We start from the raw sequence: 111,967 nt of genomic DNA, 5'->3' as shown, positions 1-111,967 counted from the left end.
GATTACTTGCGGAGCGTGAGACCGCCACCGAAACGCTTGTTGAAGCGTGCCACCTGGCCGCCGGTATCGAGCATCGTGCCGCGGCCGCCGGTCCATGCCGGATGCGCGAGCGGATCGATTTCGAGCGTCATCAGATCGCCTTCCTTACCCCAAGTCGTGCGCGTCTGGTACTTCGTGCCATCGGTCATCTGCACGGTGATCATGTGGTAGTCGGGATGCGTATCGGGCTTCATCGCGTATCTCCAAGAAGCGGCTGGTTACCGACCAGCCAAAAGGAAGGCGCGCCCGTACACGGACGCGCCTTCGAGCGCAAGGTTCAGGCCCCCGTCAGGCGGCCGGCGGGTCGGCGATCATCGCGGTGAAGTTCGCCTCGGCCACCAACTGGCCGTCGACCAGCGCGCGGCCGGCGAACTTGCAGACCGAACTGCGCTTCTGCACGAACGTCACGTCCAGCGTCAGAAGGACGCCAGGCTCGACGGGCTTGCGGAACTTCGCACCGTCGATCGCCATGAAATAGACGAGCTTGCCCGAACCGGCGAGCCCGAGCGATTCGACGGCGAGGATTCCCGCCGCCTGCGCCATGGCCTCGACGATCAGCACGCCCGGCATGATCGGGCGCCCGGGGAAATGCCCCTGGAAGAACTGCTCGTTCATCGACACCGCCTTGATCGCCGTGATCGACGTGTCGAGGACGAGTGCCTCGACACGGTCGACCAGCAGCATCGGATAGCGATGCGGCAGCGCCGCCATCACCCGCCCGATATCGAGCGGGCCGAGGGCCGTCGGGGTGGCGGCTTCGCTCACCGGCCCTGCGTAGCCTTGGTGGCCGGACGCGTCGCGGCCGGTGCCGCTGCTGCGGGAGCGGCGCCCTGGGCCTGGCCCTGCTGGTTCGGCTGCCAGTTGGCGGGCACCGTGGTCGTGACGGTCGGCACCAGGCGATCGAGCTCGGTGGTGATCGCCGGCGTGATGTCGGCGACGGGCTGCGCGAACAGCACCGCGTCCGGACGGACGACCATGCCGATGTTCTTCGTCCTGGTGACGTTGGTCACGGCATCACCCAGCTTCGACTGGATCTGCTCGATGACATATTGCTGCGCGCGCTGCGCGGGCTGGGTCAGGCGGGCGAGTTCCTGGTTCGCGGCGGTCTCACGTGCCTGGATCGCCTGCGCCTGCGACTGCAGCGACGCGGTGTTCGGGTTGGGTGCGCGCTGCGCGGTCTGGAACGCGGTCACCAGCGGCTGGAGCTCGGCGGCGATCGCGCGGCGGCGGGCATCGGCCTGATCGAGCTGAGTCTTGTAGGTTGCCTCGATCTGCGTGCGCGCGGTGCCCCAGGCCTTCGAGCCGGCGATCGCGCCCTGCGGATCGACGACGGCGACGCTGGTGCTCTGCGCATCGGCAGCGGTGGCGGCAAGCGTTGCCGGAGCGACCAGCGCCGCGGCGAGAAGAAGCGTCTTGAAGTTCGTCATCAGAACTGTGTCCCTACGTTGAAAGTGATGAGTTTGGGGTCGTCGCCCTTCTGCTTGAGCAGCGCCCTCGCCAGATCGATACGGAGCGGGCCGAACGGCGAGTTCCAGTTGACGCCGACACCGACCGACAGGCGCGGCTTCGCGGAATTGCCGAGGAACTGCTCCGAGAAGATGTTCGGGTTGAGCGACTTGGCGTTGACCGTGGTGCCGACGCACGCGCCCGTGGTGGCGTCGGGCGTCCCGACCGGGCAGATCGTCGTCACGCCGGTCGCGCCGGGTGTCACGTACAGCAACTCGCCCGTCGTCGCCCGGGCCTGGTTCGGCAGCAGCGTCGGCGACCCGTCGGCGTTGAACAGCGGGACACCGCTGGCGCTGACCGCCTGCTCATAGCTGAACGTCGGCGCCGGCTTGGTGATGCCGAACAGGCTGCCGACCTGCGCGTAGATCGACGGCCGCAGACCGAGTTCGCGCGCGCCCGAGCCCAACGGGATCTCGATTTCGGCACGGGCCAGGTAATAGGCCCGGCCGCCGAGCGCGTCGTCCTGGATCTGGTCGCGGTCGGTCTGCACCGACTGCGTGCCGTCCGCCGCAGTGATATACGCGGCACGGAGCACGCGCGGACCGACGCCGCGGATGTCGAAGCCGCGGAACTGCGGTTCGCCGAGATAGAAGCGATCGGTGATACGGACGCGGTCACCGCCATCCGCGCGCGCGCCTTCGAGCGAATGAATATAGCCGCCCTCGGCGACGATCGAGCCGATGAACCCGCCGCCGAGCGACTTGTACTTCGACCCTTCGAGACGCGTGCGGATGTACTTCACGTCGCCGCCGAGCCCAGCAAAGTCCTGGCTGAACGAGAAGCGCGAGCCTGCGGTCGGGCGCAGGCGGCTGTTGAGCGTGTCGCGGCTGACCGAATAGCCGACCGACGACGTCCAGCGGTTGCCGATCGCCTCGCACAGATAGCGTCCCGCAACCTCGAGGTTGCACGACCCGTCGGCGTTGAGGAACTGGCTGTCGAGGGTCACCTCGTCATAGGACAGGCCGTAGCGACCCGACAGCGACCAATATTCGGTCAGCGGCACGCCGGCGCGCAGCTGGAACCCGGTCGAGACCTGCGAATAGTTGGTCTGGCGATCGTTGCCGACATAGTTGAACGAGTTGTAGTCGCGGCGGAACAGGTCGCCGCCGAGCGCGATGTTCTTGTCGAACAGATAGGGCTCGGTGAAGCCCAGCTCAACCGACTTCGAATAGCTCGAATAGTTGACGCCGGCGCGCAGTTCCTGGCCCTTGCCGCGGAAGTTGCGCTGCGTGATGTTCGCCTGGATGATGAAGCGCTCGAGGCTCGAATAACCGGCCGAAAGCTGAAGCTCGCCGGTCGACTTCTCTTCGAGGTTGGTCTCGAGGATCACGCGGTCGGGCGCCGAGCCCGGCAACTGCTTGATCTCCATCTTGTCCTGGAAATAGCCCAGCGAGTTGATGCGATCCTGCGACCGCTTCACCTGGAAGCTGTTGAACGCGTCGCCCTCGGCGAGACGGATCTCGCGGCGGACGACCTTGTCCTGCGTCTGCGTGTTGCCGTTGATCTCGACGCGCTCGACATACGTCCGCTTGGCTTCGGCGATGTTGAAGTTGATACCCATGGTCAGGGTATCGGCGTCCTTCTGGAACTCCGGGTTCACCTCGGTGAAGGCGTAGCCGAACAGGCCGGCGGTCTGGCTGAGGTTGTCGACCGAATCCTCGACCAGCTTCGCGTTGTACCAGTCGCCCTTCTTGAGCGGCAGGCTGGCGGCCAGCTTGTTGTTGTCGAAGTCGCGGATCTGGCTGTCGACGGTGACGTCACCGAACTTGTAGCGCTTGCCCTCCTCCACCACGTACGTGATGATGAAGTCCTTCTTGTCGGGCGTCAGTTCGGCGACCGCGGACGTCACGCGGAAATCGGCATAGCCTTCGGTCAGGTAGAACTGGCGCAGCTTCTGCTGGTCGTAGCTCAGGCGATCCTGGTCATAGGTCGTGGCGGACGACAGCAGGCGGAAGAAGCGCGCCTGCTTGGTCGCCATCTGGCCGCGGATCTTGTCGTCGGAGAACACCTCGTTGCCGATGATGTTGATCTGGCGGACCTTCGACTTCGGCCCCTCGCTGATCTCGAACACCACGTCGACGCGGTTCTGGTCGAGATTGACCATCTTCGGATCGACCACCGCGGCGAAGCGGCCCTGGCGGCGATAGAGCTCGATGATGCGTCCGATGTCCTGGCGGACTGCGGTGCGCGTGAAGATCTGCCGCGGCGCGAGCTTGATCTCCTTGGTGATCTTGTCCGCCTTGAGCGCCTTGTTGCCCTCGAGGATCACGCGGTTGATGATCGGGTTCTCGCGGATGCGCAGCACGATGTTGCCGTCGGCGACGCCGCTGATCGAATAATCGGCGAACAGGTCAGACGCCTGCAGGTCCTTCAGCGCCTGGTCGAGCGTCTCCGCGGTGTACTTGATGCCGACGCGCAGGCGCGTGTAGCTCAGCACCGTCTCGGGCTCGATGCGCTGCGATCCTTCGACGCGCAACGTTTTGATGGTCAGCGCGTTTGGATCCGTGACTGCGACGCCGGGACCCTGCGGCGTCGCCGCCGGGATCGCCTGGGCCGGGCCCGTGGGGCCACGACCCGCGCCGGCAGGTCGCCCGCCGCCACCGCGCGGACCACGCTGCGCCTCCGCGGGGACGGCGAGGCCGGCGAGCATCGTGCCCGTGAGCAGCATTGCGACGGCACGGCCGCCGAATGTGGAAACTGAAGTCGCTGTCACCATATACCCCGAAAATGTGCCAAGTACGCGGCTAACACCGCGCACGCCCTGCCCTAACGGCGTCAACCGATCAAGCCGGCCAGGTTCTTCCACAGGCCGAAATTGCCCAGATCATTGAAGGTCACGAGTAGCATGAGCGCGAGGATCGCCGCCAAGCCGCCGCGAAAGGCCCATTCCTGGACCTGCGGTTCGACCGGGCGACGGCGTACCGCCTCGATCGCATAGAAGAATAGGTGGCCGCCATCGAGCATCGGCACTGGCAAAAGATTGATGAACCCGAGATTGATCGAAACCAGGGCGATCAGGAAGACATAGGCGTCGAGCCCCAGCGCCATCTGCTCGCCCGAGACCTTGGCGATGCTGAGCGGACCGCCGAGTTCCTTGACCGAGCGACGGCCGGTGATGACCTGGCCCAGCGTCTCGACCATCATCGACACGATCTGGCCGGTACGACGGACCGCGACGCCCGGCGCTTCCCATAGCGACACCGGCACCACGATGGGCTTGCCACCGATGATGCCGAGACGGCCGACGCGGTATTCGTTGCCGAAGCGGTCGCGCTGCACGTCGGTGGCGACGACCGCGTCGCGCGTGAACGCCTGGGTGCCGCGGACCGCGTCGACGCGGATCGTCTCGCCGGCATGGATGCGGACATAGCGCATCATGTCGTCGAACGTCTCGATCCCGCGCCCACCGAGCGCGGTCACGCGGTCGCCGGGCTGCAGCCCGATCTGCGCCGCCGGGCTGCCGGGCGCGGTACCGCCGACGACCGGGGGCATGCGGATATCGCCATAGGCCATCGCGAAACCGGCGAGGATCAGGATCGCGACGACGAAGTTCACGAACGGTCCCGCGGCGACGATGATCGCCCGCTGCCACACGGTCTTCGCCTGGAAGGTCTGCTGGCGCTCGTCTGCGGGCAGCGCGAGCCAGTCGGCGGAGGGCTGGCTGGCCGGGTTCATGTCGCCGGCGAACTTGACGTAGCCGCCGAGCGGCAGCCAGCCGAACTTCCAGCGCGTGCCGCGGCGGTCGGTGAAACCGGCGATCTCACGACCGAAGCCGATCGAGAAGGCGTCGGCCTTCACCCCGAAGATCCGGCCGGCAACGTAATGCCCCATCTCATGGACGAACACGAGCGGCCCGATCACGAGCACGAACGACAGGATGGTCACCAGGATGCCGGGAGTTTCGATCAAACCAGATCCTTTACGCGCTCGCCCGCCAAAATCCGCGCCTCGGCATCGATCGCCAGCACGGCATCGACGCTGTCCGGTGCGGCCGGATCGTAGCACGATACGATATGCTCGACGATTGCGGCAATTTCGAGGAACCCGATACGCCGCTGCAGGAACGCGTCGACCGCGACCTCGTTCGCCGCGTTGAGGATCGCGGGCCGCGCGCCGCCGGCGTCGAGGGCTTCGCGCGCCAGCCGCAATGCCGGAAACCGCACCGGATCGGGCGCCTCGAAATCGAGCCGGCCGATCGCGACCAGATCGAGCGGCGCCATCGGGGTCGCCATCCGGTCGGGCCAGGCGAGCGTATGCGCGATCGGCGTGCGCATGTCGGGCGGACCCAGCTGCGCCAGTACCGACCCGTCGACATGATCGACCAGGCTGTGGATCACCGATTGCGGATGGATCACGATCTCGATCCGGTCGCGCGACACCGGAAACAGCCGCGCGGCCTCGATCAGCTCGAGGCCCTTGTTCATGCAGGTCGCCGAATCGACCGAGATCTTCGCGCCCATCGACCAGTTGGGATGCGCGACCGCCTGGTCGGGGGTGACGTCGCGCATCCGATCGAGCGACCAGTCGCGGAACGGCCCGCCACTGCACGTCAGGATGATGCGACGGACCCGCTCGAGCCGGGTCGGGTCGAGGCACTGGAAGATCGCGTTATGCTCGGAATCCGCCGGCAGCAGCGTCGCGCCGGTGCGTGCGGCGGCGGAAAGGATGACCTCGCCCGCCGAGACCAGCGGCTCCTTGTTGGCGATGACGACGGTGCGGCCACCCTCGATCGCGGCCATCACCGGGTTCAGCCCCGCGCAGCCGACGATCGCGCCCATCGTCCATTCGGCGCCGGACATCGCCGCCTCGCGGACCGCGGCGGGGCCGCCCCCTGCCCTGACCGCAGTCCCGGCCAGCGCCGCCTGCAAGGCGGGCAGGCAGGCTTCGTCCGCGACCACTGCGAACTCAGCGCGCGTGCGGATCGCGGCGGCAGCGAGCCGGTCGACGTCGCGATTGGCGGTCAGCGCGACGACGCGAAAGCGGTCGGGCTCGCGTTCGACCAGGTCGAGCGTCGACGTGCCGACCGAACCGGTCGCGCCCAGGATCGTGATCGTCTTCATCGGTACAGATGCGGCAGCAGCACGAGGAACGCGGCGACGGGCGCGACCGGGACCAAGCCGTCGAGCCGGTCGAGGATGCCACCATGGCCGGGCAGGATATGCCCGCTGTCCTTGACGCCCGCGCGCCGCTTCAGCCAGCTCTCATAGAGGTCGCCGCCTTGCGCCAGCACCGCGAGCGCCGGCGTCGCCAGCGTCAGGCGCAGCGGCAGGCCGTACTGGAAATGCAGCAGTGCCGCGACCAGGCTCGCCAGCGTCACGCCGCCGATCAGCCCCGACCAGGTCTTGTTCGGGCTGATCACCGGCGCCAGCTTGGGCCCGCCGAGCGTCCGGCCGGTGAAATAGGCGCCGATGTCGCAGGCCCAGACCAGCGAGAGCGCCCAGAGCGTGAAGATGATCCCCTCATACCCGTCATGCTGGCGGCGGATGACCATCAGCGCGAACACCGGCAGCCCGCAATAGAGGATGCCGAGCGCGAGCTGCGGCTTGCGCGTGACGATGACGACGAAGAACGCCGCCCCCACCAGCAGCCCCAGCGTGAAGAAGTCGTGGACCACGAGCAGCAGCGATGCCGGCGCCATCAGCGCGAGCGGCACCGACAGGCTGAACTGCGCCAGCCGCCGGGTGCGCACGTCGGCGCCGTGCAGGGTCGACCATTCCGACATCATCAACAGCGCGACGACGACCGCGAACAGCCAGAACACCACCCCGCCCAGCACCAGAGCGACGGTGGCGACGCCGATCATCGCGATGCTGGCAAGAACGCGAAGCTGCAGGTTCGACGGCGTCCTGAGCTTTTCGTCAGGCGTGGTCAAAGGCCACCATAGCGGCGCTGGCGCGTACCGAACGCAGCGATCGCGTCGCCGAGCGCGGCCGCGTCGAAATCGGGCCACAGCGTGTCGACGAACAGCAATTCGGCATAGGCCGCCTGCCACAGCAGGAAATTGGAAAGCCGCTGTTCGCCCGAGGTGCGGATCATCAGGTCGAGCGGCGGCAGGTCGCGGGTGTCGAGTTCGGCCTCGATCGCGTCGGAATCGATCGTCGCGGGATCGAGCTCACCGCGCGCGGCCCGCTCTGCCAGGCGGCGTGCGGCAATGACCAGCTCGGCCTGCGCACCATAGTTGAGCGCGATCGCCAGGATCGGCCCGGTGTTGCTCGCCGTACGCGCGATCGCGTCGTCGACCATCGCGACCAGGTCGGCCGAGAAGCTGTGATAGTCGCCGATCACGCGCAACCGGACGTTCTCGCGCGCGAGTTCGTCGATGTCGCTGCGGATGAAGTGGCGCAGCAGCCCCATCAGGTCGCTGACTTCCTCGGCCGGGCGACGCCAGTTCTCCGACGAGAACGCGTAGAGCGTCAGCGCCTCGATCCCCATCGCACGCGCCGCGCGCGTCACTTTCCGCACCGCCTCGACGCCGGCCTTGTGTCCGGCGAAGCGCGGCAGGAACCGCTTCTTCGCCCAGCGGCCGTTGCCGTCCATGATGATCGCGACATGGCGCGGCACCAGCGCGGCGACCGGGACGGCGGAAAGGATGGGCACGCTGCTCAACACTCCCCTCCCACATTGTGGGAGGGGTTGGGGGAGGGCCTGTCCAAGGAACTGCGCATGCGGACATGCCCTCCCCCAGCCCCTCCCGCGAGCGGGAGGGGAGATGAGCGAAAGCCCGTCACTTCCCCATGATTTCCTTTTCCTTCGCGGTCGCGGTCGCGTCGAGATCGGCGATCGTCGCGTCGGTCAGCTTCTGGACCTCGACTTCGTGGCGCTTGCGCTCATCCTCGCCGAACACGCCCTTCTTCTCGTCGACCTTGAGCGAATCCATCCCGTCGCGGCGGACGTTGCGGACCGCGATGCGCGCCTTCTCGGCATATTGGCCGGCAAGCTTGGCGAGCTCCTTGCGGCGCTCCTCGGTCAGGTCGGGGATTGGCAGGCGCAGCGTCTGGCCGTCGACGATCGGGTTGAGGCCCAGACCCGCCGAGCGGATCGCCTTGTCGGTCGGGCCGACATTGCTCTTGTCCCAGACCTGCACCGACAACATCCGCGGCTCGGGCGCGGACACCGTCGCCACCTGGTTCAGCGGCATCGCCGACCCGTACACCGTCACCATCACCGGATCGAGCAGCGCGGTCGAGGCGCGACCGGTGCGCAAGCCGCCGAGATCGCCCTTCAGCGCTTCGACGGCACCCGCCATGCGGCGTTCCAGATCGGTCTTGTCATAGGCAGCCATCAGATATTCTCCTGCTCGTTCTGGACGATCGTCGACACGCCTTCACCCGCCAGCACCGCGGCAAGATTGCCGGGCTCGCGGATGTTGAAGACGACGATCGGGATATTGTTGTCGCGGCACAAGGCGATCGCGCTCGCGTCCATAACCTTGAGGTCCTCGGACAGCACCGTGCCATAGGAAATCGTGTCGTAGCGCGTCGCGTTCGGGTCCTTCTTGGGGTCGGCGCTGTAGACGCCGTCCACGCTCGTGCCCTTGAACAGCGCGTCGCACTTCATCTCGGCGGCGCGCAGCGCAGCACCGGAATCGGTGGTGAAATAGGGGCTGCCGACGCCGGCCGCGAAGATCACGACGCGACCCTTTTCGAGGTGGCGTTCGGCGCGGCGGCGGATGAAGGGTTCGCAGACGCTCGCCATCGGGATCGCCGACTGGACACGCGTGTCGATGCCGATCTGCTCGAGCGCGTTCTGCACCGCGAGCGCGTTCATCACGGTCGCGAGCATGCCCATGTAATCGCCGGTTGCACGGTCCATGCCGCGCGCGGCGCCGGCCAAGCCGCGGAAGATGTTGCCACCACCAACGACGATGCAGATCTCATAGCCCTTGGCTTTGACGTCGGCGATCTCGCCCGCGACGCGTGCGGTGACCTCGGTATCGATGGAGAGGCCGGACGATCCCATCAGGACCTCGCCCGACAGTTTCAGCAAAATACGTTTGAAGCGCGGAGGCGTCATAAATCTCGAATTGTGATTGGCGGGGCGGCGCGGACCTTAGGCGGAGGGGCGCGCGATGTGAAGCGGCCGTGGCCACTTGCCCAGAAACTCCTTGGGGTGGAGGCCGGGGGCCGGACCGGTCCGCTCGATCCTGCCGTTCTCCCGCGAACGCGGGAGCCCAGGGTTACGAACGCTGCCGCCTGCGACCCTGGGCCCCCGCGTGCGCGGGGGAACGGAGGGGATACGTTCCCGTACCCCTACCTGCAGCCGTCATGCCAGCGAAGGCTGACATCTCGCGGTGAGGTTCGCGACCTCTACCAGGAGACCCCAGCCTGCGCTGGGGTGACGGATGGGCGCGTGGTGGTGGCGTTCGCACACCCCACGCAATCCCAACCTTGTCTTACGCGTCCGTCTTGGCCGGCTGCGCCACGCCACTGGCGGCTGCCACTTCGGCGGCGAAGTCGGATGCTTCCTTCTCGATGCCCTCGCCCAGCTGGAAGCGGACATAGTCCACCAGCTTGATCTCGGCACCGGCGTCCTTGCCGGCCTTGGCGACGACGTCGGAGATCTTGGTCTTGCCGTCCATCACGAACAGCTGGCTGACCAGCGCATGCTCCTTGCGGTACTTGGCGATGCCGCCCTCGACCATCTTGGCGATGATGTCGGCGGGCTTGCCCGAATCGGCGGCCTTCTCGGTCGCGATCGCGCGCTCGCGCTCGATCTCGGCCTCGTCGAGGTCCGCCTCGTTCAGCGCCTTCGGGAAGGCCGCCGCGATGTGCATCGCGATCTGCTTGCCGAGGGCCTGCAGCACGTCGTCCGATGCCTCGGACTCGAGCGCGACGAGCACGCCGATCTTGCCGAGGCCGGGAGCGGCGGCGTTGTGGACGTAGGGGACAACTGCGCCCTTGGTCACTTCGAGCGTCTTCGAACGGCGCAGCGACTGGTTCTCGCCGATCGTCGCGACGTTGTTGGTCAGGACCTCCTCGACGGTCTTGCCCGACGGCATCGCCTGCGTCTTCAGCGCGTCGATGTCGCCGCCCGTTGCGAGCGCGATCTGGGTCACGTCGCGGACGAACTGCTGGAACTGGTCGTTCTTGGCGACGAAGTCGGTCTCTGAGTTGACCTCGACGGCCGCGCCCTTGGTGCCCGACACGGCGACGCCGACCAGGCCCTCGGCCGCGGTACGGCTCGACTTCTTCGCAGCGGCCGCCAGGCCCTTGGTGCGCAGCCAGTCGACCGCGGCTTCCATGTCGCCGTTGGTCTCGTTCAGCGCCTTCTTGCAGTCCATCATGCCCGCGCCGCTCTGTTCGCGCAGGTCCTTGACCATCGCTGCCGTGATATCGGCCATGTCTTTAATCCTCTTCGGGTCTGAATGTGAGTGCGGGCGAGGCAGGGTATGCCCCTACCCCGCCCGCATGACGTTTAAGCGACGACGCTTACGCGTCGATCTGGCGCTCGCCCTCGGCAGCCAGCTCGGCTGCGATGTCGGCGTCGGCAGCGGCCGGCGTCGTGTCGGCGCTGGCCTCGACGACCGGCTCTGCGATCGCGTCTTCCTTCGGCGGCTCGACCATCGCGCCGATGTCGGCACCGGTGCGGCGCTGCTGCTCCTGGCCGCCGCGCGTCGCGGCGATCGCGATCGCCTCGCAGTACAGGCGGATGGCGCGGGCTGCGTCGTCGTTCGCGGGAACCGGGAAGGCGATGCCGTCCGGCGACACGTTCGAATCGAGGATCGCGACGACGGGAATACCCAGCGTGTTCGCTTCCTTGATCGCCAGCTCTTCCTTGTTCGCGTCGATCACGAACATGACGTCGGGGACGCCGCCCATGTCGCGGATGCCGCCGAGCGAGAGCTCGAGCTTGTCCTTCTCGCGGGTGAGCTGGAGCACTTCCTTCTTGGTCAGGCCGACGGTTTCACCCGACAGCATTTCCTCGAGCGTCTTGAGACGCTTGATCGAACCCGAGATGGTCTTCCAGTTGGTGAGCATGCCGCCCAGCCAGCGATGGTTGACGAAATGCTGGCCCGAACGACGCGCTGCGTCCGCGACGGGCTCCTGCGCCTGGCGCTTGGTGCCGACGAACAGGACCTTGCCGCCGCCGGCAACGGCCGACGAGACGAACTCGAGCGCGCGTGCGAACAGCGGCACGGTCTGCGAGAGGTCGAGGATGTGGACGCCGTTGCGATCACCGAAGATGTAGGGCTTCATCTTGGGGTTCCACCGATGCGTCTGGTGGCCGAAATGCGCGCCCGTTTCGATGAGCTGCTGCATGGAGACGACAGGTGCCGCCATAGGGATATATCCTTCCGGTTGTGCCTCTGGGAAGCGGATGACGATCTGTCTCGGAAAATCCGTGACGTCACGCACCGGGCTATGATGCTTCCCATGCGGGTTTGTAGAGCGCGGCCCCCTAGCCGAACCGCTCATGGAACGCAAGGCCTTGACGAATGGAACGCAATGAGAACATAGAGGGCTCAGACAGGGACGGAAGACCGTTTCGCCGCAAAATTCTGCCGATTCGGCTTGGAAAAAATGCGACGAACGGAACGAAGCTTTCTGTTAACCATTTGTGAGTGTTGGGAAACGCTCGCGACTTCCCGGGAGGCACGTCATGGCTGTTCTGAGCATATTGGTTTTCGCAGGCGCATTCGCTCTGTCCGTCACGCTGATCGCGCTGTCGATCGCACCGCAATGGAAGCGCATCGTCCGCCTGGCGATGGGCCATGTCGAGCCCGCGTTCACGACGGTCGGCACCGTGATGGTCGCCGACCGCCGGATCACCGTCAGGCGCTGGGCGTCGTCGCAGACGCTAGTGTCGTCGCGGAAATGGCGCGCTGCCGCCTGACCCTGGCGTAGCTCGCGATGCTGAACGGCATGAACGCGAGATAGATCACGCAGATCGCGCTGAGCGTATGCCAGGGCGCACTCACCAGCGCAGCGCCGAGCAGGACGATCCCCGCCAGCGCTTCGAACCGGATATTGCGGCGTAGCCGCAGCGACCCCCAGGTGAAGGTCGCGATGCTGGACACCATCAGCAGCGCGATGAACGCGACCCAGGGTGCGACGAACCAGGGCGATGCGAACCGCGCGTCGTCGGTCCAGAACCAGAAGAACATTGGCATCAGCGCGAGGCCCGCGCCGACCGGCGCCGGCACGCCGGTGAGGAACCCCGCCGATTTGTGCGGCTGTTCGGTCTCGTCGATCTTGGCGTTGAAGCGCGCGAGGCGCAGCGCGCAGAATACCGCGAAGATCAGCGAACAGATCCAGCCGATCCGCGGCACGCCCGACAACGACCAGAGATAGAGGATGAGCGCTGGCGCGACCCCGAACGAAATCGCGTCCGACAGCGAATCGAGCTCGGCGCCGAACCGGCTCTCGCCGTGCAGCAGCCGCGCGATCCGGCCGTCGACGCCGTCGAGCACGCCCGCGACCATGATCATCGCGACCGCGCTCTGCCATTCGCCGGCGATGGCGAAGCGTACGCCGGTGAGCCCCGAACACAGCGCGAGCGCGGTCACGGCGTTGGGCGCCACCGCCCGCAGCGGCAGGCCGCGCGGCGTCCGTGGCAAGCGCCGCGGCGGTATCATTGCGCCACGCCGGTGACGGGCACGCCCGCGACGCGGCCGAGCACGGTCTCGCCCGCGATGCTGCGCTGGCCAAGCGCGACCTGCGGCACGACATCGTCGGGCAGGTACACGTCGACGCGGCTGCCAAAGCGGATCAGGCCGATGCGCTGGCCGGCCGCGACCATGTCGCCGGCCTTGACGAAGCCGAGGATGCGGCGGGCGACGAGCCCGGCGATCTGCGTGAAGCCGACGCGCTGGCCGTCGCGGCCCTCGACGACGAAATGCTGCCGCTCATTCTCTTCCGACGCCTTGTCGAGGTCGGCATTGACGAACTTGCCCGAGATATAGACGACCTGCTTGATGGTGCCTGCGATCGGCGTGCGGTTGATGTGCACGTCGAACACCGACATGAAGATCGACACGCGCATCAGCGGCGCATCGCCCAGTCCGTTCGCACCGGCGAGCTCGCGCGGCACCGGCATGCGCTGGATCATCGTGATCAACCCGTCAGCGGGCGCGACGATCAGCCCCGGCCCCTGCGGCGTGGTCCGCACCGGATCGCGAAAGAACGTCGCGACCCAGATCACGACGCCGACCATCGGCCAGAACAGCACGTTGCTGACGATCGTCAGCAGCAGCGTGATACCGGTCGCGATCGCGACGTATTTATAGCCTTCCGGATGGACTGCGGGAAATCGCCATTTGACCGTGGAGGTCGCGACGGGCGGCTTTTCTAACGATGGCATGGGCTCGGTCTATCCGTGCTTTTCGTACGACACAACGCTGGAGCGTCGTTTCGGCACGACCGTCATCCTGACACCTCCATCGTCATCCTGACGAAAGTCAGGATCCAGAGCCTCAAACGCCCCGCCTGCTACTCCTGGATCCTGACGTTCGTCAGGATGACGGAACTGGACGGACGGGGCGTCCACCCGGTTGATCCCTGCCGCGCCCTCCCCTAGACGCTCCCCCAAACCCCTCCCCAAAGGAACTGGTAATGGCAAAGATCAAGGTGAAGACGCCCGTCGTGGAGATCGACGGCGACGAGATGACGCGGATCATCTGGGAATGGATCCGTGAGCGCCTGATCAAGCCGTATCTCGACATCGAACTCGATTATTACGACCTCGGCATCGAGCATCGCGACGCGACCGACGACCAGGTCACGATCGACAGCGCCAAAGCGACGCAGAAGTACGGCGTCGCAGTGAAATGCGCGACGATCACCCCCGACGAGGCGCGTGTCGCCGAATTCGGCCTCAAGAAGATGTGGCGTTCGCCCAACGGCACGATCCGCAACATCCTGGGCGGGACGATCTTCCGCGAGCCGATCGTGATCAAGAACGTCCCCCGCCTGATCCCGGGCTGGACGCACCCGATCGTCGTCGGCCGCCACGCATTCGGCGACCAGTATCGCGCGACCGACTATCTGATCCCCGGCCCGGGCAAGCTGCGCCTGGTGTTCGAGGGCGACGACGGCCAGGTCATCGACCGCGAAGTGTTCCAGTTCGAGGGCCCGGGCGTCGCGATGGCGATGTACAACCTCGACGATTCGATCCGCGATTTCGCGCGCGCGTCGATGCACTACGGTCTCAACCTCAAGTGGCCGGTGTACCTGTCGACCAAGAACACCATCCTCAAGGCCTATGACGGCCGCTTCAAGGACATCTTCGCCGAGGTGTTCGAGGCGGAGTTCGCGGACAAGTTCAAGGAAGCGGGCATCGTCTACGAGCATCGCCTGATCGACGACATGGTCGCGTCGGCGCTGAAGTGGAACGGCGAGTTCGTCTGGGCGTGCAAGAACTATGACGGCGACGTCCAGTCGGATCAGGTCGCACAGGGCTTCGGCTCGCTGGGCCTGATGACCTCGATCCTGCTGACCCCGGACGGCAGCGTCGTCGAGGCCGAGGCCGCGCACGGCACGGTCACGCGCCACTTCCGCATGCACGAGCAGGGCAAGGCGACCTCGACCAACCCGATCGCGTCGATCTTCGCCTGGACAGGCGGCCTCAAGTATCGCGGCAAGTTCGACAACACGCCCGACGTGACGAAGTTCGCCGAGACGCTCGAGCGCGTCTGCGTGAAGACCGTCGAGGACGGCCACATGACCAAGGATCTCGCGATCCTGATCGGGCCGAACCAGCCGTGGATGACCACCGAGCAGTTCTTCGAGCAGGTCCGTGCGAACCTCGAAGCCGAAATGGCCAACTGGGCGTAACGTACCCCCCCTTTCCGTCATGCTGAACTCGGTTCAGCATCCACCCGGCCACGGGCGACAGCGGTCGTGGTGGGGTGGACCCTGAACCAAGTTCAGGGTGACGGAAGTCGGGCGGCAGCGCCGCTCATTCGGTCCGATCGACCAAACCACCTGACAAACGGCCCGCGCTCCCTCTAGGGTAGCCACATGGCACTCAGGCTCGACAATCACGGTTTCAGCGACGCGCTCGTCATTCTCGGCGCGGCCGGAATCGTGATTCCCGCGTTCGCGCGGTTCCGGATCAGCCCGGTCATCGGATTCATCCTGGTCGGCCTGCTGGTCGGCCCCGCCGGGCTCGGCGCCTTGGTCGACCGCGTGCCGTGGCTTTACTACCTCACCATATCGAGCCCGGAATCGATCGAGCCGTTCGCCGAGTTCGGCATCATCCTGCTGCTGTTCTCGATCGGCCTCGAACTCTCGTTCCGGCGACTATGGTCGATGAAGCGGCTGGTGTTCGGCACCGGCGCGGCCGAGCTGATCGGCTCGGCGCTGATCATTGGCGTCGCGATCCATTTCATCGGTCAGGGCTGGCCCGGCGCGATCGGCCTCGGCTTCGCGCTCGCGCTGTCCTCGACCGCCCTGGTCCTGCCGCTGGTCGGCACCACCGGCGTGGTCGGACGCGGCGCGTTCGCGATGCTGCTGTTCGAGGATCTGGCGCTGGTGCCGATCATCTTCGTGCTGGGCGCGCTCGCCCCCACCGCGACCGACGACGGCTGGACCAACATCGCCAGCGTCGCGCTGCGCGGCGGACTGACCGTCGTCGCGATGTATGTCGGCGGCCGGCTGATCCTGCCCCGGCTGTTCGGACAAGCGGCGCGCACCAAGAGCCCGGAACTCTTCCTCGCCGCTTCGTTGCTCGTCGTCATCGTCGCCAGCGTCGCGACCACCGCCGCGGGGCTGTCGCCGATCGTCGGCGCGCTGCTCGCCGGGCTGCTGATCGCCGAGACCGAATATCACAGCGAGGTCGAGGTCATCACCGCGCCGTTCAAGGGTCTCGCGCTCGGCGTGTTCCTGATCACGGTCGGCATGAGCCTGGACCTGCGGCTGATCGCGCAGAACTGGCCTGCGCTGCTCGCGGCGGTGGTCGGCGTGGTCGCGGTCAAGGCGGTGGTCACCTTCCTGTTCCTGCGCGTCGCCCACTCGCGTCGCGGCGTCGCGGCGGAGACGGGCCTGCTGATGGGCAGCCCGTCCGAGACCACGCTGATCGTGCTCGCCACCGCCGCGCAGGCGCAGCTGATCCTGCCGTCGACCGCGGCGTTCTGGCAGACCGTCACCGCGATCGGGCTGACCATCACGCCGCTGCTCGCCAAGCTCGGCAGCACCGTGTCGCGCCGGATCGAGAGCCGATCGACCGGCGACGCGGCCGATATCGAGATCGATGCCGACGGTCCCGGCACCGTGCTGATCGGTTTTGGTCGCGTCGGCCGGATGGTCGCCGACATGCTGGCGGTCCACGGCCAGCGCTTCGTGGCGGTCGAGGCCGATATCGACGCGGTCGCCGCCGCCCGTCGCCAGGGCCATCCCGTGCTGTTCGGCGACATCGCGCGTGCCGAGCTCGTCGACCGGCTCAAGCTGCACACCGCCAAGGCGCTGATCCTGACCATGGACGACCCCGTCCTCACCGTCCGCGTCGCCCGCCGCGTCCGCGCGCTGGCGCCCGACCTGCCGATCATCGCGCGCGCCCGCGACACCGCGCACGCCGCCGAGCTCTACCGCGCGGGCGTCACCGATGCGGTGCCCGAGACACTGGAGAGTTCGCTGCAACTGTCCGAGGCGGTGCTGGTCGACCTAGGCGTCGCGATGGGTCCGGTGATCGCATCGATCCACGAGAAGCGCGACGAACTCCGCCAGGAGATCAAGGCCGCCGCCGACATGGTCGTCGAGCCGCGCCGCCGCAAAGCCAAACGAACGCCGCGAACGGCCTGAGCGTCCTCGAGAAATCCCGCGGATCGCGATTGATCCCACGGCCCGATTGGGCCTAGCCTCCGCCATCGTCTTCGGAGCCAGTCCTCATGAAATTGAAACTCGTCCTTCTCGCCTCGATCGCGCTCGCCGCGACGGCGCCCGCCCAGACCACGCCGAAGACCGCCAACCCGGCTCCGGCCGTCGGCGGCGACATTCCCGCGAAGTTCGTGCCGCCGACCGCGGCGCAGGATTATGTGAAGCGCGAAGTGATGATCCCGATGCGCGACGGGACGAAGCTCTACACCGTGATCGTCTATCCCAAGGGCGTGACGAACGCGCCGATCGTGCTGACGCGCACGCCCTACAACGCGAAGGGCCGCGCGAACCGGTCGGACAGTTCGAGCATCCTCGCGACGCTGCCGCTCGCCGACGAGATGTTCGTCAAGGCGGGCTATATCCGCGTCTATCAGGACATCCGCGGCAAATACGGATCGGAAGGCGACTATGTCGTCACGCGCCCGGTGATCGGCCCACTCAACCCGACCAAGGTCGATCATGTCACCGACGCCTATGACACGATCGACTGGCTGGTGAACAAGACGAACCTGCCCGAATCGAACGGCCGCGTCGGGATGATCGGATCGTCCTATGAGGGCTTCACCGTCGTCATGGCGCTGCTCAATCCGCACCCGGCGCTGAAGGTCGCGGCGCCCGAGAGCCCGATGATCGACGGGTGGATGGGCGACGACTGGTTCCACTATGGCGCGTTCCGCCTCGCCAACATCGCCTGGCTGGGCGGCCAGACCGGCTACAAGGGCGCGGGCAAGGCGCCGCCGACCGGCGGTTACGACGATTACGAGAATTTCCGCGACGTCGGCTCGGCGGGCGACTGGGCGAAGAAGTCGGGTTACGACCAGCTCCCCTATTGGCAGCGGATGGTGTCGCACCCTGCCTATGACGAGTTCTGGCAGGGCCAGGCGCTCGACAAGCTGATCGCCGCCAACCCGTCCGACGTGCCCACGATCTGGGAACAGGGCCTGTGGGACCAGGAGGACATGTACGGCGCGGTGATGAGCTGGGAAGCGCTGAAGGCCAAGGGAAAGATCGGCAACAACCATCTCGTGATGGGCCCGTGGCGGCACAGCCAGATCAACCGCGAGGGGCGCAGCCTGGGGCCGTTCGAGTGGAATGGCGACACCGCGGAGCAGTTTCGCGAGGACATGGTGCTGCCGCTGTTCAACCAGTATCTGAAGGACGGCCCCGCGGTCACCCTGCCCGCCGCGACGATCTACAATACCGGCGAGAACCACTGGGACCGGTTCGCGACCTGGCCGCTTGCCTGCGAGACCGGCTGCGCGGCGCCGCTCAAGCCGATCTACCTGCAGGCCGGCGGCGCGCTCGGCTTCGGCGCGGCGACCGCGGGCGGCGACAGCTATGTCTCCGATCCCACCAAGCCGGTGCCACATCTGCCGCGGCCGGTGAACTTCGGTGACGGCCGCTGGGGCGACTGGCTGGTCAGCGACCAGCGGGGCGTCGACGGGCGGCCCGACGTGATGACCTACACGACCGAGGCGCTGACCACGCCGGTGCGCGTGTCGGGTGCGCCGATCGCGGACATCTTCGCCAAGACCACGGGCACCGACGGCGATTTCATCGTCAAGGTGATCGACGTCTATCCGGCGGAGAACGCGACCGAGCCCAAGATGGGCGGGTACCAGCTGGCGATCAGCCAGGACATCTTCCGCGGCCGCTATCGCAACAGCTTTGCCAAGCCGACCGCGATTCCGGCCAACAAGGTGCAGGAATACAAGTTCCGCCTGCCGACCGTGAACCACGTGTTCCAGCCGGGCCACAAGATCATGGTCCAGGTCCAGTCGAGCCAGTTCCCGCTCTACGACCGCAACCCGCAGACCTTCGTCCCCAACATCTTCCTGGCGAAGAAGTCGGACTACAAGGCGGCGACGGTGACGATCGTGCGCGGCGGTCCGCAGGCGAGCGCGGTGCTGCTGCCGGTCGTCCCGGTCGACCAGACCGCCGCGATGGCGAAGTAAGGCGGCACCGACACGCGTTCCCGACGTTATGCGAGGAGGCCGGCGACACCGCCGGCCTCCTTTTTCATTGGGAGAGCACCATGGCGACGACATTGACCGCGAAGTTCGACACGCGGCGCGAAGCCGAGATGACCGTCGAGCGGCTGGTCCAGGAACACGGCCTAGACCGTGCGAAAATTTCCGTCGCGGCGGCGGGCGACGAGAATACGGCGGGCGAGGACGTCGCCGGATCGGACAACGAGGCAGGTGGCCCGAGCCCCGAGCAGCGCGACGACGCGGCGCTGAATGGCCAGGTCAAGGTTTCGGTCGAACTGGCGGACGACGCGGCTGCGACCGCGGTGCGCGAGGCGTTTTCCGAGTTCGATGCTGACGACGTCGCGGCGAAGTAAGAGCGACGTCACGCGATAAGCTTGAGCCTGATCAGGTGCGAGCCCGCTTTACAGACCTTCGTCATGCCGGACTTGGTCCGGCATCCACCGTTCCGCAGACCCTGAGGCTGCTGGGTATGCGGCGCGGTGGACCCCGGACCAAGTCCGGGGTGACGATCTCAGCAGCGATTACCCCCGCCTCACCCCGGCGATCCACGCATCAACCTGTTCCTCCAGCACCCCCAGCGGCAGCGCACCCGAGGCCAGCACCACCTCGTGGAAGTCCGGCAAATCGAACTTCGCCCCCAGCGCCGTCTCCGCCTTCTTCCGCAGCGCGGCGATCCGCAGCTGTCCGACCATGTAGCTCGTCGCCTGCCCCGGATTGTTGATGTAGCGATCGACTTCCTTGGTCACGTCGCGCTGCGACAGCGGTGCGTTCGCGGTGAAATAGGCGATCGCCTGGTCGCGGCTCCAGCGCTTGGCGTGCATCCCCGTGTCGAGCACCAGCCGGCACGCGCGCCAGACCTGCAGCGACAGCATGCCCAGCTCCGAATAGGGATCGGTATAGGCCCCCATCTCTTTCGCAAGCCGTTCCGAGTACAGCCCCCAACCCTCTGTATAGGCGCCGTAATAGCCGAAGCGCCGGAACTTCGGCACGTCGGTGAGCTCCTGCGACCGGGCGATCTGGAAGTGATGGCCGGGCGCGCCCTCGTGGTGCGCGATGCCCTCGACCTGCGGCTTCTGCACCTGATTCATGTCGGCCAGATTGACGTAGAAGATGCCGGGGCGCGAGCCGTCGGGCGCGGGCTGGTTGTAGAAGGCGACCGACGCGGTCTCCTGCCGCCATGCCTCGACCGCACGCACCTCGAGCGGTGCCTTGGGCAGGCGGCGGAAGAAGCGCGGCGCCGCGGCCATCGTCTGCGCGATCGCCGCGCGCGCATCGGCCAGATATTGCTGACGCCCGGCATCGGTATTGGGATATTTGAACGCCGGATCATTACGCAGCCGCGCGAACAGCTCGGCCAGGCTTCCCTTGATCCCCGCACGCGTCATCACCGCGGTCATCTCGGCATGGATCGCCTTGACCTGGTCGAGGCCCAGCTGATGGATCTGGTCGGCGGTCAGGTCGGTGGTCGTGTAGTAAGCGAGCCGCGCCTGGTAATAGGCCGCGCCGTTGGGCAGACTCCACGCGCCGTCATTGCCCTTGGCCTGCGGCTCGATCGCGTCGAGCGTCGCGAACAGCACGTCGAACCCCTGGCGGAACGGCCCCTTCAGCGCCGCGATCGCGTCGGCGAGCAGCGTCGCCTTCACCGCCGCGGGGGCGGTCAGCTTGGCGAGCTTTTCCTTGAAATCGGCGAAGAGGGTGCTGTCCGGGCCGGTATCGAACGGCGCGCCGGTGATGACCTGCCGTGCGTCGCTGCGCGCGGGTGCGAACACCATCTGGGGCGGGACGATCCCCTTGGCTGCCTGCGCGCGCATCCTGGCGGCGGTCTCGCGCATCACGCGCAGCGAATCCCGCAGCCGCGCGACATAGGCGCGCGCGTCGGCGACGGTGTCGACGCGGTGCTCGTTGATCAGGAAGACGGGGATGTCGCCCGCCGGACTGCCGTTGGTCGAGACCGGGAACGCATAGTCGCGAAACGCGAACTGGCGGCGGTCGGTGGCAATCTGGTCCTCGAACAGCCGATAGCTGAGCCGCGCGCCCGCACCGAGCCGCGCGGGCGAGAAGCGGCGCTTCATCTCCGCGAGCTGCGACTCTTCCAGCGCCTGGCGTCGTTGCGCCGCGGCATCGGTATAGTCGTCGAGCCTGTCGTTGTTGGTCTTGAGCCCGAGATTGGTCTGGAACTCGGGGCTGAGCGCGACCTGCGCGTCGAACGCCGCGTCGAGGAAGCGCAGCAGCGCGGCGTCGTCCGTCCCCGCCGCCGGGCCCTGCCCCAGCACCGGCATCGCCACGCTCGCCATCAGCGCACCGAGAAATGCGCGTTTCGTCAGTTCGGTCATGTCCCTCTCCCTTTGTCGCTACGGCTAACCGCGGCGCGGGGATCGGGCAAGCCGGCCGTCTTCAGCCGACCGGTTCGCTCGCGAGCGCAGCAGCGATCATGTCGCGGGCGTCGAGCTTCGCCTTCAGCCGCGTGGCGAGCAGCGCGGTACCGCTAATCTTGCGCTGCACGAACAGCGTGTCGATCGGCGGCACGTGCCAGGTGTCGCGGTCGTTCGCCATCGCAGCGCCCTGCTCGCGCAGCACCGCGACGAACGCGCGGTCGGCGAAATCGAACGGACCGGGCCGGTTGAGTTCGCCTAGCACCACGTCGATCATCCGGTCGACCAGGACGCGGTGCCGGGTGACCGCGGCGTCGCCCAGGAACCCCGCCGATACCGCCGCCTCGCGCACCGCATCGCGGTCGCCGGCGAGTCCGGTGAGCATCAGGGTGCGGTATCCCTCGACCGTCTCGGACTGGACGGCGCGCGCGGCGCCGAAATCGAGCAGCACGAGTTTGCCGGTCGCCGGCTGGTAGCGATAGTTCGCGAAATTGGGGTCGGTCTGCATCAGCCCGAACTCGAACAGCTCGCGCAGCACCAGCGCCACCAGCTTGCGGATCGCGGTGTCGCGGACGTCCTGCTCGGCGCTCTCCAGCGTCTCGATCGGCACGCCATCGACGAAGCTCATCGCCAGCACGTCGTCGCCGGAGAACTCACGGTCGAACGCCGGCACGACATAGTCCGGGCTGTCCGCCAGCAGCGCGCCGAACCGCGCAAGCTGTTCGCCCTCGCGACGATAGTCCGCCTCTTCGTGCAGCTGGCGCTTCGCCTCGGCGAGCAGCGGCGCGATGTCGATCGTCCTGGGCAGCGCACCCGACACGCGCAGCAGCGTCGCGACATTGTCGACATCGGCGTCGATGCTCTCGCGCACGCCGGGATACTGGACCTTGATCGCGAGGTCGCGACCGTCATGCGTGCGTGCGCGGTGGACCTGTCCGATCGACGCCGCGGCGACCGGGTGCGCGTCGAACCGCGCGAACCGGCGGCGCCAGTCCTTGCCCCAGTCGCGTGCGAGGACCTGCTGCAGCTGCGCGGGCGGCATGTGGTGCGCGCGGTCGCGCAATTTGGCGAGGATCTGCGTCAGCTCGGGCGGCAGGAACTCGCCCGAATCGAGCGAGATCATCTGGCCGAGCTTCATCGCCGCGCCGCGCAGGTGCGACAGCTGGTCCGCGACGCGACCGACATTGGCGGGCGTCATGAGCAGGTCGCCCATCCGCGGCCGCTGTCCGTCGGCCAGTCGGCGCGCGCCCTCGGCGATCACGCCGCCCGCGACGCCGCCGGCGAGTTTCCCGAACACGCCGAGCCGGGAAAGTCGGCCACTGGGTACGGCGCGCTCGCGCCCGCTTCTGTCGTCGGTCATGATTGGCCCTTGAAAACTACCACAGGCGGCTGCCCGGAATGCCCTTGAACGGTCCGGCGAACGCGCTGGTGATCCAGCCGCCGTAGAAGCCGCCGGGCTGCGGCACGACCGTCTCGCCATCGACGCTGCACCGGTCGAACGGCGCGGCGTAGAACGCGACGTGATCCTTCAGCATCGCGAACGGCGCGGTCGGCGTCGGATAGCTCCAGCCGATCCGCGGCAGCACGATGTCGCCCAGCACGACGTCCCAATAGACTGCCGCGCCCTTCCATTCGCAGAACGAGCTGCCCTCCGCACGACGCAGCACGCCGTCGCGGATTTCCGCGCGCGGGATGTAGTAGCTGGGCGGATGGCTGGTCTCGAGCGTGCGGATCGCGGCGGGCGTATCGGCGACGATAACGCCGGCATGCTCGATGACGATATGCGCCGCCGAGCGCTCGGCGATCGCCGGGCGCGGGAACGCCCAGACGCTTTCCTGGCCGGGCGCGACGGGATCGGGTTTCGGTCTCATGCGCGTTCCATCCGAAGCGCTAGTCGCTGCAGCGACGGGCGGAGCCGCAGGAACCCGACATAGCCGCGCTCCAGCAGCGACAGGATCAGCGGGTTGCGCGCCGCCAGCCCGAGCGGCCGCAGCACGGGGATCGCGCGCCACATCGCGGCAAACGCCGCCGCGCCCGACAACAGCCGACCATCCTCGCGCGCATGAAACCGCGCGAGCATCGCGGTGCGGTCGAGCGGGCACGACACGGGTTCGCTTCCCGACACGTCGACGAAGTCGATCCGGCGGCGACGGTCGAGGCGGCGCAGGAACGCGATCTCGTGGCGGCACAGGGGACAGCCGCCGTCGTGCCAGACGGTCAGCACGGGCTCGGAAGTGTCGTTCAGCATCACGGTGATAACGTGGTGCGGCTGCGAACGGCGCCAAAGGGGTAGTGCGAAAAATCGTCACGTCCCGGGCCCATGCGGAACGTTAGGCCGCGGCGGACACTTGAGCATCCTGACATCTGAGCATCCTGACATCGGGAGAGAATCATGGACGACAATCGCGTTTGGGACTTCGAGGAAAGCCTGTGGATCGGCGACGCCGAGCATTACCGCGAACTGATCGATGCCGAGTGCCTGATGGTGCTGCCCGTGCCGCCTTACGTATTGAGCGGCGACGAAGCCGTCGCGACGGTCGCGAACACGCCGCGCTGGACCTCGGTCGAGTTCGCCGACCAGCGGATCGCGCGGCCCGAAGAGGGATTGATCGTGGTCGCCTATCATATCGCGGTGACGCGCGGCGACGAGCATTACGCCGCGCATTGCACCTCGACCTATCGCCGCCGCGCGCATGACGACTGGCAGGTCGTCCAGCACCAGCAGACCCCGCCGCTGACGCGATGACGCCGCGCCCCGACCCGGCATTCCCACCCCTCGCGCGGTGGCTGGGCTATGCCGGGTTGCTGCCGCAGATCCTCGCGCTCGTCGCGGTCGCGGCGGGCGAGCCTGGTGGACGCTTCACCGCGCTGGCGCTCTCATACGCCTATGCCGCGCTGATCCTGAGCTTCCTCGGCGGACTGTGGTGGGGGCTGGCGGCGCAAGCGCACGCGCCGGTGCCGCGCTGGGTGTGGTTCGCGGCAGTCGCGCCTTCGCTGATCGCGTTGGTGTCGGCCGTCCCCTGGGCGACCGGGGATGCCTGGCCGGGGCCGTCGATGGCGCTGCTCGGTCTGTCGCTGCTCGGGTCGCTGATGGTGGACTATAAGCTGCGATCGGCAGGGCTGTGCCCGTCTTGGTGGCTTGCGCTGCGCCTGCCGCTGTCGATCGGGCTCGGGGTCCTGACACTCGCAATCGGCTATCTGGCCTAAGCTACATCGCAAGCGGCTGGGCGTAGCCGGTCAGTTCCAGATAGCCGCGCCCGCCCTGCGTACGCACCGCGCCTTCCCAATAGACCGGCAACCCGCCGCGCCGCGCGTCGAGTTCCTGCGCGGCGAACATTGGCACGAGCCGCCAGCGCCGGACACCGCTGTCGACGCGGACGCTGAGTTCCTGCGACACCGGATAGACCGCGCCCGTCGCCTTGCTGCGCCACGTCGCCAGCGGGCGGAACGCAACATCGTTCGGCCCGAACACCGTCGTGCGGCCGTCCGCCCGGCGCAGCGACCCGCCGGTCCACAGCGTCCCGCCCCCCTTGCGCCGGATGCGGAACGCTATCATCGCCGAGCCGTCGTCGAAATTGAGCCCGGTCCAGTCCCACCCTTGCGCCGCGGGCGCGAGATAGTCCGACGACCATTCGCGATCGAGCCACGCCTCGCCCGTCACCGCCGCGACCACGTCGCCGCGCTTCACACGCCCGGTCACGCGCAGATGCGGCACCGAATAATAATAGCTCGCCTGGTCGGGCTTCGGCCCCTTGCGGCTATACCCGCCCTGCCCCTGCGGCAGCGGCGGCTGGGTCGGCCGGAAATCGAGCGCGAGCGCGAAGCCGTCCGCCGCGACGCGCGTCGCCCACCGCCCGTCCTCCGATCGCCGCAGCCGCCAGTCGCGGATCGCGACATCGGCATCCCCCTTGCGTGCCTGCGCCAGCCCGAAGCCCGCGCGCGCCGCCTTCTCGCCGTGCAGCAATTTGCCCGTCTTCGGATCGGACAGCGCGGCATGCGCGAACAGCACCTGGCCCGCGGCGAAGCGGCTCGGATTGCGCGGGTCGACCGGCGGGCGGGTGCGGAAGAAGGTCACCTGGAACCCGAGGTCCTCACCCGCCGCGGTGTGCAGCCACCCGGTGACGTACCACCATTCGGTCCGGAACGCCGGGTGCGCGCCGTGATCCGCGGGGAAACGCAACACGATCCCCGGCCGGACCACCGGATAGGGCGCCGGCGCCGCGACGCCGACCGCCGCGACCAGTCCGATCAACGCGCGCATCACCAATCCTCCCGCACAGATTGCACCGCGCTCTTCGCCGTCGCGCGCCGCCCGGCAAGGATCGCCGTCACCGCCGCCGCGCCGGTCAACGCCGCCGCGACGCCGACCAGCGTACCGACCGGGATTCGCGTGCTCATCGTCCAGTTGAACGACTGCGGGTTGATCACATGGATAAGCACCTGCGACAGCATCATCCCCAGCCCGATCCCCGCCAGCGCACCGGTCAGCCCGACGATCGCGGCCTCGACGCCCAGCATCGCGGTCAGCTGCCGCCGTGTGACGCCGAGGTGGCGCAGCATCCCGAACTCGCGTTCGCGCGCGATCGTCTGCGCCGACATCGTCGCGGCAACGCCCGCCAGCCCGACCAGGATCGCGACCGCTTCGAGCAGATAGGTCACGGCAAAGCTGCGGTCGAACAGCACGAGCGCGAAGCGGCGGAGCGTGGCGGGCTGGCTCGTCTCGACCTGATCGCGCAACGCCGGCGGCAGTCGCGCGGTCATCGCGCGCGCCACCGCTGCGGCATCGGCGCCCGGCACCAGCGTCGCCGAAATCTCGTCACGTCCGGTGTCGCCGGTAAGCCGCTCGTAATCGCCCTCGTCGACCAGCACCGCGCCCGCCTGCCGCCCGTAATCGCGCCACACCCCCGCGACGAGGAAGCGCGTGCGCCCCGCGATCGGCAGCGTAATCGTCTCGCCCGGATCCCAGCCATAGAGCCGCTGCGCGGGTTCGGAGACCCAGACCGGCAGCGCGTCCGCGGGCAGCGGCGGGCCGCGCTCGATCAGCACCAGCAACGGATCGCGCCCGCTGCGCTCGGGCCGCGCGATCAGGCTGATCGGCGGCCGGTCCGCCGCGATCGTCAGCGGCAGCTGGCGACTGAACGCGAGCCGCGCCACGCCCGGTGTCGCCGCCAGCCGCGCGCGCGTTGCCGGATCGAAGCTCGCGCCCGCCGTGGTGCGCACATACAGATCGGCGCTCAGCACCTGTCCCAGCCAGTCGTCGACCGCGCCGCGAAAGCTCGTCACCATCGTCGCCATCGCGATCATCAGCGCGGTCGACGCGACGATCCCGCACAGGGCGGTCGCCGCCTCACCCGGCGCGCCGTGCAGATGGCGGATCGCGAGCTGGCCCGGCACGCTGCGCCCGGTCCGCTTGGCGAGCGGCGTCAGCAGCGCGCGCGCGAACCACGGCACGCCCGCGACCCCGCCCGCGAGCATCAGCGCCATTCCGGCGAACCCGAACAGCGGCAGGTCCCCGACCGCGGGCACCAGCGCCGCCGCGCCACCGCCGAGCAGCAGAGCGACCGCCGGCCACCACGCCACCGAACGGCGCGGATCGAGCACGTCGCCTGCATTCTTGAGCGCAGCGGCGGGCGCCGCGCGGGCGGCCACCCGTGCCGGCAGCGCGCTACCAAGGATCGCCGCGAGCAGCCCGAGCAGGAAGAATCCCGACGCCGCAACCGGCTGGAACACGACGCGCGCCGTGCTGCCGCCGAAATAGCCCGCGCCCAGATCGCCGCCGAACCAATGGAGCGCCGCCCAGGCGAGACCATAGCCCGCTGCCAGACCGACGGACGCGCCGACCAGCCCGATCACGACCCCTTCGACCACCACCGCGGCGACCACCCCGCCCCGCGGCATCCCCAGCGTCCGCAGTAGCGCGAACGCGCGCTGCCGCCGCACCACCGACAGCGACTGCGCCGAATAGACCAGAAAGCCGCCGGTCAGCAGCGCGACCAGCGCCAGCATATCGAGATTGACGCGGTACGCGCGCGACAGAGCGTCACCCTGCGCGTTCTGCGTCTCCGCGGTGGCGAGGATCGCGTTGGCGGGCAGCAGCGCGCCGAGCGAGGCCCGCGCCGTCTCGCGATCCGACAGCGCGAGATCGATCCGGTCGATCCGCCCGAGCCGACCGAAGCGCCACTGCGCCGCCGCTATGTCCATCACCCCCACCGACACCGCATCGTCGGTCGCGGGCAGCGTCCCGGCGACGCGCAGGCGCACCGACCGGCCGTTCGCGACCACCACAAGCTCGGACCCCAGCCGCGCACCGACCTGCGCCAGCGCCGCGCGCGACAGGAACACCGCACGCTCGTCGAACACCGCATCGTTGCCGGTGTCGGGCCCCTGCGGGCGCACGCCGATCAGCGACGGCGTCACCGCCGCCGCACGAATCACGTCGACCCCGAGCAACGTCAGCCGCGTCTTGCCGACGCGTGCGTCGAGCCGGACGACCGGGCTCGTCTCGGCGACCCCCGCCGCGCGCGCCACCTGCGGATAAAGCCGTTCGTCGACGCCCAGCGGGCTCGTCGCGCGGACCGAGAGTTCGGCGGCGCCGTTCACTCCGCGCAGCGCACCGTCGAACGACGCGAGCGCCGACCCGTTGACCAGATGCACCGCGAAGCCGAGCGCGACGCCGACTGCGATCGCCACCGCGGTCGTCAGGAAGCGTGCCGGGTGAAACCGCCACTCGCCGCCGATCAGCCAGCGCAGCGCCAGCCGCCCCGACCACAAGCCGGGCTCAGACGCCACGCCGCTCCACCAGTCCGTCGCGGCCGAGCGTCAGCACGCGGTCGGCGATCGCCGCGCTCGCGTCAGAATGCGTCACCATCACGCCGGCCGCGCCGTTGCCGCGCACCGCGTCCGCGAACAGCGCGAGCACGCGCGCCGCGGTCTCGGGATCAAGATTGCCGGTCGGCTCGTCCGCAAGGATCAGCGCCGGGCGATGGACGAGCGCGCGCGCGATCGCGACGCGCTGCAACTCGCCGCCCGACAGGTCGCGCGCATAGCCGTCGCCGCGCCCGCCAAGCCCGACCGCGTCGAGCATCGCCTCCGCCCGCGCGCTCGCCGCCGCCTGGTCGGGGGATATCAGCGCGAGCGGCAGCGCGACGTTCTGGCGCAGCGTCAGATAGGGGAGGATGTGGAAAGCCTGGAACACGAACCCGATCCGTTCGCGCCGCACCCGCGTCCGCGCGGTCTCATCGAGCTCGCCCAGCACGATGCCGTCGATCGCGACGCTGCCCGTATCGGCATCGTCGAGCCCGGCGAGGATGTTGAGGAGGGTCGATTTCCCCACCCCCGATTCGCCGATGATCGCAACCAGCTCGCCCGCCCGGACGTCCAGGTCGAGCGCGCGAAAGAGTTCACGCGGGCCGGGGACCGACTTTCCGAGCGCGCGGACCGCGAGAAGGAAGGGCTCGATCATGGGGTGATCCGTGACGCACTCTCGCCCGCGCCGCAATGATCATCGCACCGCCAGCGCCAACAGGGACGCGCCGTCGGGTTGCGGGCGCTCGGCGGCATGCAGCTGCGCGAAGAACCGGCGCAGCGCCACGTCGATCGCGGTCGCGCTCGCCTCGACCAGTTCGGCGTCGCCCTTGAGCTTCCCCGCCAGCACATCGACTCCGCTCGCCGCGACCGCGACGTCGGCGACGCGACCGCTGATGATCTCGAGGTCGGTCGCGGCGCCGGCGATGTTGCGGTTGATGATGGTGCCGCTGATCGCCTGTTCGCCGATGCTCGCGGCGAGCCCGTCCGATCCGGCGATCATCGCGACGATCATCGTGCCGATCCGCTCCAGGCTGGCCCCCGCCTCTTCCGCTGCGCCCTGCATCCGTTCGACGCGCGCGGTGATCTCGACCGTCGCGCGTTCGGTCTGCCGTGCAAGCGCCTTCACCTCGCCCGCGACGACCGCGAAGCCGTTGCCGATCTCGCCCGCGCGCGCCGCCTCGATCGTGGCGTTGAGCGCCAGCATGTCGGTCTGCCGCGCGATCCCGCGGATCGAATCGACCACCTGCACGACGTTGCGCGCGTCCTGGCGGACCTGCTCCATCTGCGCGACCAGCACCGCGGCCTGCTCGCCGGCGTCGGCGCTCGATTGTGCGGAACGCCTCGTCGTCTCGCTCGCGCCGTTGAGCGCGGTCATGAACTGGTCCGCCGCGGCGGCGATATCGGTGGCGCCGTCGGCCGCGCGAGTCACCGCGACGCGGACGTCGTCGAGCTGCCCGGTCGCGGCGGTCGAATGCCCGCGCAGCCGGCCCGACGTCACCGAAAGCTGTCCCGCCGCGCTGCGCAGCCCGGCGATCACCTGCGCGACCTCGTCCTCCAGCACGCCGACCGAGCTGTCCACCGCGGCGCCGCGTGCCGTCTCGGCATCGCGCGCGGCACGGCGGCCCTGTTCCTGGTCCAGTGCGCGCCGGATGTCGGCGGTGCGCTGTTCGGCACTCTCGCGTTCCAGCCGTTCGCGCGCGAGAACCGCGGCGCGGAACACCTCGATCGCGCGCGCCATGCGGCCGATCTCGTCGGGGCGATCGATATAGGGCGTGCCGCTGTCGGTCGCGCCGTCGGCGATTCGGGTCAGCGCGGCCTCGATCTCGGCCAGCGGGGTAATGACCGATCGCCGCACGATGATCACCGTCGCGATCGCGGCGCAGGCGAACAGCAGCAGCCCGGTGACGCTGACGACCAGCAGGTCCTGGTCCTCGAGCGCGGCCGCGCGGCGCTGCAGCGCGGCGACCCGCATGCCCTGGTCCTCGATCAACTGGTCGGCCAGCCGCGACGCGATGCGTTCGTTGGGGCGGACTGCGGTGCGGAACGACTGCAGCGCGGTGCGGCGCCCGCCCTGCTGCACACTGCTGGCGACGGTGAACAGGCTGTCCAGCACCGTGCGCTGCGCGCGCAGATAGCGGCCCGCGCGCGGCTCCGCGACGAACAGCGGGTCGACTGCGATCCGCCCGAGCATCGCGCGCATCTGCGCGTGACGCCCGGCGAACTTCGCATGGATCACTGCCAGTTCTCCGCGATCCGGTTCGAGCAGCAGGTTCAGCGCGTCGCGTTGCAGCGAGCGGCTGAGCGATCGCAGTTCGGTCAGATCGGTACCGATGCGCTGGCTCGCCTGCACCGCCGCATGCGATCGCTGGATCCGTGCGCGCGTGCCGAGACCGATCAGCCCCATCAGGCAGACGAGGACGAACATCACCGCGACCGGCGCCATCATCCGCGCCACCATGCCCTGCGGCCAGATTGTTGAGTGCCGAGTAACCATCCGCAGCGGGTATGCCGGCCACGTTAACGGCATATGACACCGGGTGCGAAGAGCGAGTCCGGGGGAACGACCGCCGACCCGCGCCGTTGCACTCTCGCGCGACGACGCGTGGACGGCTAGGCGGACCCGATGACCGAACGACCCGCTGCCCAAGCCCTCCACCGCAACGAATTCATCGCGTTCGTCGCCGCCCTGATGGCGGTGAACGCGCTCGGCGTTGACCTGATGCTCCCCGCGCTCGCCGATATCGGCCGCGACCTGGCGGTGACCGCGGCGAACCACCGGCAATGGGTGATCACGGCCTATATGCTCGGCTTCGGCACCGGGCAGCTGGTCTATGGCCCGCTCGCCGACCGGTTCGGGCGAAAACCGATCCTCATCGTCTCGCTGATCGGGTTCGTCGGCGCGAGCATCTTCGCCGCCAGCTCGGCGACGTTCGGCGCGCTGCTCGGTGCGCGCGTGCTGCAGGGGCTGATGTCGGCGTCGACCCGCGTGCTTGCGGTTGCGATCGTTCGCGACTGTTTCTCAGGGCGGCAGATGGCACGGACGCTGTCGGTGGCGCAGATGATCTTCTTCCTCGTGCCGATCCTCGCGCCGACGCTGGGTCAGGGGCTGCTGCTGTTCGGGCCGTGGCGCTTCATCTTCTACGCGCTGGGTGCCTTTGCCGCGCTCGTGCTGGCCTATGTCCTGACGCGCTTACCGGAGACGCTGCCGGTCGCACGCCGCGTGCCGATCTCGATCGCCTCGCTCGCGAACGGCTACCGGGTCACGCTGACCAACCGCTATTCCGCGGGCTATGCCGTGGCTGCCTCGCTGACGTTCGGAGGAATCATTGCGTTCGTCTCGCTCGCGCAGCAGATCTTCGTCGAGGAGTTCGGCGCCGGCAAGCACTTCACGCTGCTGTTCGCGCTCTGCGCCTTCTCGATGGGGTGCGCGTCGTTCGCCAACAGCCGTCTCGTCGAGCGGCTGGGGACCCGGCTGATCTCGCAGTCGGCGGTGCTCGCGCTGATCGCGCTGTCGGTCGGCCATCTGCTGGTGATCGTCGCGGGGCTCGAATCGCTGCCGACCTATATCCTGTTCCAGGCGCTCAGCATGACCTGTATCGGACTGTGCGGGTCCAACTTCGGCGCGATGGCGATGGAGCCGGTCGGCCATATCGCCGGCGCCGCCTCGTCGATCCAGGGCTTCATCACCAGCGTCGGCGCGGTCGTGGTCGGCTCCGCGATCGGCCAGTCCTACAACGGCACCACCGTTCCCCTCGCGATCGGCTATCTCTGCATCGGCCTCGCGGTGCTGGGCGTCGTCTATGTCGTGGAGGGCGGCAAGCTGTTCCAGCCCCGCATGGCGACCGCCTGACCGCCGCGAAGCCAAGAGGCGACACGCATCCCGTAACGCCAGACGGGCGCTATTTCATCGTGCGCGGGCGTCTGTGGCGGCGATCTGACCCTTCCCTGCCGGAGGACCGGCGCGCCGAGCTCGTCAGCGACCTCATGACGGCGCGGCGTGCCGTCGGCGTCGGCTTGCGCAGCGACGACGCGTCGGCGGTCAAGAAGGCCCGGGCGGCCGTGAACCATGCCAAGGTGGCGCTGGGCGAGCGCGGCGCGGTCTGGTGGGACGATGGCGCACCCGACTGGAACCGCCACATGGCGGCCAACACGCCCTATGCCGACTGGTTCGCCGCGCTCTCCGCATCGGACTGACTCCGCGCCGTTTTCAGGCCGCACACAGCAAAACGGCCTCCACCCCGTTGGGGATGGAAGCCGTCTGCGTGTTTCCACGGAAAGTTGGTGCACCCAGAGCGATTCGAACGCCCGACCCTCAGATTCGTAGTCTGATGCTCTATCCAGCTGAGCTATGGGTGCAGTGGAGGTGCGCTGTTAGACGCGGGTTTCGAATCGCGCAAGTGCGTTGCGTCGAAAACTTGCCCCGCATAGAGCGATTATCATGAAAAAGACGCTCACGCTCTCCGCCGCCCTGCTCATGTTCACCGGATGTTCGCAGGACAGGACGGTCTATCCGTCGCTCGGCGCGCGTCCGGTCGAGAAGCTGGGGTTCGGCGAACCCGAGGTGAAGGTCGCGGTCGCGGTGCCCGACCCTGCGCTCGATGCCGAGATTGCCGGGCTGTCGAAGCAGCTCGCGACCATCACGGCCGGCTTCGACAAGGATGCGCGATCGACGGAGACGGCAGCGCGGGCGGCACGTGGCGGCGCGGTCGGCAGCGACGCCTGGCTGACCGCACAGACGCTGCTCGCGGGGCTCGACGACTGGCGCGCGCAATCTTCGGCGCTGGTCGGCGACATCGAACAGCGCGCGACCGACCGCGCGGCGAAGCTCGAACCCGATTATCCAGCGCTGTCGGCGCTGCGCGACAAGGCGCAGGCAGAGACCGATCGCCAGAGCGCGACGATCGCGCGCATCCAGGCGACGTTGCCAGCGGCGTAGGCCGGTATCTCGGATGAGGTAGGTGGGAGGCGGTTGCGGCCGTCTCAGCCGGCGGAACCGCAGTCTCCGAGTGTCCCGCGGGACGGAAGGAATGGTGGAGCCGAGGGGGATCGAACCCCTGACCTTTCGCATGCCATGCGAACGCTCTCCCAGCTGAGCTACGGCCCCATTCCTCTCGGGAAGCGCGTCCCTAACGGGGTGCTTCCCGGTTGGCAAGCGGTGCATGCGCACCGCCTGCCAAAAAGTTAGAAACTCAGTGCCCTTGGACTCAATGCTCGTCTTCGTCCGTCGGCGTTTCCACGCCCAGGTCGTCGTCGCCACCGAGGTCGACCTCGTCGTCGGCCGACGGCTCTTCGTTCTCGCCGGTGATCGAGGCGATGTCTTCCTCTTCCTCGTCACCTTCCAGATCCGCATCCGGCTTCTTGGTGTCGGGCTTGGCGACCTCGAACGGCAGCGGCTGCTTCGACTTCAGGATCGGCTCGGGCTCCCACGCATAGCCGCATTCGATGCAGGTGACGGGATCGGCCTTTTCGAGGTCGTAGAAACGCGTAGCGCATTTCGGGCACGAACGCTTCGTGCCCCATTCCGGCTTGATCATGCCGATAGAACCTTTCGGATGGGTGTTCTGGATTTGCCCGAGAACATGCTCCGGCAAAGTGGGGCGCGCCTTGCCATAGCACAAGGCGACTGTCAAAGACCCGCCCCCATGGCCCATACCGCTCCCCAGCCCTTTGCCGTCCCAGCCGAGAGGGCGTTGACCGGCGCGCTCACCGTCCCGGGCGACAAGTCGATCAGCCACCGCGCGCTGATGTTCGCCAGCCTTGCGGTCGGCGAGAGCCGGATCTCGGGGCTGCTCGAGGGCGAGGACGTCCTTGCCACCGCAGCGGCGATGCGCGCGATGGGTGCGCATATAGAGCGTGGCGCCGACGACATATGGCGCGTCAACGGCGTCGGCGTCGGCGGTCTTCGCCAGCCCGATACCGCGCTGGAGATGGGCAATTCGGGCACCTCGACCCGCCTGCTGATGGGCCTGGTCGCCAGCCACCCCATCACCGTCACCTTCACCGGCGACGCCTCGCTCTCGGGCCGCCCGATGGGCCGCGTGATCGAGCCGCTGTCGCAGATGGGCGCGGACATCACTGCCTCCCCCGGAGGCCGCCTGCCGTTAATGGTGCGTGGGATCTGCCCCGCGGTGCCGATCACCTACACGCTCCCCGTCGCCTCGGCGCAGGTGAAGTCCGCGGTGCTGCTCGCGGGGCTCAACACCCCCGGCATCACCCGCGTGGTCGAGCCCGTCGCGACCCGCGACCATAGCGAGCGGATGCTGCGCGGCTTCGGTGCCGACCTGACCGTCGAGGAAACCAGCGAGTGCCGCGTGATCTCGCTGGTCGGCGAGCCCGAGCTGAAGCCGCAGGACATCACCGTCCCCGGCGACCCGTCCTCCGCCGGTTTCTGGCTGGTCGCCGCGTCGATCGTCCCCGGCTCCGACATCGTCGTGCGCAACGTCGGGCTCAACCCGACGCGTATCGGCCTGATCACCGCGCTCCGGATGATGGGCGCGGACATCGCCGAGCTCGATCCCCGCACCGTCGGCGGCGAGCCGGTCGCCGACCTGCGCGTCCGCCACGCGGCGCTGACCGCGATCGACGTCCCGGCCAATCTCGCGCCGAGCATGATCGACGAATATCCCGTGCTGTTCGTCGCCGCCGCCTTCGCCACCGGCCGCACCACGGCGCGCGGCGCGCACGAGCTTCGCGTGAAGGAATCGGACCGGATCGCGACGATGGCCGCCGCGCTCGGCGCCTGCGGCGTCGCGTACGAGGAACATGAGGACGGCCTTGCCATCACCGGCACCGGCGGTGGCCCGATCCCCGGTGGCGCGACGATCGCGTCGAAGCTCGACCACCGGATCGCGATGAGCATGGTCGTCGCCGGGCTCCACGCCGCTGCGACCATCACGATCGACGACATCGCGCCGGTCGCGACCAGCTACCCCGCCTTTTTCCAGACGCTCGCATCGCTGACCCAGATTACCGAAGAGACGCACGCATGATCATCGCCGTCGACGGCCCCGCAGCCTCTGGCAAGGGCACCATCGCGCGTGCGCTCGCGAAACACTACAAGCTGCCGTACCTCGACACCGGCCTGCTGTACCGCGCGGTCGGCCTCAGCGTGCAGCGCATGGGGCTCGACCCCGAGCGCGAGGCCGATGCCGTCGCCGCCAGCGCGTTCGACGACTCGCTGCTGGAGGACCCGGCGCTGCGCGACGACGAGACCGGCCTGCTCGCCTCGGTCGTCTCCGCGCACCCGCTGGTCCGCGCCGCCTTGTTCCAGCGCCAGCGCCGGTTCGCCGCCCAGCCCGGCGGCGCAGTCCTCGACGGCCGCGACATCGGCACCGTGATCGCGCCCGAGGCCGATGCAAAGCTGTTCGTGAAGGCCACCCCCAACATCCGCGCGCAGCGCCGCCACGCCGAACTGCAGGCCCGCGGCAGCGCGATCAGCAAGGACCGCGTCCTCGCCGACATCCGCGCCCGCGACGCGCGCGACAGCGGCCGCTCGGCCGCGCCGCTGGCGATGGCGGCGGACGCCGCGTTGCTCGACACCAGCTTCCTGTCGATCGAGGCCAGCGTCCAGCGCGCGGTCGCCTTGGTGGATGCGCGCGTCAAGCGCTGACGGTGCCCCCTCCCCGTCATGCTGAACTTGGTTCAGCATCCACCTCTCCCCACGCGCTAACCCCCGCGACTCGGTAGACCCTGAAACAAGTCCAGGGTGACGGTTGGATACTATTAACCCCATCGATTTTGGACATAATTGCCCCGGCCCAACCGCCGCCTGCCAATTGACGCTCCCGGCAGACATGGCATGTTCGGGCTTGCCTTATTCAGGCAGGAAATCGAACGGGGGTTCAACGTGTTCAATAAATTCGGCGCCATCATCGGCGCCCTTTCGGCGTGCGTTTCCGGCATGGCGCTCGCGCAGACGACGGCCATCGCTCCTGTACCGCAACAGGCGATGATTGTTGGTAGCCCGTCCGGCCCGGTGCTGCGGATCGGCACGCAGATCCCGGTACGCACGCGCACCGAACTGACGACCAAGAACAAGGCGCTGCGCGTCGGCCAGCGGTTCGAGGTCGAGACATCCGAGCCGGTCCTGCTCGACGGCCATGTCGTGATCCCGGTCAGCACGCCTGGCGTCGGCGAAGTCACCAGCGTCCGCAACAAGGGGATGTGGGGCAAATCGGGGCATTTCGACGTGCGCCTGCTGTCGCTGCGCGTCGGCGACCGCCAGATCCGCATTTCGGGCATCGCGGACGACAAGGGCAAGGCCGGCGGCGGCGGTGCGGCCGCGGTCTCAGCGCTCGTCTTCCTGCCCGCCGGCTTCTTCATGACCGGCACCAGCGCTCGCCTGCCCGCCGGCACGATCATCACCGCCTCGCTCGACGAGGACGTGCCGGTAGCCTTCGCGGGTAACGCGGCCCCCGCCCCGCTGATCGCCGTCGCGGCCGCCCCGTCGGTCGCGCCGACCGCGCCTGTGACGGCGCCGGAACCGGCCAAGGCCGCCAAGACCAAGTAACCTGCCCCCGTCATGCCGGACTTGGTCCGGCATCCATGTCTCCGCAGATCCGAAAAGCCTTGGTTTGCAGCACCATGGACCCCGGACCAAGTCCGGGGTGACGGGCGTTGCAGGCTCGATCATTCGAACAGCAAAGCCACCCCGGCGCAGGCCGGGGCCCAATTGGGTGACGCCACTAACGAGGGAATGCCCTTAGTCACGTCGACCATCCCAATCGGGCCCCGGCCTTCGCCGGGGTGGTGCGTTTTGGCGTCGGTGCGTCCACCGCACATAACCGCTGTCCTACATGCCGCTTCCATGATCGACTGCATCATGGATTCGCCCCGCCATCTGTCACCCCCCCCCGCGATGGTGGGCGACCTCCACGCAGGCGCCCACCATCGACTTCGATCAGTCCCGCCGCGCCTCCCGCACAAAACACCGCTATCGTCTCAACATTCTCAACATTCGCGCGTGCGAGACCACGGCGGCGCCTCACCTTGCCCCCACCGCGCACATCCGCTACAAACATCCCGTCCGGCGAGCCTTGCTCGTGGAGGAAGGCGCGGAGGCTCGTCCTCACGCGCCCTTTTCGCATTTACCGCGATTGCCTCCACGTCACGTCCCGGCGGACGCCGCGACGGCATTCGGTCGCTGCGGCAGCGAAGGCCAAGACCACCGGAGACAACCGGTTGGCCCGAAACAGACTAGGAATACTGAACTTTATGGCAACCCAGGTAATGCCGACCCGCGACGATTTCGCGGCGATGCTGAACGAGACGCTCGGCGATGCCGACAGCTTCGAGGGCCGCGTGGTGCATGGCACCGTGACCGGCATCGAGAACGACATGGCCGTCATCGACGTCGGTCTGAAGTCGGAAGGCCGCGTGCCGCTTCGCGAATTCGCAGCGCCGGGCCAGAAGGCCGACCTCAAGATCGGTGACGAAGTCGAAGTCTATGTCGACCGCGTCGAGAACGTGCACGGCGAAGCGATGCTGTCGCGCGACCGCGCCCGCCGCGAAGCCGCCTGGGACAAGCTGGAAACCGAATTCTCCAAGACGACCCGCGTCGAGGGCGTGATCTTCGGCCGCGTGAAGGGTGGCTTCACCGTCGACCTGAACGGCGCCGTCGCGTTCCTGCCGGGTTCGCAGGTCGATATCCGTCCGGTGCGTGACGTCACGCCGCTGATGGACATCCCCCAGCCCTTCCAGATCCTGAAGATGGACCGCAAGCGCGGCAACATCGTCGTGTCGCGTCGCGCCGTTCTCGAAGAGACCCGCGCCGAGCAGCGTTCGGGCCTGATCCTCAGCCTGGCCGAGGGCCAGATCATCGACGGCGTCGTCAAGAACATCACCGATTACGGTGCGTTCGTCGACCTCGGCGGCATCGACGGCCTGCTGCACGTCACGGATCTTTCGTACAAGCGCGTCGGTCACCCGAGCGAGGTTCTGAACATCGGCGACACCGTCAAGGTTCAGATCATCCGCATCAACAAGGACACCCAGCGCATCAGCCTCGGCATGAAGCAGCTGGAGAGCGATCCGTGGGATGGTGCATCGGCCAAGTATCCGATCGGCGCCAAGCTGACCGGCCGCGTGACCAACATCACCGAATATGGCGCGTTCGTCGAGCTGGAGCCGGGCATCGAAGGCCTGGTCCACGTGTCGGAAATGTCCTGGACCAAGAAGAACGTCCATCCGGGCAAGATCGTCAGCACGTCGCAGGAAGTCGACGTCATGGTCCTCGAGGTCGACAGCGAGAAGCGTCGCATCAGCCTCGGCCTCAAGCAGGCTCAGGCCAATCCTTGGGAGGCGTTCGCTGCCGCTCATCCGATCGGCTCGACCGTCGAGGGCGAAGTCAAGAACGCCACCGAGTTCGGCCTGTTCATCGGCCTCGACAACGATGTCGACGGCATGGTCCACATGTCCGACATCGCCTGGGGCGTTTCGGGCGAGGACGCGCTCAACCTGCATCGCAAGGGTGAGACCGTCGAGGCCGTCGTGCTCGACATCGACGCCGAGAAGGAGCGCATCTCGCTCGGCATGAAGCAGCTCGAGCGCGGCGGGCCTTCGGCCGGCGGCATCGCGGCAGCAGGCGACAAGCTGAACAAGAACGCGATCGTCACGGTCACCGTTCTCGAAGTCCGCGACGCGGGCCTCGAAGTGCAGCAGGGCGACGATGGCGCGACCGGCTTCATCAAGCGCACGGACCTGGGTCGCGACCGCGACGAGCAGCGTCCGGAGCGTTTCCAGGTCGGTCAGAAGTTCGACGCGATGGTCACCGGGTTCGACCGGTCCAAGAAGCCGACCTTCTCGATCAAGGCGATGCAGATCTCCGAGGAGAAGCAGGCGGTTGCGCAGTACGGCTCGTCCGATTCGGGCGCGACGCTGGGCAACATCCTCGGCGAGGCCCTCAAGGCCCGCACCGAAGCAGAGAAAAAATAACAAAAAAGGCCGACTCGGCACTTTTTGGCCGGCATGTCCCCGACATGCCGGCCTTTTTTTTTGACACCGGGTCGGATGCTGCTATCGCTAACGGCATTGATACATATCAATATTACTCCGGCAAAAGGCGAGGGGCTCGACGCGATGATCCGATCCGAACTGGTCCTCAAGGTCGCAGGGGCGCATCCCGACCTCCAGCCGGTCGAGGTGGAGGCGATCGTCACCACCTTCTTCGACGAGATCATCAAGCGTCTCGCCGACGATGGCCGCGTCGAACTCCGCGGCTTCGGCGCCTTCTCGACCCGGGCCCGCGATGCCCGGACGGGCCGCAACCCCCGCACCGGCGAGATCGTCGCGGTCGACGCGAAGCGTGTGCCCTATTTCAAGCCCGGCAAGGAAATGCGCGCGCGCCTCAACGTCGCTTGACGTATCCGCCCCGCTCCGCTTGTTGGCGGGGTGTGCGGACGTGGCGAAACCGGTAGACGCAGGAGACTTAAAATCTCCCTCCCCAGGAGTGCGGGTTCGAGTCCCGCCGTCCGCACCATGACCATTTTCAGGGTCTCCACGTGCCTGGCCGCGCTCGCGCTTGCGGCCTGCGACCATCGGCCGGACTCGGGCGCCGTGGTCGTCAGCGCGATCGGCGCGGCACCCCGCCCTGCCGATCCGAGCCGCGGGCCGCTCGAAACGCCCACCCGGCTGATGCTCGATTCGACCGCACAGGGCCTCGTCCGCTTCGATGCCTCCGGGCAGATCGAACCCGGGCTGGCCGAGCGCTGGATCGTCACCGACAGCGGCATGAGCTACATCTTCCGCCTCCGCGAGGGCGAGTGGGGCGATGGCACGCCGGTGACCGCCGAACAGGTCGTCGCCATCCTCAACCGCCAGATCGCGACGGGCTCGCGCAATCCGCTGGCGCCGTTCCTGACCGCGATCGACGAGATCGTCGTGATGACGCCGCAAGTCATCGAGATCCGCCTCGGTCGCCCCCGCCCCGACCTGCTCAAGCTGTTCGCGCAGCCCGAGCTCGCGCTGTTGCGCGTCAAGCCATCGGGCGGCAGCGGACCGTTCCGCGTGACGCGCAAAGGGACCTCGCCGCTGCTTCGTCCTGCGTTCGATCCCGGGCGGGCGGACCCCGAGGACCAGAACCAGATCAAGCCGGAGGACGATGTGCGGCTGATCGGCGAACGCGCCGCCCGCAGCGTCGTCCGGTTCGCCAACGGTAAGGCCGATCTGGTCAGCGGCGGCAGCTTCGTCGACTGGCCGCTGCTCGCGACGACCGACATCGCCCCGGCCGCGGTCCGCGTCGACCCAGCGGTCGGGCTGTTCGGCCTGGCGATCGTCAGCCGCGACGGCTTCCTGGCGACGCCGGCCAACCGCGCGGCGGTGGCGCAGGCGATCGACCGCACCGCACTGACCGCCGCGATCGCGCCGAACTGGGCGCCGGCCGACCGGATCCTGCCCGACATCCTCGATTCCGCCGCGCTGCCGCAAGTGCCGCCCTGGACGCTGCTCACCCAGCCCGAGCGTCAGGCCGCAGCAGCGCGACAGGTCGCCGGCTGGACCGAAGGTCCCGTCCGTCTGCGTATCGCGCTGCCCGCGGGTCCGGGCGCCACGCTGCTCTACGCCTATGTCGCGGCGTCGCTGTCGCGGATCGGTATCGCGTCGGAGCGCGTCGCGCTCGATGCGCCCGCGGACCTGAAGCTCGTTGACGCCGTCGCGCCCTATGACAGCGGGCGCTGGTATCTGGCGACCGCGTGCATGCTGTGCGGGGACGAGGCACAGCTTGCCCTGGATGCGGCACGCCAGGCCCCGACGCTCGCGACCCGCGCCCAGCGGATCGCCGAGGCGGACGCCGCGATGAACGCCGACGTCGCGTTCATTCCCCTGGCCCGGCCGCTGCGCTGGTCACTCGTCTCTACCAGGCTGCAGCAGTGGCAGCCCAACGTTCGCGCGTGGCACCCGTTGAACCGCCTGCGCGCCGACACCAACTGACAGGCATGACCCAGCGCACCACGCCCCTCGGCTTCGGCCACCTGCCCATCGGTAGCGATCCGCTGTCCGTACGCCGCCGCGTCGAGGCGATGGAGCGCGTAATGGAGGGGCTGTTCGTCATTCCCGGCACCAATCGCAAGGTCGGAATGGATGTCGTGCTCGACCTCCTTCCCTTCGCCGGCAGCACCATCGCCGCCGCAATCGGCGCGTGGATGGCGTGGGAAGCACGCAATCTCGGCATGTCGAAGACGCAGATCGCACGGATGGCGGGCAATATCGGCATCGACTGGGCGTTCGGGATGATTCCGTTCGTCGGCGCGATCCCGGATCTGTTCTTTCGCTCGAACACGCGCAACCTGCGGATCATCCACAAACATCTCGATCGCCATTACCCGGCAACGGTCACGCTCGACGGCTGACGCTATTCCTCTGTTGATCTGACGTGCTACGCTCCGTCCGATATCATGGGCGGAGCGGGCGATGACTCGGTGGAAACTGGTTGCGATGATGACGTGTGCCGCGGTTCTTGGTTCGCCGGCAACTGCGCAAGACAAGACGACGTCCGACGCCAAACCGGCCAAGGAACGTAAGACCTGCCGGTCGTTGATGCCGACCGGGACGATTATGGCAACGCGTGTCTGCAACACCGCCGCGGCCTGGAAGGCGTTCGATGCGTACACCGCGGACGGGGCTGACCAGTTCCGTGCGACCTATCGGATGACGAGTACCGGTCAAAAGCCCAATTGATCGATGCAGCGCCTTAGCGGGCGCCGCGCCAGATCTTCAACGTTGCGGCCGGCGCCAGCCCGCCCTGATGCACCGGGCACCGCCGATAGCGGAACCGGCGATCGAGGCAGATCCAGACTTCGTCGAGCCAGCCCTGCCGGGTCGCCGTGATGCGCATCATCTGCGCGCCGAGCCCCGGATTGGCCCGCGCCATGGCGTTGGCGAACCGACCGGCGGTCAGCGGTGCGCGCGACAGCGCGTCCATATCCGGATAACGCAGCCTGGCATAGAGCGCGCCCGACTGCGCGAAGAACTTCGCCGGGCGATACCCGGGCATACACGTCCCATGCTTCGCCCATTCATGCTGCATCAGTTGCGCCGAGGGCGTGGCGCACAGATGCTTGCGGAGCACCGGCTGGGGCACGATCCCCGCCGCCTTGCAATATTGCGGCCACGTCTTGCCCACCCCGTCTGGCCACAGCCCGTGGAGCGTGAATCCGAACCGGTTGCCGCCGCCGCACTGGACAGCCGAGGCTGGGCGGCCTGCGTTGTCGCGGCAATATTGCGGCGCCCAGGTGATCGCGAGCGTATAGCTGCCGATTGGGATGTCGCGTGCCGGCTGCTCTGCCGACGGCAGGTCGGGATGGACCGTGAGGGCGCCGGTGGGCGCCGAGCAGCTATAGGCCTGCGCGCCGGCGATACCGGGGGCCAGCAACGCCGTGGCGGCGATAACGAGACGGATCATGGCGCTGCCCCTCAGGCGGTTGCGAAGTCGAGACCGATATCGGCCGCAGGTGCCGACTGCGTCAATCGCCCGACCGAGATATAGGTGACCCCGGTTTCGGCGATCGCACGGATGGTATCGAGCCGCACGCCACCCGATGCCTCGGTCGGCACGCGCCCGCCGACCAGCGTCACCGCACCGCGCAGGATCGGCGGCGTCATGTTGTCGAGCAGCAGGTGGGTCGCGCCAGCGGCCAGGGCCGGCTCGATCTGGTCGACGCGATCGACCTCGACGATGATCGATTCGATCCCGGCGGCCTTGGCACGACGGACCGCCTCCGCCACGCCGCCGGCGACCGCGACGTGGTTGTCCTTGATCATCGCCGCATCCCACAGCCCCATCCGGTGGTTCTGCGCACCGCCCATCCGCGTCGCGTATTTCTCGAGCACGCGAAGGCCGGGGATGGTCTTGCGCGTATCCAGCAGGATCGCGCCGGTGCCGCGGATCATGTCGACGTAGCTGCGGGTCATCGTCGCGATCCCGGACAAATGCTGCATGGTATTGAGCGCAGACCGTTCCGCCGTGAGCATTGCGCGCGCCAGTCCCTCCAGGCGCAGCAGCTCGGTACCCGCCGCCACCTGCTGGCCGTCCTCGACCAGCCGCTCGATCGTCACGGCCGGGTCGAGCGCGCGGAAGAACGCTTCGGCGAGGCCGAGGCCGGCGACGACGATGGGATCGCGGCTGTCCATCACGCCGGTGAACCGCGCATCCTCGGGAATGACGGCCATGGAGGTGATGTCGCCGATCGCGCCAAGGTCTTCGGCAAGCGTGGCGGCGACGAACGCGTCGATATCGAAATCCATCATACCGGCGGCGGTGCCACAAAAGGAACCGCGACGACTAGGGTGTTTCGAATTATGCTGCATCGCACACTAGACGGGTTTGCTACCGGAACTCGTCACGGGCACCGGTAGTTCGGCTGCTCGGGTAATCGAGAGACATGACCATGGATACGATCCGGGACGACGCTGATCTGCGCGCTATACTGACACAGGCCCTGACGCTGGCGGACAGCCTGGGGCACAGGATGACCGCGATCCGCATCGCCGAAGCGATCGACCAGACCGACCTCGCAGACCGTCGTTCGGCCGAGCGTTAACGCCCCGCGGGTTCGTCCTGCGTCGCGAGCACCCGATTGAGCAGGGCCAGCCTGATCGCAATCTCCTCGCGATAGGAGATACCGGGAGGCGTCAGCGCCAACGCCCGTGCCCAATAAGGCTGCGCCGCTTCCAGGTTGCCCGCACGGACATAGGCCAGACCCAGAAAGAAGGGCGGCGCAGGATGGCGCGGGGCGATTCGCATCGCCTGCTGGAAGGCGAAGAGCGCCGGCGGCGAGACCTGGTTCCCGTCGTGCGCCGCCATCGCCTCGCCCAGCCCGGTCCACAGCACGAGACTGCGGGGGTCGACGCGCAGACCGCCCAGCAGCACGCGCACCGCGGCACGGCGATCGCCCACCCGCGTCATGGCATCGGCGGCGACCAGATACGCGGCCTGACCCGTATAGCGCTCGAGCATGCGGTCGCGCAGATCGGTCAGTTCGCTATCGTCGGGTGCCGGTGCAAGCGCGGTGACGACGGGATGCGCGGGCAGCGACGGCGAGCCCTGCAGAGCATACCCCGCAGCGCCGAGCATCAACGCCGACGCGACCATCGTCCACACCAGCCTGTCGACCCTGAGCAGGACGAGCAGACCGAAGGTCGCGGCCCCGATGATGGCGAGCGTGATCCAGCCCATCAGCGCGTCCTCCGCCGAAAGCTCGACCGCGCGATCCAGCCGCCGATCGCGAGCAACGCCAGCGGTGCCAGCCAGAGCGGCCACGTCACTCCGGAGAGCGGCGGATCATAGGTCACGTAATCGCCGTACCGCGCGATCAGCCAGGCGCGGACCGATTCGGGCGTCTCGCCGGCCGCGACCCGCTCGCGCACCAGCGCGCGCATGTCGGCCGCCATGTCGGCGTCGCTGTCCGCGATCGACTGGCCCTGGCAGACCAGGCAGCGCAGCGTTTCCATCAGCGCCTTGGCCGAGGCTTCCTTCGCGGGGTCGCTGAGTTGCACGTTGGCGTAGTGCGCCGGCGGCGTGGACGGCTGGGCGACCGCTGCAAAGGGTAGCAACCCCGCGGCCAAAATCGCCGTCATGCCGGGCTTGGTCCGGCGTCCGTCGTGCGGCAGGCGCCGAAGCCATGGGGTGCGCGGCACCGTGGATCCCGGACCAGGTCCGGGATGACGGAGGGACCGTATCCTCGTCACTGCGCGTCCCTCACGGCCTGCAGGATCGCCGGCACGTCATCCGCATGGATGTCGCCGATCACCTGCTTTACCACGACGCCGCGGCCGTCGATCACGAACGTCTCGGGCACGCCTGACGAACCGAGCGACAGCTGCACCGTGCTCTGTGCGTCGCTGCCGATCCGCGCATAGGGATCGCCATTGCGCTTCAGGAACGCCGTCACCGCGGGGCCGGTATCGCGCACTGCCAGCCCGTCGATCGGCACGCCCAGCGCCTTCAGCCGCATTAGCTGCGGGGCTTCGGCGATGCACGGCACACACCAGCTGGCGAAGACGTTGAGTAACCGCGGCTGCCCCTGCCCGAACGTCGCGCTCGTGACGCCGGGCTTGTCCGCGACGATCGCCGGGAGCGAAAAGCGGGGCAGCGGCTTGCCGACCATCGCCGACTTGATCGTCTTGCTCGCCGGACGGATCAGCCCGCTCGCGACGACCGCGAACAACAGCGCGAAGATCGCCAGGGGCGCCCATAGCGCGAAACGCTTCATGCCCAGGATTCCCGCAGCGCGACGCGTCGCTCACGCCGCACGCGGCCCAGCAACGACAGAAGCCCGCCGATCGCAATCATCGCGCCGCCCAGCCAGATCAGCGTCACGAACGGCTTCCACCATAGCCGCAGCTGCCAGCGCCCCTGCCCGTCCGGCTGGCCGAGCACGGTATAGAGCTGGCCGTCGAGCACGGTCAGGATCGCGCTCTCATTGGTGTTGGTCGGCGGATTGGCGAAGAACCGGAGCTGCGGACGGAGGATTCGTGACCCGTCCCCGCGCCGCGCGGTCAGCCGCGCCTCGAGCGCCGACCAGTTCTCGCCGATCACGGGCGTGATGCCGTCGAGCGTGACGGTATAGGGCCCGACGCGCGCCGCCTCGCCAGCACGGACGGCGACCAGCGTCTCCTTCGTGAACGCGCTGTCGGATGCCATCCCCGCGAGGCTGACCGCGATGCCGAGATGCGCGAGAACCATGCCATAGGTAAAAAGCGGCGTCCGGCGCAGGTTGCGCTTCCAGAGCGGCGCGACGCTCGCCACGGCGAGCCCCGCCGCGAGCGACAACCCGGCCCAGGGCAACAGGCCCGGCCAGATCGGCAACAGCGCGAGCGCCACAAGAACCGCCGCCACGATCGGCCCCGCAGCGCGCAGGATCACCGCACGCACATCGTCGCGGCGCCAGCGCAGCAACGGCCCCACCGCCATGACCGCGACGAGCAGCAACGCGATCGGCCCCGCCGCCTTGTTGAAGAAGGGCGGGCCGACGGACAGCTGGACGCCGAAGCCCGCGGCGACGATCGGGTACAGCGTCCCGATCAGGACGATCCCCAGGATCACCGACAGCAGCAGGTTGTTGGCGACCAATCCGCCTTCGCGACTGACGGGGTCGAAGGTCGTGCCCGCACGCACCGTCCCGATCCGCCCGGCGAACAGCGCCAGCGCACCGCCGATGTAGAGCGCGAGCAGCGCGAGGATGAACGCGCCGCGCTCGGGGTCGACGGCAAAGGCGTGGACGCTCGTCAGGATGCCCGAGCGCACCAGGAACGTACCGATCATCGACATCGAGAACGCGACCACCGCGAGCATGATCGTCCAGGCGCGCAGGCCGTCGCGCGTCGCCAGCACGGTCACCGAATGCAGCAGCGCGGTCGCGGCGAGCCACGGCATCAGCGAGGCGTTCTCGACCGGGTCCCAGAACCACCAGCCGCCCCAGCCGAGCTCGTAATAGGCCCAATAGGATCCGGCCGTGATCCCGAGCGTCAGGAAGATCCACGCGATCAGGACCCAGGGCCGCATCGCGCGCGCGAACGCCGGGCCGACATCGCGCGTGACCAGCGCGCCGACCGCGAACGAGAAGGCGACCGAAAGCCCGACATAGCCGGTGTAGAGCGTCGGCGGGTGGAACGCCAAGCCGGGGTCCTGCAACAGCGGATTGAGGCCGAGGCCGTCGGCCGGCGCAGGCACGATCCGGGCGAACGGGTTCGACGAGAAGAGCAGGAACGCATAGAAACCGAGCGCGATCGCCGCCTGAGCGCCGAGCGTGGCGATCAGCGTGCGCTCGGGCAGCGAGCGTTCGAAGATCGCCACCGCGCCGCCAGCCAGCCCCAGGATGGTCACCCAGAGCAGCATCGACCCCTCATGGTTCCCCCAGGCGCCGGCGAACTTGTAGATCCACGGTTTTGCCGAATGGCTGTTCTCGACGACCAGCTTCACCGACATGTCGGAGTCGAGGAACACCCAGACCAGCGCCGCCATCGCGAGCAGCGCGAGCACGCCCTGCACGATCGCAACCGGGCGAACCGCGGCGACGACCTCGGCCCGGTCTCGTGCGACCGCCATCGCGGCCATGACCAGCTGCAGCGCCGCCAGCGCACCGGCCAGCCACAGCGCGGCAAGTCCCGCTTCGGCCATCATGTCGGCGCAACCATCATTTCAGGGTTTTCGTCTCGTGCATCTTGCCCGCCATTTCGGGCGGCATGTATTTCTCGTCATGCTTGGCCAGCAGGTTCGACGCGACGAAGCTGCCGTTCGGCTGGAACTGGCCTTCGGCGACCACGCCGGATTTTTCGCGGAACAGGTCGGGGACGATGCCGGCGAACACCACCGGGGTCGTCGCCTGGCCGTCGGTCACGACGAAGTGCACGGTGACGCCGTCGGCGGCACGCTTGATCGATCCGCCCTCGACCATCCCGCCCAGCCGGACCGCACGGCCGAGCGGCAGTCCGTCGCGGCGCACGTCGGACGGCGCGTAGAAGAACGCCGCCTGGTCCTTGAGCGCGGACAGCGCGAGCAGCCCGGCGATCACGACCGCGGCCAGCGCGAGCAGCGCGAGCGTGAGGCGTTGATGCTTGGCCTTCATTTCTCGGCCCTCCGCATCGCGAGATAGCTGACGACCGCGACCAGCGCGCCGCCGCCGAGCGTCACGGCATAGGCGGCGATGACGAAGGGCCAGGGAGTCATGCTGCCACCGTCACGCGCGCGCCATCCGGCGCATCCGCGCTTCGGCCTTGAACGTCGCGAGCGTCGCGCGCATCCGCATCAGCACGATGGCCGCAAAGACGAAGGTGAAACCCGCCAGCATGATCGGCAGCGGCCACAGGATCGAGCCTGCGATCGTCGAACTGGTCAGCCCGATGCTCGGCCCCTGGTGCAGCGTGTTCCACCACACCACCGAATAGCGGATGATCGGCAGCAGCACCGACCCTGCGATGCCGTAGATCGCCGGCACGCGCCCGTCGCCACCACGATCCGCATCGGCACGCGCCAGCGCCATATAGCCGAGATAGACGAACACCAGCAGCAGCATCGACGTCAGCCGCCCGTCCCACTGCCACCACGTCCCCCAGGTCGGCCGGCCCCAGATCGACCCCGTGATCAGGCACAGGGTCGCGAACACCGCGCCCGGCATCGCGATCGCACGCGCCGCGACGTTGGCGAGCGGGTGCCGCCAGACGAGGAACATGATGCTGGATATCGCGATCCCGCTCCACCCGCCCATGCCGAGCCAGGCGGCGGGGACGTGGATGTAGAGGATGCGGACGGTCTCGCCCTGCAGATAGTCGGGGGGCGTTTGCGTCAGGCCCGCCCAGCACCCGATCGCGACCAACACGACGCCGGCCCAGAACAAGGCAGGTGTGAGTGGCCTGGCGATCTTCAGGAAGCGCGCGGGATTGGCAAAGGCGTGAAGCGTCGGCACTGGCGCTGATCTTAAAGACGAAAATGCGGTGCGTCACGCGGGAGTTGCAGCCCCGCCTGTCCAAAACCGTGGACGCAGCCGAATGTCAGCGTCCACGGCGATGGCGTCACCGCCCGATCAGTTTCCGCGCGATGCTGTCCGCGACGTCGGACGCCGGCTCGCCGGTGCGGTCGCTCTCGTCCCAGACCTGGACCAGCCGCTCCGGAATACGCGCGATCCGCGCCTTCACCTCGGCTTCGTCGCCGTGCCCGAGATATTCGAGACCGACATTGATAATGCCGCCCGCGTTGATGACATAGTCCGGCGCGTACAGGATCCCGCGCTCGTGCACGCGGCGACCGTCCTCGCGGACGCTCAGCTGGTTGTTGGCGCCGCCGGCGACGACCTTGGCGTTCAACGCCGCGATCGACGATTCGGTCAGGATCGCGCCGAGCGCGTTGGGGCTGAAGATATCGGCTTCGGTCGTCAGGATCGCCTCGGCCGCGACCGCGGTCGCGCCGAGCTCGCCTGCCAGCTTCTGCGCGCGACCCTCGTCGACATCGGCGAGCGTCAGCACCGCACCGTCCTTGGCGAGCAACCGTGCGAGTCCGCCACCGACCGAGCCGACGCCCTGGATCGCGACGCGCACGCCCTTCATGTCGGTCGCACCGAGGCCACGCTGGGCGGCCGCCTTGACGCCGAGATAGATGCCGAGCGCCGTGTAGGGCCCCGGATCGCCGCCCGCCGCGCCGCTCGCGACCGGCAGGCCGGAGACGTAGCGCGTCTGGCCGGCAATGACCTTCATCCGCTCTTCGGACATGCCGACGTCCTCGGCGGTCACATAGCGGCCGCCGAGCGATTCGACCGCACGGCCGAACGCTTCGAGCTGTGCGGTAGTGATGGTGTCGCCGGGCTTGGCCGCGAGCACGACGCCCTTGCCGCCGCCGAGCTCGAGCCCGGCCATCGCGTTCTTGAAGCTCATGCCGCGCGACAGGCGCAGCGCGTCGGTGATCGCGCGGTCGCTGTCGGAATAATGCCAGAAGCGCGCGCCACCCGCTGCCGGCCCGAGCGCGGTCGAGTGCACCGCGATGACGGCTTGCAGGCCCGATGCGGGATCCGTGAAGAGATGGACGCCTTCGTGGTCGTCGAAGTCGGGAAAGCCCCAGCTGGTCATGGGTTTACCTCGGGGGGATTATCTCAGGGAAGGAATGGGGCGACCGACGGGACTTGAACCCGCAACATCCGGCATCACAAGCCGACGCTCTAACCAATTGAACTACGATCGCCGCGAAGGCGCTGCCCCTAGCGGCGACCCGGGGCCTACGTCAAGGACTCAGAAGCGTCCTTCGATCGAAAGCCTGTATCCGCCGCCGTTCGCGACGAAGCCGGCGGCCTCGAGTTTCGCTGCGGCGAGCGGGTCGGAGGGGCGGAGCGACAGGTCCGCACGGTACCGCCCGCCCGCGTCGATGCGCATCACGATGCCCTCGGTTCCGGCCTGGCTGGTCAGCGGAAGCAGTAGCGAGCTCCCCTCGCAGCGCGCATTGCCGGCGACCGACTGCGGCAGCGCGATCCCGCCGACATCGCCCGCCAGCGTCGCGCGGACGCGGCCTTCGGCGCTCTCGCACTGGCCGTCTCGGAACCGGACGGTGACCGCGTCGAGATCGAGCGCGGACACCGGGACCGGGGCGAACACCCCGCCGGTGGCGATGCTGGCGGTCAGGTCGTCGACGCCGACCGCGTGGCGGCTGATGCTCGCCGACCCGCGCAGCGTCCGCGCCGCCGATTCGGGACCCACCATCACGATCTTCGCGCGCCCGACGAACAACGGCCACGGCGACAATCGTGCGTGGAGGTCGCCGAGCGCGAGGTCGCCGAATCGCGCATCGCGCAAGGTTGCGCCCCAGATCGTCCCGCTGACGCTGCGCGCGACGAAACCCTGCTCCCCGACCCCGGCCCAACCGAGCGCGGCGCGCATCGGCAGGAACACGATCAGCGCGATCAGCAGCATCGCGCCGAACAGCGCGGTCGGCGCGGTCCTCAGCCGGATCCGCTTCATGCCGCGCGCGCCTTGAGAACGAGCGTCACGCCGACGGATTTGTTGCCCGTGTCGGTCATCGCCGCGGAGTCGACGAGGATGCCGATTCGCTCGAGCCGGGCAAGCCATGCGACCACCGCGGCCGGGCGGGCCGACTGGATCGCGACGCGGACGTTGGCGCCGTCCTGGTCGAGGCTGGTCAGCGTAAAGCCGGCCTGATCCGCCTCGATCCGCACCACATCGGCCAGCGTGCCGGTCAGCGGCCGCGGCCGGCCGCGCTGGATCGCCTTCAGCGCCGCGACCTGCGCTTGCGTCTCGCCGAGCCGCGTGACCGCGTCGGCATGACGTTCGCGCGCGCTCGACAGCCCGTCGCCGACGGGGCGGATGATCGCGCCCCAGATCAACGTCAGGACCGCGAGCGCGGCCATCACCACGAGGAGCTTCTTCTCGCGCGGCGCGCGGGCGTCGAACCAGCTTCGCAAGGCGGTCATCGTGCGGTCACCGTCAAATCCCCCGTCACGCGGCCCGCCGCTGCCTGGAACGTGCCAGCGCGGACGCTGAACCCCGCCGCCTCGATCGCGCGCTTCAGGTCGGTCGCCAGCGCCTCGCGCTCGACCGCCACCGACAGCCGCAGGTCGCCATTGGCCTGGAAATCGAGCGCGGTCACTTCGGTGCCCGGCGTCGCACGGACCGCAGCGAACACCGCCGCGGCCGTCGCGCTGAAGCCGAGACCCGGCCCGCGGACGCGCGACAGCCGCTCGTCGAGCTGGCGTGCGGCATCGGTCACGGTCTCGCCTCGCGGCAATCCCGTGCGCGCGATCGCATCCGCCTGCGCCTCCAGCGCGGTCGCCCCGAAACTATATTTGGCGATGCGGACGAGCGAGATCGCCAGCGTCACGCCGAGGATCAGCAGCGCCAGCACCGCGAGTCGGCGGATGAGGCGCCAGTCGAGCGCGAACCGGCGCCGCCGTGCGAACGACCCCTGCCGCAGGTCGAGCGCGGGCGCCGTCGCCGCCGCGACCAGCCCCGCCGACACCGCATCCCGGTCCAGCGTCACGGGCTCCACGCCACCGGTGATCAGCGGAGTCAGATGCGCGTCGTCGGCAAAGCCGCTCGACGTCCCGCGCACCGTCGCGATCCCCGCGATATCGGCGCGCGCATAGCCTTCCGCCGGGCGCGGCAGCAGCATCGGCGCCGGGACGACCGCGACCGGATCGATCCCGTCCGCCGCGAGCATCGCCAGCCAGTCACGCATCACCGCCGCCCCGACGACCCCGATCGGCCGATCCGCGCTGCCCTCGTCGCCGACTGCGACATGGAGCTCGGCGAGCGGTGCGGCGCTGGCGTCGGCGACCAGCAGGCGTGCGGCGGCAACCGCCTGAGCCGGGCTGCGCGTCGGCAATTCCGCCCAGTGCAGCGTGACGTCCTCGGCAGGGGCGACGGCGACGACGGGATCGTCGCCTTGGGGAAGCCCCTCCCCCTCCGCGACCACGCGCGCGTCGACCACGCGCATCCAGCGATATCCGGTCTCGCCGGCAGGAAGGAACAACAACATGGTCATGATGGCTCGCCCCATTGCCGCGATACGAGCCGCGCGGGAAGTCGTGTTGCGTCGATCAGCGCGCGTTCCTGCACTTGCGTCGTTCCCAGCGTCACGTCGATATCGAGCGCGAACCATTTGGACACGACGGCGGTCTGGCCCTCTGCGCCCGCATCGGCCGCGCCCTGCAACGCGGCGCCCTTGAAGAATTCGGACGTCGCGCCGTAGCCCTGCGGCGGCCGCTTGAGGATCAGCTGGCGCGCCGCCTCGACCGACAGCGTGTCGGGCAGCAGCATCACGAACAAAGGCGCCTGTTCGGGCAACAGCGTGTTGACGTTGATCGGCGCGGGATCGGCGATCGGCAAGGTGCAGATCCACGGCCGCAGCGTCGTGTAGATCGCCGGCGTCATGCCTGCGACCGCGCGCAGCTCGCTGGGATCGCTCATCAGTGTGCCCGCGGTGCGATAGGACGGGTCGCGGCCCAGATACGCGCCATCTTCCGCGCCCATCGCCTGCTGGTCCTGGTCGGTGTCGATCCAGTCGGTCGCACCCGACGCGATCTGCTCGGCGACCTGTACGGGCACCTGGAGCAACCGCATCAGGCGGACGAACACCGGGCGCTGCTCGCCGCGCGTCGCATACACCCCGTCCGACGTCCGCTGGACGAGGCCGTTGAGGTTGAAGCAATTCCCCCCGTCGCGCACCCGCGCGGTCGCGAAGCCGCCGCCCGGCAACGGCAGCCCGAACGGCCGGTCGCTCCATCCGCCCGCCAGCGTCACGCGCTTCGGATTGGCGCCGAGCATCGACCCGATCCGCGTCACCGCCATCGTCTCGGCGGCATAGGCATAGGCGCGCACCTGCTCGCCCGCCGCCGCGTTGCCCGCCAGCCGCGTCGAGAGCCGCAGCTTCTCGAGCGCGGCACTCGCCAGCACCGCGATGATCGCGACGAGCATCAGCACGGTCAGCAGCGCGGCGCCGCGCTCGGACCGGTCAACCCGGCGCACGGGGCTGATCCGGTGTGGGGACATAGCCCGAGCCGACGAGGAACAGCTGGCGGAACAGCGTGCCGTCGTCGCGCTGGACGCGCAGTTCGAGCGCATCGGGCAACGGCACGCCGGTCGCCCCGTCCCAGCGATCGCTCCACGCGCCGCCGATGCGGTAGCGCAAGCCGACCTGGCGGACGCGAGTCATCAGCGCCGCGGGGGGCAAGGGCTGCGCGCCGTCGACCATCGGATAGGCGATCCGCTGCAGCGTCGAGTCCTGGACCTGATAGGCGACCTTCTGCAGGCTCGCGCGCGGGGCGCCGTCCAGATTGCTCCAGCCGGCGCGGACGAAGCGGAGCATCGGCGCGACGCCGGAGCCGCTCTCTCCGACGAATGCCGGCAGCACACTACCCGCCTCGTCACGCGCGCTGCGGTTGCGCGCCTGGGCGAGATCGGCGGAGAGGATCGACACCGTCCGCGTCAACGCGGCCATGTCGTCGAGCCGCGCGCCCGTCGTCCCCTGCGCGCGGACGCTGAACGACAGGATCGCGACGCCCGCCGCGGCGATCATGCCGAAGATCAGCAGCGAGACCATCACCTCGACCAGCGTGAAGCCGGCCTCGGACCGCCGCGGCGTCATGCCGCGCCCCGTGGCGGGCGGATCATCGTCAGGCGCCCCAGCATAGCACCGCCTGGGCCCGCCACCATGACGTCGATCCGAAGCACACCGGCATCGCCGATCGCGCTCACCTGCCGCGTCCAGGCCCAGGCGCGGCCGCCATTGGTCTCGACGCCGGTGACGCGACCCGCGGTCGGCGGCGTGCCGTCGGTGACCGCTTCTATCGCGACGTTGCGCGCGACCATCTGCGCGACGAGAGTTTCGTCGAGGATCGAGGCACCGCGGATCGTCGCGCTCTCGAGCCGCACGAGCGCCATCGCGGCGAGGCTGAATACCGCGAGCGCGACCATGATCTCGATGAGGGTGAAACCGGTGGGCTTCCGCGCACTCCCACCTTCCGTCATCCCAGCGAAGGCTGGGATCTCGTGAGGCACGCGCAGCGCAAGAGCCGCGGGAGACCCCAGCCTTCGCTGGGGTGACGGAAGTTTGGGCACCGCGTACCCACGCAATAGCGTCGGGTGGCGACCGCGCGGCACGCGCTCACCCAGCATCGGCGTGAACGCTGCCGTCGGCGTCGATGTTGACGACCGCGCCGACGCCGTCGCGATCCAGCCGGATCGCGGCGGGGCGGTCGGTGAGCCCCGTGGGGTCGAACGTCACACGGACGCGGCCCGACGCGTCGCCGATGCTGGCCCTGGTCCCCTCGCTCCAGCGCTCGACGCGCATCGGCTTCTCGGCGATCGGCGTCCAGCCGCCTGCGAGCCTGCGGTCGAAGCCGTAGCCGCCGCCGGTCACCCAGACGCTGACCGGCCGCGCCTCGACGATCGCCGAATCATGCGCGGCGCGGACGCGCGCGGCGAAGCGGACCGCCTCGTCCTGCACGCGACCACGCGGGTCGGGCATCGCGAGCATTGCCGTTGCGGAGGCTAGCCCGATGATCGTCATGACGACCATCAGTTCGACGAGCGTAAAGCCACGCGTCGCCGTCGCTGCACTATTCCCAGCTACCGATATCTGCATCGACACCTTGGCCGCCTTCCTTACCGTCGGCCCCCAGCGACCAGACGTCGAACTCGCCGTGCTGCCCCGGAGATGCATAGAGGTACGGGCGTCCCCAGGGGTCATCCTTCAGCTTCTTGATGTAGCCGCCGCGCTGATACTGCGCAGCATCGATGCCGGACGGCGCCGAGATCAGCGACTGGAGCCCCTGTGATGTCGTTGGATAGCGATTGAACTGAAGTCGGAACATCTCCAGGCCGTTCTCGATCGTCGATATATCGGCCTTAGCCGTGACAGACTTTGCCTTGTCGCCCGCTGGCAAGACGTTGATCGTCACAATCGTCGCGAGCAAGCCGATGATCACGATGACCACCATCAGCTCGACGAGCGTGAAGCCGTTCTTCCTCCCGTCATGCCGGACTCGATCCGGCATCCCGCTATCTTCGGGCGTTGCGAGAGAAGAAGAAGCGGGACCCCGGGTCGGGCCCGGGGTGACGGGGGATGTGGGTAAACGCATACGAAACCTCATTGGCCTGCCAGCGTGTTGAGCTGGAGGATCGGGAGCAGGATGGATAGCACGATCGTCGCGACGATGCCGCCCATCACGACGATGATCAGCGGTTCGAGCAGCGACAGTGCGGTCGCGGTGAAGCGGTCGAACTCACGCTCGAGATAGTCGGCGGCGCGCTCGAGCATCTCGTCGAGCCGCCCCGCCGCCTCGCCGCTCGCCGCCAGATAGGTGAGCAGCGGCGGGAACACGCCGGCGCGACGCATCGCGGCCGACAGGCTGCCGCCGCCGCGGATCGCCTCGACGATCTGGTCCGAGGCGAGCCGGAGGCGGCGGTTGTGGATCGTGCTGGCTGTGAGGTTCAGACCGTCGAGCAGCGGCAGGCGGCTTGCGACCATCGTACCCAGCGTGCGCGCCATGCGCGCGGCGTGGAGGTCGCGCAGCAGCCGGCCGAGCAGCGGAATGCGGAGCAGCCAGCTGTCGAAGGCGAGCCGCATCTCGGGGTTCTTGAGCGCCTGCCAGCCGCCGAGGCCGGCAACGACGAGGACCAGCAGCATCACCCACCAATAGCCGACGAGGAACGCCGAGAACGCCATCACCATGCGGGTCAGGAAGGGCAGTTGCTGGCCGACCGTGTCGAACTGTTCGACGACCTGCGGCACGACGAACATCATCAGCGCGGTGACGACGCCCAATGCGACCAGCGCGAGGATCGAGGGATAGGCGAGCGCGGTGATCAGCTTGCCGCGGATCTCGGCCTGGCGTTCGAGCAGCGCTGCAAGCCGGTCGAGGATCGTCGGCAGCGACCCCGAGCTTTCGCCCGCCGCGACCATCGCGCGGTAGAGCGGCGGGAAGCTTTTCGGCTCGCGCGCCATCGCGTCGGCGAGGCGACGGCCCTCGACGACGCCGGCATGGACGGTCGCGACGATCGTGCGGACGCTCTCCTGCTCGGTCTGGCGGGTGATCGTGCGGAGGCTTTCCTCCAGCGGCGAGACGCGGTTGAGCGTCGCGAGCTGGCGGGTGAAGAGCGTGAGGTTCTTGCCCGACATCTTCGGCTTGCCGAGCTGCAGGCCGAACAGCGGACGGCCGGCCGACGCCTGGGGCGGCGCGCCGGGGGCAAGCTTGACGACGTAGAGCTTGCGCGCGTCGAGCGCCGCGCGCGCGACGTCGATGTCGGCCGCGGCGATGTGGCCGCGCCTTTCGGAACCCTTCGTGTCGATCGCGAGATAGTCGAAGTCAGCCATGGGGTCGGCCGGCTCCCAACGCACACCCGTCATGCTGAACTTGGTTCAGCATCCACCGCTCCCCAGGCCATCGCGCTTGGGGACAGATGGACCCTAAAACAAGTTCAGGGTGACGCGGGGGTTTTGGCCGAGGTTCACACATCCTCCACCTCCGCCGTGTCACGCGGTGCGTGTCGATCGCGAGATGATCTAAGGAGCCAAGGTGTCGGCCGACCCCCAAAGCATCGCCGTCATGCTGAACTTGGTTCAGCATCCACCGCTCCCCGAGCGATAGCGTTCGCGTGCCAGTGGACCCTGAAACGAGTTCAGGGTGACGGAGGGCGTGGGGATCACGCATCCTCCACCTCGGCGGTATCGCGCCGCGAAACTCGCACCGCTTCCTCAGCCGTCGTCTGCCCCGACAGCACCAGCTCCCGCGCCGACTGCGCGAGGTTCGGGGACTTCGCGAACGCATGCGCGGTGATCGCGGTCTCGTCGCCGTCGGTGTTGATCAGGCGGCGGATGGTGTCGTCGATGCGGACCGCCTCGAACACGCCGATGCGGCCCTTGAACCCGGTCTGCCCGCACTCGTCGCAGCCTTGTGCGACATATACCACCGCGTCGCCCGGGATCCCGAGCAGCGGCGCGACCGTCTCCGCCGCGGGCACCGCGCGGCGGCACGTCGGGCACAATCGCCGCACCAGCCGCTGCGCGATCACCGCGCGCAGCGTGGACGCGAGCAGGAAGCTCTCGACCTTCATGTCGCGCATGCGCGTGATCGCGCCGATCGCGTCGTTGGTGTGGACCGTCGACAGCACGAGGTGCCCGGTCAGCGACGCCTGCACCGCGATCTCGGCGGTCTCGCGGTCGCGGATTTCGCCGACCATCACGACGTCGGGATCCTGGCGCAGGATCGCGCGCAGCCCCGCGGCGAAGGTCAGCCCAACCTTGGGGTTCACCTGAGTCTGGCCGACCCCGTCGACCGCATACTCGACGGGGTCCTCGACGGTCAGGATGTTGCGGCTGCCGTCGTTGAGGAGGCGCAGCGCGGCGTAGAGGCTCGTCGTCTTGCCCGAGCCCGTCGGCCCGGTGACGAGGATGATGCCGTTGGGCTCGGCGAGCGATTCACGCAGCAGCGCGAACAGCGCGGGCGGCAGGCCCAGCGCCTCCAGCGTGATTCCGGCATTCTCCTTGTCGAGGATACGCAGCACGACGCGCTCGCCTGCGCGGCTCGGCAGCGTCGAGACACGGACGTCGAGCAGCTTGCCGCCCAGCGTCAGCCCCATCCGGCCGTCCTGCGGCACGCGCCGCTCGGCGATGTCGAGCCGCGCCATCACCTTGATGCGGCTGACGACGACCGGCGCGACGTTGGCGGGCATGCGGAGCGTCTCGCGCAACACGCCGTCGATGCGCATGCGGATGACGAGGCCGGACTCATAGGGCTCGATATGGATGTCCGACACGCCGTTGCGCGCGGCGTCGGCGATGATGCCGTTGATCAGCCGGATCGCCGGCGCGTCGTCGGCGGTGTCGAGCAGGTCCTCCGCGGTCGGCATGTCGCCTGCGAGCAGGTCGAGCTCGTCGCCCATCCCGACCGCGGCGAGCGCGTTGGCCTGGCCGTCCATCGCATAGACGTTGGAGAGCAGGCGATCGAACGCGGGGGCTTCGACGATACCCACGTCGAACGCGCGGCCGAGATAGCGGCGGAGTTCGAGCAGGACCTTGGGGTCCGCGCCCTCGCGCATCGCGATGGTCAGGTGGGAGTCGGTGTCGGTGTGGTCGACCACGACGCCGAATTTCCGGGCGAAGGCGTAGGGGATGGTGAGTTGGGGGAGTGGCTGGGGGACTCCCCTCCCGCCTGCGGGAGGGGTCAGGGGAGGGCCTGTCAACAAGAGCGCGTCGTCTGCGGACATGCCCTCCCCTAGCCCCTCCCGCAAGCGGGAGGGGAACGCGTCCTCCGAGGTGCCGACCGCGATCACCGCTTAGCCGGCCGGAACACGGTGGACGAACTCCGCACCGGGACCGCGATCCGCGGGTCCTCGATATTGCCCGGGATCGGCGCGCTCGGGATCGGGGGCGCGGCGCCCATGTAATCGCGGACGAGCTGGTCGATCGACGGCTCCGAATTCGGATCCTGCAACCCCTGCTGCAACCGCACATAGCCGTAGCGCTGCTCGGTCAGGCGGCGGCTGTCCTCCGCGGTGCGCAGGATGGTCGGGCGGATGAAGATCATGAGGTTGGTCTTCGACCGCTGCTTCGCCTTGGACGTGAACAGGTGGCCGAGCACGGGCAGGTCGCCGAGCAGCGGGATCTTCTCGATCGTGCGACGCTCATTGTCGTCGAGCAGACCCGAGATCACCGCGATCTGGCCGTCGTCGACGGTACGGACGGTCTCGACCTCGCGCTTGTTGAGGATCAGGTCGCTGTTGTCGCTCGACACCGGCCCGGCGATCGAGCTGACTTCCAGGCGCAGGTTGAGCTTCACCGTGCCGCTCGAATTGACCTGCGGGCGCACCGTCAGCTCGATGCCGACATTCTGGCGCTGCGTGGTCTGGAACGCATTGTCGAAATTGTTCGACAGCGCGCGGCCCGTGGTGATCGGGATCTCCTGCCCGACCAGGCTGTGTGCCTCCTGGTTGTCGAGCGTGACGAGATGCGGGACCTGGAGCAGGTTCGACTGGCTGTCGCTCTTCACCGCGTTGATGATCGCGCCGAAGAAGGTGCTGCCGATCTTGCCGCCGAACCCGCCGAACCCGCCGCTCGCTGCGAGGATCGAGGCGATCGCGGACTGCTGCAGCGTGTCGGCCGCCGGGCTGGTGGTATTGGTCGTCGTCGTGCTGCCGTCGGTGTTCTGCGTCGTCGTGCTCGACGTGTTGAGCTGCGTCGCGCCGATCGCGCCGGCGATCTGCAGGATGTTCGGCGCGGAGTTCGAGAAGGTCGACGCGCCGAACGCGCCGCCGCTGGGATCGCCGACGATGAACTGCGCACCGAGCGTCTTGGCGGTGGTGTCCGACACCTCGGCGACGATCGCCTCGACCAGCACCTGTTCGCGCCGCGTGTCGAGCTGGCGGACGACCTCGGCGAGCTGACGCTGGATCTCGGCGGGCGCGGCGATGACGATCGCGTTGGCGCCGGTGAAGCGCGTGACGACGGCGGCGGTCTTGCCGCCTGCGGTGGTGAGCGCGGGCTGGCCGGTCCCGGATCCGCCGCTGGCGGCCGTTGGCACGGGTTGGCTGATCTGCGGTTGCTGGACGGCCTGCGACCCCGAGCTGCCGTTGGTGCTGCTCGATCCGAAATTGGTCCGCGACAGCGCCTGGCTGGTCGGCTGGGTCGGGGTCTGGCCGACGAGCTCCTGCAGCACCGGCAGGAGCTGCTCCGCGTCGGCGTTCTCGAGGAACACGACCTTGATCTCGGTGCCGTTGCGCGCCTTCTGGTCGAGGTCGATCGCGACCTGCGCGAGGCGTGCGACGGTCGCGGAATCGCCGCGCAGCGCGACCGCGTTGGATCCTTCGACCGCGACCACGGATGCGGTGGGCCCGCCGCCTGCGGCACCGGCTGCGCCGCCCTGCCCGCCGCCCGTGCCCGCGCCGATCAGCCCCTGCAGCGCGGTCGCGATCTCCTTGGCGCTCGCATTCTTGAGCGCGATCACCCGCGTCGACGCATTGTCGGTGTCGATGCGGCGCAGCACTTCGCGGACGCGGCGGATATTGTCGGCGAAGTCGACGATCACGAGGCTGTTGCCGCCGCGGTTCGCGCTGACCGAGCCTTGCGCGCTGACCAGCGGGCGCACCGTGTCGACCGCGCTGGTCGCGTCGATCGAGCGGAGGCGGACTATCTCGGTGACGTAGCTGTTGCGCGCGGCACCGCCGACGCCGATCCGGCTCGGCTGCGACGCGGCATTGTCGAGCGGTTGGATCCGGAACGCGCCGTTCGAGGTCGGCACCGCGACCAGCCCGTTCGAGCGCAGCGTCGACAGAAATATCTCGAAATATTCGGACCGCGACAGCGGGCGGTCGGTGACGACGGTCACCTTCCCCGCGACGCGGTTGTCGATGATGAAGGTGCGGCCGGTAACCTTGGCCGCATCGGCGATGAACGCGCGGATATCGGCGTCGCGGACGTTGAGCGTGGTCTGCGCCTGCGTTGTCGCAGCCATCGCGACCACCGCGATCGGAGCTAAATAGCGTTTCATTGAGCCGTTTTCATTGAGGGTGCGATCGTGATGGCGAGCTGCAGCGTGTCCTGGCCGCGCTCGACGGTGATGGGGACGTTGCCGCCCCCTGCGAAATCCTTGGCGATGCGGTCGAGGTCGCCGGGGCCCGAGACCGGGCGTCCGCCGAGCGACGTGACGACGTCGCCGTCCTTGAGCCCGGCGGCGCGGAACGCCGCGCCGCTGCCCTGCGCGCGGACGGTGAGACCGCTGATCCGGCCGTCGTCGATCCGCGGGATGAAGCCGATCTCCTGACGAAGCTGCGCGACCGGGATGCCGGCCGCGGGGCTTGCGGGCGCCGCGCCCGGCGCTGCCCCTGGGATGACCGGCGTCACCGCGCCCGACTGGTCGAGGAACAGGTCCTCGTCCGCGCCGCCGCGCTCGATCGTGACATGGTCGAACGCGACCGATTTGAGGCGCACGCCGGGCTGGATCTCGGCGCCGACCGCGACGCTCTGCTGGACGCCGTCGGGCCCGGCGATGATCGCCGAGCCGCCGCCCATCGCCTCGTCGATGCGCGTACCGAACAGCGTCAGCTGCAGCGCGGTGACGGTGGCCGGCGCCGCGGCGCCGCCGCCGAGACGAAAGAACGGGTCGAAGCTGCCGAGGATATCCGCGCCCGCGACGACGGGCGCCGCCGGACGCCAGGCGCCGAGCGGCGTCACCGGCGTCGTCAGCACCCAGACGAACCGCGCGCACTGGACCGCCAGCACCCCCATCAGAGCCAGCTCGGCCAGCGAATAGACATTCACGACGGGCATCCGCCGCAAGATACGGCGCGCCCGGGCATCGAGCTTCAAACGCATGTGATTCCGTCCCGCATCCCTGCGGATAGGCATGCCATGTTACGAACGCGCGTCAATGATTTGTCGCGTTTGCGCGAAGCCGCGCGGCTTGGCAGAAGCGCGGTATGACAGACAGTTCCTCGGCGAGTTCCTCCGGCCTCGACCCTGCCCCGATCCTCGCGCGGCTCGGCGTCCCCGGCGTGCAGCGCGTGCCGAGCCCGAAGCTCGACCTGTTCGTGAAGCGCGACTTCCTGCCGCCCGACCTGTGCGCGGCACTGATCGCGCGGATCGACGCGGTGCGCCGACCCTCGACGATCTCCGATTCGAACGGCGATGCCGCGTACCGGACCAGCGAGACCGGCGATCTCGACGCAGCCGACCCGGTCGTCCTCGACGTCGAGGCGCGGATCGCCGCGCTGACCGGTCTCGCCGGCGCGCATGGCGAGCCGCTGCAGGGGCAGCGCTACGCGGTCGGGCAGGAGTTCAAGGGACATACCGATTATTTCGAGCCCACGGGGGTGGATTATGATCGCTACTGCTCGGTCGCGGGCAACCGGACCTGGACCGTCATGGTGTACCTCAACACGCCCGGCGCGGGCGGCGCGACGCGGTTCAAGGCGATCGACAAGATCGTGCCCGCCGAGGCGGGGAAACTGCTCGCCTGGAACAACCGGCGGGCGGACGGCAGCCTGAACCCGGCGACGCTGCATCACGGGATGAAGGTGCGCCAGGGCGTGAAGTACGTGATCACGAAATGGTTTCGCGAACGCGAGTGGCGGTGACCTCCGGAGTGGGAACCCCGTGTTCCTGCGGAGGCAGGAACCCAGGGTTCCGAACACAGCGCTTCCGACCCTGGGTTCCTGCTTTCGCAGGAACACAAGGATTTAGAACGTCACGCTCGCGCCCAGCGTGAACATCCGGCCCAGTCGGTACTTGTTGATGTCGACCTGGTTGCCGTTCGAGAAGGTCTGGTACTCGCGGTAGCCCGTCCCCGTGATGTTGCGCGCCTCGAACTTCACCTCGATCTGCTTGTCCATCACCGTGATGCCCTGGCGACCGACGAAGTCGAGGCGGATGCCCGGCTTCTCGATCAGGTCGGGCAGGCGGATGCCGCCGCCGCCGCCCACGGGTCCGCGATTGGTGACGCGGTTGCTGGCATAGTTGAACAGCCAGGTGAACTGCGACAGGCTCTTCTTGTCCTCGATCCCGATCTGCAGGTTCACGAGGTGGTCGGACTGGCCGACCAGCGGCGCGCCGTCCTGGAACAGGATGTTGGCAGGGCGCAGCTGGACCTGCGAGCCGGCCTGGAGCGGGCTCGCGATCAGCTGGTCGTCGGCGCTGATCGACGAGTGCGTGTAGGTGTAGTTGGCGATCAGCACGAGGCGACGCGTCGCCAGCCAGTCGGCACCCAGCACGTCGAGACCGATATATTTCTGGAACTCGGTCTCGCCGCCGTAGAGCTTCGCCTGCGGTGCGTTGGCGAAACCGGTCTGCAGCGTGTCGCTGCCCGCCGGGAAGAACGCGACCGCCTCGATCGGGTTCTCGATCCGCTTGTAGAAGCCGGCGAGGCTCAGGCGCTGGTCCTTGGCGAAATACCATTCGGTCCTCGCCTCGGCGTTGTAGAGCTCGGAGTCCTTCAGGAACGCGTTGCCGAAGAACAGGCGGTCCGAATCGAAATCCTGGTACAGCTGCGGCGCAAGCTCGCGGAACTGCGGGCGCGCGAGCGTCTTCGAGAAGTGCAGTCGCGCCTGAAGGTCCGACGCGAAGTTCCAGGTGACGGTGACCGCGGGCAGGAAATAGTCGTTCTTCAGGTTGGTCGCCGCAGCGCCGCCCGACGGCGTCACGCGCTCCTCGGCGGTCTCGTAGCGGACGCCGACCGTGGCGCGCAGCCCGTCGAGGATCTCGCCCTCGACCTGCCCATACGCGCCGTGGACCTTGAGCGACGCGTCATAGGCTGCGGCGCCCTGCCCGGTCGAGGTGTTGCGCAGATAGATGCCGTTCGTCGTGACGATGTAATCGGACAGCAGATAGTCGGGGCGCAGCTGCGCGAGCACGTCGCCGAGCGCGCCGTTGTTCGCGGCCGAATACTGGAAGGTGTAGCGGCTCGAATCGCGGCTGGTGTCGTTATACGCATAGCCGACCGAGAGCGCGAACGGACGGTCCGTCGGCGCGTTCCAGGTCAGGTTCGCCTGGCCCGACCACAGGGTCTCGTCGAGTTCGCTGAACGCGACAGACGCGCTCTGCAACCCGCTGAGGTTGTTGGTATAGTCCTTGACGGCCGTGTTGTACTGATAGGTGAACTGACGCTCGTAGGGCGAGTTGCGTTCGGTCTTGGCGTAGCTGCCGCGCGTGTCGAACGCGAAGTTGCCGAACTTGAACTCGCCGACCAGCTGCGTGTCGATCAGCTGGCGTTCGAACCAGCTGGTGTTCTGCGTGATGAAGGCCGGTTTGCCGTAGGGTGACGGGATGCCGATGTTCGCGGTGTTGCCGCTGCTCAGCCGCCCCTGCTTGAGCGTGTCGTGGATGTAGAGGTTGGTCCAGCGGATCTTGTTTTCGCCGAACTCCGCGCCGAAGCCCAACAGCCCGTTCACGACCGCGCGGTTGTCGGTCAGCACCGTGCGGAAATCGCGCGTCAGGATACCGCTGGCATCGTCGGTCGACTGCTGCTTGTCGTAGCGCGTGCGCCAGGTGTTGCTGATCCCCGCCGCGGCGATCACACCGACGCGCGTGCTGCCGACGTCGGTGAAGGTGCCGAAGCTCATCTCGCCCGACAGGTTGGCGGGCAGCTGGTTGTTCTGCTGGAGCAGCGTCGTCGGCGCGTTCGACAATTCGGTGAGGTTCGCAGACGTCGGCGAGGTGCCGTTCTTGCCCGCCGCCTTGATGAACGCGGGCACCTTGCGCTCGCCGCTGTCGAAGCCGAACTGGTCGTACTTGCCGCCGTCATAGACATAGCCGAGCTCGCTGGTCGTGACCGTGTCGGCCCCGACCGAACCGCCGATCTGCAGGAACGTCTCCTGCGGCACGGCCTTGGTCGTCAGGTTGATGACGCCGCCGCCGAACTCGCCGGGATAGTTGACCGAATAGCTCTTCTGGACGAGCGCCGACGCGATGACGTTGGTCGGGAAGATGTCGAGCGGAACGACGCGGCGCAGCGGCTCGGGGGAAGGCAGCGGCGAGCCGTTGAGCAGCGACGAGGAATAGCGGTCGCCGAGGCCGCGGACATAGACGAAGCCGTTGCCGACCACCGACAGGCCGGTGACGCGCTGCAGCGCGCCGGCGATGTCGCCTTCGCCGGTGCGTGCGATGTCGGCGGTGGAGAGGACGCTGACGACTTCCGGAGTCGCGCGGACGACGTCGGGGATGTTGCGGCCGACCACGACGATGTCGTCACCGCCGCTGGTGCTGCCGCCGGGGGTCGAGATCTCGACCTGTTCCTGCTGCTGCGCCGCCTGTTGCGCAGGATCGGCGGGCGTGCCGGCCTGGGGCGAGACGACGCTACCGGCGGGGCTGGCAGCAGGAGCGCCGCCTGCGGGTGCGCTTTGCGCCAGCGCATGCGCGGGCACGAGCGTCGTCGTCGCAAGAAGGACGGAGACGAGAACGGAAGACTTCATGGCTGCCCCGGCAACAAGAGGAGTATGTTCGTAATCGACATTTCATCCTCCCCCGCCAGGGGGAGGTGGCTGCCGCAGGCAGACGGAGGGGGCGGTACCGACGACATCCGTTTCGTGTCCTCCCCCTCCGTCAGCTTCGCTGCCACCTCCCCCTGGCGGGGGAGGATGGGATGTCGATGCAGGTCAGGTGGTCGGCAGTGCGGTGCAGGCGGTGCTGGTCGTGCCGAAGTTCGCGCGGTTCGAGTTGCACGTCCAACCGCGATACCAAGTGTCGGTCGTGCCGTTGACCGCGCCGACATACGAGGTATTCACCAGGAACGACGTGCCCGCCGGATTGAGCGTGGCCGCGTTGAACGCCGTCGTCGTGGTCGACACGCCGGCGGGCAGGAAGGTGCCCGTGACGGCCGAACCGACCGCGGCGCTTTCGGTGTTGTTGGTGCCGGCGCGGAACAGCGCCTGCTGCTCGGCGGTCGTCACCGTGATGCCGTTGACCGCAGTCTCGGCATAGGCCGAGGGGCAGCTGAACACGACCGAGTTGAACACCGGAGGCCCCTTGTCCTCGAGCGCCGCATTGGCCGGACGGATCGTCGTCTTGCCGCCGGCGTCGGCACCGGCGATCACGTTGAGGCAGGCGCCCGATGCGCTGCTGACGATGCCGTTGACGAACGTCGCATCCGCACCGCCGCGCAGACGGATCGCCGCGTTGGTCGCGGTCGAGGTCTGGATGAAGGTGAAGTTGGCGAGGTTGTAGGCTTGGCGCGGCAGTGCGTCTTCCGACCCGTTCGAGTCGATCTCGGTCGAGTAGTTGTCGGTCTGCGTGTTGGTCGGCTTCTGAATCGCGAGCACGAACTGCACGAAACCCTGCCAGCCGACATCGGTATCCAGGCCGTCATCGTCAGACCCGGTCAGCGCCAGATAGCGCAGGTTGGTACGGCCGCCGAAGATCTCGATGCCGTCGTCCGAGCTGTTGTGGATCTGGACGTGATCGATCGTGGTGCCCGACCCCGTGCCGCCGAGCGTCAGGCCCTGCAACTCGTTGTTCGGGCTGATGACGGTGCCCGAATAACGGATCTGGACGTAGCGGATCGTGCCGCTGCTGTCGGTCGGCGTCGCACCGCCGTACAGCGCCGTGCTGGTGCCCTCGACGACGTTCTCGCAGGTCGCCGAGCCGCCGGCGACGGTCGCGTTGCAGTTCGACACCGGCGCGCGGCCGGCGAGGATCACGCCGCCCCACAGGCCCTGCGATTCGTCGGTCACGCCGCCGGTCAGGTTGGCCTGCGCGGTGAAGATGATCGGCTGGGTCTCGGTGCCCTCGGCGAACAGCTTCGAGCCACGGTTGACGACCAGGAAGTCGTTGTCGGCGTTCGTCGTGTTGGCATAGACCAGCGAGCCGGCCGCGATCGTCAGCTGCGTGGCGATGCCGCCGGGTGCCGTGCCGGCACCACCGATGTCGACGCCGACATCGACGCGGCCGTTGATCTCATAGGCGACGCCCGCGACCTTCGGCAGCGACAGCGCGGTCGAGATGACGGCGGGCAGGCGGCACGAACGATAGTTGCCGAGGATGCCGACATCGGTGGTGCCGCTCGGGCACGACGTCGCGGGGGTGCCGGCGGCCGGCGTCGGGGTCGGGGTCGGCGTGGGGGTCGGGCTCGGGGTCGGCGTGCCGGGAACGACGATGACGCCCTCGCCCGGCGATGCGACGCTGTCCGCACCGTCGCAACCGGAGAGTGCGAGTGCTGCGGTGCCGGTCAGCAGAACGAGGCTGAGGCGCTTGAAGCTGGTCATAGGAACTCCCGGGTCGATTCGTTGATTGGATGGATCGACTCAGGCTCCCCCCTGCCGATCGCATCTCGGCGGTTAGGCGCGGTTCGTGACGCTTGAATGTGGTTTTCGTGACGGTCGGGTGACGCCGACGTTACGGTTCCGTGACGGTGGACCGCAGCGGCGATCCGGGCTATACGCGCCGCTTCCGATCTTCGATGCGATGCTTTAGGGCGGTGCGCAAACGCGTCCGCCTTCCGGCACTGGCGCTATTCACAAGACTTTCATCACGGGACTAATCGACGACAATGGCTTTCAAAGACCCCAGTTTCCAGGACCGTACCAACAGCGCCGCGCAGGCCAAGGCGAAGGCGCTCGAAGCGTTGCGCGCCAAGCCGCCGATCGACGAAGCGACGGTCGCCGAACGCCTCGCCGCGCGCGAAGCGAAGGAACTGGCCGAGCGCGAGAAGCGCGCCGCCAAGCGGCAGGCCGAGGCGGACGCCAAGGCTGCCAAGAAGGCCGAGGCCGAGGCTGCCAAGGCGAAGGCGCTCGCCGCCGCGCAGGTGTCGGTGATGACCGAAGCGGAAAAGAAGGCCGCACGCGATGCGCGCTACGCCGCGCGGAAGAACAAGAAGAAGTAAGAGCGCGCTTCCCCCATCGTCATCCCGGGCTCGACCCGGGATCCAGGGTTACGGGCGCCCGCGTTCGCGACCCTGGATCCTGACTTTCGTCAGGATGACGACGTAGAGGCCGGCACTGCCGCCCCCTCCCCCGCTTCCCAGCCACCGCCGAGCGCCTTGAACAGCGCCGCGGTCAGCTGTCGCAGTTGCGCATCGCTCGCCACCAGTTGCTCGCGCGCCGACAGCACTTGCGTCTCCGCATTCAGCAGCGCGTCCTGCGCAATGAAGCCGGTCCGGTATTGCGACTCGGTCGACTTCGCGCTGCTTTCCGCATCGACGACGGCACGCTGCAGCGCGGCATTGCGGCGGCGTTCGGCGTCGATCTGGATCAGCGGATCCTCGACGTCGCGCAGCGCCTGCAGCACCGTCGCGCGGTAGCGCTGATATGCCTGCTCACGGTCTTCCTCGCGGATCTTCACGGTGGACTTGCGCCGCCCCCAGTCGAGCAGCGGGAACTGCGCCGCCCCGCTGCCGGTCAGCTGCAGGCTGTCGCCCTGGAACAGCGTGCCGAGCGTGGTCGAGATCAGCTGCGCCATGCCGGTCAGCGTGAAGCGCGGATAGAGATCAGCGACCGCGACGCCGATATCGGCGGTCGACGCCGCGAGATCGCGCTCCGCCGCGCGGATGTCGGGACGCCGGCGCAGCAGGTCCGACGGCAGCCCGGCGGGGATGCTCGGCACCGCCAGCGCGGCGGTCGACGACGCGGCGAGTTCGGTCATCAGCGTCGCCGGCGGCTCGCCCAGCAGGATCGTGAGCGCATGCATCCGCACCGCGACGTCCGCGCGGATCGGCTCGGCGCGTGCTTCGGTCGTGGTGATCGAGCCGCGCTGGCGGGTGACGTCAATCGGCGGGACGAGCCCGACCTTGGCGACGTTCCCGGCGATCTGCAGCGCGCGGCGCTGGCGGACGAGTTCCTGTTCGATCGTCGCGATCTGCATCTGGTCGAGCCGCAGCGCGAAATAGGCCTGTGCGACCTCGGCCGCGAGCGTCACCGCGGCGTCGCGCTTCGACCAGACCGCGGCATCGGTCCGCGCGCGTGCGCCTTCGGTGCTGCGGCGGACGCCGCCGAACAGGTCGAGCTCCCAGCTGGCGTCGAACCCGGCGGAGAAGGTGGTGATCCCGCTGCCCGGCAGCGCGATGCCCTGCGACCCGCCAGCAGAGTCGCCCCCACCGCCGAACGCGCGCGCGAGCGAGGCGAAACCGGCATTCTTGCTGAATTCGACATGGCTGGCATTGGCGGCGGCGTTGACGCTCGGCAGGCCGGCGGAGCGCGCGACGATTTCCTGCATGCGCGCCTGGCGTACGCGCGACGCGGCGATCGCGATGTCGGGGTTGCCCTTCAGCGCACGGTCGACCAGCGCGTCGAGCTGCGGATCGCCGAACGCCGACCACCAGCGCGCGGGGTCGACGGCGGCCCCGGACACACCCTGCGGCCCGACGAACGCGGGCGGTACGGGCAGGTTCGGCGCGACGTAGTTCGGGCCGACGGTGCAGCCGGCGAGCAGGCTGGACGCCAGCAAAACGGAGAGAAGACGACGCATCAATGGGCTCCTGGGGGCGCGCTGCCGGTCTTGCCCGAGCGCATGAACAGCACGAGCGGGGCGACGACGAGGACGACGACCATCATCGCGCGGAAGACGTCGAGGAAGGCGAGCATCGTCGCCTGACGCTGCATCTGGCTGTACAGCACGGCGAGCGGCGTGGTGGTCGGATCGCCCTGCCCGCCGAACGCCTGCCCGGCCTTCGCCATCCAGTCGTTGTAACTGGGATCGAGCGGGTTGAGCGTCTGCGTCAGTTCCGACTGGTGCCGTTGCAGCCCCCCTGCGAGCTGCGTCTGCGCGAAACAGATGCCGATCGTGCCGCCGAGATTGCGCGAGACGTTGAGCAGGCTCGACGCCTGCGAGGTCTGCGTCTGCTTGAGTCCGACATAGGCGATCGCGTTGATCGGCACGAACAGGAACGGCAACGCCGCCGCCTGGAACAGCCGCGCGAAGGCCGCGTCGGAAAACGCGATGTCGGCGGTCAGATGGCTCATGTTCCATAGCGCGAACGCCTGGACCAGCAGCGCCGGGAACAGCAGCAGCCGTACGTCGATCAGCCCGCTCAACCGCCCTGCGAACGGCACCATGACGAGCGTCGCCAGACCGCCGGCGGTCAGCGCCAGCCCGGCGTCGAGCGAACTGTAGCCGAGCACCTGCTGCAGCATCTGCGGGATCAGCTGGGTCGTCCCGAACAGGATCATGCCGGTGACGCCCATCACCCCGATCGTCAGCGCGAAGTTGCGGTTCTTCAGCAGCTTCAGATCGATCACCGGATCCTTGTGGTTGAGCTCCCAGATGACGAGGCTGACCAGCGAGACCGCGGCGATGATCGCCGACATGACGATGAAGCCGCTCGCAAACCAGTCCTCGCGCTCGCCGCGATCGAAGGTGAGTTCGAGGAAGCCGAGCCCCAGCGCAACCAGGGCGACACCGATATAGTCGATGTGCAGCCCGTCCTTGAACCGTTCGTCGCGGTCCTTCTTCACCTGCTCGGGTTCGTCGACGAACGTCTCGACCAGGAACCAGGCGAGGATACCGACCGGCACGTTGATCAGGAACACCCAGTGCCAGCTCGAATATTCGACGATGTAGCCGCCGAGCGTCGGCCCGAGCACGGGACCGACGACGACGACGATCGCGAAGGCCGCGAACGCCATGCCGCGCTGCCTGGGCGGGAAAGTGTCGGCGAGGATCGACTGTTCGACCGGCGCGAGCCCGCCGCCGCCGATCCCCTGCAACACGCGCGCGACGACCAGCGTGCCGATGTTCGGCGCGAGGCCGCACAGCAACGACGCCAGCGTGAACAGCGCGATCGACAGCAGGAAATACCGCTTCCGCCCGATCGCGTCGCTGAGCCAGCCCGAGATCGGGATGACGATCGCATTGGCGACGAGGTAGCTGGTCAGCACCCAGGTCGCCTGGTCGGTGGTGATCGACAGCCCGCCCGAGATATGGTCGAGCGCGACGTTGGCGATCGAGGTGTCGAGCACCTCCATGAAGGTCGGGATCGAGATGATCGCGACGATCAGCCACGGGCTGTACTTGCCCGCGGCGGACCGCGACGGGCTCCATGCGGGCGCGGCCATGCTCAGCGGACCTTGACGGTGGGAACGACCGACATGCCGGGGCCGATCGGATAGCGGCGCGGATCGGGGCCGTTCTTCGCGTCGAACACGATCCGCACCGGAACGCGCTGGACGACCTTCACATAGTTGCCGGTCGCGTTCTGCGGCGGCAGCAGCGCGAACGCCTGGCCGGCACCGCGCTGGACCGAATCGACATGGCCGCGGAATTCGACGTCCGGATAGGCGTCGACATGGATCTCGACGGGCTGGCCGATCTTCATCAGCGTCAGCTGGGTTTCCTTGAAATTGGCCGTGACCCACATCTTATCGGGCACGATCGCCATCAGCTGCGTGCCGGGCGCGACGTACGATCCGACATTGACCTGGCGATTGACGACCTGGCCCGACACGGGCGCGGTCAGGCGCAGGTCGCTGATCGCGACATTGGCCTGCGCGACCTGTGCGCGGCGGGCGTCGATCACCGAGCGGGCGGCACCGACCTGGCGGCGGGCGACGCCGACCTGCGCGGCGGCGGTATCGACCTGCTCGCGCGCGGCGGCGGCATCGGCGGCGGTCTGCCGCGCGGTGCTGCGCGCCTGGTCGAGCTGCTGCCCGGCGACCGCGTTGGGGTCGAGCCGCAGCAGCGCCTCGTAGCGCGCGAGGTCCTGGCGCGCCTTGATCGCGGCAGCGAGCGGGACGCGGGCCTGGGCGGCGGCCTGTGCTTGCGACGCGAGCGCGGCGGTGACCTGCGCCTGCGCCTGCGCCAGCTGCGCGCGCGACTGTTGCTCGTTCGCCTGCGCCTCGGCGACCTGCGCGTCGCGACCCGACGCCTTGATCACCGCGAGCAGTCGACCCGCCTCGACATGGCGGTTGTCGATGTCCGCGACCTGGATCAGCGTACCCGCGACCTGTGGCGCGAGCCGGACGATATGCGTGTCGACGAACGCATCGTCGGTCGACTCATACTGCCTAGCATGGAGCCAGTAGAGCGTGCCGCCGATCACCGCGGCCGCGACCACGACGATCAGGATGATCCAGAACAGCGGCTTCTTGAACACCGACGGCTTGTCCGCCTCCACCCCATCCGACTGGTCATCGGACTTGTCGTCCGACTGGTCTTCTGGCGCGTCTTGGGACTTGGTCTCTGCCGCGTCTGCCTTTTGCGCGTCTGTCTCTGCTTCGTGATCGGGCTTGGTGTCGTCGGTCATGCTGGTCCCCGCATCGAATCGAGAATGGCGTCTATGTTGGCGTCGATCCGCGCCTTGATCTGCGCGATGTCGTCGGCGTCGAGCGTGTCGCGGTCGAGCAGCCGCAGGCAGGTCGCGCGGCTGGCGCGCAGCGCGAGGACCTGGCCGATCAGCGTGATCGTCGCGACCTGCGCCGCTCGCACCGGTTGCCCGGTCGCCAGCTGGACGAGCGCGGCGAGCGTACGGACCATCTGGCCCATCACGCCGCCATAGATGCGATCGAACGCCGCGCTGGGCTTCATCTGCTCGCGCATCACGAACAGCGTCCACTCGCCGCCGGCGTCGCTCGCCATCTTGTCGGTCAGCTGACCGAGGATCCGGTGAATGCCGCGGCGCGCCTCGTCCGGATCGGCGGCAGCGCCCGTTTCCTCGAAGATCCGCGCTTCGGTCATCGTCTCGGCCATCAGCGCGGCGATGCGATCGGCGGCCGCGAGGTAAAGCCCCTCCTTGCCGCCGTAATGGTAGGTGATCGACGACATCGCGGTCTGCGCCGCGGCGGCGATGCTGCGCGTGCTCGCACCGTCCAGCCCCTTGGCGCCGAATTCGCGAATCGCAATGTCCAGAAGGCGGGCATGGGCCATGCGCGGCGCATTAGTTCGATCGAACGAACGAGCATAATGACAAGTGCGTCATGTGTCGTGGTGGCTGTACGTCTTGACGTTCCGTCATCCTGACGAAAGTCAGGACCCAGGGTTACGGGCGTTGCGCTTGGGGCTCCGGGTCCTGACTTTCGTCAGGATGACGGGGAACGCGTGTCGGGATTCCCCTGAATGCCTAAACCATAAAGGCCCCCGGTTCCTGCGAACCGAGGGCCTTGAATATGGTGGGCGCGACAGGGATTGAACCTGTGACCCCACCCGTGTGAAGGGTGTGCTCTACCGCTGAGCTACGCGCCCCGAAACCGGGAAGCGGGCCTTTAGGCGGACGCCGCCCGCCTGTCCAGCCCTATCGATCGGTCGGCTTAGTTGACCGCGTCCTTGAGGCCCTTGCCGGCCTTGAACTTGGGCTGGGTCGACGCCTTGATCGTCATCGGCTCGCCGGTGCGGGGGTTGCGGCCGGTCGACGCCTTGCGCTTCGAGATCGAAAACGTCCCGAACCCGACCAGACGCACTTCGTCGCCCTTTTTCAGCGTCGCCGAAATCGCGTCGAACACCGCCTCGACAGCCTTGATCGCATCGCCCTTGGCCAGGCCCGAATGATCCGCGACCGTTGCGATCAGCTCCTGCTTGTTCATCAAAATCCCCCGGAAAAAGTATCGATCCGGCCACGATGGACTCACGGCCAGGATAGGGGGCCACTAACGCAACGACCTGCCCCGCTGTCAAACGAAACCGAGGAATTTGCGGCTAATGGCACGCCGCGCCCGACGTCCCGGCCCGAGCCGGAACGACGGGACGCAATCGCGCGAGCCGATCAGTGATGAACCGTCGCGCCCACCGGTGCGATCGGTGCCGGCGGCAACGCGGCCAGCTCGTCGGCATCGGTCCATTCGATCGCGGTCAGCGGCTCGGTCAGCGCCAGCCGCAGGACCTCGTCGACATGGCTGACGGGGACGATCTTCAGCCCCGCCTTGATGTTCGCCGGAATCTCGGCGAGGTCTTTCTCGTTCTCCGCCGGGATCAACACGGTCTCGATCCCGCCGCGCAGGGCCGCCAGCAGCTTTTCCTTCAACCCACCGATCGGCAGCACACGACCCCGAAGCGTCACTTCACCGGTCATCGCGACCTCGCGCCGCACCGGCACGCCGGTCATCGTCGAGACGATCGAGGTTACGATGCCGACACCCGCGGACGGGCCGTCCTTGGGCGTTGCGCCCTCGGGCAGATGGATGTGGATGTCCTTGCGGTTGAACAGCGACGGCTTGATCCCGTAGCTCGGCGCGCGGGCCTTGACGTAGCTGAACGCGGTCTCGATCGACTCCTTCATCACGTCGCCGAGCGTGCCGGTGAGCTTGGCAGCCCCCTTGCCCGACACGGTGACGCTCTCGATCGTCAGCAGCTCGCCGCCGACCTCGGTCCAGGCGAGCCCGGTGACCGCGCCGATCTGGTGCTCGGTTTCCGACAGGCCATGGCGATACTTCTGCACGCCGGCATATTCGCCGACATTCTCGGGCGTGATCGTGACGCCGGTGGTCTTGTTCTCGAGGATCTGGCGCAGCACCTTGCGGCACAGTTTGGCGATCTCGCGCTCGAGCGTGCGGACGCCCGCTTCCCTCGTATATTGCTGGATCAGCGTGCGCAGGCCTTCGGTCGTCAGCACGAACTCGCCAGGCTTGAGCCCGTGCGCCTCGATCTGCTTCTCGATCAGGTGACGCTCGGCGATCTCGACCTTCTCGTCCTCGGTATAGCCTTCCAGACGGATGATCTCCATGCGATCGAGCAGCGCCTGCGGCAGGTTGAGCGTGTTCGCGGTGCACACGAACATCACGTCCGACAGGTCGATGTCGACCTCCAGATAATGATCCTGGAACTTGCCGTTCTGCTCAGGGTCGAGCACTTCCAGCAGCGCCGATGCCGGATCGCCGCGGAAATCCTGGCCGAGCTTGTCGATCTCGTCGAGCAGGAACAGCGGATTCGACGTGCCGGCCTTTTTCAGGTTGGTCACGATCTTGCCCGGCAGCGAACCGATATAGGTGCGGCGGTGGCCACGGATCTCGGCCTCGTCGCGCACGCCGCCCAGCGACTGGCGGATGAACTCGCGCCCGGTCGCCTTGGCGATCGACTTGCCGAGGCTGGTCTTGCCGACGCCGGGAGGGCCGACGAGGCACAGGATCGGCCCCTTCAGCTTGTTGGTACGCGCCTGCACCGCGAGATACTCGACGATCCGGTCCTTGACCTTCTCCAGCGCGTAATGATCCTCGTCGAGGACCGCCTGCGCGGCGGAGATGTCTTTCTTGATCTTCGACTTCTTGCCCCAGGGGAGCCCCAGCAGCACGTCGAGATAGTTGCGCACGACGGTCGCCTCGGCGCTCATCGGCGCCATCGTCTTCAGCTTCTTGAGCTCGCCGGTCGCCTTGGAGCGCGCTTCCTTGCTCATCTTGAGCGTCGCGATCTTCTGCGTCAGCTCGGCGATCTCGTCGCCCTCGCCCTCGTCACCCTCGTTGCCGAGTTCGCGCTGGATCGCCTTCAACTGCTCGTTGAGGTAATATTCGCGCTGCGTCTTCTCCATCTGGCGCTTGACGCGGCTCTTGATCTTCTTCTCGACCTGCAGGACGCCGAGCTCGCCCTCCATCGCGACCATCGCCATTTCGAGGCGCTTGGCCGGATCGCTCTGCATCAGCAGCGCCTGCTTGTCGGCGACCTTGATCTGGATGTTGGCGATCACCGCGTCGGACAGCTTGCCCGCCTCGGTGATCTCCGACAGCTGGACCGCGGCCTCGGACGGCATCTTGCGGTTGAGCTTGGCGTAGTTCTCGAACTGGTCGATCACCGAGCGCATCAGCGCCTCGACCTCGGGGCCCGTCACCGCGTCGTCCTCGACCGGGAGAATCGTCGCGGTCAGATACTCGCCGCTCTCGTCCAGCGTTTCCAGCGTCGCGCGGCCCTTGCCCTCGACCAGCACGCGCACGGTCCCGTCTGGCAGCTTCAGCAGCTGCAGCACGGTCGCGGTCACGCCCATCGAATACAGGTCGTCGCGGCTGGGATCGTCCTCGGCGGGATCGAGCTGCGCGACGAGGTAGATCTCCTTGTCCGCCGCCATTGCCGCTTCGAGCGCCGCGACCGATTTGTCGCGACCGACGAACAGCGGCACGATCATGTGCGGGAAGACGACAATGTCACGCAGGGGAAGGACGGGATACTGGGTCATGAACGCTCCGTTGGTGCCCGTGCAGGGCGACTCATTGAGTCTTATATGGTGAGGATGAAGCATCCATCAATCGCCCGGGGCCAATGGATCGAACGGGCTTGTGCCGCGCACGGCCGGGCGCGATGACACCGCGATGACGATACGCCTTTTCCTCGCCGCCAGCACGCTGGCCCTCATCGCCGCCGCGCCGCTTCCCAAGAAGGGCGAGCCCGCGATCACCACGCAGACGCAGCGATCGGGCGGCGTGCTCACCCCCGAACAGACCGCACTGGGCTTCGAAAGCGCGGATCTGGCGTTCGAGGTGTTGCCCGAGACGCAGAGCCTCAACGGCATTGCCACGCTGGTGTTCAGGGCGAAGGCCCCGATCGCGCGGCTGCCGATCGATCTGGACCGCAACCTGCCCGTCTCGGCGATCGCGATCGACGGCGTTCCCCTGCCCGCCTCCGCCTGGACCAATCCCGAGGGTCGGCTGACCATCACCCTGCCTAGGCCGATCGCGGCGGGCGGGCGCGTGACCGTCAGGATCACCTATGGCGGCACGCCGCACGTCGCGGTGCGTGCGCCGTGGGACGACGGCATGGTCTGGTCGAAGACGCCCGATGGCCGGACCTGGTTCGCGACGACGGCCGAGGGCTATGGCTGCGACCTGTTCTGGCCATGCCTCGATTTCCCGACCGGCGAGCCCGGGATCGTCACGCTGCACATCACCGTGCCCAAGGGGCTGAAGGCGCCGTCGAACGGCGTGCTGCTCGGCGTCGACACGCTGGCGGACGGCCGCACGCGCTGGAACTGGCGGGTCAAGACTCCGAACACCTATGCGATCGCGCTCAACGTCGGGCCGTACGAGGAGGTCTCGGGGTCGTACAAGAGCCGGTTCGGCAACAGCATCCCGATGGCCTATTGGTATCTGCGGGGCGAGAAGCCGCAGGCGGACAAGCTCTTCGCGGAGTTCGCGCCGACGCTCGACTTCTTCGAGACCATGATCGGCCCCTACCCGTTCGGCGACGAGAAGGTCGGCGTTGTCGAGACCCCGCACAAGGGAATGGAGCACCAGACGATCAACGCCTATGGCAACGAGTACGCCAAGGCGCCCGAGGGGTTCGACTGGCTGTTCCAGCACGAGTTCGCGCATGAATGGTTCGGCAACCAGCTGACCGCGGCGAACTGGGACGATTACTGGCTGCACGAGGGCTATGGCACCTACATGCAGCCGCTCTATGGCGAGTGGCGTGAGGGCCGCGCGCGCTACGCCGCGATGATGCAGACGCAGCGCGCGCTGATCACCAACCGCAAGCCGATCACGCAGCAGCGCGTCGCCACCGAGGAGGAGGTGTACGAGGCGGACAAGGGCGGCGCGGGGCTCGACATCTACTACAAGGGGTCGTGGATGCTGCACACGCTGCGCGGGCTGATCGGCGACGCGGCGTTCTTCGACGTGACCCGGCTGGCTGTGTATGGCCGGCCCGATCCCAAGCCGGGCAATTTCAAGCCGCGGTTCGGATCGGCCAAGGAATATGAAGGCTTCGTCCGGAAGGTGACGGGGAAGGACTATGGCTGGTTCTTCGACGTCTATCTGCGCCAGGCCGCCCTCCCCGAACTGGTCGAGCGCCGCGTGGGCGGCACGCTGTCGCTCAGCTGGACGGTGCCCGGCGGCGGGAACTTCCCGATGCCGGTCGACGTACAGGTCGCGGGGAAGACGCACGTCGTGCCGATGATCGGCGGCAAGGGCAGCCTGCCGGTCCCGGCAGGCGCGCATATCGTGATCGACCCCGACGCGAAGATCCTGCGACGCAGCGTCGCCATCGAGGAAACCCAGGCATGGACCGCCCGCGAACGCCCGACACCCTGATCGGCGATATCTCGCCCCCCGCGCCGTTGCTGCCGCGCGTCGTCGAGATGGCGGCGATCTTCATGGTCGGCGACGGGCTCGTCGGCCTCGTCCAGCCGCGCCGCCATGTCGACCTGTGGAAGGAGCGCGCGCTCGGCGCCGAGATCGCGGTCCGCCCGTTCGTCGATCGCCCCGGGCGGCGACGGCTCTATGCGCTGGTGCAGATCGCGGCCGGGCTCGCGCTGGCCGCACGGCAGCGGCGGTGAGCTTGCGACGCCTGCCCTGGTGGGCGTTGCTGCTTGCCGGGTGCGACCCGCATTCGCCTGCGCCGCGCCAGACCACGGGCGGCGACGCAGCGGCAGGCGCGATCGTGTTCCGTCGCTGTGCCGCCTGCCACACCATCACCAGCAGCGGGTCGGACACCGACGGCCCGAACCTGTACGGCGTCGTCGGCGCGCCCGTGGCGGAGCGCCGACCACGCTTCGCCTATACCGCGGCGTTGCAGGCTGCGGGCGGTGTCTGGGACACCAAGCGCCTCGACACGTGGCTGGCCAATCCGCGCCGCATGGTGCCGGGCACCGCGATGAACTTCGTCGGGCTGCAGGACCCGAAGGACCGCGCCGACGTCATTGCCTATCTCGCCGCCAACGGTCCCTGATCACGGCATCACGGTCGTGAACAGATAGGCCGCGAAGATCACCAGGTGGACCGCGCCCTGCAGCACGGTCGTCCGCCCCGTCCCCAGCGACAGCGTCGCGACGAACAGCGACAGCACCAGCAGCACCAGTCCCTTCGGATCGATCCCGAGCGATATCGGCAGGTCGAGCACCAGCGACACGATCGCCACGCTGGGGATGGTCAGCCCGATCGTCGCCAGCGCCGAGCCCAGCGCGAGGTTGAGACTGGTCTGCAGCCGGTCGCGCCGGGCCGCCTTGTAGGCCGCCAGGCTTTCCGGCGCGAGCACCAGCGCCGCGATCACCACCCCGACCACGGCCTGTGGCAGGCCGGCGGCCGTCACCACCGCCTCGATCGTCGGCGACAGCGTCTTGGCGAGCAGCACCACCGCAACCAGCGCGACGAGCAACACGCCGAACGCGATATAGGTCGCGCGGGTGGAGGGCGGCGCGGCATGGTCATCCTTGCCCTCGGTCGCGGGCAGGAAATAGTCGCGGTGACGCACCGTCTGCACCAGCACGAACGTGCCGTAGAGGATCAGCGACACGATCGCGACGAACACCAGCTGCGACGAGGAATAGGTCGGCCCCGGCGTCGACGAGGTGTAGTTGGGCAGCACCAGCGACAGCACCACCATCGCCGCGAGCACGCCGAGCGCGGCACTCGCGCCCTTCAACGTGAAGCGCTGCTCGTGATGCCTCAGCGCACCCGCGAGCAGGCACAGCCCGACGATGAAGTTCACGATGATCATGATCGCCGCGAACACCGTGTCGCGCGCGAGCGTCGCCGCGTCGCCGGCGTTGGAGAGCATGAGGGAGACGATCAGCGAGACCTCGATCACCGTCACCGCGATCGCGAGGACGAGTGTGCCGAACGGCTCGCCGACCTTGTGCGCGACCACCTCGGCATGATGCACCGCCGCCAGCACGCTGCCGATCAGGACGACAGACGCGGCGATCGTGCCGGGCATGCCCATCTTGGCGAGGCCGAACAGCACCGCGAGCAGCCCGAGCGCGGGTGCGACCAGCGTCCAGGGCGGCAACGCCTCGCGGTCGGGCATGGTCTTGGCGGTGTCGGGGGCGGCGGCGGGTAGTGTGGCGGTGACGATAGGTCGGGCTCCTTCGTTGCGAGTGCACAACGAATGCGCGAGCGCCGCGATGGGTCCCTGCAAAAGCATTCCCTGCCGCGACATGCCGGCGGCGGGCGACCTCCATGCCGGGAGGCGACGGGCCGGAAGGTCCCAAAAGTCACCCCGAGACCGCCGCTGTCCTGATTACCACCCTGGCGGCGTGATGCGGAGACTGACGATCAGCCCCTACTCGCGCTCGCCCGCACGGTGGCGCGCGCCGACCCTCGACATCCCAGACTCTCCGCCGCGTTCCCGTCGGACGGCGGCCCGTTCGCGATGCCTTGCCCCGGATGCGATCACCCCGGCGACGCGGCCGAGCCGGCCAGCAGTCCGCCGTCGATGTTCACTTCGCTGCCGGTGACGTAGGTCGCTTCGTCCGAGGCCAGCAGGACCGCGATCGCCGCGACTTCTTCGGGCATGCCGAACCGCTTGAGCGGCGTGTCCGCTACCAGCGCCTGCATCCGCGCGTGGCGGTCGGGACCGTCGCCCAGCATCGGCTCCCACATCGGCGTGAGGATGGCAGCCGGATGGACCGAGTTGCACCGGATCCGCCAGCCCTGTTGCGCGCAGTAGAGCGCGACCGTCTTGCTGTGGTTGCGGATCGCCGCCTTGGAGGCCGCATAGGCCGCGGCGCCGGGAATGCCGACCAGACCCGATCGGGACGATATGTTGATGATCGACCCCGCCCCAGCCGCCTTCATCGCGCCGATCGCGTAGCGGCAGCCGAGGAACGTCCCGTCGAGATTGACCCGGTGGACCGCACGCCAGTCCTCCAGACTCGCATGCTCCGGGTCATGGGGAACCATGCCGGCCTCGAACCCGGTCACGCCGGCGTTGTTGACGACCACGTCGGCCGTCGGAACGATGCCGGCGAGCCGCGCCCAGTCGGCCTCCTCGCGGACGTCGAGCGGTTCGAACCGGCATCCGATCTCGGCCGCGGTTGCTGCGCCCGTTGCTGCGTCGATGTCGGTGGCGATGACGATCGCGCCCTCGTCATGGAACCGGGCCGCGATGGCGCGGCCGATGCCGAGCGCCGCGCCGGTCACGACGCACGTCTTGTTCTTCAGTCTTTGCATGATGGTCTCGAATTAGGAGTCGGACTGGCGGCGTGTTCCGCCGGCTCTGGTCTTTGCCGCTTCAGCGGTGACCCTGGATCATGTCGAACGACTCCCGAAACTTTGGGGAGGCTATTTCATCGAGCCGTCGGCGGCAATGCCCGACGTCCTTGCTCGGGCCGAACGCAAAACGGGCGCCGATCGCTCGACGCCCGCTTCGTTCAGCTCGCGGGAAAAGGATTAGGCGGCGTCGCCGGTCTTTTCCTTCTTGGTGTAGACGCGGATCGGTTCCTTGCGGCCCTCGATCACGTCCTTGTCGATCATCACCTCGTCGACGCCGTCCATCCCGGGCAGGTCGAACATCGTGTCGAGCAGGATGCTCTCGAGGATCGAGCGAAGCCCGCGCGCGCCGGTCTTGCGCTCGATCGCCTTCTTGGCAACCGTGACCAGCGCGTCGTCGGTGAAGTCGAGCTCGACCGACTCCATCTCGAACAGCTTCTGGTACTGCTTGACCAGCGCGTTCTTGGGCTCGCTGAGGATCTTGACCAAAGCGGGGATGTCGAGATCCTCGAGCGTCGCGATCACCGGCAGGCGGCCGACGAATTCGGGGATGAGCCCGAACTTGAGCAGATCCTCGGGCTCGACTGACTTGAGCGTCTCGCCGGTCTTGCGCTCGTCCGGCCCGGCGACATAGGCGCCGAAGCCGATCGACTTGCCCTGCAGGCGGTCGCCAATGATCTTCTCGATGCCGCTGAACGCGCCACCGCAGATGAACAGGATGTTGGTCGTATCCACCTGCAGGAATTCCTGCTGCGGATGCTTCCGGCCGCCCTGCGGCGGCACCGATGCGGTGGTGCCCTCCATCAGCTTGAGCAGCGCCTGCTGCACGCCCTCACCGCTCACGTCGCGCGTGATCGAGGGATTTTCGGCCTTGCGCGAAATCTTGTCGATCTCGTCGATGTAGACAATGCCGCGCTGTGCGCGCTCGACGTTATAGTCGGACGCCTGGAGCAGCTTGAGGATGATGTTCTCGACATCCTCGCCGACATAACCGGCTTCGGTCAGCGTCGTTGCGTCGGCCATCGTGAACGGCACGTCGAGGATTCTAGCAAGGGTTTGGGCGAGCAGCGTCTTGCCGCAGCCCGTGGGGCCCATCAGCAGGATGTTCGACTTCGACAGCTCGACGTCCGCACCCTTGGCGCCGTGGTTGAGGCGCTTGTAATGGTTGTGGACCGCGACCGACAGAACGCGCTTGGCGCGCTTCTGGCCGATGACGTAATCGTCGAGGACGTCGCAGATCTCCTGCGGGGTCGGCACGCCGCCATCCTTCTTGGACACGAGCGCCGACTTGGTCTCCTCGCGGATGATGTCGTTGCACAGCTCCACGCACTCGTCGCAGATGAAGACGGTGGGACCCGCGATCAGCTTGCGTACTTCGTGCTGCGACTTGCCGCAGAACGAGCAATAGAGGGTGCTCTTCGAGTCGCCACCGCTCAGCTTCGTCATCAAAACCTTCCTCGGTGCAGGTCCACCTGCACATATGTGGGCCGGGCATGGTAGCCCGGCCGTGTTCCATCCGACAATGGCATAATAGCCCTAATCTAATGGCCTATCGCTCCGCACGTCGCGTGCGGGGCTCGTCTCAGGCCGGCGGGGTCGCGTCGTCGGCAACCGCCGGACGCTTTTCGAACACCTCGTCGAGCAGGCCGAACGCCTTGGCCTCGTCCGCCGACATGAACTTGTCGCGGTCCATGGCGAACTCGATCGCCTCGATCGGCTGGCCGGTATATTTCGCGTACAGCTCGTTCAGGCGCGCGCGGATGCGCAGGATTTCCTTCGCCTGGATCTCGATGTCGGTCGCCATGCCCTGTGCTCCGCCCGATGGCTGGTGGATCATGATCCGCGCGTTGGTCAGCGCGACGCGCATTCCCTTCTCGCCACTCGCGAGCAGGAAGCTGCCCATCGACGCGGCCTGGCCGATGCAGACCGTGCCGACGCGCGGCCGGATGTACTGCATCGTGTCGTGGATCGCCATGCCGGCGGTCACCACGCCGCCCGGCGAGTTGATGTAGAGGAAGATGTCCTTCTTCGGGTTCTCGGATTCGAGGAACAGCAGCTGCGCGGTGATCAGCGAGGCCATGCCGTCCTCGACGCCGCCGGTGACGAAGATGATGCGCTCGCGCAGCAGGCGCGAGAAGATGTCGAACGAGCGCTCGCCGCGGTTCGACTGTTCGATGACGATGGGAACCAGGCCTGCGCTGGTCTGCTGCAGGCCGAGCCCGGCGCTGGCCAAGGGAGCCGCGAAGTCGCCGGTCTCGAACGGATTGTGCATGGAAATCTCTCTTATGCCCCAGTGAGCCGCCAACATCGGCGCTCGCGTCAGGGAGTTCAAGTAGTCTTACCCCTCTCCCCTTGTGGGAGAGGGGGGGGCTCGCCGCGTAGCGGTGGGAGGGTGAGGGGGCGTCGGGATGGGTGTGCGTACCCCAACTCCCCCTCACCCTTCCCACGCCTTCGGCGCGGGCCCCTTCCCTCTCCCACAAGGGGAGAGGGAGTCAGAGGCCTGGCGCCTTGTGCGCGAGATACGCCAGCCGGCGCACTTCACGACGGCCGCGGACCACGGTGTCGAGGATGAGCCCGGTGAAGACGTTGAGCGCCGCGAAGATCCCGAGCCCGGTGATCAGGATCGCGGTCGGGAACCGCGGCACTCGGTGGATCTCGATATAGGTCAGCACCAGCGGAATGCCGAGGATCAGTCCGAGCAGCGCGAACGCGCCGCCGATCGTGCCAAAGAACCACAAGGGCCGCTCGATCCGGTACAAGGTCAGGATCGTGCCGAGGATGCGCCAGCCGTCCGAATAGGTGCTGAGCTTCGACACCGATCCCTCGGGACGCGCGAAATACGGGGTCTCGATCTCCGCGGTCGGCATCTTGAGCTCGAGCGCGTGGACGCTGATCTCGGTCTCGATCTCGAACCCCGCCGACAGCGACGGAAAACTCTTCACGAAACGCCTCGAGAACACGCGGTAACCCGAGAGGATATCAGTGAAACTCCGCCCGAACAGCCGCGCGAGCATGCCGGTGAGCAGCGCATTGCCGAACTGATGGCCGCGGCGATAGGCCTCGGCGGCCTCGTGGATCCGGCTGCCGACGATCATGTCGAGCTGGTCGTCGAGCAGGCGGGCGACGAGCGCGGGGGCAGACGCCGCGTCGTAGGTCGCGTCGCCATCGGCCATGACGTAGATGTCGGCATCGACATCGGCGAACATCCGGCGGACCACCGCACCCTTGCCCTGGATCCGCTCGCTGCGCACCACCGCGCCGGCGTCGCGCGCGACCGCGATCGTGCGGTCGGAACTGTTGTTGTCGTAGACGTAGATCGTCGCGTTCGGCAACGCGGCGCGGAACCCCGCCACGGTCTGCGTGATCGCGGCTTCTTCGTTGTAGCAGGGCAGCAGGACTGCGATCGTCGGTTCGGTCACGCCTTGCCCCTTAACATATTAGACGTCCCCAAACGCACTTCCCCGGCGGAGGCCGGGGCCCAGTGGGGGACGGTCTATAACGGAGCGCATCGCGCCGCCACATCCGCCTTCCCAACTGGGTCCCGGCCTCCGCCGGGGAAGTGGTAGGTCAAAGACCGTCGAAGCTTACGCCTCTTCGGTCTTCGCCTTCTTCGCGCGCGGCTTCTTCACCGGTGCGTCGGCCGCCTCGGTGCCCTCGGCGTTCTCGGCCGCGACCGGCGACGATTCCGTCACCGCGGTCTCGGCGTCGACCGGAGCAGCGGCCTTCTTCTTCGCCGGCTTCTTGGCAGGAGCCGCCTCGCCCTCGACGTCGCCCTCGGCGGCCGTCTCTTCGGTCACGGCCTTCTTCTTGGCTGCGGCCTTCTTCTTGGGCTTGTGGTTGTCGTGGTCGTGCACGTGCGTGCCGCTCGCGAAACCGTCCTCGCTCTCGATGGCTGCTTCCAGCTCCTCACGCGTGGCTTCGCGATCGGTAATCTCGGCCTTCTCGAACAGGAAGTCGACGACCTTGTCCTCGTACAGCGGCGCGCGCAGCTGGGCGGCGGCCATCGGCTCGGACTGCACATACTGCATGAACTGCTGGCGCTGCTCGGCCGGGTACTGCTGGGCAGCCTGCGCGATCAAGCGCTGCATTTCCTGGTTCGACACCTCGACGCCGTTCGCCTGGCCGATCTCGGACAGGAGCAGGCCCAGGCGCACGCGACGCTCGGCGATCTTGCGGTAATCGTCGCGCTCGCCTTCCATCTCGGCCATCGCGGCCTCGGGGTCGGCCTCGTGCGTGGCTTCGTGCTGGAGCTGCGACCAGATCTGGTTGAACTCGGCTTCCACCATCGAAGGCGGAACCTCGAAGTCGTGCCCTTCGGCCAGCTGGTCGAGCAGCTTGCGCTTCATGTGCGTGCGCGTGAGCCCGTTATGCTCCTGCTCGATCTGCCCCTTGAGGAGACCGGTCAGCTGCTCAAGGCTCTCGAGACCCAGGTTCTTCGCCAGGTCCTCGTCGATCACGCTCTCGCCCGCGGTCTTCACCGACTTGACGGTGATGTCGAAGGTCGCGGGCTGGCCGGCGAGCGACTTTTCCTGATACTCCTCGGGGAAGGTCACGTTGAGCACACGCTCCTCGCCGGTCTTGATGCCGACGAGCTGGTCCTCGAAGCCGGGGATCAGGCGACCACCGCCCAGCTCGACACCCATGTCGGTGCCGGTGCCGCCGTCGAACGCGACGCCGTCGCTGGTCTTGCCGACGAAGTCGACGGTGACGAGGTCGCCCATCTGCGCTTCATGGCCCTCGGGTGCGTCGTCCCACCTCTTCTGCTGGTCGGCGAATTTCTGGAGCTGCTCGGTGACCGCGTCGTCGGCGACGGGAACGGTCAGGCGCTCGAGCTTCAGGCCGTCGATCGCGGGCGCGGGGACCTGGGGCAGGACCTCCATCTCGACCTTGACCGTCGCGTCCTTGCCTACGTCATAGCCGTCGACCAGCTCGACCGAGGGCTGCATCGCGGGGCGCAGCTGCTTCTCGGCGACGAGGCTCTGCACGCCTTCCTGGATGGCGGCGTTCAGCGCGTCCTGCGCGAGCGCGGGACCGTGCATCTTGCGGACGAGGTTGGCGGGCACCTTGCCGGGGCGGAAGCCGGGCATCTTCATCTGCGGCGCGAGGCGCTTCAGCTCGACATCGACCTTGGCGTCGATGTCCTTCGCGGTGATGGTGAGCGTGTAGGCGCGCTTGAGCCCCTCGTTCAACGTCTCGACAGTCTGCATGTCAGGCCTTTGCGTAAAAAGAGCGTCTGGAAAAATCTGTGGCGTTCCCCGCCGAGGCGACGGGTCTGGTGCGGGCGAAGGGACTCGAACCCCCACATCTTGCGATGGCAGGACCTAAACCTGCTGCGTCTACCAGTTCCGCCACGCCCGCATGGACACCGTCGTAGCGGGCGCGTCTATACCAACGATGCGGTCGGGGGCAAGCGCGGAGGCACGGGAGCGCACAGCGAGCAGGCAACCCCGCGGCGCGCGGCGCGTTCATGGGGCAGAAGGAGACGCGTTATGGCTACCCAGCCCCCAGCCGAAACCCCCGCCCCCAGCTCGCCCGCCGAACCGAGCGTGGCACCGCCCGAGTTCACCCCGCCCGCGCCCGACACCGTCGTGCCCGATCCCGGCGCGCCGAGCGATCCGGCGCCGATCCAGCCCTCGTTCTGAAGGACAGACATGACCGATCCGCACAAGGCGACCGACCCCGAAACCCTGCCTGAGGATCGTGACGAGGATACGCGCAGCGACCTCGAACAGGTCGTGTCGGCGCGCTCCGACGCGGTCGAGCGAGGCGACGGCGGGGATGAGCCCGAGACGTTCACCGATACTGGGATGCCGGATGGCGTCGGCGGTACCGGCGGCGTGACGAAGAACCAGGATTCGGACGCGCAGTAGCGTTCGACGTAACGAAGCGCGGAGGGGGGCACGCGTCAAGCGGCATGCCCCCCTCCTTCGTCACCCTGAACTTGTTTCGGGGTCCATCTTTCCCCGAACGTCATCGCTCGTGGCAGGTTGGATGCTGAAACAAGTTCAGCATGACGGAGGATGGGTGGTGGGAGTCTGAGGACTCAGTCCTTCTTCAGATGCCGCCGGCCCAGCAGCTCCGCGATCTGCACCGCGTTCAGCGCCGCGCCCTTTCGCAGATTGTCGCTGACGCACCACAACGAGATCCCGTTCTCCACGGTCGGATCCTCGCGCACGCGGCTGATGAAGGTCGCGAATTCCCCGACGCACTCGATCGGCGTGATGTAGCCGCCGTCCTCGCGCTTATCGATCAGCATGATCCCCGGCGCCTCGCGCAACAGGTTCTGCGCCTCTTCCGCCGACATCTCGTTCTCGAACTCGATGTTGATCGCTTCCGAATGCCCGACGAACACCGGCACGCGGACGCAGGTCGCGCTGATCTTGATCTTCGGATCGAGGATCTTCTTGGTCTCGACGACCATCTTCCACTCTTCCTTGGTCGAGCCGTCGTCGAGGAAGCTGTCGATGTGCGGGATCACGTTGAACGCGATCTGCTTGGTGAACAGCTTGGGCTCGGCGGGATCGCCGACGAAGATGTTGCGGCTCTGCTCGAACAGCTCGTCCATGCCCTGCTTGCCCGCGCCCGACACCGACTGATAGGTCGCGACGACGACGCGCTTGATCGTGGCGGCGTCGTGCAGCGGCTTCAGCGCGACGACCATCTGCGCGGTCGAGCAGTTGGGGTTGGCGATGATATTGCGGGCCTTGTAGCCGTCGATCGCGTCGGCGTTCACCTCGGGCACGATCAGCGGCACGTCGGGGTCCATGCGGTAGAGCGACGAATTGTCGATCACCGTGCAGCCCGCCGCGGCGAACTTGGGCGCATATTCGGCGGTCGCGGTCGAGCCGATCGCGAACAGCGCCATGTCCCAGCCCGCGGGATCGAAATTCTCGATGTTCTGGACTTTGATCTGACGGCCGGTGTCGCCGTAGTCGACCATCTCGCCCTGGCTACGCGACGAGGCGACGCAGGCGATCTCGTCCGCCGGGAACTCGCGCTCCGCCAGGATATTGAGCATCTCGCGCCCGACATTGCCGGTCGCGCCCGCGACCACGATCCGATAACCCACTTCACGTCTCCGATTTGACGATGGCCGCGCCTGTGCGCGACGGTCGGGCGCGTCCTTAAACGTCCCGAACGGCGCCCGCCAGATAACTTTATTTCGTGGCAGGCAAGCCTACAATCCTCCCCCGCCAGGGGGAGGTGGCGCCGAAGGCGTCGGAGGGGGCGGACACGGAACGCGGGTTACCCCATCCCCCCCTCCGTCAGGCTGCGCCTGCCACCTCCCCCTGGCGGGGGAGGATCTTAGGTTACTGGACCGGCTTGTCCTTCACCGTGCGATCCAGGAAGTTCAAAATCGTCCCCCAGACATGCTCGCTGATCCCCGGTCCCGATACGCGGTGCGTATAGCCGGGGTAGAACATCATCTCGAACGGCGTCGCGGTCGCCTGCATTCGGGCTGCGACCTTGGTCGAGTTGTCGAGGAAGACGTTGTCGTCGGCCATGCCGTGGATCAGCAGCAGCGGATCGACGATCCTGTTCGCATCCTCGACCGCCGCGGACGACGCATAGCTGACCGGATCGACGCGCGGGTCGCCCAGATAGCGTTCGGTATAATGCGTGTCGTACAGCTGCCAGTCGGTCACCGGCGCGCCAGAGACGGCCGCCGCGTACACGCCGGGCGTCTTCTCGAGCATCTTGAGCGACATATAGCCGCCATAGGACCAGCCATAGGTCGCGATCTTGGTCGGTTCGACGAACGGCAGCGACTTCAGGTAATCGGCACCCGACAGCTGGTCCTCGACTTCGACCGTGCCCATCGCGTGAAAGATCTGGTCCTCGAACGCCTTGCCGCGATTGTACGAGCCGCGATTGTCGATCTTGAAATAGATCCAGCCGCGATCGACCAGATATTGCGGCAGCCCGCCCTGCCAGCCGCGCGTGACCTGCTGGCCGGTGCCGGGCCCGCCATAATGTTCGAAGAACACCGGGTATTTCTTGCCCTGCTGGAGCGGCGGCGTGATCATCTCGTAATAGAGCGTCATGCCGTTCTTGGCCTTGAGCGTCCCGAACTTGGTCTCCTGGTGGCTCGCGAGATAGGGGTAATAGGGGTGACCCTCGATGACCGCATTCTCGTTGATCCACCCGAGACGCTTGCCGTCGGTGCCGGCCAGATAGACCTGGGTCGGCTGCTTCGGGTTCGAGCGCGAGACGATGAAGCGCGTGCCGGCGTCGTCCATCGTCGCGCTGTTCCACCAACCGCTCTCGGTCAGCTTGGTGATCGCATTGGGCTTGGCGATGTCGACCGCATAGAGCTGCTGCTCGAGTACGTCGTCCTTGTTGCCGAGGAAGAACAGCCGCCCCTTGGCCTGGTCGACGCCGACCAGGTCGGTGACGACCCAATTGCCCTTGGTCAGCTGCGTCCAGCGCCCCGCCGCGAAGCGATAGAGGTGACCGTAGCCGCTGCGCTCGGACCGCCAGATGAGGCTCCCGTCCTTGAGCACGCGGTAGGCGTCCGACAGGTTGAGCCAGCTCTTGGCACCCGATTTCTCGGTGAACAGCACGGTCGACTTGCCCGTCGCGGGGTCGACGCGGAGCATTTCCATCAGCTTCTGGTCGCGGCTCTGGCGCTGCACCAGCAGCTGCGAGCCGTCCGGCGTCCAGTCGACGCGCGCCAGGTAGATGTCGGGATTGGTGCCGAGTTCGACTTTCATCTGGCCCGACCCGTCCGCCTTCATGACGTACAGCTCGACCAGCACGTTGGGCGTGCCGGCGGCGGGATAGCGCTGTTCGTAGACCTTCGTGCCGGTCGCGCCGATCGACGCGCGCGTGAAGGTGCGGACCGGCGCCTCGTCGAACCGCTCGACCGCGACGAAGCGCTCGTCAGGCGACCACCAATATCCGGTGCGGCGATCCATTTCCTCCTGCGCGACGAATTCCGCCTCGCCGAAATGCACGGTGCCGCCGCCGCCCTTGGTCAGCGCGCGGGCATCGCCCCCCGCTCCGCCGGTGCCGAGCGGCTGGACGAACAGGTTCTGGTCGCGGACGAACGAGACGAAGCCGCCCTTGGGGCTGACGACCGGGTTCAGCTCGCCGCCGGGGGTGTTGGTCAGGCGCTTGGCCACGCCGTCGAGCCCGGCAAGGTAGAGATCGCCGTCGAGCGGGACGAGGATCGACTTTCCATCGGGCGCCCAGTCATAGGCGACGATGCCCTTCGACCCGCCGATGCGCGCGCGCTCGCGCTGCATCTTCTCGGCCTCGGTCAGCTCGGCGCCGCTGCCGACCTGCTTCGAATCGACCAGCATCCGCTCCGCCCCGGTGGCGGTGTCGCGCGCCCAGAGATCGAGCCGCTCCTTCTCGTCGGCGCGCGGGCGCAGGAAGGTGAGCAGCGCACCGTCGGGCGACAGCTTCAGCGCGCGGGGCTGCGGGCCCGACAGCTCGGGGCTCCCGAACACGCGCGCCATCGTCAGGTCGCCGGGCTGCACGACCTCGGCGGGACGGACGGGAGCTGGCGTTGCGGTGGGCGCCTGCACGGGTGCCGGCGCAATCTGCACATCGTCAGCGGCCATTGCAGCGGTCCCCACCGACGCCAGTGCGAGTCCAAGCAACCATCTACGCATCCTACAATCTCCGTGGGGCATGCCGGACGCTCGCCGGCTGCGGCCGCGTTATCGCGGCGTCGCCTGTCCCCGTAAAGACCGGATGTCGGACATGGTTCAGGCGGCCCCGCTCGCGAATCGATGCCGGCATGCCGTCCATAACGGGGTCTTTACCGAGTCTTTACGCAGGTCGTGGATACCGCATGACGGACAGGCACCGCATCGGCGCAGGCCTGCTGCAACGACCGGGACATGATGATTTCGCAAACGGCATCAAATGGCGCGCACGCCAGCGCCTGGGACCTGGTGGTCCGGCTCGCCGAAGCCGATGGCAGCGCGTCGCATCCCCATATGCTCCGCCTGGTCCGCGGCGCACCGGCGCAGCGCAACCTGTCGGACGCGGTCCATGCGCTGTGCGCGGTACATGGCGATCATCCCGGCATGGTCGAGGACGCGCTGACCCGCGATGCCCAGCCCGCCGCGCACGACTGGCTGGCGGCGGCCGCGCGTGGGTTTGCCGCCGAGCGGGCCTATCTCGCGCAACTGCTGGTCGCGGTCGGTCCGCTGCCCTCGACCCCGGGCCAGTCCGAGACCGCAAGCGCGCTGGTCGGCGAACGGCATGCGCTCGAAATGCTCGCGCGGTCCGATCGCGCGGGGTGCGCGTCCGGCGCGGTCGCGGCGCTGCTCCACGACTGGGGGCCGATCCGCCGCGTCCTCGACGTCGCGGCGATGCGGTTCGGCGTGGACGTGTCGCGCTCCGCCTTCCCCGCCGAAGAGGACACCGCGCGCATCGTCACGGCGCTGGGCGGATCGCCCGGCACCGAACGCGCAGTCTCGTTCGGTGCGCAACAGCTGTTCGCGCAGCACCGCGGGCTGTGGTCGCTGCTCGAAGCGCGCGCCAGCGCGCGGGGGGATCTGTAGCCCCCGTCCTCCGTCATGCCGGGCTCGTCCTGGCATCCAGAGCCACGAACGCCGCCGCCTGTTACCCTGGATCCCGGGACAAGCCCGGGATGACGAGAGCAGGACGCTTGCGCGCCGCGCCGCGCAGCCTCTATCGCTTGTGCCACAGTCGGACACGGGAATTGCCATGAAGCGCTTCGAAAGCACGCAAAGCTATGTCGCGACCGACGACCTGAAGGTCGCGGTCAATGCCGCGGTCACGCTGCGCCGCCCGCTGCTGGTCAAGGGTGAGCCCGGCACCGGCAAGACCGTGCTCGCCTACGAGATCGCCAAGGCGGTCGGCGCCGAGCTGATCGAGTGGAACGTCAAGTCGACCACCAAGGCGCAACAGGGCCTCTACGAATATGACGCGGTCGCCCGGCTGCGCGACGGCCAGCTGGGCGACGAGCGCGTCCACGACATTTCCAACTATATCCGCAAGGGCAAGCTGTGGGAGGCGTTCACCCGCCCCAAGCCCCCCGTCCTGCTGATCGACGAGATCGACAAGGCCGATATCGAGTTCCCGAACGACCTGTTGCAGGAGCTCGATCGCATGGAATTCCATGTCTACGAGACCAAGGAGACGGTCCGCGCGGTCGAACGCCCGATCGTCGTCATCACCAGCAACAACGAGAAGGAGTTGCCCGACGCGTTCCTGCGCCGCTGCTTCTTCCACTATATCAAGTTTCCCGATCGCGACACGATGCAGGCGATCGTCGACGTCCACTTCCCCGGCATCCAGAAGATCCTGGTCGGCCGCGCGATGGACCTGTTCTACGAGATCCGCGACGTGCCCGGCCTCAAGAAGAAGCCGAGCACGTCGGAGCTGCTCGACTGGCTGAAGCTGCTGTTGCACGAGGACATGCCGCTCGACGTGCTGCAGAACCGCGACCCGACCAAGGCGATCCCGCCGCTGCACGGTGCCCTGCTCAAGAACGAGCAGGACGTGATGCTGTTCGAACGCCTCGCCTTCATGGCCAAGCGCCAGAAGAACCACCCGTGACCGCACGCCGTGGCGCGTACGGCGCGATCGGACTGGCGATGCTCGTCGGCCTCGCGCTGCGGCTCGCGACCGCGCGTGGCGGGCTGTGGCTCGACGAGGCGTGGTCCGCCTATTTCGTGAAGCAGGCGGCCACGCCCCTCGGCGTGCTCTGGCAGATCAACCACGACAACAACCATTTCCTCAACAGCTGGTGGATGCTGCTGGTCGGGCCCTATGCGCCGCCGATGCTCGTCCGCGCGCTGTCGATCGCGACCGGGGTCGCGTCGATCGGGCTCGCTGGCGCGATCGGGCTGCGGCGCGGCACGGCCACCGGGGTCGTCGCCGCTCTGCTGGTCGCGGTTTCGCCGATCATGATGGCGTACGGCGCGGAGGCCCGCGGGTACGGCCCGATGGTGACCGTCATGCTGGTCGCGATCCTCGTGGTGGATCGCTGGCTCGACGGCGAGCGCGAGGCGCCGGTGTGGCCGCTCGCCGCGCTGACCCTGCTCGGGATGCTCGCGCAGTTCACCTATATCTTCGCCTTGGCGGCACTCGGCGGCTGGATCGTCGCCACGCTGTCGCGCCGGATGACGCTGGACGAGGCGGTGCGCAGCGGCCTGCGAACGCTGGCCCCCTCGATCGGCGCGGTCGTGCTGGTCGTCGCGGTCGTGGTCGCCGCCGCGCACGCGAGCACCGCCGGGTTCCAGACCGGCGGCTATCCGGGGTTCACGATTCCCGGCTTCTCCGGCGGGCTGGAGGACGCGGTCGTCCACACGTTCGGCCTGTCGCTGGGGTCGGCGTTCGCGACCATCGGCGTCGCCGCCGTCGCCAGCGCCGCCGCGATACTGCTCGCACCGGGCATGGCCGGTCGCCGCTTCCTGTACGCGCTCGCAGTGCTCGCCTTTCCCGCGATGCTCGCGCTCGCGCTCAGCCGGATCAACAATGCGGGGTTCGCGCGCTATTACTTCCTGGCGTGCATTGGGCTGGTGCTGCTCGTGGCCGAGCTGAGCGGCGCCGCGATCGCCCGTGGCGGGTGGCGGCGGGCGGTCGCGGTGGTGCTCCTCGCAGTCGTCGTCGTGGCGAGCCTGTCGCGGGACCGCGCGCTCGCACTCGCGCTGCGCGGCGACCCGGGGCGCGCGGTCGCCACCATGCGCATGGCCGCGCCCGCCGGGACCAGCGTGGGCGTCGATACGATCCGCCCGACCGCGGTGCTCGAGGCCGCGGCGCGGACCGCAGGCTATTCGCTCGACATCCGCCGGGACTGCCCCGCGGCGGCGTTCGTGTTCATCGATCTCGAGGATCACGGCGCGGCCCCGGCGCGGCTCGAGCGGTGCGGCCAGTCCTATGCGCGCATCGCGGTCGGGCGGTATTTCTCGATGTCGGGGTTCGACTGGTCGCTCTACGCGCGCACTCCGCCGCAAAGCAACGGGGTTTCCGGACATTAACCAAGATTAGCAACCTCGCTGTCACTGCGGCGATCCTAGCGTCGCGGGCATGAAGAGATTCGCCCGACTCCTTCCGCTTCTCGCGCTCGTGACCGTGCCCACGACCGCCTCCGCGGCCTCGCTGCTCAACTATGTCGGCCAGTGCGTGCCGTTCGCGCGCGCGGCGTCCGGGATCCAGCTCTACGGCAACGCCTGGACCTGGTGGGAACAGGCGGACGGCAAGTACGAGCGCGCGCACAAGCCGCGGGTCGGCGCCGTCATCGTCTTCGCCAAGACCCACCGCCTGCCGATGGGGCATGTCGCGGTGATCAGCCGCATCGTCGAGAAGCGCGTGGTGATGCTGACGCACGCCAACTGGTCGCGCCAGAACGGTGAACGCGGCCATGCCGAGCAGGACGTCACGCTGTTCGACGTCTCGCCGCGCAACGACTGGAGCGACGTGAAGGTCTGGTACAAGGACGTCGACGGGCTCGGCGGCGGCGTCTACCCGGTCTACGGCTTCATCTACGGCGCCGCACATACCGCGCCCGAACTGACCAGCGACCATCCCGATTATGTCGGCGCGCTGATCGACGCCTATGTGCCGATCAGCGGCGAGCCGATCGCGCGCTGAGCGAAAGCCGTCACCCCAGCGCAGGCTGGGGTCTTCTGCCGCAAGCGCGCGACCGATCGTCGAGAGACCCCAGCCTGCGCTGGGGTGACGTAATGGGGACGGCTCGACTTCGTGCACCCCGCCGGGCAGAACGGCACGATGTTCCTGAACTTCCTCGACGCGCTGCGCAGCGCCGGCATCAATGCCAGCCTCAAGGAACACCTGATCCTGCTCGAGGCGCTCGACGCCGAGGTGATCGAGCGGACGCCCGAGGATTTCTACTATCTGTCGCGCGCGGTGTACGTGAAGGACGAGGGGCTGCTCGATCGCTTCGACCAGGTTTTCGCGAGCGTGTTCCGTGGCCTGGCGTCGGATCCTGCGACACAGAGCGAGATCCCCGCCGAGTGGCTGAAGGCCGTTGCCGAGAAATTCCTGACCCCGGAGGAGATGGCGGCGATGCAGTCGCTCGGCTCGTGGGACGAAATCATGGAGACACTCAAGCAGCGCCTCGCCGAGCAGGAAGGCCGTCACCAGGGCGGCAACAAGTGGATCGGCACGGGCGGCACCAGCCCGTTCGGCAACGCCGGCTACAACCCCGAAGGCGTGCGGATCGGCGGCGAGAGCCGGCACAAGCGGGCGCTGAAGGTCTGGGACCAGCGCGAGTTCCGCAACCTCGACAGCACCAAGGAACTCGGCACCCGCAACATTAAGGTGGCGCTGCGCCGCCTGCGCAAGTTCGCGCGCGACGGCGCCGCGGACGAGCTCGACATCGACGCGACGATCGCGGGGACCGCGCGGCAGGGCTGGCTCGACGTCGTGATGCGCGCCGAGCGGCGCAATGCGGTCAAGCTGCTGCTGTTCCTCGACATCGGCGGGTCGATGGATCCGTTCGTGACGCTGTGCGAAGAGCTGTTCAGTGCGGCGACGACCGAGTTCAAGAACCTCGAATTCTTCTACTTCCACAATTGCCCGTACGAGGGCGTGTGGAAGGACAATCTCCGCCGCACGACCGAGCGGACGCCAATGTGGGACGTGCTCCACAAGTTCGGCCACGACTATAAGCTGGTCTTCGTCGGCGACGCGTCGATGAGCCCGTACGAGATCAGCCACCCCGGCGGATCGGTCGAGCATTTCAACGAGGAACCGGGGGCGGTGTGGCTGCAGCGGCTGACCACGACCTATCCCGCGGCGGTGTGGCTGAACCCGGTGCCGGTGGGGCAATGGGGCTATTCGCAGAGTGTGCGGATGATACGCGAGCTGATGGCCGACCGGATGTATCCACTGACGCTCGGCGGCCTCGACGACGCGATGCGCGAACTGTCGCGGAAACGCTGAGGGAACCGGCAGCACTTACCGCCGGTTTAGAAAGCTCCAAGTCGTTTCAGGAGCGTTACTTATGTCGTCGATCCCCTCTTCCGCGATGCCGCACGCCAAGGCGAAGCATGACGAGCCCACCACGAGCGAGAAGACAAAGACCGGCGCCGCATCGAGCGCGAGCGACTGGATCGACGATGCCACCGACGCGGCGAAGCAGGGTCTCGCCACTGCGACCGACGCCGTGAAGGCGAACCCGAAAACCGCGATCGCGGTCGGCGCGGCGGTGATCGCAGGGATTGCAGCGGCGGTCGCCGGCCCCGCGCTGCTCGCCAAGGACGACAAGCCCGCGCCGAAGAAGCCGGCGCCCAAGAAGACCGCGAAGAAGTAAGCTATCCCCCCGTCATCCTGGGCATGCCTCCGGATGACGGCCTGGGGCCGTTACGGCCGATCGACGACCCCGCCCGCCATCGCGCGCGGCACGCCGGTCGTGCCCGGAAAGCTGATCGGCAGGCCCTTCAGCGTCCGTACCGCCATATAGGCAAAGCCCTCCGCCTCGAGCGCGTCGCCGTTCCAGCCGAGAGTGTCGGTCGGCTCCGGCACCAGTCCGGTCCACGCGCCGATCATCCCCAGCAACGTCGGATTGAGCCGCCCGCCCCCTGCCACCAGCAGGCGCTTGGGGCGCGCCGGCAGATGCTTCAGCGCCTCCGCCACGCTGGCGGCCGTGAATGCGGTCAGCGTCGCCGCACCGTCCGCGGACGACAGCCCCCGCGCGGGCTGGATCGTGAAATCGTTGCGATCGAGCGACTTGGGCGCAGGGGCGTCGAAGAAGGGGTGATCGAGCATCGCAGTCAGCACCGCCTCGTCGACGCGACCCGACGCGGCGAGCGCGCCGCCGGCATCGTAACGCGCGCCGATTTCCTGCTCGACCCAGGAATCGATCAGACCGTTCGCCGGCCCGGTATCGAACGCGACCAGCCCGCCGGTCGTGTCGAGCGTTTCCGGCGACATCTCGTGCGAGAGATGATCCGGCTGAGCCGGGATGAAGGTGATGTTGGCGACCCCGCCCAGGTTCAGCACCGCGATCGGGCCATCGAGCGCGCCCGCCAGCGCGGCGTGATAGACCGGCAGCAGCGGCGCGCCATGCCCGCCCGCCGCGACGTCGGCCGAGCGGAAGTCTGACACCGTGGCGATTCCCGTCGCGCGCGCCATCGCCGCGCCGTCGCCGATCTGCCAGGTCCAGCCGCGGTCCGGCCGGTGCGCGATCGTCTGGCCGTGGAAGCCGATCACGCCGACGTCCTCCGCGCGCACGCCCGCATCGGCGAGCAGCTTGTGCACGGCGAAGACGTGCGCGCGCGTGACGAGTTCGCCCGCCACGACGATCGGCGGGCTCGCGCGCGGCCGCTCGAAGGTCAGCGCCATCCGCGTCGCCTCGGCAAGTTCGGCGCGCGCCGCATCCGACCACGCCTCGCCGCGAAACGCGATCGCGCGGACCTCGGCGACGCCGTCGGTCTCGATCAACGCGGCGTCGATCCCGTCGAGCGACGTGCCCGACATCAGCCCAATAGCCAGCATAACGGTCCCCTTTATCGAACCGTCATGGCGTGGGGCGGAGCAAAAGTCGAGGAAGCCGGCGGCAGCCCCCGCGGTATCGCAGCTTGTCCGTGGGTCGTCCGAACGCACTCCTCTCGTCATCCCAGCGTAGGCTGAGATCTCCCGGTTACCGGCCGCACCTTTGCCGCATGAGATCCCAGCCTTCGCTGGGATGACGGACGCGGACCGGGGTCGGCGCGCATCCCAACGCCTGCCCTAGAATATCGCCGCCACTTCCCCTATGTGGCGCGCTCTCATGGCAACGATACTTCCCTCCCCGCCCCGTGTCGGCATGGTCTCGCTCGGCTGTCCGAAAAACCTCGTCGACAGCGAGCGGATTCTGACCCAGCTGCGCAGCGACGGCTACCAGATGTCGCCCGACTATGCCGGCGCCGACGTCGTGTTGGTCAACACCTGCGGCTTTCTCGACAGCGCGAAGGAGGAAAGTCTCGACGCGATCGGCGAGGCGATCGCGGAGAATGGCCGCGTCATCGTCACCGGCTGCATGGGTAAGGAAGCCGAGACGATCCGCGCGCGCTTCCCGGGCGTTCTCGCGATCACCGGCGCGCACGAGTACGAGCAGGTCGTCGGCGCGGTCCGCGAGGCGGCCCCGATGCCGCCCTCGGCGTTCCTCAACCTCGTCCCCGACGCCGGGCTGAAGCTGACCCCGCGCCACTACAGCTATCTGAAGATCTCGGAGGGCTGCAACCACCGTTGCTCCTTCTGCATCATTCCGTCGCTGCGCGGCGACCTGGTCAGCCGCCGCCCAGATGCGATCCTGCGCGAGGCGGAGAAGCTGGTGGCGGCGGGTACGAAGGAATTGCTGGTCATCAGCCAGGACACGTCGGCCTACGGCGTCGATATGCGCCACTCGGTCTGGCCGCTGAAGGGCGGCGGCGAGGTGCGCGCGCACATGACTGACCTGAGCCGCGAGCTCGGCAAGATCGCGCCCTGGGTCAGGCTGCATTATGTCTACCCATACCCCCATGTCGACCACGTCATCCCGCTGATGGCCGATGGGCTCGTGCTGCCCTATCTCGACATCCCGTTCCAGCATGCCTCGCCGGCGGTGCTCAAGCGCATGAAGCGCCCCGGAAACGACGCGAAGGTGCTGCAGCGGATCCACAACTGGCGTGCACTCGTGCCCGACATCGCGATCCGCTCGACCTTCGTGGTCGGCTTCCCCGGCGAGACCGAGGAGGATTTCCAGTATCTGCTCGACTGGCTGGACGAGGCGCAGCTCGACCGCGTCGGCGCGTTCCGCTTCGAGCCGGTCGAGGGCGCTGCCGCCAACCTGCTGCCCGACCATGTCCCCGAAGAGGTCAAGGAAGAGCGCTACGCCCGGATCATGGAGCGGACTGCGGCAATCTCGACCGCCAAGCTGGCAAGGAGGGTCGGCCGCACGCTCGACGTGATCATCGATGCGGTCGACGAGGACGGCGCTACGGGTCGGTCCAAGGCCGACGCGCCGGAGATCGACGGCGAGGTCTTCCTGCGCGACGCGGGACACCTCACGCTCGGCGATATCGTCCCCGTGCTGATCGAGGACGCAGACGCGCACGACCTGTACGGCGTGCCCGTCTGAGCGACAGCTAGACCGCGCGGCGGCCGGAGAAGAGCTGGATGAGGCCGACGACGAGCGCGACGACGAGCAGGATGTGGATCAGCCCGCCTGCGATGTGCAGCGAGAAGCCGAGCAGCCAGAGTACCAGAAGAATGACGGCGATCGTCCAAAGCATTGCGTAGACTCCTGTACTGACGACCGTCGTTCGGTCTGGATCATAAACGTCAGGCTTTGTGGCCTGTTCCGCGCCGCGCTGATTTTGTTACGCTTTCGTATCGGCATCGTCCCACCGGTTGCACCCGTCGCCGGTTTCTGTTTCGGTTCGCGTATGCCCAGCACGCCCGCACCCGCCCCCGATTTCGCCGCGCTTATCCAGCCTGACCGCGGCCAGCCCGCACACCGGATCGAGATCATCGATGCCGCCGGCTTCGAGCCGTGGCTGACCGCGCAGACGCCGATGGTGCGTGCCGCGGTCGCCGGCCAGCAATTCACGGCCAAACCGGGCAGTTCGGCGGTCCTCGCCGGCGCGGACGCGTGGCACGTCGTCGCCGCGCTCGAGACGGGGTCCTGGGCGCTCGCCAAGCTGGCCGAGACCCTGCCCGAGGGAACGTATCGCCTCGACGAGGCGGACGCGCCGCTGCTCGGCTGGCTGCTCGGCCAGTATTGGTTCGACCGCTATCGCAAGCCCGACCGGTCGGGTCCCCGCATCCTGCTGACGCGCGACGTCGCCGCGATCGAGCCGGCGGTGCGGCTCGCGAGCGCGACCGCGCTGGTTCGCGACCTGGTCAATACCGGCGCGTCGGACCTGGGCCCCGCCGAGCTGGAGGCGGAGGCGGACGCGCTCGCCAGGCGCCACGGCGCGACCGTGTCGACGACGCGCGGCGATGCGCTGGCGCAGGGCTATCCGATGATCCACGCGGTCGGCCTTGCCGCGTCGGCGGACCGGGCGCCGCGGCTGATCGAGCTCGCATGGGGCGACCCCGCGCATCCGCGGATCGCGCTGGTCGGCAAGGGCGTGTGCTTCGATTCGGGCGGGCTCGACATCAAGCCCGCGGCGGGCATGCGCTACATGAAGAAGGACATGGGCGGCGCGGCGCATGCGCTCGCGCTTGCGAGCCTGGTGATGGCGGCGAAGCTGCCGGTGCGGCTGCACCTGCTGATCCCCGCGGTCGAGAACGCGATATCGGGGACCGCCTTCCGCCCCGGCGACGTGCTCAGGACGCGGGCCGGGCTGACGGTGGAGAACACCAACACCGATGCCGAAGGGCGGCTGGTGCTCGGCGACGCGCTGACCAAGGCGTGCGAGGCGCAGCCCGAACTGATCCTCGACTTCGCGACGCTGACCGGCGCGGCGCGCGTCGCGCTCGGCCCCGACCTGCCACCGCTGTTCACTGACGACGAGGGACTGGCGGCGGACCTGCTCGCGGCGGGGATCGCGCACGACGACCAGATGTGGCGGATGCCGCTCTGGGATGCGTATGACGATATGTTGAAGTCGGACGTCGCCGACATGGTCAACGCGCCCGAGGGCGGCCTTGCCGGGGCCATCACCGCGGCGCTGTTCCTGCGGCGGTTCGTGCGGAGCGACATCGCCTGGGCGCATCTCGACGTCTTCGCGTGGCGCTCGGCGAGCAAGGCGGGGCGACCCAAGGGTGGCGACGCCTATGCGCTGCGCGCGGCGTTCGCGATGCTGGCGAAGCGGTATCCGGTGAGGTGACAGCGGCGCCCCTCCCCCCTCCGTCAGGATGACGCGAGAACTGCAGAATCAGGTCGGGATCTGCCCGAACGGCAGCAGCCGGTCCGCCAGCAGCTTGACCTCCTTGGCGCGCCCCGCCCGCAACGGCACCAGCACGGCGGCGGCGGCGCGGCGGATGATACCGTCGATCGCGGTCGGCGCCGGCGCCGCACTCGCCGTCTCGACCAGCGCACGGCCGCGCGGATCCTCGGGATCGAGCTCGAGCCGCAGCAACCCCGCCAGCCCCGCGAACATCGCCCGGTTGCCGCCCAGCGCCACCGCACGGTCGAGGGCATCATAGCCGACGCCTTTCTGCGCGCCCGCCGCCGCCCGCCCGACGAAGCGGCCGAGCTTGACGATCACGCCGACATGCCAGGCGCCCAGCGCCGCCTGGACCTCGGGATTGCGCGGGAAGCGCGAAACCAGCGATTCATATTGCCGGCGCGCGGCGATCGCCTCGGTGCGGTTGCCGGTCAGCTTGGCGCGGTAGCCGACCGCCATCGCCTGCATCAGCGCCGCCTCCTGGTCGTCGGGCATGCGCGCGAGCATCGCACCCGCCACCGAATGTGCGCGGTCGACGCGAGTCAGCGCCACCGTCCGGTCGCGATCGACGAAACTCGCGCGGGTCAGCAGCTCGCGCGGTGTTTCGGCACGCGCGGGGATCGCCGCCAGTGCGGTGACGGCGGCAACGGCGCCGATGATAGTCTGGTACACCCGAGTCATCACACCTCACACAGTCGCGAAGGACACTGACCGATCCGCCGAACGAATCGACGCGACCGGTGTATGATCAAGGCGTTTACCGTAACTTAATGTGGATCACATCCCACGCATCGCCATACCGCGATCTCAAAGACTTGCGGCAGCCTCGATGATCGGGACGAACTTCGCTGCGGTCAGGCTGGCGCCGCCGACCAGCGCCCCGTCGACATTGTCGGTCGCGAGGATCGTCGCCGCGTTCGCACCCGTGACCGACCCGCCATAGAGGATCCGCACGCCGGCCGCGCGATCGCCGATCAGCGTCTTGAGCTTCGAGCGTGCGATCGCGTGGATCGACGCGATCTCCTCCAGCGTCGGCGTGCGGCCCGTGCCGATCGCCCAGCGCGGCTCGTAGGCGAGTGTGAACCAGCTGCCATCGGCGTTGTCGGGCACCGACTTCTCGATCTGCGCCTGGACGACGCGCTCGGCACGGTCGGCGTCGCGCTCGGCCTCGGTCTCGCCACAGCACAGGATGACGTTCAATCCCTGGCGATGCGCCGCCGCGGCCTTGGCCCAGGCGTCGTGGCTGGTCTCGTGCTGGTCGGCACGGCGCTCGCTATGGCCGACGATCGTGAAGCCGGCGCCGGCTTCCTTGACCATCGCAGCCGAGACGCAGCCGGTATGCGCGCCGCTGTCGGCCTCGTGGACGTCCTCCGCGCCGATCGCCAGCGCCGGCGTGCGTTCGGCGGCGGCGGTGATCAGCGTGAACGGCACTGCGACCGCGACGTCGATCCCCGGCGCCGCCGCCGCCGCCGCGGCGATCGCGTCGAGCTCGGCCAGCGCCGCGCGGCTGCCGTTCATCTTCCAGTTTCCCGCCACCAACTTGCGCCGCATCGTCTTCTCCCGATTGTTACCGAGGTCGATAGCGCAGGCTCGGCGCGGCACAAGCTTGAAGCGTGGCGGTCGTCCCCGTAAAGCGAGGGCGTTCCATCCAGTCGATCGGCCTTTCATGCTCGCATTCTTCCGCCGCCTCACCCATTCCAAGGGCGGCGTGATCATCACCTTCCTGGTGCTCGGCGTCATCGCGATCGCGTTCGCGGCCGGCGACGTGACGGGTATCGGATCGATGGGCGGCGGCATCGCCGCGAACGACGTCGCCACGGTCGGCAAGGCCGAGGTCACCGAGAACGAGGTCAAGAGCCGCGTCCAGACCGAACTCGAGGGCTATCGCCAGCAGCAGCCGACGCTCGACATGGCGACCTATGTCTCGCAGGGCGGCTTCGAGGGCACGATGGAGCGCATCGTCTCCAGCCTCGCGCTCGAACAGTTCGCGCGGGGCCAGGGCATGGTCGTCAGCAAGCGCGCGGTCGACGGGCAGATCGCCAGCATCCCGTCGCTGCAGGGCCCGACCGGCAAGTTCGACCCCAATCTCTATCGCCAGGTGCTCGCCGAGCGGAAGCTGACCGACGCGCAGATCCGCGGCGACATCGTTCGCGACACGCTCGCACAGCAGCTGATCCTGCCGACCAACGGCGCGACGCAGATGCCCGCGCAGCTGGCGCTCCCCTATGCCTCGCTGCTGCTCGAGAAGCGCGCAGGCACCATCGGCTTCATCCCGACCGCCGCCGTCCCCGCGGGCGCAGCACCCAGCGACGCCGACCTCGCCACCTTCTACAAGCGCAACGTCGCGCGCTACACCGTCCCCGAGCGTCGCGTCGTCCGCTACGCGATCGTGACGCCCGAGATGGTCAAGGCACGCGCCGTCCCCACCGACGCCGAGATCGCGCAGCGCTATCAGCAGGACCGCGCCAAATATGCCGCGACCGAGAAGCGCACGATCACGCAGGTCGTCGTCTCCGACCAGGCCGGTGCCACTGCGCTCGCCGCCAAGGTGAAGGCCGGCACCTCGCTGTCCGACGCCGCGCGCGCCGCCGGGCTCGAGGCCTCGGTGCAGACCGGCGTCGACAAGGCCGCCTATGCCGGCGCGACCTCCGCCGCACTCGCCGACACGATGTTCGCCGCCGCCAAGGGCGCGGTCGTCGGGCCGGTCCGCGGTCCGTTCGGCTGGACCGTCGCCAAGGTCGATTCGGTCGATCAGGTCGCGGCGCGCTCGCTCGACCAGGTCCGTGCCGAGATCGCCACCGCGCTCGGCATCCAGAAATCCGCCGCCGCGCTCAGCGACATTCACGACAAGATCGACGACGCGCTCGCCAAGAACGCGACCTTCGACGAGATCGCCACCGACCAGAAGCTGCAGGCGCAGACCAGCCCTGCGCTGGCCGCGAACGGTACCAACCCCGACGATCCCGCCAGCCAGCCCAACCCGGCGCTCGCGCCGATGATCGCCGCCGCGTTCCAGGCGAGCGAGGGCGATGCGCCGCAGATGGTGCAGACCGGGCAGGACGGCAGCTTCGCGCTGGTCGGCCTCGGCCGCGTCGTCGCCGCCGCACCGCGCCCGCTGGCGCAGGTCCGCGAGGCCGTGCTGCGCGACGTCGCGGCCGACCGCAGCCGCCAAGCCGCGCGGAAAGTCGCGAACGACGTGCTGGCGCGCATCAACAAGGGCATGCCGCTGGCGCAGTCGCTGAGCGCGACCGGGCTGAAGCTGCCGGCGCCCAAGACGCTGACGCCCACGCGCGCGCAGATCAGCGCCAACCCGCAGGGCGCGCCGCCCGCACTCGCGCTGATGTTCGCGATGGCGCAAGGGTCCGCCAAGACGCTCGCCGCACCCGACAACAGCGGCTGGTTCATCATCAAGCTCGACCGGATCGAGCGCGGCGACGCCTCGCGCACGCCCGCCGCGATCAACGCGACGCGCGGCAATATCGGCCGTGGCCTGGGTCGCGAATATAGCGAGCAGTTCGCCAAGGCGGTCCGCGCCGATGTCGGCGTCAAGACCGACGCCGCCGCGATCGCGCGCGTGAAGGCGGACCTGCTCAGCGGGGGTAGCTCCAATAACTGAGTCGACGAACGCGGCGGTCGCGGCACTCGCCGCCGGCCGGCCCGCGCTGATCTGGCGGCGCCAGGTCGCGGACACCGAGACGCCGGTCGCCGCCGCGCTGAAGCTGATCGAGCCCGGGCGCGGCGACTTCCTGCTCGAATCGGTCGAGGGCGGCGAGATCCGCGGGCGGCACAGCCTGATCGGCCTCGCTCCCGACCTGCTGTTCCGCGCGCATGGCCAGAGCGCCGAGACCAACCGCCACTGGGCGACCGACCGCGACGCGTTCGAACCGTGCGCGAAACCGACGCTCGACGCGCTGCGCGCGCTCGTCGCCGAATGCCGCGCCGAGGTGCCGCCCGAGCTGCCGCGGGCGCTCGCCTGCCTGGTCGGCTATTTCGGCTATGAGACGATCGGCTTGGTCGAGACGCTGGCGCAGCCCGAAGCGGATCCGCTCGGCCTCCCCGACATGATTTTCGTGCGGCCGACCGTCATCCTGGTGTTCGACCGGCTGACCGACGCGCTGTACCTCGTCGCGCCCGCATGGCCCGGCGGTGATCCCGAGACGCTGGTACGCGCCGCCGAGGAGCGGCTGGATGCAGTCGCGGCCAAGCTGGCGGGCACGCCGGTGCCGCCGCCGGTGCGCGCCGAGGTGGCCGAGCCCGCCTACACACCCGCGCTCGCGCCCGGCCGCTACGACGCGATGGTCGCGCGCGCGCAGGACTATATCCTCGCGGGCGACATCTTCCAGGTCGTGCTGGCGCAGCGCTTCAGCACGCCGTTCGCGCTGCCGCCGTTCGAGCTCTACCGCTCGCTGCGCCGGATCAATCCGTCGCCATTCCTCTACCACCTCGACCTGCCGGGCTTCGCGCTGATCGGGTCGAGCCCCGAGATCCTTGTCCGTGTGCGTGACGAGGAAGTCACGATCCGCCCGATCGCGGGCACCCGCCCGCGCGGGAAAACGCCGGCGGAGGACGAGGCGAACCGTGTCAGCCTGCTCGCCGATCCCAAGGAACGCGCCGAGCATCTGATGCTGCTCGACCTCGGCCGCAACGATGTCGGCCGCGCCTCGGCGCCGGGATCGGTGCGCGTGACCGACAGCTACGGCGTCGAATTCTACAGCCACGTGATGCACATCGTCTCGAACGTCGTCGGCCGGTTGTCGCCGGACAAGGACGCACTCGACGCGCTGTTCGCAGGGTTTCCCGCGGGCACCGTCAGCGGTGCGCCGAAGGTGCGGGCGTGCGAGATCATCGCCGAACTCGAGAGCGAACGGCGCGGCGCCTATGCGGGCGGGGTCGGGTATTTCTCGCCCGACGGGTCGATGGATTCGTGCATCGTGCTGCGCACCGCGGTGGTGAAGGACGGCACCATCCACGTCCAGGCGGGCGCTGGGATCGTCGCCGACAGCGTGCCCGCGTACGAGCAGCGCGAGTGCGAGGCGAAGGCCGGCGCGATCCTCGCCGCCGCGCGCGAGGCTGTGGCAAGGGCGGCGGCGCCCGGTTTCGGGCAGTAATCGCCCTCGTCTCCGTCATCCTGACGAAAGTCAGGATCCAGAGCCCCAAACGCCGACGCCCGTGACCCTGGATCCCGGATCAAGTCCGGGATGACGAAGGCTGTGCTGCCCCCTCGTCATCCCAGCGTAGGCTGGGATCTCCCGGTTTCGGTCCTCGCCCTCGCCTCACGAGATCCCAGCCTTCGCTGGGATGACGGAAGGGACCAAGTTACGGCGTCGTCGTCTCCGACGCATTCGCCCGCCGCTCCGCCGAATAGGCTTTCGCCCGCTGCAGGGCGCAGCCCGACTGGCCGCCGGTCCCGACCGCGGAACACGTGTCCGGCAACCCGCCGGCAATGCGACCCTGCTCGTCGAGCGCGGCGGCGCGGTTGACCCAGCTCTGGTTCTGCGCCGGAATCGGCTTGTCGTCGCGCAGCGACTTGGGAATGCGATAGGGCTGCTCGAGCGTCTGGCAGACTACGATCTCGTCCCCCGAACCCTTCGGGCACTCCTGTCCCGCGTTCAGCGTCACGCTGCGGACGCGCTGGGGCGGCTGGCCGGCCTGCGCCGTCTCGGCCTGGGTCGGTTGCGATGCCCGGGACTGGGTCTGGGTCTGGGCTGAAGCGAGGCCGGGAAGCACGACGAGTGTGGCAAACAGCGCGGTACGGAACATGACGGAAACTCCTTGTGAACGCTCAACGTTCGTCGCCGCGCATGGCTCCGACCTGAACGCCGCGATGCGACGACCCGAACTCGGTCGGCCGTTCCCGATTTGGTGTGCCGTCGCGGGTGTCGCAACACCGTTGCACGATCACCCCTATGGTTTATGGCGACCGCATGATTCTGGTCGTCGACAATTACGACAGCTTCACCTGGAACCTGGTCCATTACCTGATGGAACTCGGCGCCGAGGTGGAGGTGGTCCGCAACGACGCGATATCCGCAGGCCAGGCGCTGTCGTCCGGCGCGGACGCGTTCCTGATCTCGCCGGGGCCCTGCACGCCCAACGAGGCGGGCGTCAGCCTCGACCTCGTCGCCGCCTGCGTCGATGCAGGCAAGCCGCTGCTCGGCGTGTGCCTGGGGCACCAGGCGATCGGCCAGCATTTCGGCGGCCGGGTCGAGCGCGGGGGGCTGATGCACGGCAAGACCTCGCCGGTGCTCCACGACGATACCGGGTTGTACGCCGGCCTGCCCTCGCCCTTCCTCGCAACGCGCTATCATTCGCTGATCGTCAACGCGGTGCCCGACAGCCTGGTCGTCAACGCGACCGCCGAGGACGACACCGTGATGGGCTTCCGCCATGCGACGCTGCCGATCCACGGCGTGCAGTTCCATCCCGAGAGCATCGCGACCGAGCACGGCCATGCGATGCTGGCGAATTTTCTGGCGATTGCGGGAGTCGAACTCCCCTCCCGCCTGCGGGAGGGGCTGGGGGAGGGCCTGTCCGCAAACGCGGGCGCCGCCATGGGGACACGCCCTCCCCTACCCCCTCCCGCAGGCGGGAGGGGAATGTGACCACCACGACCCTTCTCCCCGATCCTTCCACGCCCCTCTCCCGCGAATCCGCGCGCGAGGCGTTCGCCGACATCCTCGACGCGCGCGCCAGCGAAGACGCGATCGCGACCTTCCTCGTCGCCCTCGCCGAACGCGGCGAGACCAGCATCGAGATCGCCGAGGCCGCGCGCGCGCTGCGCCAGCGGATGCTCCCGATCGCCGCGTCGGCCACCGCGGTCGACGTCTGCGGCACCGGCGGCGACGGCCATCACACGCTCAACGTCTCGACCGCGGTCGCGCTGGTCGTCGCGGCCTGCGGCGTCCCCGTCGCCAAGCACGGCAACCGCGCCGCCTCGAGCAAGGCGGGTGCCGCCGACACGCTCGAGGTCCTCGGCCTCGACATGGACCGCGCCGGCGCGACCGCAGAGGCGAGCCTCGCCGAGATCGGCATCGCCTTCCTGTTCGCCGCCAACCATCACCCGGCGATGCGGCGCATCACCCCGATCCGCCAGCGCATCGGCCGCCGCACGATCTTCAACCTGATGGGCCCGCTCGCCAACCCGGCCGGCGTCACCCGCCAGCTGATCGGCATCGCGCGCCCCGATTACGTGCCGCTCTATGCCGACGCGCTCGAACAGCTCGGCACGCAAGCCGCGCTCGTCGTCTCGGGCGAGGAAGGTCTCGACGAGCTGTCAGGCGCAGGCTCCAGCATCGTGGCCAGCATCGGCACCGTCGACCTGCCCGCCCGGATCACCCCCGACGACGCCGGCCTGCCTCGTCACCCGATCGAATCGATCCGCGGCGGCGACGCCGCGCACAACGCCGCCGCGCTGCAACGCCTGCTCCACGGCGAGACCGGTGCGTACCGTGACGCCGTCCTGCTCAACGCCGCCGCCGCCCTGATGGTCGCCGGCATCGCCCCCACCCTGACCGAGGGTGCCGCCCAGGCCGCGGAGGCGCTCGACGCCCGCCGCGCCGAAGCGCTGCTCGCCCGCTGGATAGCCTATTGATGACCATGCTCGACCGCATCCTCGAGACCAAGCGTGCCGAAGTCGCCGCGCGCAAGGCGACGACCAGCCTCGCCGATATCGACGCCGGCATCGCCCATGTCTCCAAGCCGCGGGGTTTTCGCGCCGCGCTCGACGCCAAGCCCGGCCATGCACTGATCGCCGAGGTGAAGAAGGCGAGCCCCTCCAAGGGCCTGATCCGCGCCGATTTCGATCCGCCCGCGCATGCCCGCGCCTATGAGGCCGGGGGCGCTGCCTGCCTGTCCGTGCTGACCGACGAGAGCTGGTTCCAGGGTGCCGATTCCTACCTGACCGCCGCCCGCGACGCGGTGTCGATCCCGGTGTTGCGGAAGGACTTCATGGTTGATCCGTGGCAGGCGACCGAAGCGCGGAGCATCGGCGCAGACGCAATCCTGATCATCGTCGCCGCGCTCGACGACGCACAGATGGCGGAGATCGAAGCCTCCGCGCTCGAATGCGGGATGGACGTGCTGGTCGAGATTCATGACGCGCACGAACTGGAGCGCGCGCTGAAGCTCAAGTCGCGGCTGATCGGGGTCAACAACCGCGACCTGCGCGACTTCTCGGTCGATTTCCGCCGCACGTTTGATCTGGTCGCGCTCGCGCCCAAGGACTGCACCTTCGTCGCGGAGAGCGGCCTCACCAGCCGCGCCGACCTCGACGCGCTCGCCGAAAAAGGCGTGCATTGCTTCCTGATCGGCGAGGCGCTGATGCGGCAGCCCGATATCGAGGCTGCGACGCGCGCGCTGCTCGCCCCCGCATCCTCGACATGAGCGGCCTCACGCATATCGACGCCGACGGTGCCGCACGGATGGTCGACGTCGGCGGCAAGGCCGTCACGACGCGGATCGGGGTCGCCAGCGGACGAATCACGATGTCGCCCGAGGCCGCCACTGCGATCGCTGCGGGCACCGCGAAGAAGGGCGACGTCCTCGCCGTCGCGCGCGTCGCCGGAATCATGGCGGCCAAGCGCACCAGCGACCTGATCCCGCTCTGCCACCCGCTGCCGCTCAATTCGGTCGACATCGCGCTGGACGTCGACGACACTGGCGTCACCGTCACCGCGACGACCTCGACCGACGGCAAGACCGGCGTCGAGATGGAGGCGCTGACCGCGGTCTCGGTCACGCTGCTGACCATCTACGACATGGCAAAAGCGATCGATAAGGGCATGATCCTGAGCGACATTCGCCTGCTGTCGAAGCGCGGCGGCAAGTCGGGCGACTGGACCGCCTGAGGCGCTCGCCTAGCGCCTCCCGTCATCCTGACGAAAGTCAGGACCCAGGGCCCCGTGCGCGACGCCTGCCCCCGCGGAACAAGGCGGCGGTCGGCAGCCGAAACTCCTCAAGACACACTTCCCCGGCGAAGGCCGGGGCCCAGTTGGGAGGTAGCCGTGACGGAGCGCCACCCTACGTTACCCTTGTTCCCCAACTGGGCCCCGGCCTTCGCCGGGGAACCTGACCTCGCCAGGATGACTCAGCGCTGTCCTACACAGCCAGGATATGCCAGCCCCGTGGCATGATCCGCCGCGCCACCTCCCCGAAAAACCTCGACGTCCAGCGCCCCCTCAACATCGGCGCCGCGAAACCCTTGGACGCCCGCAACGTTCTCGACATGCGCGACGCAAAACCCGTTCGTCGTCTCAACATTCTCAACATTCGCGCCGGAACAGCCCCTCGATGATCCAACTCCTCCCCGTCGCGGATGCCCAGTCGCGGCTGTTCGCGCTCGCGCCCCGTGTCGAGTCCGAGACGCTTCCCTTGCGCGACGCCGCCGGCCGCTGGGCCGCGCAGGACATCCTTGCCAACCGCACGCAGCCCGCCGCCGACCTCTCGGCGATGGACGGCTATGCGATCCGCTTCGCCGACATGCCCGGACCCTGGACCGTGATCGGCGAAAGCGCGGCGGGACGTGCCTTCGACGGCGAGGTCCGCACCGGCGAGGCGGTCCGCATCTTCACCGGCGCCGCGCTGCCCGCGGGCGCCGACACCGTGCTGATCCAGGAAGAGGCCGCGCGCGCGGGCGAGGCTCTTACGCTGGACGGCGAAGGGCCGCCCTATCTCGGGCGCAACACTCGCGCGCGCGGGCTCGACTTCACCATCGGCGACCGGCTGGTGGCCAAGGGCGACCGTCTGACGCCAGCGCGGATCGCGGTCGCGGCGACCGGGGGGCACGGCACGCTCGGCGTCAACCGTCGCATCCGCGTCGCGGTCGCGGCGACCGGTGACGAGCTCGTCCCCCCCGGCTCCACCACCTCCGGCCTCGCGCTGCCCGAATCGAACGGCATCATGATCGCGGCGATGCTCGCGGACCTGCCCGTCGACATCGTCGATCTGGGCATCCTGCCCGACCGGCTCGAGACCTTGCGCGATGCCTTCGCGGCAGCACGATGCGACCTGCTCGTCACCACCGGCGGCGCGTCGGTCGGCGACCACGACCTGGTGCGCCCGGCGATCGAGGCGGCGGGCGGCGTCATCGATTTCTGGCGGATCGCGCTGCGGCCGGGCAAGCCGATGATGGCCGGCCGGCTCCGCGACGCGACCGTGCTCAGCCTGCCCGGCAACCCGGTTTCGGCGTTCGTCACCGCGACACTGTTCGTCCGCCCGCTGGTCGCACACATGGCCGGTGCCCGCGATCCGCTGCCGCAGACGACGCACGCACTGCTCGGCGAAGATCTCGCGGCGAACAACGCGCGCACCGATTATATGCGCGCCGAAATCAGGGACGGCCGCGCCTATGCCTCGACGATCCAGGACAGTTCGATGCTGCTCACGCTCGCCCGTTCGACCTGCCTGATCGTGCGCCCCGGCAACGCGCCTGCCGCCAAGGCAGGCGACTCGGCGGAAATCCTGGTGATTGCCTGACCGGTGCTTGACCCAGCACTTGACGTGGTAAATTTTGTTCCATAGAAGTTCCCAGTCTGTTCCGGGCCGGAGAATTGCCATGCTCACGCGCAAGCAGCACGAGCTCGTCTGCTTCATCAACGATCGTCTCGAGGATACCGGGGTGTCGCCCTCGTTCGAGGAGATGAAGGACGCGCTCGACCTCAAGTCGAAGTCGGGCGTCCACCGCCTGATCAGCGCGCTCGAGGAACGCAACTTCATCCGCCGCCTGCCCAATCGCGCCCGCGCACTCGAAGTGCTGCGGATGCCCGAACGCGCCGAGAAGAAGGCGCCGGCCAAGGCGCCTGCCGCTCCCGCCAACGTCAAGTCGGCACCGCAGCCGGCGAACGACGTGATCGAGATTCCGCTGCACGGCCGGATCGCCGCCGGCGTGCCGATCGAGGCGTTCGAGGGATCGTCGATGCTCGCGGTCCCCGCCGCGCTGCTCGGTGCGGGGGAGCATTATGCGCTCGAGGTTTCGGGCGACTCGATGGTCGAGGCCGGGATCCTCGACGGCGACTATGCCCTCATCCGCCGGACCGAGACCGCCCGTGACGGCGAAATCGTCGTCGCGCTGATCGAGGAAAGCGAGGCGACGCTCAAATTCTTCCGCCGCGAAGGCGCGATGGTCCGCCTCGACCCCGCCAACCGCGCCTACGACCCGCAGCGCTACGCCCCCGCGCAGGTCCGCGTGCAAGGGAAGTTGTCCGGTATCCTGCGCCGCTACGACTGAAGCTCCTGTCTCCCGCGAAGGCGGGAGAAGTCCTGAGCGCGGCGACTGGGAGCTGCCGGGTGCAGGTTCGATGGAAGCGGGACTAGGTATTGCGCGTATTGAAACCGTCATCCTGGGCTCGACCCAGGACCCAGGGTCACGAGTGCTGCGCCTGCGACCCTGGATCCTGACG

General features: G+C 68.2%; 107 protein-coding genes, 6 tRNA genes and 2 pseudogenes (1 of these 115 only partly in view). 44 read left to right on the top strand and 71 right to left on the bottom strand.

Annotation, left to right across the window (positions count from 1 at the left end; genetic code table 11):
* Positions 1–2 precede the first annotated feature (2 nt).
* From rpmE to rpsB, 12 genes are all read right to left on the bottom strand, one after another.
* Positions 3–233 (bottom strand): 50S ribosomal protein L31, encoded by a 231-nt coding sequence (rpmE, locus tag FSB78_RS03855; RefSeq protein ID WP_147080125.1) that lies wholly within the window; start codon positions 231–233, stop codon positions 3–5.
* A 94-nt stretch (positions 234–327) separates the two neighbouring features.
* The gene (fabZ, locus tag FSB78_RS03850; RefSeq protein WP_147080122.1) at positions 328–804 is read right to left on the bottom strand and encodes a 3-hydroxyacyl-ACP dehydratase FabZ; all 477 of its coding nucleotides are present in this window, start codon (positions 802–804) and stop codon (positions 328–330) included.
* Positions 801–1,466, bottom strand: coding sequence for an OmpH family outer membrane protein (locus tag FSB78_RS03845; RefSeq protein WP_147080120.1), 666 nt, complete (start codon positions 1,464–1,466; stop codon positions 801–803). Before FSB78_RS03845 ends, fabZ begins: the two co-directional genes overlap by 4 nt.
* On the bottom strand, positions 1,466–4,261 hold the full coding sequence (bamA, locus tag FSB78_RS03840) for an outer membrane protein assembly factor BamA (RefSeq protein WP_147080118.1): 2,796 nt from the start codon (positions 4,259–4,261) through the stop codon (positions 1,466–1,468). The genes FSB78_RS03845 and bamA overlap by 1 nt, the downstream gene beginning before the upstream one ends.
* Positions 4,262–4,320: 59 nt before the next feature.
* Entirely contained in the window at positions 4,321–5,454 is a 1,134-nt protein-coding gene (locus tag FSB78_RS03835; protein ID WP_147080116.1) for a M50 family metallopeptidase, read from the bottom strand.
* The gene (locus FSB78_RS03830; protein ID WP_147080114.1) at positions 5,451–6,605 is read right to left on the bottom strand and encodes a 1-deoxy-D-xylulose-5-phosphate reductoisomerase; all 1,155 of its coding nucleotides are present in this window, start codon (positions 6,603–6,605) and stop codon (positions 5,451–5,453) included. The genes FSB78_RS03835 and FSB78_RS03830 overlap by 4 nt, the downstream gene beginning before the upstream one ends.
* Positions 6,602–7,417, bottom strand: a complete 816-nt coding sequence (locus FSB78_RS03825) for a phosphatidate cytidylyltransferase (protein ID WP_277872693.1) — start codon at positions 7,415–7,417, stop codon at positions 6,602–6,604. Before FSB78_RS03825 ends, FSB78_RS03830 begins: the two co-directional genes overlap by 4 nt.
* Complete coding sequence (locus FSB78_RS03820; RefSeq protein WP_147080112.1) at positions 7,414–8,151, bottom strand: isoprenyl transferase; 738 nt, start codon at positions 8,149–8,151, stop codon at positions 7,414–7,416. Before FSB78_RS03820 ends, FSB78_RS03825 begins: the two co-directional genes overlap by 4 nt.
* A 118-nt stretch (positions 8,152–8,269) precedes the next feature.
* A complete protein-coding gene (frr, locus tag FSB78_RS03815; protein ID WP_147080110.1) occupies positions 8,270–8,827 on the bottom strand; it encodes a ribosome recycling factor in 558 nt (185 codons plus the stop codon).
* The gene (gene pyrH / locus FSB78_RS03810; RefSeq protein WP_147080107.1) at positions 8,827–9,558 is read right to left on the bottom strand and encodes a UMP kinase; all 732 of its coding nucleotides are present in this window, start codon (positions 9,556–9,558) and stop codon (positions 8,827–8,829) included. Before pyrH ends, frr begins: the two co-directional genes overlap by 1 nt.
* A 379-nt stretch (positions 9,559–9,937) precedes the next feature.
* Positions 9,938–10,885 (bottom strand): translation elongation factor Ts, encoded by a 948-nt coding sequence (gene tsf, locus FSB78_RS03805; RefSeq protein WP_147080106.1) that lies wholly within the window; start codon positions 10,883–10,885, stop codon positions 9,938–9,940.
* Between the two features lie 88 nt (positions 10,886–10,973).
* A complete protein-coding gene (rpsB, locus tag FSB78_RS03800; RefSeq protein WP_147080103.1) occupies positions 10,974–11,825 on the bottom strand; it encodes a 30S ribosomal protein S2 in 852 nt (283 codons plus the stop codon).
* Between the two features lie 319 nt (positions 11,826–12,144).
* On the opposite strand from rpsB, the gene FSB78_RS03795 reads away from it, so the two are divergent.
* Positions 12,145–12,378 carry a hypothetical protein gene (locus FSB78_RS03795; RefSeq protein ID WP_147080101.1) on the top strand — a complete coding sequence of 78 codons (234 nt, stop codon included), beginning with the start codon at positions 12,145–12,147 and terminating at the stop codon, positions 12,376–12,378.
* Here FSB78_RS03795 and pssA read toward each other — a convergent pair.
* Both pssA and FSB78_RS03785 read right to left on the bottom strand, forming a co-directional pair.
* Positions 12,317–13,120 carry a CDP-diacylglycerol--serine O-phosphatidyltransferase gene (gene pssA, locus FSB78_RS03790; RefSeq protein WP_147080099.1) on the bottom strand — a complete coding sequence of 268 codons (804 nt, stop codon included), beginning with the start codon at positions 13,118–13,120 and terminating at the stop codon, positions 12,317–12,319. The genes FSB78_RS03795 and pssA overlap by 62 nt on opposite strands.
* Positions 13,117–13,845, bottom strand: a complete 729-nt coding sequence (locus FSB78_RS03785) for a phosphatidylserine decarboxylase (RefSeq protein WP_147080097.1) — start codon at positions 13,843–13,845, stop codon at positions 13,117–13,119. Before FSB78_RS03785 ends, pssA begins: the two co-directional genes overlap by 4 nt.
* A gap of 251 nt (positions 13,846–14,096) precedes the next feature.
* On the opposite strand from FSB78_RS03785, the gene FSB78_RS03780 reads away from it, so the two are divergent.
* The 4 genes from FSB78_RS03780 to FSB78_RS03765 all read left to right on the top strand — a co-directional run bounded on the left by FSB78_RS03780 (position 14,097) and on the right by FSB78_RS03765 (position 19,701).
* On the top strand, positions 14,097–15,317 hold the full coding sequence (locus FSB78_RS03780; RefSeq protein WP_147080095.1) for an NADP-dependent isocitrate dehydrogenase: 1,221 nt from the start codon (positions 14,097–14,099) through the stop codon (positions 15,315–15,317).
* A 186-nt stretch (positions 15,318–15,503) separates the two neighbouring features.
* Positions 15,504–17,282 (top strand): cation:proton antiporter domain-containing protein, encoded by a 1,779-nt coding sequence (locus FSB78_RS03775; protein WP_147080093.1) that lies wholly within the window; start codon positions 15,504–15,506, stop codon positions 17,280–17,282.
* Between the two features lie 86 nt (positions 17,283–17,368).
* Positions 17,369–19,312 (top strand): CocE/NonD family hydrolase, encoded by a 1,944-nt coding sequence (locus FSB78_RS03770; protein WP_147080091.1) that lies wholly within the window; start codon positions 17,369–17,371, stop codon positions 19,310–19,312.
* A gap of 80 nt (positions 19,313–19,392) precedes the next feature.
* Positions 19,393–19,701 carry a hypothetical protein gene (locus tag FSB78_RS03765; RefSeq protein WP_147080089.1) on the top strand — a complete coding sequence of 103 codons (309 nt, stop codon included), beginning with the start codon at positions 19,393–19,395 and terminating at the stop codon, positions 19,699–19,701.
* Positions 19,702–19,869: 168 nt separating this feature from the next.
* On the opposite strand, the gene FSB78_RS03760 is transcribed toward FSB78_RS03765, so the two are convergent.
* From FSB78_RS03760 to FSB78_RS03745, 4 genes are all read right to left on the bottom strand, one after another.
* Positions 19,870–21,681: a DUF885 domain-containing protein gene (locus tag FSB78_RS03760; RefSeq protein ID WP_147080087.1), complete on the bottom strand. Its 1,812-nt coding sequence runs from the start codon at positions 21,679–21,681 to the stop codon at positions 19,870–19,872.
* A gap of 61 nt (positions 21,682–21,742) precedes the next feature.
* A complete protein-coding gene (locus FSB78_RS03755) occupies positions 21,743–23,080 on the bottom strand; it encodes an ABC1 kinase family protein (RefSeq protein WP_147080085.1) in 1,338 nt (445 codons plus the stop codon).
* 16 nt (positions 23,081–23,096) lie between these two features.
* The gene (locus tag FSB78_RS03750) at positions 23,097–23,591 is read right to left on the bottom strand and encodes a DUF427 domain-containing protein (RefSeq protein WP_147080083.1); all 495 of its coding nucleotides are present in this window, start codon (positions 23,589–23,591) and stop codon (positions 23,097–23,099) included.
* The gene (locus FSB78_RS03745; protein ID WP_147080081.1) at positions 23,588–23,968 is read right to left on the bottom strand and encodes a DCC1-like thiol-disulfide oxidoreductase family protein; all 381 of its coding nucleotides are present in this window, start codon (positions 23,966–23,968) and stop codon (positions 23,588–23,590) included. Before FSB78_RS03745 ends, FSB78_RS03750 begins: the two co-directional genes overlap by 4 nt.
* A gap of 144 nt (positions 23,969–24,112) precedes the next feature.
* Between FSB78_RS03745 and FSB78_RS03740 the strand changes: the two genes are divergently transcribed.
* Together FSB78_RS03740 and FSB78_RS03735 are read left to right on the top strand one after the other, a co-directional pair.
* Positions 24,113–24,466: a DUF4440 domain-containing protein gene (locus FSB78_RS03740; RefSeq protein WP_147080079.1), complete on the top strand. Its 354-nt coding sequence runs from the start codon at positions 24,113–24,115 to the stop codon at positions 24,464–24,466.
* On the top strand, positions 24,463–24,927 hold the full coding sequence (locus FSB78_RS03735) for a DUF3429 domain-containing protein (protein WP_147080077.1): 465 nt from the start codon (positions 24,463–24,465) through the stop codon (positions 24,925–24,927). The genes FSB78_RS03740 and FSB78_RS03735 overlap by 4 nt, the downstream gene beginning before the upstream one ends.
* 1 nt (position 24,928) lies before the next feature.
* Here FSB78_RS03735 and FSB78_RS03730 read toward each other — a convergent pair whose 3' ends face one another.
* From FSB78_RS03730 to FSB78_RS19750, 4 genes and pseudogenes are all read right to left on the bottom strand, one after another.
* Positions 24,929–25,981, bottom strand: a complete 1,053-nt coding sequence (locus FSB78_RS03730) for a lipocalin-like domain-containing protein (protein WP_147080075.1) — start codon at positions 25,979–25,981, stop codon at positions 24,929–24,931.
* A complete protein-coding gene (locus tag FSB78_RS03725; RefSeq protein WP_147080073.1) occupies positions 25,981–28,509 on the bottom strand; it encodes an FtsX-like permease family protein in 2,529 nt (842 codons plus the stop codon). Before FSB78_RS03725 ends, FSB78_RS03730 begins: the two co-directional genes overlap by 1 nt.
* Positions 28,499–29,182 (bottom strand): ABC transporter ATP-binding protein, encoded by a 684-nt coding sequence (locus FSB78_RS03720; protein WP_147080071.1) that lies wholly within the window; start codon positions 29,180–29,182, stop codon positions 28,499–28,501. The genes FSB78_RS03725 and FSB78_RS03720 overlap by 11 nt, the downstream gene beginning before the upstream one ends.
* 369 nt (positions 29,183–29,551) lie before the next feature.
* Positions 29,552–30,499 (bottom strand): annotated as a pseudogene (locus FSB78_RS19750) (methyl-accepting chemotaxis protein); the annotation flags it as partial.
* Positions 30,500–31,150: 651 nt separating this feature from the next.
* On the opposite strand from FSB78_RS19750, the gene FSB78_RS03710 reads away from it, so the two are divergent.
* Both FSB78_RS03710 and FSB78_RS19715 read left to right on the top strand, forming a co-directional pair.
* On the top strand, positions 31,151–32,377 hold the full coding sequence (locus FSB78_RS03710) for a multidrug effflux MFS transporter (protein WP_147080067.1): 1,227 nt from the start codon (positions 31,151–31,153) through the stop codon (positions 32,375–32,377).
* Positions 32,378–32,511: 134 nt separating this feature from the next.
* Entirely contained in the window at positions 32,512–32,721 is a 210-nt protein-coding gene (locus tag FSB78_RS19715; RefSeq protein ID WP_338419954.1) for a hypothetical protein, read from the top strand.
* Between the two features lie 85 nt (positions 32,722–32,806).
* Here the strand turns inward: FSB78_RS19715 and FSB78_RS03700 are convergent.
* Positions 32,807–32,883, bottom strand: a tRNA-Arg gene (locus FSB78_RS03700).
* Between the two features lie 82 nt (positions 32,884–32,965).
* Here FSB78_RS03700 and FSB78_RS03695 point away from each other — a divergent pair.
* A complete protein-coding gene (locus FSB78_RS03695; protein WP_147080065.1) occupies positions 32,966–33,463 on the top strand; it encodes a hypothetical protein in 498 nt (165 codons plus the stop codon).
* A 92-nt stretch (positions 33,464–33,555) separates the two neighbouring features.
* Here the strand turns inward: FSB78_RS03695 and FSB78_RS03690 are convergent.
* Together FSB78_RS03690 and FSB78_RS03685 are read right to left on the bottom strand one after the other, a co-directional pair.
* Positions 33,556–33,631: transfer RNA gene (locus FSB78_RS03690), tRNA-Ala, on the bottom strand.
* A 100-nt stretch (positions 33,632–33,731) separates the two neighbouring features.
* Positions 33,732–34,061, bottom strand: coding sequence for a TIGR02300 family protein (locus tag FSB78_RS03685; protein ID WP_147083991.1), 330 nt, complete (start codon positions 34,059–34,061; stop codon positions 33,732–33,734).
* 108 nt (positions 34,062–34,169) lie between these two features.
* Between FSB78_RS03685 and aroA the strand changes: the two genes are divergently transcribed.
* The 9 genes from aroA to FSB78_RS19070 all read left to right on the top strand — a co-directional run bounded on the left by aroA (position 34,170) and on the right by FSB78_RS19070 (position 42,198).
* The gene (aroA, locus tag FSB78_RS03680) at positions 34,170–35,516 is read left to right on the top strand and encodes a 3-phosphoshikimate 1-carboxyvinyltransferase (protein ID WP_147080063.1); all 1,347 of its coding nucleotides are present in this window, start codon (positions 34,170–34,172) and stop codon (positions 35,514–35,516) included.
* Positions 35,513–36,136: a (d)CMP kinase gene (gene cmk / locus FSB78_RS03675; RefSeq protein ID WP_147080061.1), complete on the top strand. Its 624-nt coding sequence runs from the start codon at positions 35,513–35,515 to the stop codon at positions 36,134–36,136. The genes aroA and cmk overlap by 4 nt, the downstream gene beginning before the upstream one ends.
* 237 nt (positions 36,137–36,373) lie before the next feature.
* Entirely contained in the window at positions 36,374–37,036 is a 663-nt protein-coding gene (locus tag FSB78_RS03670) for a hypothetical protein (protein ID WP_242007980.1), read from the top strand.
* A gap of 704 nt (positions 37,037–37,740) precedes the next feature.
* Positions 37,741–39,459: a 30S ribosomal protein S1 gene (gene rpsA, locus FSB78_RS03665; RefSeq protein ID WP_147080059.1), complete on the top strand. Its 1,719-nt coding sequence runs from the start codon at positions 37,741–37,743 to the stop codon at positions 39,457–39,459.
* Positions 39,460–39,603: 144 nt separating this feature from the next.
* Positions 39,604–39,885, top strand: coding sequence for an integration host factor subunit beta (locus tag FSB78_RS03660; RefSeq protein WP_147083989.1), 282 nt, complete (start codon positions 39,604–39,606; stop codon positions 39,883–39,885).
* A gap of 34 nt (positions 39,886–39,919) precedes the next feature.
* Positions 39,920–40,003, top strand: a tRNA-Leu gene (locus FSB78_RS03655).
* Entirely contained in the window at positions 40,003–41,451 is a 1,449-nt protein-coding gene (locus FSB78_RS03650) for an ABC transporter substrate-binding protein (RefSeq protein ID WP_147080058.1), read from the top strand. The genes FSB78_RS03655 and FSB78_RS03650 overlap by 1 nt, the downstream gene beginning before the upstream one ends.
* Positions 41,452–41,456: 5 nt before the next feature.
* Positions 41,457–41,870, top strand: coding sequence for a DUF4112 domain-containing protein (locus FSB78_RS03645; protein WP_147080056.1), 414 nt, complete (start codon positions 41,457–41,459; stop codon positions 41,868–41,870).
* A gap of 61 nt (positions 41,871–41,931) precedes the next feature.
* Positions 41,932–42,198: a hypothetical protein gene (locus FSB78_RS19070; protein WP_158637961.1), complete on the top strand. Its 267-nt coding sequence runs from the start codon at positions 41,932–41,934 to the stop codon at positions 42,196–42,198.
* A 13-nt stretch (positions 42,199–42,211) separates the two neighbouring features.
* Here the strand turns inward: FSB78_RS19070 and FSB78_RS03640 are convergent, their stop codons facing one another.
* Entirely contained in the window at positions 42,212–42,922 is a 711-nt protein-coding gene (locus FSB78_RS03640; protein ID WP_147080054.1) for a ribonuclease T2 family protein, read from the bottom strand.
* Positions 42,923–42,933: 11 nt separating this feature from the next.
* Positions 42,934–43,767: a carboxylating nicotinate-nucleotide diphosphorylase gene (nadC, locus tag FSB78_RS03635; protein ID WP_147080052.1), complete on the bottom strand. Its 834-nt coding sequence runs from the start codon at positions 43,765–43,767 to the stop codon at positions 42,934–42,936.
* A gap of 140 nt (positions 43,768–43,907) precedes the next feature.
* Here nadC and FSB78_RS19065 point away from each other — a divergent pair, with 140 nt between their 5' ends.
* Positions 43,908–44,060, top strand: coding sequence for a hypothetical protein (locus tag FSB78_RS19065; protein WP_158637960.1), 153 nt, complete (start codon positions 43,908–43,910; stop codon positions 44,058–44,060).
* On the opposite strand, the gene FSB78_RS03630 is transcribed toward FSB78_RS19065, so the two are convergent.
* The 20 genes from FSB78_RS03630 to FSB78_RS03535 all read right to left on the bottom strand — a co-directional run bounded on the left by FSB78_RS03630 (position 44,057) and on the right by FSB78_RS03535 (position 61,825).
* Complete coding sequence (locus FSB78_RS03630) at positions 44,057–44,695, bottom strand: tetratricopeptide repeat protein (RefSeq protein ID WP_147080050.1); 639 nt, start codon at positions 44,693–44,695, stop codon at positions 44,057–44,059. The two genes, FSB78_RS19065 and FSB78_RS03630, sit on opposite strands and share 4 nt — an antisense overlap.
* Entirely contained in the window at positions 44,695–45,096 is a 402-nt protein-coding gene (locus tag FSB78_RS03625; protein ID WP_147080048.1) for a cytochrome c-type biogenesis protein, read from the bottom strand. The genes FSB78_RS03630 and FSB78_RS03625 overlap by 1 nt, the downstream gene beginning before the upstream one ends.
* A gap of 107 nt (positions 45,097–45,203) precedes the next feature.
* A complete protein-coding gene (locus tag FSB78_RS03620; protein ID WP_147080046.1) occupies positions 45,204–45,731 on the bottom strand; it encodes a redoxin family protein in 528 nt (175 codons plus the stop codon).
* Positions 45,728–47,641 (bottom strand): heme lyase CcmF/NrfE family subunit, encoded by a 1,914-nt coding sequence (locus FSB78_RS03615; RefSeq protein ID WP_147080044.1) that lies wholly within the window; start codon positions 47,639–47,641, stop codon positions 45,728–45,730. Before FSB78_RS03615 ends, FSB78_RS03620 begins: the two co-directional genes overlap by 4 nt.
* Before the next feature lie 13 nt (positions 47,642–47,654).
* On the bottom strand, positions 47,655–48,086 hold the full coding sequence (ccmE, locus tag FSB78_RS03610; protein WP_147080042.1) for a cytochrome c maturation protein CcmE: 432 nt from the start codon (positions 48,084–48,086) through the stop codon (positions 47,655–47,657).
* 111 nt (positions 48,087–48,197) lie between these two features.
* Positions 48,198–48,923, bottom strand: coding sequence for a heme ABC transporter permease CcmC (ccmC, locus tag FSB78_RS03605; RefSeq protein ID WP_147080040.1), 726 nt, complete (start codon positions 48,921–48,923; stop codon positions 48,198–48,200).
* 106 nt (positions 48,924–49,029) lie between these two features.
* Positions 49,030–50,076: a Leu/Phe/Val dehydrogenase gene (locus tag FSB78_RS03600; RefSeq protein ID WP_147080038.1), complete on the bottom strand. Its 1,047-nt coding sequence runs from the start codon at positions 50,074–50,076 to the stop codon at positions 49,030–49,032.
* 35 nt (positions 50,077–50,111) lie between these two features.
* Positions 50,112–50,188 (bottom strand) — tRNA-His (locus tag FSB78_RS03595).
* A gap of 47 nt (positions 50,189–50,235) precedes the next feature.
* On the bottom strand, positions 50,236–50,958 hold the full coding sequence (gene gspN / locus FSB78_RS03590) for a type II secretion system protein N (protein ID WP_147080036.1): 723 nt from the start codon (positions 50,956–50,958) through the stop codon (positions 50,236–50,238).
* Positions 50,955–51,428, bottom strand: coding sequence for a type II secretion system protein GspM (gene gspM, locus FSB78_RS03585; protein WP_147080034.1), 474 nt, complete (start codon positions 51,426–51,428; stop codon positions 50,955–50,957). The genes gspN and gspM overlap by 4 nt, the downstream gene beginning before the upstream one ends.
* Positions 51,425–52,498, bottom strand: coding sequence for a type II secretion system protein GspL (gspL, locus tag FSB78_RS03580; RefSeq protein ID WP_147080032.1), 1,074 nt, complete (start codon positions 52,496–52,498; stop codon positions 51,425–51,427). The genes gspM and gspL overlap by 4 nt, the downstream gene beginning before the upstream one ends.
* Entirely contained in the window at positions 52,495–53,481 is a 987-nt protein-coding gene (gene gspK, locus FSB78_RS03575) for a type II secretion system minor pseudopilin GspK (protein ID WP_242007979.1), read from the bottom strand. Before gspK ends, gspL begins: the two co-directional genes overlap by 4 nt.
* Complete coding sequence (gspJ, locus tag FSB78_RS03570) at positions 53,468–54,100, bottom strand: type II secretion system minor pseudopilin GspJ (protein WP_147080028.1); 633 nt, start codon at positions 54,098–54,100, stop codon at positions 53,468–53,470. The genes gspK and gspJ overlap by 14 nt, the downstream gene beginning before the upstream one ends.
* Positions 54,097–54,483 (bottom strand): type II secretion system minor pseudopilin GspI, encoded by a 387-nt coding sequence (gspI, locus tag FSB78_RS03565; RefSeq protein WP_147080026.1) that lies wholly within the window; start codon positions 54,481–54,483, stop codon positions 54,097–54,099. The genes gspJ and gspI overlap by 4 nt, the downstream gene beginning before the upstream one ends.
* A 136-nt stretch (positions 54,484–54,619) precedes the next feature.
* Positions 54,620–55,099, bottom strand: coding sequence for a GspH/FimT family pseudopilin (locus FSB78_RS03560; protein ID WP_147080024.1), 480 nt, complete (start codon positions 55,097–55,099; stop codon positions 54,620–54,622).
* Positions 55,074–55,511, bottom strand: a complete 438-nt coding sequence (gspG, locus tag FSB78_RS03555) for a type II secretion system major pseudopilin GspG (RefSeq protein WP_147080022.1) — start codon at positions 55,509–55,511, stop codon at positions 55,074–55,076. The genes FSB78_RS03560 and gspG overlap by 26 nt, the downstream gene beginning before the upstream one ends.
* Before the next feature lie 92 nt (positions 55,512–55,603).
* Positions 55,604–56,830: a type II secretion system inner membrane protein GspF gene (gene gspF, locus FSB78_RS03550; protein ID WP_147080020.1), complete on the bottom strand. Its 1,227-nt coding sequence runs from the start codon at positions 56,828–56,830 to the stop codon at positions 55,604–55,606.
* Positions 56,831–57,159: 329 nt separating this feature from the next.
* On the bottom strand, positions 57,160–58,722 hold the full coding sequence (locus FSB78_RS03545) for a GspE/PulE family protein (RefSeq protein WP_147080018.1): 1,563 nt from the start codon (positions 58,720–58,722) through the stop codon (positions 57,160–57,162).
* 62 nt (positions 58,723–58,784) lie between these two features.
* Positions 58,785–61,001: a type II secretion system secretin GspD gene (gene gspD / locus FSB78_RS03540; RefSeq protein ID WP_147080016.1), complete on the bottom strand. Its 2,217-nt coding sequence runs from the start codon at positions 60,999–61,001 to the stop codon at positions 58,785–58,787.
* On the bottom strand, positions 60,998–61,825 hold the full coding sequence (locus tag FSB78_RS03535; protein ID WP_147080014.1) for a type II secretion system protein N: 828 nt from the start codon (positions 61,823–61,825) through the stop codon (positions 60,998–61,000). The genes gspD and FSB78_RS03535 overlap by 4 nt, the downstream gene beginning before the upstream one ends.
* A gap of 104 nt (positions 61,826–61,929) precedes the next feature.
* On the opposite strand from FSB78_RS03535, the gene FSB78_RS03530 reads away from it, so the two are divergent.
* Positions 61,930–62,586, top strand: a complete 657-nt coding sequence (locus FSB78_RS03530; RefSeq protein ID WP_147080012.1) for a prolyl hydroxylase family protein — start codon at positions 61,930–61,932, stop codon at positions 62,584–62,586.
* A gap of 102 nt (positions 62,587–62,688) precedes the next feature.
* On the opposite strand, the gene FSB78_RS03525 is transcribed toward FSB78_RS03530, so the two are convergent.
* Positions 62,689–65,415, bottom strand: a complete 2,727-nt coding sequence (locus FSB78_RS03525; RefSeq protein WP_147080010.1) for a TonB-dependent receptor domain-containing protein — start codon at positions 65,413–65,415, stop codon at positions 62,689–62,691.
* 183 nt (positions 65,416–65,598) lie between these two features.
* Complete coding sequence (locus FSB78_RS03520) at positions 65,599–67,203, bottom strand: hypothetical protein (protein ID WP_147080008.1); 1,605 nt, start codon at positions 67,201–67,203, stop codon at positions 65,599–65,601.
* Positions 67,204–67,487: 284 nt separating this feature from the next.
* Between FSB78_RS03520 and FSB78_RS03515 the strand changes: the two genes are divergently transcribed.
* Positions 67,488–67,820 carry a DUF6481 family protein gene (locus tag FSB78_RS03515; protein ID WP_147080006.1) on the top strand — a complete coding sequence of 111 codons (333 nt, stop codon included), beginning with the start codon at positions 67,488–67,490 and terminating at the stop codon, positions 67,818–67,820.
* 89 nt (positions 67,821–67,909) lie between these two features.
* Here the strand turns inward: FSB78_RS03515 and FSB78_RS03510 are convergent, their stop codons facing one another.
* The 7 genes from FSB78_RS03510 to lon form a co-directional block, all read right to left on the bottom strand.
* A complete protein-coding gene (locus FSB78_RS03510; RefSeq protein WP_242007978.1) occupies positions 67,910–69,400 on the bottom strand; it encodes an efflux transporter outer membrane subunit in 1,491 nt (496 codons plus the stop codon).
* Positions 69,400–70,986, bottom strand: coding sequence for a DHA2 family efflux MFS transporter permease subunit (locus tag FSB78_RS03505; RefSeq protein WP_147080002.1), 1,587 nt, complete (start codon positions 70,984–70,986; stop codon positions 69,400–69,402). The genes FSB78_RS03510 and FSB78_RS03505 overlap by 1 nt, the downstream gene beginning before the upstream one ends.
* 2 nt (positions 70,987–70,988) lie before the next feature.
* On the bottom strand, positions 70,989–72,173 hold the full coding sequence (locus tag FSB78_RS03500; protein WP_147080000.1) for an HlyD family secretion protein: 1,185 nt from the start codon (positions 72,171–72,173) through the stop codon (positions 70,989–70,991).
* Positions 72,170–72,793: a CerR family C-terminal domain-containing protein gene (locus FSB78_RS03495; RefSeq protein ID WP_147079999.1), complete on the bottom strand. Its 624-nt coding sequence runs from the start codon at positions 72,791–72,793 to the stop codon at positions 72,170–72,172. Before FSB78_RS03495 ends, FSB78_RS03500 begins: the two co-directional genes overlap by 4 nt.
* Positions 72,794–73,033: 240 nt before the next feature.
* Positions 73,034–73,108: transfer RNA gene (locus FSB78_RS03490), tRNA-Val, on the bottom strand.
* Between the two features lie 65 nt (positions 73,109–73,173).
* Entirely contained in the window at positions 73,174–73,446 is a 273-nt protein-coding gene (locus FSB78_RS03485) for an HU family DNA-binding protein (protein WP_147079997.1), read from the bottom strand.
* A gap of 179 nt (positions 73,447–73,625) precedes the next feature.
* A complete protein-coding gene (lon, locus tag FSB78_RS03480; protein WP_147079995.1) occupies positions 73,626–76,019 on the bottom strand; it encodes an endopeptidase La in 2,394 nt (797 codons plus the stop codon).
* Between the two features lie 133 nt (positions 76,020–76,152).
* On the opposite strand from lon, the gene FSB78_RS03475 reads away from it, so the two are divergent.
* The 3 genes from FSB78_RS03475 to FSB78_RS03465 are packed head-to-tail and all read left to right on the top strand — an operon-like array spanning position 76,153 to position 78,505.
* A complete protein-coding gene (locus FSB78_RS03475; RefSeq protein ID WP_147079993.1) occupies positions 76,153–77,868 on the top strand; it encodes a M1 family metallopeptidase in 1,716 nt (571 codons plus the stop codon).
* Positions 77,838–78,113, top strand: a complete 276-nt coding sequence (locus FSB78_RS03470; protein ID WP_242007976.1) for a hypothetical protein — start codon at positions 77,838–77,840, stop codon at positions 78,111–78,113. The genes FSB78_RS03475 and FSB78_RS03470 overlap by 31 nt, the downstream gene beginning before the upstream one ends.
* Positions 78,110–78,505, top strand: coding sequence for a c-type cytochrome (locus tag FSB78_RS03465; protein WP_147079991.1), 396 nt, complete (start codon positions 78,110–78,112; stop codon positions 78,503–78,505). The genes FSB78_RS03470 and FSB78_RS03465 overlap by 4 nt, the downstream gene beginning before the upstream one ends.
* On the opposite strand, the gene FSB78_RS03460 is transcribed toward FSB78_RS03465, so the two are convergent.
* The 7 genes from FSB78_RS03460 to FSB78_RS03430 all read right to left on the bottom strand — a co-directional run bounded on the left by FSB78_RS03460 (position 78,506) and on the right by FSB78_RS03430 (position 86,124).
* The gene (locus FSB78_RS03460) at positions 78,506–79,693 is read right to left on the bottom strand and encodes a calcium:cation antiporter (RefSeq protein ID WP_242007974.1); all 1,188 of its coding nucleotides are present in this window, start codon (positions 79,691–79,693) and stop codon (positions 78,506–78,508) included.
* A gap of 254 nt (positions 79,694–79,947) precedes the next feature.
* Positions 79,948–80,727 (bottom strand): SDR family oxidoreductase, encoded by a 780-nt coding sequence (locus FSB78_RS03455; RefSeq protein ID WP_147079989.1) that lies wholly within the window; start codon positions 80,725–80,727, stop codon positions 79,948–79,950.
* 219 nt (positions 80,728–80,946) lie between these two features.
* Complete coding sequence (gene clpX, locus FSB78_RS03450) at positions 80,947–82,212, bottom strand: ATP-dependent Clp protease ATP-binding subunit ClpX (RefSeq protein WP_147079987.1); 1,266 nt, start codon at positions 82,210–82,212, stop codon at positions 80,947–80,949.
* A 136-nt stretch (positions 82,213–82,348) separates the two neighbouring features.
* Positions 82,349–83,038: an ATP-dependent Clp endopeptidase proteolytic subunit ClpP gene (clpP, locus tag FSB78_RS03445; RefSeq protein ID WP_147079985.1), complete on the bottom strand. Its 690-nt coding sequence runs from the start codon at positions 83,036–83,038 to the stop codon at positions 82,349–82,351.
* A 220-nt stretch (positions 83,039–83,258) separates the two neighbouring features.
* On the bottom strand, positions 83,259–84,185 hold the full coding sequence (locus FSB78_RS03440) for a glycosyltransferase family 2 protein (RefSeq protein WP_147079983.1): 927 nt from the start codon (positions 84,183–84,185) through the stop codon (positions 83,259–83,261).
* A 165-nt stretch (positions 84,186–84,350) separates the two neighbouring features.
* Positions 84,351–85,973 (bottom strand): trigger factor, encoded by a 1,623-nt coding sequence (gene tig / locus FSB78_RS03435; protein WP_147079982.1) that lies wholly within the window; start codon positions 85,971–85,973, stop codon positions 84,351–84,353.
* Positions 85,974–86,039: 66 nt separating this feature from the next.
* A tRNA-Leu gene (locus tag FSB78_RS03430) sits at positions 86,040–86,124 on the bottom strand.
* Positions 86,125–86,255: 131 nt separating this feature from the next.
* Here FSB78_RS03430 and FSB78_RS19235 point away from each other — a divergent pair.
* On the top strand, positions 86,256–86,408 hold the full coding sequence (locus FSB78_RS19235) for a hypothetical protein (RefSeq protein WP_199743108.1): 153 nt from the start codon (positions 86,256–86,258) through the stop codon (positions 86,406–86,408).
* A gap of 9 nt (positions 86,409–86,417) precedes the next feature.
* Entirely contained in the window at positions 86,418–86,636 is a 219-nt protein-coding gene (locus FSB78_RS03425; protein ID WP_147079980.1) for a hypothetical protein, read from the top strand.
* Between the two features lie 173 nt (positions 86,637–86,809).
* On the opposite strand, the gene FSB78_RS03420 is transcribed toward FSB78_RS03425, so the two are convergent.
* Both FSB78_RS03420 and FSB78_RS03415 read right to left on the bottom strand, forming a co-directional pair.
* The gene (locus tag FSB78_RS03420) at positions 86,810–87,835 is read right to left on the bottom strand and encodes an aspartate-semialdehyde dehydrogenase (RefSeq protein ID WP_147079978.1); all 1,026 of its coding nucleotides are present in this window, start codon (positions 87,833–87,835) and stop codon (positions 86,810–86,812) included.
* 241 nt (positions 87,836–88,076) lie between these two features.
* A complete protein-coding gene (locus FSB78_RS03415; RefSeq protein WP_242007972.1) occupies positions 88,077–90,335 on the bottom strand; it encodes a S9 family peptidase in 2,259 nt (752 codons plus the stop codon).
* A gap of 282 nt (positions 90,336–90,617) precedes the next feature.
* Between FSB78_RS03415 and FSB78_RS03410 the strand changes: the two genes are divergently transcribed.
* The 6 genes from FSB78_RS03410 to FSB78_RS03385 all read left to right on the top strand — a co-directional run bounded on the left by FSB78_RS03410 (position 90,618) and on the right by FSB78_RS03385 (position 96,028).
* Positions 90,618–91,286 carry a DUF6975 family protein gene (locus FSB78_RS03410; protein ID WP_338419952.1) on the top strand — a complete coding sequence of 223 codons (669 nt, stop codon included), beginning with the start codon at positions 90,618–90,620 and terminating at the stop codon, positions 91,284–91,286.
* A 166-nt stretch (positions 91,287–91,452) separates the two neighbouring features.
* Positions 91,453–92,307, top strand: a complete 855-nt coding sequence (locus FSB78_RS03405) for an AAA family ATPase (RefSeq protein WP_147079973.1) — start codon at positions 91,453–91,455, stop codon at positions 92,305–92,307.
* The gene (locus tag FSB78_RS03400; protein ID WP_147079971.1) at positions 92,304–93,731 is read left to right on the top strand and encodes a hypothetical protein; all 1,428 of its coding nucleotides are present in this window, start codon (positions 92,304–92,306) and stop codon (positions 93,729–93,731) included. The genes FSB78_RS03405 and FSB78_RS03400 overlap by 4 nt, the downstream gene beginning before the upstream one ends.
* Before the next feature lie 49 nt (positions 93,732–93,780).
* Positions 93,781–94,344 carry a CHAP domain-containing protein gene (locus tag FSB78_RS03395; RefSeq protein ID WP_147079969.1) on the top strand — a complete coding sequence of 188 codons (564 nt, stop codon included), beginning with the start codon at positions 93,781–93,783 and terminating at the stop codon, positions 94,342–94,344.
* A gap of 138 nt (positions 94,345–94,482) precedes the next feature.
* A complete protein-coding gene (locus FSB78_RS03390) occupies positions 94,483–95,658 on the top strand; it encodes a vWA domain-containing protein (RefSeq protein ID WP_147079967.1) in 1,176 nt (391 codons plus the stop codon).
* A 61-nt stretch (positions 95,659–95,719) separates the two neighbouring features.
* A complete protein-coding gene (locus FSB78_RS03385; protein ID WP_147079965.1) occupies positions 95,720–96,028 on the top strand; it encodes a hypothetical protein in 309 nt (102 codons plus the stop codon).
* A gap of 50 nt (positions 96,029–96,078) precedes the next feature.
* Here FSB78_RS03385 and FSB78_RS03380 read toward each other — a convergent pair whose 3' ends face one another.
* Positions 96,079–97,212, bottom strand: coding sequence for an anhydro-N-acetylmuramic acid kinase (locus tag FSB78_RS03380; protein ID WP_147079963.1), 1,134 nt, complete (start codon positions 97,210–97,212; stop codon positions 96,079–96,081).
* A 274-nt stretch (positions 97,213–97,486) separates the two neighbouring features.
* Here FSB78_RS03380 and rimO point away from each other — a divergent pair, with 274 nt between their 5' ends.
* Complete coding sequence (rimO, locus tag FSB78_RS03375) at positions 97,487–98,815, top strand: 30S ribosomal protein S12 methylthiotransferase RimO (protein WP_147079961.1); 1,329 nt, start codon at positions 97,487–97,489, stop codon at positions 98,813–98,815.
* A gap of 7 nt (positions 98,816–98,822) precedes the next feature.
* Here the strand turns inward: rimO and FSB78_RS03370 are convergent, their stop codons facing one another.
* On the bottom strand, positions 98,823–98,969 hold the full coding sequence (locus FSB78_RS03370; protein ID WP_147079959.1) for a lmo0937 family membrane protein: 147 nt from the start codon (positions 98,967–98,969) through the stop codon (positions 98,823–98,825).
* 153 nt (positions 98,970–99,122) lie between these two features.
* Here FSB78_RS03370 and FSB78_RS03365 point away from each other — a divergent pair, with 153 nt between their 5' ends.
* Positions 99,123–100,511, top strand: a complete 1,389-nt coding sequence (locus FSB78_RS03365) for a leucyl aminopeptidase family protein (protein ID WP_147079957.1) — start codon at positions 99,123–99,125, stop codon at positions 100,509–100,511.
* 48 nt (positions 100,512–100,559) lie between these two features.
* Here the strand turns inward: FSB78_RS03365 and FSB78_RS03360 are convergent, their stop codons facing one another.
* Together FSB78_RS03360 and tpiA are read right to left on the bottom strand one after the other, a co-directional pair.
* Positions 100,560–101,252 carry a hypothetical protein gene (locus FSB78_RS03360; protein ID WP_147079955.1) on the bottom strand — a complete coding sequence of 231 codons (693 nt, stop codon included), beginning with the start codon at positions 101,250–101,252 and terminating at the stop codon, positions 100,560–100,562.
* A 126-nt stretch (positions 101,253–101,378) separates the two neighbouring features.
* Positions 101,379–102,122, bottom strand: coding sequence for a triose-phosphate isomerase (tpiA, locus tag FSB78_RS03355; protein ID WP_147079953.1), 744 nt, complete (start codon positions 102,120–102,122; stop codon positions 101,379–101,381).
* A 115-nt stretch (positions 102,123–102,237) separates the two neighbouring features.
* Here tpiA and FSB78_RS03350 point away from each other — a divergent pair, with 115 nt between their 5' ends.
* Positions 102,238–104,187, top strand: coding sequence for a peptidylprolyl isomerase (locus FSB78_RS03350; protein WP_147079951.1), 1,950 nt, complete (start codon positions 102,238–102,240; stop codon positions 104,185–104,187).
* The gene (gene trpE / locus FSB78_RS03345) at positions 104,180–105,679 is read left to right on the top strand and encodes an anthranilate synthase component I (protein WP_147079949.1); all 1,500 of its coding nucleotides are present in this window, start codon (positions 104,180–104,182) and stop codon (positions 105,677–105,679) included. Before FSB78_RS03350 ends, trpE begins: the two co-directional genes overlap by 8 nt.
* A gap of 208 nt (positions 105,680–105,887) precedes the next feature.
* Here the strand turns inward: trpE and FSB78_RS03340 are convergent, their stop codons facing one another.
* Complete coding sequence (locus FSB78_RS03340) at positions 105,888–106,331, bottom strand: hypothetical protein (protein ID WP_147079947.1); 444 nt, start codon at positions 106,329–106,331, stop codon at positions 105,888–105,890.
* A gap of 164 nt (positions 106,332–106,495) precedes the next feature.
* On the opposite strand from FSB78_RS03340, the pseudogene FSB78_RS03335 reads away from it, so the two are divergent.
* The 7 genes and pseudogenes from FSB78_RS03335 to lexA all read left to right on the top strand — a co-directional run.
* Positions 106,496–107,074 (top strand): annotated as a pseudogene (locus FSB78_RS03335) (anthranilate synthase component II); the annotation flags it as partial.
* Between the two features lie 95 nt (positions 107,075–107,169).
* Positions 107,170–108,162, top strand: a complete 993-nt coding sequence (trpD, locus tag FSB78_RS03330) for an anthranilate phosphoribosyltransferase (RefSeq protein ID WP_147079943.1) — start codon at positions 107,170–107,172, stop codon at positions 108,160–108,162.
* The gene (trpC, locus tag FSB78_RS03325) at positions 108,162–108,953 is read left to right on the top strand and encodes an indole-3-glycerol phosphate synthase TrpC (protein ID WP_147079941.1); all 792 of its coding nucleotides are present in this window, start codon (positions 108,162–108,164) and stop codon (positions 108,951–108,953) included. Before trpD ends, trpC begins: the two co-directional genes overlap by 1 nt.
* Positions 108,950–109,417 carry a cyclic pyranopterin monophosphate synthase MoaC gene (moaC, locus tag FSB78_RS03320; protein WP_147079939.1) on the top strand — a complete coding sequence of 156 codons (468 nt, stop codon included), beginning with the start codon at positions 108,950–108,952 and terminating at the stop codon, positions 109,415–109,417. Before trpC ends, moaC begins: the two co-directional genes overlap by 4 nt.
* Positions 109,418–109,698: 281 nt before the next feature.
* A complete protein-coding gene (locus tag FSB78_RS19060; RefSeq protein WP_158637959.1) occupies positions 109,699–109,863 on the top strand; it encodes a hypothetical protein in 165 nt (54 codons plus the stop codon).
* Entirely contained in the window at positions 109,863–111,044 is a 1,182-nt protein-coding gene (locus FSB78_RS03315) for a molybdopterin molybdotransferase MoeA (protein ID WP_147083985.1), read from the top strand. The genes FSB78_RS19060 and FSB78_RS03315 overlap by 1 nt, the downstream gene beginning before the upstream one ends.
* 79 nt (positions 111,045–111,123) lie before the next feature.
* On the top strand, positions 111,124–111,795 hold the full coding sequence (gene lexA / locus FSB78_RS03310) for a transcriptional repressor LexA (RefSeq protein WP_147079937.1): 672 nt from the start codon (positions 111,124–111,126) through the stop codon (positions 111,793–111,795).
* A gap of 136 nt (positions 111,796–111,931) precedes the next feature.
* On the opposite strand, the gene FSB78_RS03305 is transcribed toward lexA, so the two are convergent.
* Positions 111,932–111,967 carry the 3' end of a ComEC/Rec2 family competence protein gene (locus tag FSB78_RS03305; protein WP_199743235.1) on the bottom strand. It continues 2,169 nt past the right edge of the window, so the window shows 36 of its 2,205 coding nt (coding positions 2,170–2,205); its start codon lies off the right edge, out of view — the gene reads right to left on this strand; its stop codon occupies positions 111,932–111,934.

Source organism: Sphingomonas ginsenosidivorax, from assembly GCF_007995065.1.
Lineage (GTDB): Bacteria > Pseudomonadota > Alphaproteobacteria > Sphingomonadales > Sphingomonadaceae > Sphingomonas > Sphingomonas ginsenosidivorax.
Note: the sequence above shows the minus strand (reverse complement) of the source record. Positions and strands in the feature narration are given on the sequence as shown.

Excerpts from the sequence above, each read along its gene's own strand:
- rpmE (WP_147080125.1), bottom strand. The coding sequence starts at position 233 with ATGAAGCCCGATACGCATCCCGACTACCACATGATCACCGTGCAGATG.
- FSB78_RS03845 (WP_147080120.1), bottom strand. The coding sequence starts at position 1,466 with ATGACGAACTTCAAGACGCTTCTTCTCGCCGCGGCGCTGGTCGCTCCG.
- bamA (WP_147080118.1), bottom strand. The coding sequence starts at position 4,261 with ATGGTGACAGCGACTTCAGTTTCCACATTCGGCGGCCGTGCCGTCGCA.
- FSB78_RS03830 (WP_147080114.1), bottom strand. The coding sequence starts at position 6,605 with ATGAAGACGATCACGATCCTGGGCGCGACCGGTTCGGTCGGCACGTCG.
- frr (WP_147080110.1), bottom strand. The coding sequence starts at position 8,827 with ATGGCTGCCTATGACAAGACCGATCTGGAACGCCGCATGGCGGGTGCC.
- pyrH (WP_147080107.1), bottom strand. The coding sequence starts at position 9,558 with ATGACGCCTCCGCGCTTCAAACGTATTTTGCTGAAACTGTCGGGCGAG.
- tsf (WP_147080106.1), bottom strand. The coding sequence starts at position 10,885 with ATGGCCGATATCACGGCAGCGATGGTCAAGGACCTGCGCGAACAGAGC.
- rpsB (WP_147080103.1), bottom strand. The coding sequence starts at position 11,825 with ATGGCGGCACCTGTCGTCTCCATGCAGCAGCTCATCGAAACGGGCGCG.
- FSB78_RS03795 (WP_147080101.1), top strand. The coding sequence starts at position 12,145 with ATGGCTGTTCTGAGCATATTGGTTTTCGCAGGCGCATTCGCTCTGTCC.
- pssA (WP_147080099.1), bottom strand. The coding sequence starts at position 13,120 with ATGATACCGCCGCGGCGCTTGCCACGGACGCCGCGCGGCCTGCCGCTG.
- FSB78_RS03785 (WP_147080097.1), bottom strand. The coding sequence starts at position 13,845 with ATGCCATCGTTAGAAAAGCCGCCCGTCGCGACCTCCACGGTCAAATGG.
- FSB78_RS03780 (WP_147080095.1), top strand. The coding sequence starts at position 14,097 with ATGGCAAAGATCAAGGTGAAGACGCCCGTCGTGGAGATCGACGGCGAC.
- FSB78_RS03775 (WP_147080093.1), top strand. The coding sequence starts at position 15,504 with ATGGCACTCAGGCTCGACAATCACGGTTTCAGCGACGCGCTCGTCATT.
- FSB78_RS03770 (WP_147080091.1), top strand. The coding sequence starts at position 17,369 with ATGAAATTGAAACTCGTCCTTCTCGCCTCGATCGCGCTCGCCGCGACG.
- FSB78_RS03765 (WP_147080089.1), top strand. The coding sequence starts at position 19,393 with ATGGCGACGACATTGACCGCGAAGTTCGACACGCGGCGCGAAGCCGAG.
- FSB78_RS03760 (WP_147080087.1), bottom strand. The coding sequence starts at position 21,681 with ATGACCGAACTGACGAAACGCGCATTTCTCGGTGCGCTGATGGCGAGC.
- FSB78_RS03755 (WP_147080085.1), bottom strand. The coding sequence starts at position 23,080 with ATGACCGACGACAGAAGCGGGCGCGAGCGCGCCGTACCCAGTGGCCGA.
- FSB78_RS03750 (WP_147080083.1), bottom strand. The coding sequence starts at position 23,591 with ATGAGACCGAAACCCGATCCCGTCGCGCCCGGCCAGGAAAGCGTCTGG.
- FSB78_RS03745 (WP_147080081.1), bottom strand. The coding sequence starts at position 23,968 with ATGCTGAACGACACTTCCGAGCCCGTGCTGACCGTCTGGCACGACGGC.
- FSB78_RS03740 (WP_147080079.1), top strand. The coding sequence starts at position 24,113 with ATGGACGACAATCGCGTTTGGGACTTCGAGGAAAGCCTGTGGATCGGC.
- FSB78_RS03735 (WP_147080077.1), top strand. The coding sequence starts at position 24,463 with ATGACGCCGCGCCCCGACCCGGCATTCCCACCCCTCGCGCGGTGGCTG.
- FSB78_RS03730 (WP_147080075.1), bottom strand. The coding sequence starts at position 25,981 with ATGCGCGCGTTGATCGGACTGGTCGCGGCGGTCGGCGTCGCGGCGCCG.
- FSB78_RS03720 (WP_147080071.1), bottom strand. The coding sequence starts at position 29,182 with ATGATCGAGCCCTTCCTTCTCGCGGTCCGCGCGCTCGGAAAGTCGGTC.
- FSB78_RS03710 (WP_147080067.1), top strand. The coding sequence starts at position 31,151 with ATGACCGAACGACCCGCTGCCCAAGCCCTCCACCGCAACGAATTCATC.
- FSB78_RS19715 (WP_338419954.1), top strand. The coding sequence starts at position 32,512 with ATGACGGCGCGGCGTGCCGTCGGCGTCGGCTTGCGCAGCGACGACGCG.
- FSB78_RS03695 (WP_147080065.1), top strand. The coding sequence starts at position 32,966 with ATGAAAAAGACGCTCACGCTCTCCGCCGCCCTGCTCATGTTCACCGGA.
- FSB78_RS03685 (WP_147083991.1), bottom strand. The coding sequence starts at position 34,061 with ATGATCAAGCCGGAATGGGGCACGAAGCGTTCGTGCCCGAAATGCGCT.
- aroA (WP_147080063.1), top strand. The coding sequence starts at position 34,170 with ATGGCCCATACCGCTCCCCAGCCCTTTGCCGTCCCAGCCGAGAGGGCG.
- cmk (WP_147080061.1), top strand. The coding sequence starts at position 35,513 with ATGATCATCGCCGTCGACGGCCCCGCAGCCTCTGGCAAGGGCACCATC.
- rpsA (WP_147080059.1), top strand. The coding sequence starts at position 37,741 with ATGGCAACCCAGGTAATGCCGACCCGCGACGATTTCGCGGCGATGCTG.
- FSB78_RS03660 (WP_147083989.1), top strand. The coding sequence starts at position 39,604 with ATGATCCGATCCGAACTGGTCCTCAAGGTCGCAGGGGCGCATCCCGAC.
- FSB78_RS03650 (WP_147080058.1), top strand. The coding sequence starts at position 40,003 with ATGACCATTTTCAGGGTCTCCACGTGCCTGGCCGCGCTCGCGCTTGCG.
- FSB78_RS03645 (WP_147080056.1), top strand. The coding sequence starts at position 41,457 with ATGACCCAGCGCACCACGCCCCTCGGCTTCGGCCACCTGCCCATCGGT.
- FSB78_RS19070 (WP_158637961.1), top strand. The coding sequence starts at position 41,932 with ATGACTCGGTGGAAACTGGTTGCGATGATGACGTGTGCCGCGGTTCTT.
- FSB78_RS03640 (WP_147080054.1), bottom strand. The coding sequence starts at position 42,922 with ATGATCCGTCTCGTTATCGCCGCCACGGCGTTGCTGGCCCCCGGTATC.
- nadC (WP_147080052.1), bottom strand. The coding sequence starts at position 43,767 with ATGATGGATTTCGATATCGACGCGTTCGTCGCCGCCACGCTTGCCGAA.
- FSB78_RS19065 (WP_158637960.1), top strand. The coding sequence starts at position 43,908 with ATGGATACGATCCGGGACGACGCTGATCTGCGCGCTATACTGACACAG.
- FSB78_RS03630 (WP_147080050.1), bottom strand. The coding sequence starts at position 44,695 with ATGGGCTGGATCACGCTCGCCATCATCGGGGCCGCGACCTTCGGTCTG.
- FSB78_RS03625 (WP_147080048.1), bottom strand. The coding sequence starts at position 45,096 with ATGACGGCGATTTTGGCCGCGGGGTTGCTACCCTTTGCAGCGGTCGCC.
- FSB78_RS03620 (WP_147080046.1), bottom strand. The coding sequence starts at position 45,731 with ATGAAGCGTTTCGCGCTATGGGCGCCCCTGGCGATCTTCGCGCTGTTG.
- FSB78_RS03615 (WP_147080044.1), bottom strand. The coding sequence starts at position 47,641 with ATGATGGCCGAAGCGGGACTTGCCGCGCTGTGGCTGGCCGGTGCGCTG.
- ccmE (WP_147080042.1), bottom strand. The coding sequence starts at position 48,086 with ATGAAGGCCAAGCATCAACGCCTCACGCTCGCGCTGCTCGCGCTGGCC.
- FSB78_RS03600 (WP_147080038.1), bottom strand. The coding sequence starts at position 50,076 with ATGACCAGCTGGGGCTTTCCCGACTTCGACGACCACGAAGGCGTCCAT.
- gspN (WP_147080036.1), bottom strand. The coding sequence starts at position 50,958 with ATGAAGCGGATCCGGCTGAGGACCGCGCCGACCGCGCTGTTCGGCGCG.
- gspM (WP_147080034.1), bottom strand. The coding sequence starts at position 51,428 with ATGACCGCCTTGCGAAGCTGGTTCGACGCCCGCGCGCCGCGCGAGAAG.
- gspL (WP_147080032.1), bottom strand. The coding sequence starts at position 52,498 with ATGACCATGTTGTTGTTCCTTCCTGCCGGCGAGACCGGATATCGCTGG.
- gspJ (WP_147080028.1), bottom strand. The coding sequence starts at position 54,100 with ATGACGCCGCGGCGGTCCGAGGCCGGCTTCACGCTGGTCGAGGTGATG.
- gspI (WP_147080026.1), bottom strand. The coding sequence starts at position 54,483 with ATGACGGAAGGTGGGAGTGCGCGGAAGCCCACCGGTTTCACCCTCATC.
- FSB78_RS03560 (WP_147080024.1), bottom strand. The coding sequence starts at position 55,099 with ATGCAGATATCGGTAGCTGGGAATAGTGCAGCGACGGCGACGCGTGGC.
- gspG (WP_147080022.1), bottom strand. The coding sequence starts at position 55,511 with ATGCCGGATCGAGTCCGGCATGACGGGAGGAAGAACGGCTTCACGCTC.
- gspF (WP_147080020.1), bottom strand. The coding sequence starts at position 56,830 with ATGGCTGACTTCGACTATCTCGCGATCGACACGAAGGGTTCCGAAAGG.
- FSB78_RS03545 (WP_147080018.1), bottom strand. The coding sequence starts at position 58,722 with ATGTCCGCAGACGACGCGCTCTTGTTGACAGGCCCTCCCCTGACCCCT.
- gspD (WP_147080016.1), bottom strand. The coding sequence starts at position 61,001 with ATGAAACGCTATTTAGCTCCGATCGCGGTGGTCGCGATGGCTGCGACA.
- FSB78_RS03535 (WP_147080014.1), bottom strand. The coding sequence starts at position 61,825 with ATGCGTTTGAAGCTCGATGCCCGGGCGCGCCGTATCTTGCGGCGGATG.
- FSB78_RS03530 (WP_147080012.1), top strand. The coding sequence starts at position 61,930 with ATGACAGACAGTTCCTCGGCGAGTTCCTCCGGCCTCGACCCTGCCCCG.
- FSB78_RS03525 (WP_147080010.1), bottom strand. The coding sequence starts at position 65,415 with ATGAAGTCTTCCGTTCTCGTCTCCGTCCTTCTTGCGACGACGACGCTC.
- FSB78_RS03520 (WP_147080008.1), bottom strand. The coding sequence starts at position 67,203 with ATGACCAGCTTCAAGCGCCTCAGCCTCGTTCTGCTGACCGGCACCGCA.
- FSB78_RS03515 (WP_147080006.1), top strand. The coding sequence starts at position 67,488 with ATGGCTTTCAAAGACCCCAGTTTCCAGGACCGTACCAACAGCGCCGCG.
- FSB78_RS03510 (WP_242007978.1), bottom strand. The coding sequence starts at position 69,400 with ATGCGTCGTCTTCTCTCCGTTTTGCTGGCGTCCAGCCTGCTCGCCGGC.
- FSB78_RS03505 (WP_147080002.1), bottom strand. The coding sequence starts at position 70,986 with ATGGCCGCGCCCGCATGGAGCCCGTCGCGGTCCGCCGCGGGCAAGTAC.
- FSB78_RS03500 (WP_147080000.1), bottom strand. The coding sequence starts at position 72,173 with ATGACCGACGACACCAAGCCCGATCACGAAGCAGAGACAGACGCGCAA.
- FSB78_RS03495 (WP_147079999.1), bottom strand. The coding sequence starts at position 72,793 with ATGGCCCATGCCCGCCTTCTGGACATTGCGATTCGCGAATTCGGCGCC.
- FSB78_RS03485 (WP_147079997.1), bottom strand. The coding sequence starts at position 73,446 with ATGAACAAGCAGGAGCTGATCGCAACGGTCGCGGATCATTCGGGCCTG.
- lon (WP_147079995.1), bottom strand. The coding sequence starts at position 76,019 with ATGACCCAGTATCCCGTCCTTCCCCTGCGTGACATTGTCGTCTTCCCG.
- FSB78_RS03475 (WP_147079993.1), top strand. The coding sequence starts at position 76,153 with ATGACGATACGCCTTTTCCTCGCCGCCAGCACGCTGGCCCTCATCGCC.
- FSB78_RS03470 (WP_242007976.1), top strand. The coding sequence starts at position 77,838 with ATGGACCGCCCGCGAACGCCCGACACCCTGATCGGCGATATCTCGCCC.
- FSB78_RS03455 (WP_147079989.1), bottom strand. The coding sequence starts at position 80,727 with ATGCAAAGACTGAAGAACAAGACGTGCGTCGTGACCGGCGCGGCGCTC.
- clpX (WP_147079987.1), bottom strand. The coding sequence starts at position 82,212 with ATGACGAAGCTGAGCGGTGGCGACTCGAAGAGCACCCTCTATTGCTCG.
- clpP (WP_147079985.1), bottom strand. The coding sequence starts at position 83,038 with ATGCACAATCCGTTCGAGACCGGCGACTTCGCGGCTCCCTTGGCCAGC.
- tig (WP_147079982.1), bottom strand. The coding sequence starts at position 85,973 with ATGCAGACTGTCGAGACGTTGAACGAGGGGCTCAAGCGCGCCTACACG.
- FSB78_RS19235 (WP_199743108.1), top strand. The coding sequence starts at position 86,256 with ATGGCTACCCAGCCCCCAGCCGAAACCCCCGCCCCCAGCTCGCCCGCC.
- FSB78_RS03425 (WP_147079980.1), top strand. The coding sequence starts at position 86,418 with ATGACCGATCCGCACAAGGCGACCGACCCCGAAACCCTGCCTGAGGAT.
- FSB78_RS03415 (WP_242007972.1), bottom strand. The coding sequence starts at position 90,335 with ATGGCCGCTGACGATGTGCAGATTGCGCCGGCACCCGTGCAGGCGCCC.
- FSB78_RS03410 (WP_338419952.1), top strand. The coding sequence starts at position 90,618 with ATGATGATTTCGCAAACGGCATCAAATGGCGCGCACGCCAGCGCCTGG.
- FSB78_RS03405 (WP_147079973.1), top strand. The coding sequence starts at position 91,453 with ATGAAGCGCTTCGAAAGCACGCAAAGCTATGTCGCGACCGACGACCTG.
- FSB78_RS03395 (WP_147079969.1), top strand. The coding sequence starts at position 93,781 with ATGAAGAGATTCGCCCGACTCCTTCCGCTTCTCGCGCTCGTGACCGTG.
- FSB78_RS03390 (WP_147079967.1), top strand. The coding sequence starts at position 94,483 with ATGTTCCTGAACTTCCTCGACGCGCTGCGCAGCGCCGGCATCAATGCC.
- FSB78_RS03385 (WP_147079965.1), top strand. The coding sequence starts at position 95,720 with ATGTCGTCGATCCCCTCTTCCGCGATGCCGCACGCCAAGGCGAAGCAT.
- FSB78_RS03380 (WP_147079963.1), bottom strand. The coding sequence starts at position 97,212 with ATGCTGGCTATTGGGCTGATGTCGGGCACGTCGCTCGACGGGATCGAC.
- rimO (WP_147079961.1), top strand. The coding sequence starts at position 97,487 with ATGGCAACGATACTTCCCTCCCCGCCCCGTGTCGGCATGGTCTCGCTC.
- FSB78_RS03370 (WP_147079959.1), bottom strand. The coding sequence starts at position 98,969 with ATGCTTTGGACGATCGCCGTCATTCTTCTGGTACTCTGGCTGCTCGGC.
- FSB78_RS03365 (WP_147079957.1), top strand. The coding sequence starts at position 99,123 with ATGCCCAGCACGCCCGCACCCGCCCCCGATTTCGCCGCGCTTATCCAG.
- FSB78_RS03360 (WP_147079955.1), bottom strand. The coding sequence starts at position 101,252 with ATGACTCGGGTGTACCAGACTATCATCGGCGCCGTTGCCGCCGTCACC.
- tpiA (WP_147079953.1), bottom strand. The coding sequence starts at position 102,122 with ATGCGGCGCAAGTTGGTGGCGGGAAACTGGAAGATGAACGGCAGCCGC.
- FSB78_RS03350 (WP_147079951.1), top strand. The coding sequence starts at position 102,238 with ATGCTCGCATTCTTCCGCCGCCTCACCCATTCCAAGGGCGGCGTGATC.
- FSB78_RS03340 (WP_147079947.1), bottom strand. The coding sequence starts at position 106,331 with ATGTTCCGTACCGCGCTGTTTGCCACACTCGTCGTGCTTCCCGGCCTC.
- trpC (WP_147079941.1), top strand. The coding sequence starts at position 108,162 with ATGACCATGCTCGACCGCATCCTCGAGACCAAGCGTGCCGAAGTCGCC.
- moaC (WP_147079939.1), top strand. The coding sequence starts at position 108,950 with ATGAGCGGCCTCACGCATATCGACGCCGACGGTGCCGCACGGATGGTC.
- FSB78_RS19060 (WP_158637959.1), top strand. The coding sequence starts at position 109,699 with ATGATCCGCCGCGCCACCTCCCCGAAAAACCTCGACGTCCAGCGCCCC.
- lexA (WP_147079937.1), top strand. The coding sequence starts at position 111,124 with ATGCTCACGCGCAAGCAGCACGAGCTCGTCTGCTTCATCAACGATCGT.